Raw genomic sequence first — 91,030 nt, forward strand, 5'->3', positions numbered from 1 at the left:
CGCGGTCGATGCAGGCGCCGAGTTCCTCTCTTTTTCCACTGCCATCGCAAGGAGCACACCATGGCCGAAACCCTGATCAAGGTCGATCTCAACCAGTCCCCCTACGACAACCCGCAGGTGCACAACCGCTGGCATCCCGACATCCCCATGGCGGTCTGGGTGGAGCCGGGCGCGGAGTTCAAGCTGGAGACCTATGACTGGACCGGCGGCGCCATCAAGAACGACGACAGCGCCGAAGACGTGCGTGACGTGGACCTGTCCACCGTCCACTTCCTGTCCGGCCCCGTGGGCGTCAAGGGCGCCGAGCCCGGCGACCTGCTGGTGGTGGACCTGCTGGACATCGGCGCGCGCGACGACAGCCTCTGGGGCTTCAACGGCTTTTTCTCCAAGCAAAACGGCGGCGGCTTCCTGGACGAGCATTTCCCGCTGGCCCAGAAGTCCATCTGGGACTTCCACGGCATGTTCACCAAGAGCCGCCACATCCCCGGCGTCAACTTCGCAGGCCTCATCCACCCGGGCCTGATCGGCTGCCTGCCCGACCCCAAGATGCTGGCCAGCTGGAATGAGCGCGAGACCGGCCTCATCGCCACCGACCCCGACCGCATCCCCGGCCTGGCCAATCCGCCCAACGCCACCACCGCCCACATGGGCCAGATGCAGGGCGAGGCGCGCGACAAGGCCGCCGCCGAAGGCGCACGCACCGTGCCGCCGCGCGAGCATGGCGGCAACTGCGACATCAAGGATCTTTCGCGCGGCTCGCGCGTGTTCTTCCCCGTCTACGTGGACGGCGCGGGCCTGAGCGTGGGCGACCTGCACTTCAGCCAGGGCGATGGCGAGATCACCTTCTGCGGCGCCATCGAGATGGCCGGATGGGTGCACATGAAGGTTTCGCTGATCAAGGGCGGCATGGCCAAGTACGGCATCAAGAACCCCATCTTCAAGCCCAGCCCCATGACGCCCAACTACAAGGACTACCTGATCTTCGAAGGCATCTCGGTGGACGAAAAGGGCAAGCAGCACTACCTGGACGTGACCGTGGCCTACCGCCAGGCCTGCCTGAACGCCATCGAGTACCTGAAGAAATTCGGCTACAGCGGTGCCCAGGCCTACTCGCTGCTGGGCACGGCGCCCGTGCAGGGCCACATCAGCGGCGTGGTGGACGTGCCCAATGCCTGCGCCACGCTGTGGCTGCCCACGGAGATCTTCGACTTCGACATCAATCCCACGGCCGAGGGACCACAGAAGATCATCACGGGCGGGGTGGACCTGCCCATCGCCCAGGACAAGTAAGCCCGGCATACGACACCCGCCATCCACCATCCGCCAGAGGCCGCCCATGCCCACCTATGACTACCACTGCGCCGCATGCGGCGGCTTCGACGCGCTGCGCAGCCTCTCGCAGCGCAACGAGCCCGCGCCCTGCCCCATCTGCGAGGCGGCCTCGCCCCGCGTCTTCGTCAGCGCGCCGCGCCTGGCCTGCACCAGCCCCGAGCAGCGCCGCGCCCATGACACCAACGAGCGCGCCCGGCACGAGCCCAGGCGCTCACGCGATGTGGCCGAGGGCAGCTACGCGCGCATGCGCCACCCTTCGGGCTGCGGCTGCTGCAGCGGCGCCAGCAAGCGCGGCTCCACGGTCACGGCGCCCAACGGCGCCAAGACCTTCCCGACCAAGCGGCCCTGGATGATCAGCCACTGACCGCGGCCCCTGCGCCGCACCGATGCAAAAAAGGCCCGCGACGCGGGCCTTTGTCCTGCCTGGCCGTACCGCTCAGTGCACGGCGCCGATGAAGCCGGCCAGCTCCGGCGTCTGCGGGCTGGCGAACAGCTGCTTGGCCGGGCCGCTTTCGTGGATCAGGCCCTGGTGCATGAACACCAGCTGGTCGCCCACGTCGCGGGCAAAGCGCATCTCGTGCGTGACCATGATCAGCGTCATGCCCTCGGCGGCGAGCTGCTTGACCACGGCCAGCACCTCGTTGACCAGCTCCGGGTCCAGGGCCGAGGTGATCTCGTCGCACAGCAGCACCTTGGGCTGCATGGCCAGCGCGCGTGCAATGGCCACGCGCTGCTGCTGGCCGCCGCTGAGCTGGTCGGGGTAGCTGTCGTACTTGTCGCCCAGGCCGACCTTGGCCAGCATCTGGCGCGCCAGCGCCGCCGCCTCGGGCTTTTTCACGCCCTTGACCACGGTGGGCGACAGGGCCACGTTCTCGCCCGCCGTCAGGTGGGGGAACAGGTTGAACTGCTGGAACACCATGCCCACGTTCAGGCGCAGCGCGCGCAGCTGGGCGGGCGAGGGCGCGCTGCCCTCCGAGCCCTTGAGCACGGCGTCGTCCACCACGATCTGGCCGGACTGGATGGCCTCCAGCCCGTTGATGGAGCGCAGCAGCGTGCTCTTGCCCGAGCCGCTGCGGCCGATGATGGCGACCACCTGGCCGCTGTCCACGCTCAGGTCCACGCCCTTGAGCACATGGTTGTTGCCGTAATGCTTGTGAACGGCGCGCACATCAACGAGCGGCATAGAGTTTCTTCTCCAGATGGGATGCGTAGAGGGACAGGGGCCAGCACAGCAGGAAGTAGCCTGCGGCGACCAGGCCGTAGATGAGGAAGGGCTGGAAGGTGGCGTTGGCCAGCATGGAGCCGAGCTTGGTCAGCTCGCTGAAGCCGATGATCGAGGCCACGGCCGTGCCCTTGATGATCTGCACCGAGAAGCCGACCGTGGGCGCTATCGACAGGCGCAGCGCCTGCGGCAGCACCACATGGCGCATCTGCTGCAGGTAGCCCATGGCCAGGCTGGACGAGGCTTCCCACTGGCCGCGGGGAATGGATTCCACGCAGCCGCGCCAGACCTCGGCCAGGTAGGCGCTGGTGTACAGCGTCAGGCCGATGGCGGCCGCCGTCCAGGGCGAGATGTCCAGGCCGGCCATGGACGAGCCGAAGAACACGATGAACATCTGCATCAGCAGCGGCGTGTTCTGGAAGGCCTGGATATAGGCCTTGGCCAGGCGGCGCAGGTTCAGGCTGCGGCCCACGCGGGCGAACAGCACCAGCAATCCGGTGGCGCCGCCCAGCACGAAGGCCAGCAGCGACAGCGCCAGCGTGGCCAGCAGGCCCTCGGCCAGCTTGGCCAGGATGGGCAGCAGGGGAATGTCGGCAATCATGCGGCGTCTCCGGCAGTGGTTGCAGGTGCAGCGGGTGCAGCGGGTGCAGCGGGCCTGGCTGCACGCGGCGTGCGGCGGCCCACCACGAAGCGCTGGCCTATCCAGGCCAGCAACTGGCGCAGTGCCAGGGCCAGCACGAAGTACGCCGCCGTCACCACCAGGTAGGTCTCGAACGCGCGGAAGTTGCGCGACTGGATGAAGTTGGCCGCAAACGTCAGGTCCTGGGCCGCGATCTGCGAGACCACCGAGGTGCCCAGCATCACGATCACGATCTGGCTGCTCAGCGAGGGCCAGACCCGCTGCAGCGCAGGGCGCAGCACCACATGGCGGAAGACCGCCCAGCGGCCCATGCCCAGCGCGCCAGCGGCTTCCAGCTGGCCGCGCGGCGTCTCCTGGATGCCGGCGCGCACGATCTCGGTGATGTAGGCGCCCAGGTTGATCACCGTGGTCAGCAGGCAGGCCTGCCATTCGTTGATCTGCACGCCCAGCGAAGGCAGGCCGAAGAACACGAACATCAGCTGCACCAGGAAGGGCGTGTTGCGTATGCCCTCCACGTACACCTTGAACAGCCAGTGCAGCGGCGCAATGCGCCAGGCGCGGCTGACGCCGCCGGCCACGCCGATGGCGCCGCCCAGCACGGCGCCCGCCGCCGTCAGCGCCAGCGTGAAGCCCGCGCCCTGTGCCAGCAGGCCGCTGTAGTCGAACACGGCGCCGAAGTCGAATTGATAGGCCATGGAAGGATTTCCGGGAACAGGGGCGCAGCGGTTACAGGGTGGCGGGCAGCGGCATCTTCATCCAGCGCTGGGACAGGCTGGTCAGGCGGCCGTCGGCCTTGAGCTTGGTGATGATGGCGTCCACCTTCTGCAGCAGCGCCGGCTCGCCCTTGGCCACGCCGATGTAGCAGGGCGTGTCCTCGACCGCGAACTTCACGTCCAGCTGGCGCAGCCTGGTGCGCTCGTTCACGGCGTTGGCCACGATGTTGCCCAGCGTCACCAGCTGCACCTGGCCCGTCAGATAGCTTTGCGCGGTGGCGTTGTTGTCCTCGTAGCGCTTGATGGTGGCCGAGGCCGGCGCCACCTGCGTGAGGGCCAGGTCCTCGGTGGAGCCGCGCGTCACGCCCACGGTCTTGCCGGCCAGGTCGGCAGGGGCCTTGATGCTCATGTCCTTGGGGCCGTAGACGCTCTTGGGGAAGGGGGCATAGGCCTGGGTGAAGTCGATCACCTTGGCGCGCTCGGCGTTCTTGCCCAGGCTGGAGATGACGATGTCGGCCTTGCCCGTGGTCAGGAAGGGGATGCGGTTGGTGCTGGTCACGGGCACCAGCTCCACCTTCACGCCCAGCTCCTGGGCCACCAGGGCCGCCATGTCGATGTCATAGCCCTGCAGCTTCAGGTCGGTGCCCAGCGAGCCGAAGGGCGGGAAGTCCTGCGGAATCGCCACGCGCAGCACGCCGGCCTTCTGGATGTTGGCCAGCATGTCGGCATGGGCGGCGCCGCCCAGGCCGGCAGCGGCCAGGGTGGCGGCCGCCAGGGCGGTGCGGATGAATGCGCGGCGGGGTGTCAGGGGGGAAGTCATGCGAAAGCTCCTTCAGAAGGTGGGATGAGGCGAAAGGAAAGCGGGTCAGGGTCGGGCGCAGATGTATCGGGCGCAGATGCGTCGGGCGCCGTCGCGTCGTCCGGCGTGTCGAGATCGATGCCGCTGCGCCTGGCGGCCGACAGCAGGTGGGCGCGCATGGCGCCCGCGGCGCCCGGCGCATCGCCTGCGCAGACCGCCTGCACGATGGCGTCGTGCTCGCGCACCGGCTGGTCGTCGGCACCGCTCCAGGCAAAGGGCAGGCGCAGGCTGTGGCTGATGGCCAGCTCCAGCTGGCGCGCCATGGCCACCAGGCCCGGGTTGCCCGACAGCTGGGCCAGCAGCAGGTGGAACTGCAGATCGGCGTCGGCGGCGGCCAGCAGGTCGCTGCGGTCCAGGGCGTGGGCCAGTTGGGACTGGGTCCATTGCAGCTGGCGCAGGCCGCTGTCGTCGGCGCGCATGGCCGCCAGCGCGGCCCAGCCCGGCTCCAGCACCAGGCGCAGCTCGATCAGTTGGCGCGGCGACAGCGTGCCCAGCGCCGGGGTGGCATAGGCGCGGTGCATGCGTGCACGGCCGCTGTGCGGGCCGTTGATGCGCACGCCCTTGCCCGGCTGGATCTCGACCAGGCCCAGGGCCTCCAGCATGGACAGCGCCTCGCGCAGCGAAGCGCGGCTGATGCCCAGCTGCCGGGCCAGCTCGCGCTGCGGCGGCAGCTGGCTGCCGCCGGGGTAGTGGCCGCTCAGGATGTGCTGCTGCAGCGTCTGGGCCATCGAGATCGGAATGCTTTGCATGGGCTGGCGCGGGTGGAGGGTTTTGGCCTGACTGGTCAGACCACGTACCCAGCAGATAGCGAATTGCGTGCCAGATGCAAAAAAAGGAGCGTTGTCCTCAGGCATTGCAAAGAATCCGGGGCGATGGGACATCGACAATCCGCCCCGAAGGCGCCGCCAGCGGCCCGCGCTGCCGCGCTTTGGTGCAGTGCCGCATGGCTTTGTGCAGGCCTGCCCCGAATGCGGGCGTAAAACCCGCACTGCAGGCCGCCGCCAGCCGCCGTAGAATCCCGGGCTTTGGCCCGAGGAGCGTTGCAGCGCGGCACCCGCCCATCCGTACACCGGATCGCGTGCCGCGTCAGGCTTGGGCCAGGTGCAGGTTCCCGGCCGGACCGCGCCCACGGTGCCAACGACGCTCACCTGTTGCCATGCCGTTTTTGCAGGTGAGCTTGATGTCGTCCTCTTTCACTCCCCCTCCCATGAAGCTGTCCGGCCTGGAGCCGGTGACCATCGGCGAGGGCACGCTGTTCGTCAACGTGGGCGAGCGCACCAACGTCACGGGTTCCAAGGCCTTTGCGCGCATGATCCTCAACGAGCAGTACGAGGAAGCGCTGTCCGTGGCGCGCCAGCAGGTGGAAAACGGCGCCCAGGTCATCGACGTGAACATGGACGAGGCCATGCTCGACAGCAAGGCCGCCATGGTGCGCTTCCTGAACCTCATCGCCTCCGAGCCCGACATCGCCAAGGTGCCGGTCATGGTGGACAGCTCCAAGTGGGAGGTCATCGAGGCCGGCCTGCGCTGCCTGCAGGGCAAGGGCATCGTCAACTCCATCTCCATGAAGGAAGGCCTGGATGAATTCAAGCGCCAGGCCCGGCTGATCAAGCGCTACGGCGCGGCCGCCGTGGTCATGGCCTTCGACGAGAAGGGCCAGGCCGACACCTACCAGCGCAAGATCGAGATCTGCGAGCGCGCCTACCGCATCCTGGTGGACGAGGTGGGCTTCCCGCCCGAGGACATCGTCTTCGACCCCAACATCTTCGCCGTGGCCACCGGCATCGAGGAGCACGACAACTACGCCGTGGACTTCATCGAGGCCGTGCGCTGGATCAAGCAGAACCTGCCCGGCGCCAAGGTCTCGGGCGGCGTCTCCAACGTGAGCTTCAGCTTCCGCGGCAACGACCCCGTGCGCGAGGCCATCCACACCGTGTTCCTCTACCACGCCATCTCGGCGGGCATGGACATGGGCATCGTCAACGCCGGCATGGTCGGCGTCTATGACGACCTGGAGCCCGAACTGCGCGAGCGCGTGGAAGACGTGGTGCTCAACCGCCGCCCTGACGCTGCGGAACGCCTGCTGGAGATTGCCGACGCCGCCAAGGGCGCCGCCAAGGACGACAGCAAGAAGCTCGAATGGCGCGGCACGCCCGAGAACCCGAAGACCGTGGGCGAGCGCCTGTCGCACGCCCTGGTGCACGGCATCACCGACTTCATCGTCGTCGACACCGAAGAGGCCTACCAGCAGATCGTGGTGCAGGGCGGCGGCCGCCCGCTGCACGTGATCGAAGGCCCGCTCATGGACGGCATGAACATCGTGGGCGACCTGTTCGGCGCCGGCAAGATGTTCCTGCCCCAGGTGGTCAAGTCGGCGCGCGTGATGAAGCAGGCCGTGGCCCACCTCGTGCCCTACATCGAAGAGGAAAAGCGCCAGCAGGAAGCGGCGGGCCTGGACGTGTCCAGCAAGGGCAAGATCGTCATCGCCACCGTCAAGGGCGACGTGCACGACATCGGCAAGAACATCGTCACCGTGGTCCTGCAGTGCAACAACTTCGAGGTCATCAACATGGGCGTGATGGTGCCCTGCCACGAGATCCTGGCCAAGGCCAAGGCCGAGGGCGCGGACATCATCGGCCTGTCGGGCCTGATCACGCCCAGCCTCGAAGAGATGCAGTACGTCGCCGGCGAGATGCACAAGGACGACTACTTCCGCATCAAGAAGATTCCGCTGCTGATCGGCGGCGCCACCTGCTCGCGCGTGCACACCGCCGTCAAGATCGCGCCCAAGTACGAAGGCCCCGTGGTCTACGTGCCCGATGCCTCGCGCAGCGTCAGCGTGGCCCAGAGCCTGCTGGGCGAGAACAAGGGCAACTACCTGGCCGAGATCCAGGCCGACTACGACAAGGTCCGCACCCAGCACGCCAACAAGAAGAAGACGCCGCTGTGGCCGCTGGACAAGGCCCGCGCCAACGCCACGCCCGTGGACTTTTCCCAGGCCCCCGTGGCGCCGCGCGCCCTGGGCCGGCGCGTGTTTCGCAACTTCGACCTGGCCGAGATCGCAGAATACATCGACTGGGGCCCGTTCTTCCAGACCTGGGACCTGGCCGGCCCCTATCCGGCCATCCTCGACGACGAGATCGTGGGCGTGCAGGCCCGCCAGGTGCTGGCCGACGGCCAGGCCATGCTCAGGAAGATCATCGAAGGCCGCTGGCTGCAGGCCAACGGCGCCATCGGCCTGTTCCCTGCCAACCGCGTGGGCGATGACATCGAGTTCTACGCCGACGAGTCCCGCAGCCAGGTGCTCATGACCTGGTACGGCATGCGCCAGCAGACCGAAAAGCAGATGGTGGAAGGCCCGGATGGCCAGCCCGTGATGCGCCCCAGCCGCTGCCTGTCCGACTTCGTGGCCACCAAGGAATCGGGCATCCAGGACTACGCGGGCCTGTTCGCCGTCACGGCCGGCATCGGCGCCGAGAAGAAGGACAAGGAGTTCCAGGACGCGCTGGACGACTACTCCGGCATCATGTTCAAGGCCCTGGCCGACCGCCTGGCCGAGGCCTTCGCCGAATGCCTGCACCAGCGCGTGCGCAAGGACCTGTGGGGCTATGCGCCCGACGAGGACCTCAGCAACGAAGCGCTGATCAAGGAACAGTACAAGGGCGTGCGCCCCGCGCCTGGCTACCCGGCCTGCCCCGACCACAGCGCCAAGACCGACCTGTTCGCCGTGCTCAAGGCCGACGAGATCGGCATGACGCTGACCGAAAGCCTGGCCATGAACCCGGCCTCCAGCGTCAGCGGCTTCTACATCGGCCACCCCGACTCCGTCTACTTCAACGTCGGCGAGATCGGCGAGGACCAACTGGCCGACATGGCCGCGCGCCGGGGCATGGATATCGAGGAACTGCGCCGGTTGCTGGCGCCGAATCTCGCCTGATATTGGGTTGACCGCTGGCTTGGCTACGCCGGTCAGGCGTGCGATTTTTCGCTATTTTGGACAAAGGCATTCATCTTTGACTGGAATAGCGGACAGGGCGCGCCAGCGGCGCAGGCAGTCGATCAGAAGTCGCGTTGACCAACCGTGCTTGCGCACATCCGCCGCCGCCCGCAGCACACGCCGTTGCCAGGCCAGTCCGAGGATGTGATCCGGCTGAGCGTTCACGCGCGCGCCGATGCTGCCGGGGCCAGGATGCCCTATAAGGGCCCGGTGCACGCCAGCCGAACCCGCACCTCCTTGTTGGCGACCAGGGCCGGATCGGTCGCAAGGACGAGTTTTCTCTCTCCCCCGCTGCCCAGGTCGATCAGGCCTTCCTGCAGTACCTGCCGGACGCCCCCTCGGTTCACGCTGCTCGTGTAGGTCGCCAGAGCCGAAAGGCATCCGCACTCGCCAATCGATTTGCGCAGTTGAACACGGGTGTTCGCCCACACCACGTTGGACTCTGTGGAAGTCTTCGTCGCCGTGATCGACACGCAGGCTGAAAGATCGTTCTGAAACGTTATCTGGTCGGCATGGGCAGCAAAGGCGGATCCGCCAAACAAGGCAGACCATATTAAAAATCGAGCCATGCTATGCACGTGTGCCTCCGTTTGTCACTCTTGCCGGGACGTAATTGACTTTCAGAATGAAATAGCTACGTGAACTGGACTTCGCCTTCGACCGAAGAATCGGGAAGAATCTATGCTCAACCTCAATACATCCGTGGCTGAAGCCTTTGGTTGAATCATGCAGATAAAAGCCGCTGCGAACGGGGTTGCAAGCGATGCGCGTTTGAGTGTCGGCGGGCTCCATCCGCGCCCGGTTCTGCCCCCAGTTTGCCCAATAGGCTTCGCAGCTTCCGGCGGCAGCTCCGCGTGGAATCGTCTGGACTCCCCATCCGGGAGACAGGTTGCATCTTCCCGCACCGTCATCCTTCGCCGCCCCACGATCGGTGACGAGCACCTTGTACACCCCCTCCGGAATTGGTCCGCTGTCTTTGATGCACTGATTTTCTGGCATCTGAAAACCTGGAAGTCCTGTCGTTGCCTTGAAGCTACCGGAGCCATTCCATGTCAGCTTCTGCCCATCAAACTCCATATCTGGTATCACAAACTGTCCCTCCAATTTTCTAAAGTCGCATCAATCGAGTTTCTCGGTAGCCACGGTTTGATGCCATCCAGATTCATAAGCTTCATCTGGATCAGAGATCGGGGCAGCTTAATGCGCTTATTGCCTCGAAGGCAAGTTGGAGGGAACGTGTTTTTGCGACATGCTGTAACGATCTTGTATACCAATTCGCTGCAATCGCATTCAGGTATACCTGATTGCCATGTATGAGATCGCCTGAATATGCCCACTGCCAGAGTCCAAAAAAACAAGGCGCACGAGGCGCCTTGTCATGGGTCAGCGGGATGGGAGTTTCAGAGCCCGATTTCCTTGTTGTACGCCTTGCGCGCCGCAACGGCCGTGTCCGTGAAGTCGGTGAACACGCCGTCGATGCCCAGGCGGTAGTAGGTCAGGTATTCCTGCACGGGGTCGCCCTTGTACAGGCCGGCCAGGCGGCCCGGCTCGTTGCGGAAGGTGAAGCTGTGCACGATCAGGCCGGCCTTGTGGGCGTCGCGGATCAGGCCCGTGTCCTTGACGGTGTTCACGTCCTTGAGGCCGGCGCCCTCCTTGTAGGGCACGACGGAGTGGGCCAGGACCTGGGGCTTCCAGGGGCCGATGCCGTCGGCATAGGTCTTGATCTCGGCCAGGCCTGCGGGCGTGAGCATGGTGGCGAAGGTGCGCGCGTCGCCGGCCAGGGTCCAGCTGTAGGGGCGGCCGCTGATGAAGGTCCACTCATCGTTGGTGATGTAGACCATGGAGCCGTCGCGCAGATTGAAGTCGTTGCCGTCGATCAGCTGCACGCCCTTGGCCTTCATGCCGGCCTGGCGCAGGTACTTGAGGCTGGCCGGGTCGAAGCTCTGGATGTAGATGGGCGAATCCTTGGCGTTGAGCTTGTTCTGGTCCAGCAGCTTGATCACCGCGTCTTCAAACGGGCGCGAGCCGGGCGCGCCGCAGCCGTTGGCGATCGCCTGCTGGTTGTTCCAGTACGGGTTCTTGGTCTCGGCGTAGACGGGGATGGTGCGGCCCAGGGCCTTGCCCTTGGCGGCGGCGATGTCCAGCACGTCCTGGGCGCTGATCAGGGGCAGCTTGCCGTTCCACTCGGTGGGGCGCTCGCTGCGGTTGTCCAGGATCGTGCCGCCCAGCCAGGTGCGCAGCTCCTGCATCGTGAAGTCGCTGATGGACCAGTCGTTGCGGTGGTCCTCGCCATCGACCACCAGGGCCTTGAGCACGGACTTGGGATCGTTGGCATCGAGCTGGTCGCTCAGGTATTGCGAGGGGCCGTTGACAGGCACGGCGGGGTACTTCACGTTGACCAGCACGCCGGCCGCAGTGCGCTGGCGGCGCGCCACTTCGGCATTGGTCTTGGCCACGTCGGCCACGTTGGTGCTGTCGCTGAGCCAGGCGTTGTGGCGGGCGACCAGCTGGCAGTCCTTCGTCAGGTGCATGTCGAGTTCGAGCATGTCCGCGCCCGCGTCGGCGGCGGCCTCGTAGGCCATGCGTGTCTGCTCCGGGAACTTGCCCGAGAAGCCGCGGTGGGCGATCACCTGGGGCTGCTTTCCGTCGAGCGTGAGGTAGAACGAGCCGCCGTCGCCGCCGCAGGCCGTGAGGACTGCAGCCGCGCACAGGGACGCGAGCAGGGGAGTGCGGGAAAAGGACATAGGACGTTGGGTCATATCCGAAGCAGTGGTGGGTTGATGAACGGCGCGCAATGCGCCAGCTCAGCAGCGTATGCAGTCAGCCGTGTCGGCACCATGACAGTGCGCCCCGTAGGGCCCGGATTGGCGTTTTAGCGACGGTCGGTGGAAATTTGCCGACCCACCGACACAGGGTTATCCCCCGAACAGGGGCGCCAGCGTGGCACGCAGGCGGTCGCCGGCGTCGGGCGCCTCGCTCGGGCGGATCTCCAGCGAACGCTCCACCGTGCCGATGTGCTCCAGCAGCAGGGCCTTGGCGCCCTCGGTGTCGCCGCGCTCCAGCGCCTCGACGATGCGCTCGTGCTCGGCGCAGGACTGGCTGGCGCTGTGGGTGGACTGGAACAATGTGGCCGCCAGCGTGGTGCGCGCCGTGAGGTCGCGCAGCGTGAGCGCCAGCAGGCGGTGGCCCATCTGCTCGGCCAGGCAGACGTGGAAGTCGGCCAGCAGGAAGGCGCGCGTGGCGGCGTCGGCGCCCGCAATGGCCTCCTGCTCCTGGGCGATGTGGCGGCGCAGTTGGCCGATCACGCTTTGCAGGGGGCGCCCGGCCTCGCCCAGGATGCCGGTCTCGATGATGCGGCGCGCCGCGAAGGCGTCCTGCGCCTCCTCGGCCGAGGGCTGGACCACGTACCAGCCGCGCCGGGGCTGCACCTGCACGAAGCCGCGCGCCTGCAGCTGCATCAGCGCCTCGCGCACCATGGTGCGGCTGACCTCGAAGTTGTCGGCCAGCTCCTGCTCCCCCAGCCGTTCACCGGGCGCCAGTTTCTGGGCCAGGATGGCTTCGACGACGCGCTCGGCGATGTGCTGGGGGCTTACAGGTGTCATTGCGTTGCAGGGTGGGCAGGAGTCACGGTTGCGGGGACGGCGGCGGCGCCGGAGGGCTCGGCGTCGGGCCCCTGATTGTCGGCCAGGCCGTCGAGCACGGCATGGGCGCGCTCGCGGTCGATGTCACCTTCCCAGGCCGCGATGGCCACGGTGGCCACGCAGTTGCCGATCAGGTTGCCCAGCGCGCGGGCAATGCCCATGAACCAGTCCACCGACAGCACCAGCACCAGGCCGATGGCGGGGATGGCCGGAATCGCATGCAGCGTGGCCGCCAGCACCACGATGGCCGAGCCCGGCACGCCGTGGGCGCCCTTGGAGGTCACCAGCGCAATCGCCAGGATAGTCAGCAGGTCGGCCATGCCGATGGGCGTGTTCGTGGCTTGGGCGATGAACACGGCCGCCAGCGTGATGTAGATGGAGAAGGCGTCCAGGTTGAACGAGTAGCCCGTGGGAATCACCAGGCCCACGGTGGAGTCGCGCACGCCCATGTTGCGCAGCTTGGCCATGATCTGGGGCAGCACGCTGTCCGAGGAGGTGGTGGCGAAGACCACCATCAGCTCCTCGCGCAGGTAGCGCAGCAGCTTGATCAGGCTGAAGCCCGAAAAGCGCATCACCAGCCCCAGCACCACGAAGACGAAGAAGATCACCGCCACGTAGAACAGCAGCACCAGCATGCCCAGCTGCTTGAGCGAGCCGATGCCGTACTGGCCCACGGTGAACGAGATCGCACCCAGCACGCCCAGCGGGGCCAGCTTGATGAGGATGCCCATGATCTTGAACAGCACGTTCGACAGCGTGTCGATCAGCGCATGCACGGGCGCGCCGCGCTCGCCCAGCATGGTCAGCGCGCAGCCGAACAGCACGGCGAACAGCAGCACCTGCAGCACGTCGCCCGTGGCAAAGGCCTGCACCACGGTGGTGGGGATGAGCTTCATCAGGAAGTCCACCGTGCCGCCACTGGTCAGCTTGTCGGCGTTGCTGGCATAGGCGCTCATGGCCGATGCGTCGAGCTTGCTCGGGTCCACGTTCATGCCCGCGCCGGGCTGGAACACGAAGGCCAGCACCAGGCCCAGCACCAGGGCGATGGTGGTCAGCACCTCGAAGTAGATCAGCGACTTGACGCCGACCCGGCCCACGCGCTTGAGGTCGCCTGCGCCCGCGATGCCGTGCACCACCACGCAGAACACCAGCACGGGAATGATCATCTTGATGAGCTTGATGAAGCCATCGCCCAGGGGCTTGAGCTTCACGGCCCATTCAGGGGCCAATATTCCGGCGAGCACACCCAGGATGAGTGCGATCACCACCTGTCCGAACAGTGATCTGGCAAAGCGGCGCATAGTCGTCTTTCGCAAGTTGTGGAATCTTGTATGCAAGTGGCTCTGCAACTTGCATGCAAGAATGTAGACAAGCGAAACGCGTGCCAGCAGAGGGTAATCCCTGCAGATTTGCGGCACTCCAGAGAGCATCAGCCCTGACTTTTTCTGCATGAAATCCGCCGATGCGGGCGGGCCTCCCCGCCGTGGTGCAGGGCGGGTGGCCGTCATGCCCGCGCATGGTGCGCAGGCGGGTGCGCGGGCGGGGCGCAGGCCCCGTGGCGGGGCATGCGGGGCATGCGCGGGCGCGGTGCCTTGCGCACCGCACCGGGATCAGCGCAGGTTGCGCTCCAGAGCGCGGTCCTTGATGAAGAAGGCCGCGAACAGGCCCAGCGTCACGCCGAACATCACATAGAAGGCCGGCGCCATGGGCGAGCCCGTGGAGCGGATCAGCCAGGTCACGATGAACTGCGCGAAGCCGCCGAAGATCATCACCGCCACGTTGTAGGCCATGGACATGCCGGCCGAACGCACCTGGGGCGGGAACAGCTCGGCCATCACCGTGCTGAACACGCCGAAGAACACGGCCACGAACACGCAGACCACCAACTGGGTGATCAGCAGCTTCTGCACCGTGGGGCCGTCGGTCAGCCAGGCATACAGCGGGTAGAGCACCACCAGGTAGCCGATCAGCGAGCCGATGGTCAGCATGCGGCGGCCCACGCGGTCCGACAGGGCGCCGAAGAACGGCATGATCACCACCATCAGCGCGGCGCCGGCCATCTGCACCATGAAGGCATCGCGCATGGGCAGCTTCAGCGTCACCGTGGCATAGGTCACCAGATAGGTGAAGGTGATGTAGATGGACACCGTGGCCGTGACCACCAGGCCCATGCCCACCAGCGTCTCGCGCGCATGCGTGCGCAGCATCTCCATGATGCCGATCTGGCGCGCCTTGCCGCTGGCCTGCGCGGCCTGCATTTCCTTGAAGACCTCGGGCTCCTCCACATGGCGGCGGATGTACAGCGCCACGGGAACGATCAGCAGGCCCACGGCGAAGGGCACGCGCCAGGCCCAGGCCATCAGCTCTTCCTCGGTGAAGATCTCGGTGATCAGCGTGCCCGTGGCCGCGCCGATCAGCAGGGCCAGCATCTGGCCGGCCATCTGCCAGGAACCATAGAAGCCGCGCTTGCCGGGCGGTGCCAGCTCGATCAGCAGTGCCGTGGACGTGCCGAACTCGCCGCCGGCCGCAAAGCCCTGCAGCAGCCGTGCCAGCACGATGAACAGCGGCGCCAGGATGCCCACCGCCGCATACGTGGGCGCCAGCGTGATCAGCGCGATCGCCACCGCCATCAGGCCCGTCACCATCACCATGGCCGCCTTGCGGCCCTTGCGGTCCCCGTACAGGCCCAGCAGGATGCCGCCCACGGGCCGCATGAAGAAGCCCACGCCGAACACGGCCGTGGTCATCAGGATGCGGTTGATGTTGTCGTCCGGATTGTCGGGATTGCTGGGGAAGAACAGCTTGGCGACGATGGGTGTCATGAAGGCGAACACCAGGAAGTCATACCACTCCAGCGCGTTGCCGATGACGGCAGCCACGATGTTGCGGGTCGAGACGGTTTGCTTGGTCAAAGCAGGGTCCATTTCCGAAAAGGGATTGAAAAGACGGCAGTCACGCCCGGGGCATGGGGCGGCGTGCCTGCCCGGGCCGCAACCCGGGCGTACACTGCTTCGCCATATGCAATGCCTATGCCATGGCCTGCGTCGTCCACGAAGGGCGGCGCAGGCCATGGCGCAGATGGAACCACATGACTACCTGGAAAAACACCCGCGACTGGCTGGAAACACTGGTCGCATTCGACACCACCAGCCGCAACTCCAACCTGGCGCTGATCGAGTGTGTACGCGATGAGTTGGCCACGCTGGGCGTGAGTGCCCGATTGTTCCACTCTCCGGACGGCGCCAAGGCCAATCTCTTCGCCACTTTGCCGGCCAGCAATGGCGAAACGCAGGGTGGCATCGTGCTGTCCGGCCATACCGACGTGGTGCCGGTCGATGGCCAGCAGTGGAGCACCAACCCCTTTGCGCTCACCGAAAAGGGCGGGCGCCTGTATGGGCGCGGCAGCTGCGACATGAAGGGCTTCATCGCCGCCTCGCTGGCGCTGGTGCCCGAATTCCTGGCCACGCAGCGCGCCAGGCCCGTGCACCTGGCCTTCTCATACGACGAGGAAATCGGCTGCGCGGGCGCGCCCGTGATGATCAACCAGCTCAAGGCCGAGGGCGCGCGCTTCGACGGCTGCGTGGTCGGCGAGCCCACCAGCATGCAGGTCGTGGTGGCGCACAAGGGCATCAACCTCTACCGCTGCCGCGTGCACGGCAAGGCCGCGCATTCGTCGCTCACGCCGCGCGGCAGCAATGCCATCGAATACGCGGCGCGGCTGATCTGTCGCATCCGGGACATCGCCGACCACTTCAAGGCGCACGGCCCCTACGACGAATTCTTCGACGTGCCCTTCACCACCATGACCACCAACCAGATCCAGGGCGGCATCGCGGTCAACACCATCCCCGAGCTGTGCGAATTCGCCTATGAATTCCGCAACCTGCCCGGCATGTCGGTGGACGGCATCCAGGCCCAGGTCGAGTCCTATGTGCGCGACGAACTGCTGCCGCGCATGCGTGCCGAGTTCGCCGACGCGCGCATCGAGATCGAGACCGGCGCCAGCGCGCCTGCGCTGGAAGCCTCGGAAGAAGCCGCCATCACCCAGCTGGTGCGCGCGCTGACCGCCGACCAGGAAAAGCGCAAGGTGGCCTACGGCACCGAGGCCGGCCTGTTCCACAACGCCGGCATTCCCACCGTGGTCTGTGGCCCCGGCTCCATCGAGCAGGCGCACAAGCCCGACGAGTTCGTCGAGCTGGCCCAGCTCGACGCCTGCGAGCGCTTCCTCAGCAAAATGGGCACGAGTCTGTGATCACCCCCTGAGTCGCTTCGCGCCTTCCCCCTCTCTTCGGAGGGGGACGACACCCTTGCTGCGGGGCGGCCCTTGCTCGGTGTCCCTCGCCTTGGGGGCGCGGGAGTTTCGAGGTCAAGCTCAAGAAATCTCGTCTTGCCCCGCTCAGCGCACAGGAATGGCGATGGGCCGCAGCGGCGCGGCGTCGCCGCCGCGGATCTTGAGCGGGCCGCCGATGAAGGCGAACTCGTAGACCTTGTCGCGCGACAGGTCGTCCAGCGCCACCAGCTCCATGATGGGCACGCCCTTTTGCGCCAGCAGGTAGCTGTGCAGCGGTACGTAGTCGTCGTCCACCTCGGACGGGAACGTCTCCAGGCTCAGGTTGTCGGCGCCCACGATCATGGCGCCGCCTTCCTCCACCAGGAAGCGCGCGGCATCCAGGCCCAGGCCCGGCGGCTTGGCCATGTAGGCCTGGGGCTGGCCGTACAGCTTCATGCGGCCCGTGCGCACCAGCACGATGTCGCCCTCCTGCAGCGTCACCTTCTGGCGTGCCAGCGCATCCTTGAGGTCCTGGCGCGTGATGCGGTACTGGTCGGGCAGCATCTCCAGGCCCTTGGCGGCCGCCACGTCGATCAGCACGCCGCGCGCCACCAGCGGCGGGAATTTCTCGATGCCCGTGCGCTGCCAGCCCCGGTCGCCCAGGTGCTGGTCGGCGCTGAAGCCGTTCCAGATCCTGCCGCGGATGCCGAAGTGGTTGAGCGCATCGATGTGCGTGCCCGTGTGGCTGTACATGGAAAACGCCGTGCCCGTGTAGCTGCGCGTGGCGTTCATGTCCTTGCCCACGTTCATCGGGTCGTCCACCACGGTGCCGCGCGGCGTGTGCGTCATCCAGAACTGGTAGTGCGGATCGCCCGCGTCCTGCCAGCTGGGCATGCCCACGTAGTACTCGGTGGCCAGGTCATAGACCTGCCCGCCCGTGATGCGCTGCAGGATGGCCGCGCGCGAGGCCGGCGTGATCAGGTTCAGGCGGCCGATCTCGTCGGCCGGCCCCCAGGGGCTGGTGCCCACGTCCTGGCGTGCGCCGGCCGGGGGCTCGTGGCCGCCATGGGCCTGGGCCGCGGTGCCCGCGAAGGCGGCGGCCAGGGCGATCACGAGAGAGGGCAGCGCCATGCGGCGAGCGAAGCGTTGGAGAGTCATGCAAGAGTCCTTGGTCTGCTGATAAAGGGCGCGCATGCCGCGCGCGAGGGAAGGCGGAAAACGCCGATGAAAAAAAGCAAAGACGGGGGCGCTCAGGCCGCCAGGAAGTGCAGCCGTTCGCGCAGCGCAGCCAGCGACTGGGTCTGCAGCGGCGGCAGGCCCGGCGCGATCAGCGTGGGAATGGAGCGCAGGCCCATGCGCTGCGCCAGAGCGCGGTCCTGGCGCACCTGCTCCAGCGCCTGGGCGCCTTCCATGCAGCCTGCGAAGGCGTTGCGCTCGAAGCCCGTGCGCGTGGCGATGTCCAGCAGCACTTCGGCGTCGCCGATGTTGCGGTGCTCGCTCATGTGGGCATGCTGGATGGCGTCGAACAGATCCCAGTGCGCGTCATCGCCGCCCAGGATCTGGGCCGCCTGGCAGGCCAGTGCGCCGGCCATGCCGCTGGGGTACTCGAAGGCCTCGCGGCGCATGCCCTCGATGTCGATGCGGTCCTCGTCGTCATGCTGCGCGCAGGCCTGCCAGTGCTCCAGGATGACCTGCTTGGCGCGCTCCATGGAGCCGAAGGCCGCCACCATCTCGGCGCGCGAGGCCTGCAGCACGAAGCTGCGGTGGCGCACGCGCAGGCCCAGCTCGCGCGCCACCTGGCGCAGGCGTGGCGACATCACGTAGCACCAGCCGCAGACCACGTCATGGAAGAAGTCGATGGCGGGGGCGACCGCAGGCGCCGCTGCGGGCGCCGCCTGCAGGGCCTGCTGCGGCGAGGCGGCCGCCGCATCTTGCGCGGGCAGGGCGCAGGAAAAATCATTGCATTGCGTCATGCTTGTGTCCTTCATGGCTGTGATGGACGGCAAGCGTAGGCCGCAGGCCCGGCGCGAAAAAGGGGCGCGCGCTTGAGGAACTCTTAACGCGGCGTCAACAATCCCCGCCCATGGCGGCGGGCAGCTCCTCGGCCAGGAAGTCCACGAAGGCGCGCACCTTGGGCAGCAGGTGGCGCTGCGTGGGATAGACCGCGTAGACATGGCGGGCCTGCGCGGCCTGGTCCGCAAGGTCCAGTGCGACCAGCTGGCCTGCCGCAATCGCCGGCCGCGCCAGGAACGAGGGCAGGGCGCCAATGCCCAGGCCCGCCACCAGCAGGTCGCGCAGCATCAGGCTGTTGTTGACGTTGGCGCGCGCCTCGGACGGCGCCTGGGGAATCTCGCCCGCTTCGCGGGGCGCATGCGCCAGGCTGTAGTTCAGCAGCGCATGGCCGCGCAGCCCGGCGGCACTGGCCGGGCGGCCATGCGCCTGCAGATAGGACGGGGCCGCGCACAGCATCTGCGACAGCGAGGCCAGGCGCCGCGCGATCAGCGAGGAGTCCGCCAGCTCCGCGCTCAGGCGGATGGACACATCGAAGCCCTGGCCCACCGCATCCACCAGCCGGTCTTCCATGGACAGGTCGATCTGCAGCTGCGGATGGCGCTGCATGAAGCGCGCCAGCAGCGGCGACAGCGTGCTCAGCGCAAACGACAGCGGCGCATTCACGCGCAGCCGGCCGGCCACCTGCTGCGACTGCGCGCGCACCGACTGCTCCAGCGCATCGAATTCATCGAGCAGGCGGCAGCACTCGGCGTAGTAGGCCTGGCCCGTGTCGGTCAGGCTCATGCGGCGCGTGGTGCGCTGCAGCAGCACGGCGCCCAGATGGGCTTCGAGCGCGCGCAGCTGCTTGCTCAGCGCGGCCGAGGACAGGTCCAGCGCGTCGGCCGCCTTGGCGATGGAGCCCAGTTCTACGATGCGCCGGAAGGCGCGCAAGGGGGTCAGCGTATCCATGGGGAAAAAGCAAAGAGTGGCGCGCAGCGTAGCAGGCCGCTCGGGTTTGCCGGGGCATGCCTGCGGGGGCAGGGGCGACAATCGCCAGGTACGGCGCGCCCGCCGCGCCTCTTTGTCTTCACCGAATCTGTCCATCCCATGCCCCAGACCACTCCCGCCTGCCCCCAGTGCGGCCTTGAAAACACCTATCCCGACGCCACCAGCTACATCTGCCCCGACTGCGCCTTCGAATGGCCCATGCAGGCCGAAGAAGAGTCCGGCGAAGCCGCCGCTGGCGACGGCATCGTGCGCGACGCCAACGGCAATGCGCTGGCCGACGGCGATGCCGTGATCCTGGTCAAGGACCTCAAGGTCAAGGGCTCGTCCACCGTGCTCAAGAAGGGCAGCAAGATCAAGGGCATCCGCCTGGTCGATGGCGCCGACGGCCACAACGTGGACTGCAAGACCGAACTGGGCTCCATGCTGCTCAAGTCGGAGTTCCTCAAGAAGGCCTGAGCATGCTGGCGCTGTCGCTTGCGGTATCGGCGGTCCTCGGGCTGCTGGCGCTGTGGGTGTTTGCGCCCCTGTTCATTGCGCTGACCGCTGGCGCAGTGGTGGCCCTCATGCTGCTTGCGGTGGCGGGGCGCATAGGCCACACAGAGCGCACCGCGCGCACCCTGCCCGTGGCGGGCTGGTGGGCCGTTGCGCTGTGCGCCGGCGCGGCCTGCGTGGCCATGCTGGTGCTGCTGCCCGACCGGCTCGACGGCGCGCCCTTCCTCGCCTTCGGCATGGGCCTGCTGGCAGCCACCTGCGCCGGGGCGCTGGTCTGGTTGACGGGCTGGCTGATCGCCGGGCGGCAGCCTGTGCAGGTGTCATGGTGGACCGGATCGGCCCTGGCCGGCCTGGGCGCCTTCCTCGCCCTGCTGCTGGGCGGCCCCGATACGGCGGGCTGGATGGCCTGGCGCGACCAGCTGCGCGGCTACGAGGCCGTGCCGCTGCGCATCACGCTGGCCGAAGCGCCCACGGCGCAGCGCGAGCAGGCCCTGGCCGAACTGCTGCAGCCCTTGCTGGAGCAGGGCAGCCGCGCCGTCAGTCATCGCCAGTCCACGCGCTTCGGCAACTCGGTCGAGCATGCCGTGGTGCCCGCCCGCTGGCGCATCGAGGGCACTCTGCTGGAGGTCATGCTGGCCGAGAAACCGCCCGCGCCCCTGCTCAGCGCCCATGTCGCTTTGCTGGAGCAGTTCGCCGCCAGCGGCCCCGCCCAGGCGGGCCAGGCACCGTCCTGGCTGATGCTGGCCAGCGCCCAATGCCTGCCGCCGCCGCGCCTGCGCGAGCTGTCGCGCCTGCTGGGCCAGGGCAGCGAGCTGCTGGCCCGCGCGCGGCGCTGCACGCAGCAGCGCTCGGCGCAATTGCAGCGCCTGTGGCCGCTGCTGGCCGGCAGCGTCGAGCGCGTGGAGGTGGGCGAGGCGCGGCGCTTTCATCCGTGGCTCGGCCTGCAGCGCTGGAAGGCTGTGGCACCTACCGACAATCCGGAACCCTAGGCGGGCTCCACATCCTTCCACTGGCCGGGCTCCAGGCCGTCCAGCGTGTAGGGCCCGATGGCCGCGCGCACCAGCCGCAGCGTGGGGTGGCCAATGGCCGCCGTCATGCGGCGCACCTGGCGGTTGCGGCCTTCGCGGATGACCAGCTCGATCCAGCAGTCGGGAATGTTCTGGCGCACGCGGATGGGCGGGTCGCGCTGCCACAGCACGGGCGGCGGCTCCAGCCGGCGCGCCTGCGCGGGCAGCGTCATACCGTCGTTGAGCTGCACGCCCTGGCGCAGGGCCTGCAGCGCGGCCTCGTCGGGCAGTCCCTCGACCTGTACCCAGTAGGTCTTCTCCATCTTGAAGCGCGGATCGGCGATGCGCGCCTGCAGCGGGCCGTCATTGGTCAGCAGCAGCAGTCCTTCGCTGTCGGCGTCGAGACGGCCTGCCGCATGCACGCCCGGCACGTCGATGTATTCCTTGAGGCCACGCCAGCGGCCCTCGGGGGTGAACTGGCTGAGTACGCCGTAGGGCTTGTTGAAGCACAGCAGGCGTGAGGGGCCGGTGTCGGGCCGGTCGGCGAAGGCGGTCTGCAGGCGCCGGGATGGGCCCGCAAAGGAGCGCGAGGGAGGGCGTTTTCTGGGTTGCATGGACTCAGCGATTGTCGTCGGGATAGACCGCACGCACGCACTCCAGCCAGGCCCTCGCCGCGCGTGACAGATAGCCGCTGCGCCACAGCTGCACCACGTCCCAGTGCAGTTCAGGCCCCACCAGCGGGCGGCTGGACACGCGCCGGGGGTCGAACCGCGCGATCACGTGCTCGAACATCACGGCCACGCCCACGCCTTCTGCCACCAGGTCGCCGATGAAGTCCCAGTAGCGCGTCTGCAGCCGCACCTGTGGGCTGAAGCCTGCCGCCGCGCAATGTTCCAGCACGGCCTGGTGCAGGGCGAAGTCCGAGGTGTAGAACACAAAGGGCCGCCGGGCCAGCTCGCTCCAGTGCACGGGTGCGTCCGGGTCGGGCACCTCGTGCGCGGCAAAGGCCACGCGTGTCTTCTGGTGGGCGATGGTGCAGTACTCCAGGCCCTCTCCGGCCAGGTCACCACTCGCCTCGCCCGCGCCGTGCAGGCCCAGCGCCATGTCCAGCTTGCCGTCCAGCAGCAGCTGGCGCTGGGCGCGTGCGCCCTGCTCCTGCACATGCAGTTCCACGCCCGGATGCAGTTGCTGAAAGCGCGCGATCACGGGCGCCATGTAGTGCCCGGCCGTGGGCATGATGCCCACGCTCAGGCTGCCGCGCGCAATGCCGTCCACCTCGGCCACCTCCTGCAGCAGCTGGCGTGACTGCTCCAGCACCTGCAGGCCGCGCGCATGGACCACCTGGCCTGCGTCGGTCAGTTGCACACCGCGCCCCTCGCGCAGCAGCAGCGGGCCGCCCAGCTCCTCCTCCAGCGCCCGCACCATCTTGCTGATGGTGGGCTGGGTCACATGCAGCGCCTCGGCCGCACGCGTGAAGCTGTTGCAGCGCACCACCTCGACAAAGTAGCGCAGCGCGCGCAGGTCCATGAGGATTCCTTTTGTGCATGGGAAAAATGGAGATTATTCATTTTACGAATCTGAGTGCAAACCCTAGGATTTCCCCATGTCAAAGATTTCCGCCATGCCCGTCCTGAGGCCGCAGGTGTTTCAGGGCCTGCTGCACCGCTGCTGGCCGCTGCTGCGCGGCGTGCTGCAGGTGGGGCTGCTCAGTGCGCTGTGGGTGGCCATGGAGGCCGTGCGCGCCCATTTCGGCTGGGGCATGCCGGCCGGGCTGATCGGCTTCGCCCTGCTGGCCACGGGCCTGTTCAGCGGGCTGGTCAAGGCGCGCTGGCTGCAGGGCGGCACCAACTGGCTGCTGGCCGAGATGCTGCTGTTCTTCGTGCCCGCCATGCTGGTCGTCACCGAATACACCGAGCTGATCCAGCACCAGGGCCTGCGCATCCTGGGCGTCATCGTGGCCAGCACGGCCTGCGTGATGGCCGCCACGGCGCTGGCCGTGGACCGCGTCTACCGGCTGGAGCTGTGGCTGGCCCGGCGCCGCTCCACGCGCGCCGGGCTGCACAGGGAGCAGGAATGAACGCCATGTCCGACCAGACGATAGGCCTGCTGTCGCTGCTGGCCACGCTGGCCTGCTATGCGGCCAACAAGCGCGTGTACCGCCGCCATCCGCATCCGCTGCTCATGCCCATCGTCGCCACGCCCATGGTGCTGATCGCGCTGGCGCTGCTGACCCATGTGCGCTACCCGCAGTACATCGCCCAGACGCACTGGCTGGTCTGGCTGCTGGGCCCCACCACGGTGGCCTTTGCGCTGCCCCTGCACGAAAACCGCCACTTGCTGCGCAAGCACTGGATGTCGATCGCCACCGGCGTGCTCGTGGCCAGTGGCGTGTCCATTGCCACCACCATCTGGTTCGCACAGGCCTTCGGACTGCCCGTGGACCTGCAAAAGGGCCTGGCCGTGCGCTCGGTGACCACCCCCTTCGCCATCGAGGCCGAGCGCGTGCTGGGCGGGCCCACCGACCTGGCCGCGCTGTTCGTGCTGCTCACGGGCGTCAGCGGCATGCTCATGGGCGAGACCATCCTGCGGCTGCTGCCGCACGTGCGCAGCAAGCTGGCTGCGGGCGCCATTCTGGGTGGTGCCGCGCATGGCAGCGGGGTGGCGAAGGCGCGGCAGTTTGGGGATGTGCAGGCGGTGGTTGCTTCGTTGGTGATGATGATTGCGGGGGCGTTGAATGTGGTGGTGGCGCCTTGGGTGAGGGTGCTGTTTTTCTGAAGTGATTTGCTGAAGTGATGCGGGAGCTGCCATCCTTGACCGGGGTTTGATGGCTGGGGCTTTTGGGGGCCTGGCTGTCTTTGGGTTTGGGGCGGGATGGGGCTGCCCGTGAGGGCGTCCGCATGCCTGGCACATGGTCTTGACTCCCGCCCACCTTGTTTGCTTTTGGCTTAGGTGCAATCTTTTGCCCCTGCCGGGTGGTTGTTTTTCGAGGCCGGGTCTCGGCCCGGCGGCCGACTCACTTTCTTGTCTCGCTACAAGAAAGTGAGCAAAGAAAAGCGCCCGAATGTCCGCGACCCCTTCGCTGCGCTGCGGGGCCACCTGCGCCGTGGCGGTTGCGGGGTTCGCCGTGAAACTCACTTCGCGCTGCGAGCTACGTTCAAACAATCACGGCGAGTCAGGTGACGAAGCAGTCCTGTCCTTCGGCAGGACTGCAACCCCGCAACCGCCACGGCGCAGGCGCGGACATACGGGGAGTGGGCGCGGGCCTTCGCTGCGCTCGGCCTGGAGTGCTGGGGCGCTTGCCCTCTTGAAAGCCTCTATCATCGCGGCAGCCCCCTGTTCCGGGGCCGGTGCGTAAGAACACCCAAAACGAAGCGGTGCGGCCTCGCCGTCAAGGAGGCCTTGTCACGTCTGATTTCCGGAGCGTGGGCGCAAGCCTGCGTTCCTGCGGTTACGGACGGGATGGGGCTACCCGCAAGGGCGTCCGCACGGCTTCGTTCGTGTTCTTAACATCCCGTCCACCTGTCTGTGCGTAAGAACACGGGCCGGTGGTTTTTGTTCTCACGAAGGAGTACGAAACCATGCACGGCATTTCTTCTTTTGCATTCCCCTCTGCCACCCAAGCGCCTCACTCTGGCGCATCTGCCGTGGGAAGGGTTGCGCCATGAGTACCGCTTCCACAACCCTGACCCAGCCCACGCCGCAGCAGTTGAGCCATGCCGTGACCGAGATCGGCCGGCTGACGCTGCAGGGCAGCAGCGAGGTGTATTCGCTGGGCCAACTGGCGCTGGCCTGGCTGGAGCGGCCCGAGGGCTACCGCAATCTGGAGGTGGTGGCCAATGCGCTGCAGGCCATTTGCGGGGCTGCGCAGCGGATGGAGGAACTGGTGGAGGACGAGGTCAACTACGTGCATTGCCTGCAGGAAGACCCGGCGTATCTGCGGCGGATAGCGGCTGCTGCGGCGGCGTTCCAGCGCTGATTCAGGCTTTCTTGTGACAGGCCTGCCGGGGCATTGCGCCCCGGGTTTCGGTAAATCACTTCTAAGCTTTGTGAATCTAGATGTATGTAGTCTGCATGGGTGTGTGCACAGACCGTGATTCACTGAGACTTTTGATGACCCAGAGAATTCCTATCATGGGATACGGTTTACGGTTCAAGGAAACCAGCGGCAGTCCCCTTATTCGCCACCGGCCTGTCCATCCTTGTTTAGGAATGTTTGGTAGATCAGATATGGAATCAACGAAACTACCAGCCACCACCAGCTAGATTGTATGTAGGCCAGAACCCAGCAAGTCCAGGCGAATATTACGGCACACCAACCAAAAATGATCGAAAAGCGAGGAGTTTTCATTAGGGTGTCTTCACGCCACTGAAACCCTACTGGACATAAGTCATATGGAAAATAATGCAGGCCATGAGATTCAGTCGCTGATCTTCTTGAACCGGCCGGATTTATCCCATCCACGGCCCTTTTCGCAGGAGACCTGTGCATATCCAAGATCCTTTCTTATGATGATGTCTTCGCTGATAGCACATATTTCTCCTTTTTCCACAACAAAGGCGATTACGAGTGGGTGATCGTTGTTTGAATAAATATTTACCGTGTCTGTAGCCTCCCATCGACCTGTTGGTTCATAGCTGCAAGCAACCAATGTGGCGGCGAAAATAGGGCCCATGAATCGAGTAATTTTTTTCATCAATTTGCCTTTGAATAGTTCACTTTTCTAATTACACGCCCAGATTTGGAAACTGCAAGCAGTAGTTCCTTGGGAGAGGTTAGATGGCCGGATGAAGGATTGTTCTTGAACCGAGGATCGTGGGAGAGAATGCCTATCATCTCAAGAATCTCAGCAACATTGGTGGAGCAGCTGTTGGCTGTGATGCTGTAGGGTTTATTCTCCTTTACCCTTTTGTCAAGCTCCTTCTTGACAATTGATTTCTCTTCATTGGACAGGCGTATCACTAGGCCGATGATATCTCTTTTAACTCTATGTATATTTTCATAAATATACTCTTCTCGATCCAGAACTGCATATTTTGTCGGCGCACGACTGTATATCTTTCCATCGATATCAATCGCAGCATGCCCCCATTGGGACCCTGAGCTGATAAACCTTCCATCAAAGATGAACACCTCGATCGTAGGCTCCTCGATCATCGGCTCCGGCCCCATGAATTGCGCCATGCGCCGTTCGTAGCCAAAGATTGCTGGCGGCTGGGCCAGCAGTTCGAACATGCGGGTCGCTGGTGCAATCCGGCCCTGGGTCATGACGGGCGAGCCGGACAGTTGCTGAAAGGTGGCGATCGAGCGCTCCAGTGCCCTGGACCATCTGCCGTCCTCGCGCAGCAGTTTGCGGCAGGGATCGCGCTGCATATGTCCGTTGAGCAATTGCTGGACAGTGAACACGTCTTTGGGATGATTCATTGCCGCCCGCCCCACGGGGCCGGAAATTCTTGCAGTTGTTGCCATGGTCTCCCTCCGGTATGGACGCCGGCCGGCTGAAGCCGGCTCTCACGTTGAGGAAGATGCTATGCAAGGCCCTGGTGCAATTGAAGGGGCGGTTTGCACTTTCGCGCACGGGATTTGACTGTGGGCGCAACGACGAATGAAAAAACGCCATCCGCATCGTTTTGTTGCGGATGGCGTCAGGGATGAAAGCAGTCGCCAGGTCCTGGCGGCTGCTTTGGGGCCTGCCTCAGGCCAGCGTGTAGGCGGTCTTCACCGTCGTATAGAACTCCTGCGCATAGCGGCCCTGTTCGCGCGGGCCGTAGCTGCTGCCCTTGCGGCCGCCGAAGGGCACGTGGTAGTCCACGCCGGCCGTGGGCAGGTTGACCATGACCATGCCGGCCTGGCTGTGGCGCTTGAAGTGGGTGGCGTGCTTGAGGCTGGTGGTGGCAATGCCTGCGGCCAGGCCGAAGGGGGTGTCGTTGGCCACGGCCAGGGCTTCCTCGTAGTCCTTGACGCGGATGACGCTGGCCACGGGGCCGAAGACTTCCTCGCGGTTGATGCGCATGGCGGCCTGGGTGTCCACGAACAGGGTGGGCGCCATGTAGTAGCCCTGGTTGCCGCTGCCGGTGTGGCAGGCGGCGGCAGCGCCGCCGGCAGCCAGCACGGCGCCTTCGGCCTTGGCGATTTCCACGTAGCTCAGGTCCTGCTCCAGCTGGGCCTGGCTGACCACGGGGCCCATGTCGGTGCCTGCGGCGCGGGCGTCGCCCACCTTGATCCTGGCCATGCGGGCCTGCAGGGCCTCGATGAAGGCGGGGTAGATCCTGTCGGTGACGATGAGGCGGCTCGATGCCGTGCAGCGCTGGCCCGTGGAGTAGAAGCCGCTTTGCGCGGACAGCTCCACGGCCTGGGTGAGGTCGGCGTCGTCCAGCACGATCTGCGGGTTCTTGCCGCCCATCTCCAGCTGCACCTTCTTGCCGCTTTCCACGCAGGCGCGGGCAATGCCGCGGCCCACGCCGACGGAGCCGGTGAAGCTGATGGCGGCCACGTCGCTGTGGCGCACCAGGGCATCACCGATGACGCGGCCCGGGCCCATGACGAGGTTGAAGACACCGGCCGGAATGCCCGAGCGGTGAATGATGTCGGCCAGCGCCCAGGCGCTGCCGGGCACGAGGTCGGCAGGCTTCAGGACCACGCAGTTGCCGAAGGCCAGGGCCGGGGCGATCTTCCAGGCGGGAATGGCGATGGGGAAGTTCCACGGCGTGATCAGGCCCACCACGCCGACGGGCTCGCGCGTGATTTCCACGCCGATGCCGGGGCGCACGGAGGGCAGGGTTTCGCCGGCCAGGCGCAGGCATTCACCCGCGAAGAACTTGAAGATCTGGCCTGCGCGGCCGACTTCGCCAATGGCTTCGGGGCGGGTCTTGCCTTCCTCGCGCGCCAGCAGGTCGCCCAGCTCTTCCTTGCGGGCCAGGATTTCGTTGCCGATCCTGTCCAGGGCGTCGTGGCGGGCCTGGATGCCCGAGGTGCTCCAGGCGGGAAAGGCCGCGGCTGCCGCGGCGATGGCGGCTTCCACATCGGCGGCATTGCCCTGGGCGTACTCGCCGATCACATCGGACAGGTCGCTGGGGTTGGTGTTGGCGCTGTAGCCGTCGGCGGCCTTCCATTGGCCGTTGATGAGGTTGTCGTAGCGGGACATGAGGTGCTCCGGGAAAGGGGTAACGGAAGGAAGGGGTCAGCGGACCATGCAGGGGCGCTTGTTGTCGAAGGTCCAGCCCGGGATCAGGTACTGCATGGCCATGGCGTCATTGCGGGCGCCCAGGCCGTGCTCCAGGTACAGGGCGTTGGCGCGCTGCAGCGCGGCGCGGTCCACGGTGACGCCCAGGCCCGGGGTCTTGGGCACTTCGACGAAGCCGCCCTTGATCTGCAGCGGGTTCTGGGTGAGGTACTGGCCGTCCTGCCAGATCCAGTGCGTGTCGATGGCCGTGACCTTGCCGGGCACGGCGGCGGCCACGTGGGTGAACATGGCCAGCGAGATGTCGAAGTGGTTGTTGGAGTGCGAGCCCCAGGTCAGGCCCCAGTCGCGGCAGGTCTGGCCCACGCGCACGGAGCCGGCCATGGTCCAGAAATGCGGGTCGGCCAGCGGGATGTCCACGGACTGCAGCGACAGCGCATGCACCATCTGGCGCCAGTCGGTGGCGATCATGTTGGTGGCCGTGGGCAGGCCGGTGGCGCGGCGGAATTCGGCCATGACTTCGCGGCCCGAGAAGCCGTTCTCGGCGCCGCAGGGGTCTTCGGCATAGGCGAGCACGCCGTGCATGTCGCGCATGAGGCGGATGGCGTCCTTGAGCAGCCAGCCGCCGTTGGGGTCCAGCGTGACGCGCGCCTGCGGGAAGCGCCTGGCCAGCGCGGTGACGGCCTCCACCTCCTGCTCGCCTGCCAGCACGCCGCCCTTGAGCTTGAAGTCGTTGAAGCCGTAGCGCGCGTGCGCCGCCTCGGCCTGGCGCACGATGGCGGCCGGGTCCATGGCGGTCATGTGGCGCACCTGCGTCCAGTCGTCGCTGCCGCTTTGGTCTTCGCCGGGCCTGACGTAGGGCAGGTCGGTCCTGTCGGTGGGGCCGGTGAAGAACAGGTAGCCCAGCATCTCCACGCGGTCGCGCTGCTGGCCTTCGCCCAGCAGGGCTGCCACGGGCACGCCCAGGTGCTGGCCCAGCAGGTCCAGCAGGGCCGATTCCACGGCGGTGACGGCATGCACGGCAATGCGCAGATCGAAGGTCTGCAGGCCGCGCCCGCCCGTGTCGCGGCCGGCCAGGGCCTGCTGCACGTTTTGCAGCAGCTTGAGGTGGTTGCCCACGGACTGGCCGATGAGCAGCGCCTTGCTGTCCTCCAGCGCCTGGCGTATGCCTTCGCCGCCAGGCACTTCGCCCACACCGGTGTGGCCCGCGCTGTCGTGGATGAGCACGATGTTGCGCGTGAAGTAGGGCGCATGCGCGCCGCTGAGGTTCATGAGCATGCCGTCGCGGCCGGCGACGGGAATGACTTCGATCTCGGTGATGGTCGGGGTGGAGGACATGGCGTGCTCTTGGATCGTTTGGATCGGTCTCTGGGAAAAAAAGGGCTATGCGGTGGCGGCGGTGGCCGGCTGCTGCGCGGCCGACCAGGGCACTTCGGCCTCGGGCCGGCCCGTGGCGATGAACTGCGCCAGGTTGCTCAGCACGAGGTCGGCCATGGCGCGGCGGGTTTCATGCGTGCCGCTGGCGATGTGGGGCGCAAGCACCACGTTGTCCTGCGACAGCAGCTCGGCATGGGGGCGGGGCTCGTCCTCGAACACATCCAGGCCCGCGCCCGCGATGCGGCCCTGCTGCAGGGCCTGGACCAGGGCGGCCTCGTCGACCACGCTGCCGCGCGCCACGTTGACCAGAAAGCCCTGCGGGCCCAGAGCGTCCAGCACCTCGGCGTTGACCAGGTGCTGCGTGCCGTCGCCGCCTGCGGCCGTGATGACGAGGAAGTCGGCCCAGCGCGCCAGTTCCAGCAGCGAGGGCTGGTAGAGGTGGGGCGATCCCTCGACCGGGCGGCGGTTGTGATAGGCCACCTCCATGTCGAAGCCGGCCGCGCGGCGCGCCACGGTGGAGCCGATGCGGCCCATGCCGAAGATGCCCAGGCGCTTGCCGCTGGCGCGCGTGCGGATGCCGAAGCGGCCCTGCCTCCAGTCGCCCCGGCGCACGAAGCGGTCGGACTCGCTCAGGCCACGCGCGGCGTCCAGCAGCAGGGCAAAGGCCATGTCGGCCACGCAGTCGTCGAGCACGCCGGGCGTGTAGCCCACGCGGGCTCCCTGGCGCAGCAGGGACTCGCGGTCCAGCGCGTCAAAGCCCACGCCGAAGCTGCTCACGAAGCGCAGCTGGGGCAGGGCCTGCACCACGCTCGCGGGCACGCCCATGGCGGCCGAGGTGACCAGGTATTCGAACTGCGCGCCGTGCTCGGCGAGAAAGCGCTCGCGGTCGGGCTGCTCGGACAGCAGCGTCACCTCATAGGCCTGGGCCAGCTCGGCATCGAGCTGGGGCAGCGGCATCTTGCCGAACTGGAGAACGCGTGGACGGGAGGTCGCCATGCCTTGGAATCCTTGGAACTTGCAGGGGCTGCAAGCCCCGGTGAAAAGGGCCTGCGGTGCGCAGGCCAGCGGGAACGGCCCTGGGGCCGGCCCGTTGTTTCCAGCTCAATCAGCGGTGATTTTTCGGGTCTGGATCAGTTGCTTCCAGCGCTCCGACTCCTGGGCCTGGTAGCGCGTGAATTCCTCGGGCGTGTTGCCCACGATCTCCAGGCCCTGCTCCACGAAGCGCTTGCGGATGTCGGGCTGCTGCACGGAGGCGATGGCGGCCTTGGCCAGCTTGGCCTTCACATCGGCGGGCAGGCCCTTGGGTGCGGCCAGGCCTTGCCAGGAGTAGACCTCGGCACCCTTGACACCGACCTCTGCCAGCGTGGGCACATCGGGCAGCACGGGCGAGCGCTGGCTGCCGGTCACGGCGATCGCATGCAGCTTGCCGCTGCGCAGATGGGGCAGCACAGCGTTGACGTTCTGGAACGAGAAGTCCACCTGGCCGCCGATCAGGTCGGTGATGGCCGGGGCGCCGCCCTTGTAGGGAACGTGCATGCCTTCGGTGCCGCTTTGCTGCCAGAACAGCTCGGCCGACAGATGGTCCGAGGAGCCGTTGCCCGAGCTCGCGAAACTGATCTTGCCGGGGTTGGCCTTGAGCGCGGCGATGACCTCGGCCACGGTGCGGGCCTTCTGCGCGGGGCTGGCCACGAGCACGTTGGGCGCCTGCACGGGGATGGTGATGTAGTCGAAGTCCTTGCCTGCGTCATAGGGCACGTTCTTGACCAGGTGCGGCGTGACCACGAAGGGGCCCAGCGAGGCCACCAGCAGCGTGTAGCCATCGGCCGGTGCGCGCTTGACGGCGCCTGCGCCGATGGTGCCCGTGGCGCCGGGGCGGTTTTCCACCACGAAGGGCTTGCCCAGCTGCTCGCCCATGCTCAGGGCCATGGCGCGGGCCACGGTGTCGGTGGAGCCGCCAGCCGGGAAGGGCACGATGATGTTGACGGCCTTGTCCGGGAAGCTGCCGGCCGCCTGCGCCGTGAGGGCCAGTGCGGCACCCAGCGCGATCAGAATCTTTTTCATGTTCTTGTCTCCTGGGGGGCGCAAGGGCCGGACTGGCCCCTGCGCCCGGTCTTGTGGCTTATTGGGGGCCGAGCTTGTCGATCAGGGCCTTGAGCTCTTCCAGCTCGGAGGGCTTGAGGTCCGTCAGCGGGGCGCGCACGGGGCCGGCGTCGTGGCCCACCAGCTTGGCGCCGGCCTTGATGATGCTCACGCCGTAGCCTTCGACGCGGTTGCGGATCTTCAGGTAGGGCATGAAGAATTCCTTGAGCAGCTTGTGCTGCGTGGCCATGTCGTCGGTGCGCACGGCTTCGTAGAACGCCATCGCCGTCCTGGGGATGAAGTTGAAGACGGCCGAGGAGTACACCGGCGTGCCCAGGGCCTTGTAGGCGGCCGCATAGACCTCGGCCGTGGGCAGGCCGCCCAGGTAGGCGAAGCGGTCGCCCATCGTCATGAAGATGGAGGACATGGTCTCGATGTTGCCCATGCCGTCCTTGAAGCCCACCAGGTTGGGGCAGCGCTCGGCCAGGATGGCCAGCGATTCGGGCGTGAAGCGGGTGCGGTCGCGGTTGTAGACGATGACGCCGAACTTCACGCTCTTGCAGACCTGCTCCACATGGGCGATCAGGCCTTCCTGGCCGGCTTCGGTCAGGTAGTGGGGCAGCAGCAGGACGCCGTGGGCGCCCAGGCGCTCGGCCTCCTGGGCGTGTGCGATGGCCGTGCGCGTGGGGCCGCCGGCGCCCGCGATGATGGGCACCTTGCCGCGGCAGGTGTCCACGGCGGTCTTGATGATCTGGCCGTATTCCTCGCCGTACAGCGAGAAGTACTCGCCCGTGCCGCCGGCCGCGAACAGCGCGCTGGCGCCGTAGGGGGCCAGCCATTCGAGGCGGGCCGCATAGCCCTTGGCATTGAAGTTGCCGTTGCTGTCGAAGTCCGTCACGGGGAAGGACAGCAGGCCGGAACTCATCACGTCTTTGAGGTCTTGGGGGGTCATGGTGCTCTCGGGAATAAGGTGGGGAAGAAAGAAAAAAGGGTGGAATCAGTCGAGCTTCAAACCGGCTGTCTGAACCACTTTTTGCCAGCGCTGGCGTTCGGTGGCCAGGAAGCGCGCGGTCTCGGCGGGGTTCATGGTCACGACCTCGGCGCCCTGGCCCGTGAGGCGGGCGCGCACCTCGGGCGAGCGGATGGCGGTGATCAGGGCCTCATGCAGGCGCTGGACCACGGCCTCGGGCGTCTTGGCGGGAACGACCACGCCTTGCCAGGTGCCGGTCTCGAAGCCGGGCACGCCCTGCTCGGCGATGGTGGGCACGTTGGCGGCCAGCGGCATGCGCGTGCCCTTGGACAGTCCCAGCAGCTTGAGCTTGCCGCTTTGCACATGGGGATAGGTGGCCAGCATGCCGTTCATCAGCACCTGGGTCTGGCCGGCCACCGTGTCCTGTATGGACTGCACGCCGCCCTTGTAGGGCACGTATTCCCAGCGGGCGCCCGTGGCGCGCGCCAGTTCCACGCCGGCCAGGTGCGGGGCGCTGCCCGTGGCGGTGACGGCAAAGCTCAGGTCTTCCTTCTTGGACAGGGCCACCAGCTCCTGCAGGTTGTTGGCCGGCACCGAGGGGTGGACCACCAGCAGGTGGGGCGAGTAGGCCAGCATGGCGGTGCCGCGCAGGTCCCGGGACAGGTCGAAGGACAGCTTGGTGTAGAGCGAGGGCGAGATGGCCAGCGCACCCAGGTCGCACAGCATCAGCGTGTGGCCGTCGGGCTGGGCCTTGGCCACCATGTCGGCGCCCAGGTTGCCGTTGGCGCCAGGCTTGTTCTCGATGACCACGGGCTGCTTGAGTTCCGCCGACAGCAGCGGGCCGATGGCGCGCGCAATGATGTCCGAGCTGCCGCCCGGCGGGTAGGGCACCACCAGGCGCAGCGGCCGCGTGGGCCAGTTGCTCTGGGCCAGCGCGCCGGCGCCGGTGGCCACGAGGGCGGTGGCGCCAGCGGCGCGCAGGAATTGCTTTCGGCTCAGGGTCATGCTCTTGTCTCCGGGTTTTATGTTGTCAGTTGTCGTACAACTGGAGCGAATTTTCAACCGAGACATGCATGCCGTGATAAAGGGTTTTCCCTTGGTTGTCTGAATTCCTGTGCCGGCGCCATCGGTCCCGCAGGGCGCAGGGCGGTCCAGGATGCCCAGAAGGCGTCAGGCGGCGCTGGTCTTTTGCGCCAGGCGCAGGCGTTCGCGGCTGTTGGTCAGGTGGATGCGCATGGCCGCGCGGGCCGAGTCGGCGTCCTGGCGCTCGATGGCGGCGAGGATTTCCTCATGCTCGCGGTTGACGCGGCGCAGGTAGTCGGGGTCGCGCTGGGGCTGGTGGATGGAGGCGATGCGCGTGCGCGGAATCAGCTGGGCGCCGAAGTGGCGCAGGATGTCGCCGAAGTAGCGGTTGCCCGTGGCCTCGGCGATCTGGGTGTGGAAGGCCAGGTCATGGGCCACCGTGTCCTCGCCGCGCGCAAAGGCGATCTCGAAGGCCTGCAGCGCCGTACGTATGCCCTGCAGCTGCTCGGGGCTGCGGCGCAGCGCGGCCAGGCCGGCGCTTTCGGTCTCCAGGCTGATGCGCAGCTCCAGCACGGCCATCACGTCCACGGCGGCCGTCAGCTCGTCGGCATTGAGCATCAGCGTGGATGCGGGCTGGGCGGCGCGCACGAAGGTGCCTATGCCATGGCGCGTCTCCACCAGGCCCGAGGCCTGCAGGCGCGACAGCGCCTCGCGCACCACGGTGCGGCTGACTTCGTAGGTCTGCACCAGCGACGATTCCGTGGGCAGCTTCTCGCCTTCGGCCAGCAGGCCGTTGCGGATCTTGCTCGCGAACTCGTCGAACAGCAGGGCGGCCAGATTGCGGCCGCTGCGACCGGACTTTCCTCGCAGGGGAAGCTCGATCGTTGGGGGTGATGCGGGAAATCCCTTTGCCGAACTTTCCATGGTGCTGATCATAATCGCTCCAAGTTGTACGACAACGTATCACAAGACGTCAACGCTTTCGCAGATTTTTCCGATTTTCCGACCCCGTCCGCAGTCCAGATGAGCACCTCCCAAGCGACCCACGCGATCCGCCACGTCCGCATCACGCCCATTGCCTTCCGTGATCCGCCGCTGCTCAATGCGGCCGGCATCCACGAGCCCTGGGCGCTGCGCTCCATCATCGAGATCGAGACGGCCTCGGGCCTGGTCGGCATCAACGAAAGCTACGGCGACCAGCCCATGCTCGATGCGCTGGCCAAGGCCGCGCCCGCGCTGGTGGGGCTGTCGCCCTGGGCGCTCAACGAGATGGAGGCCCGCGTCGCGGCCCTGGTGGCACCGCCTGCGCTGACGGCGTCGGAGTTCCTGGGCCAGCAGGTGTCGCTGGCGCCGGGCACACATGTGTCCAAGACCGTGGCCAAGGTGGTCAGCGCCTTCGAGGTCGCCATGCTGGATCTGCAGGGCCAGATGGCCGGGGCGCCCATCGTGGACCTGCTGGGCGGGGCGGCGCGCAACAGCGTGCCGTTCTCGGCCTACCTGTTCTACAAGTACGCCGAGCACATCGACAGGCCCTATGGGCCAGATTCTTCGCCCGACGCCTGGGGCGAGGCCCTGGCGCCGCAGCAGCTGGTGGAGCAGGCGCGGCGCATGATTGCGCAGTACGGCTTCCAGAGCATCAAGCTCAAGGCCGGCGCGCTGCCGCCCGAGCAGGAGGCGGCCGGCATCCTGGCGCTGGCCGATGCCTTTCCGGGCACGCCGCTGCGCATCGATCCCAATGGCAACTGGACGGTGGAGACCAGCCTGAAGATCGTGCAGCAGCTGCAGGGCGTGCTCGAGTACTACGAGGACCCGGCGCCCGGCCTGGACGGCATGGCGGCCGTGGCACGCGAGTGCGATGTGCCGCTGGCCACCAACATGGTGGTCACGGACTTTGCCGAGTTCCGCCGCAATGCCGACATGGGCTGCCCCGTGAAGATCGTGCTCAGCGACCACCATTACTGGGGCGGGCTGCGCGCCACGCAGCGCCTGTCCACGCTTTGCCGCACCTTCGACCTGGGCTTGTCCATGCACAGCAACTCGCACCTGGGCATCAGCCTGGTGGCCATGACGCACCTGTGCGCCAGCGTGCCCCTGCTGACCTATGCCTGCGACACGCACTACCCCTGGCAGGACGAGGAAGTGGTCGAGGGCGGCCGGCTGCAGTTCGAGCAGGGCAGCCTGCGCGTGCCCACGGCGCCCGGCCTGGGTGTGCGGCTGGACCGCGAGGCCCTGGCCCGCCTGCACGACAACTACCTGCACTGCGGCATCCGCAACCGCGACGACCTGGGGCAGATGCGCAAGTACGACCCCGCGTTCACCGGCCACCAGCCGCGCTTCTGAACCCGCTTTCACACCATTCCAACGACAAGCCCTTCCCGGAGACAAGCACCATGCAACGCCGCACACTCATCCAACATTCCCTCGCCAGCGCCCTGCTGCTGGGCACGGCCCTGGCCGCCATGCCCGCCGCCGCGCAGGGCAACTGGCCCACGGGCAAGCCCATCACCTACCTGGTGCCGTTCCCGCCTGGCGGCAATACCGATACGCTGGCGCGCGTGATCGCCCAGCCGCTGAGCAAGGCCCTGGGCACGCCCGTGGTGATCGAGAACAAGGGCGGCGCGGGCGGCAGCGTGGGCTCGGCCATTGCGGCGCGCGCACCGGCCGATGGCTACACCATCCTGGGCGGCACCATCAGCTCGCACGCCATCAATGTGAGCCTGTACGCCAAGCTGGACTACGACCCGGTCAAGTCCTTCACGCCGGTGGCCATGCTGGGCTCGGGCCCGCTGGTGCTGGTGGTGCCGGCCTCCAGCCCCTACAAGACGCTGGCCGACGTGCTGGCCGCCAGCAAGGCCAAGGCGGCGGCGGGTGGACTGACCTCGGCCTCGCCGGGCAGCGGCACCTCCAACCACATGGCGCTGGAGCTGCTGGGCTACCAGACGGGCGTGAAGTTCACCCACGTGCCCTACAAGGGCAGCGGCCCGGCCGTGCAGGACGTGATCGGCGGCCAGGTGGACATGATGTTCGACACCGCCCTGGTCGTCGGCCCCCACGTGCAGGCCGGCAAGCTGCGCCCCATTGCCGTGACCAGCTCGCGGCGCCTGGAGTCGCTGCCCGATGTGCCCACCATCGCCGAGGCGGGCGAGAAGGGCTTCGACATGGGATCGTGGCAGGCCGTGTTCGCGCCCGCAGGCACGCCCAAGCCCATCGTGGACCGGCTGCATGCGGAGATCATGAAGATCGTCGCCACGCCCGAGGTGCAGGCGCGCCTGAAGAACTTCGGCATGCTGCCCTCGCAGATGACGCCGGCCGAGCTGGGCGAGTACCAGAAGGCCGAGGTGGTCAAGTGGGGGAAGGTGATCAAGGCTGCTGGAATAAAGGCAGAGTGACCCCCTGAGGCGCTTCGCGCCTTCCCCCTTCTCGCTTCGCGGAGGGGGACAACGCCTTCGGCTGGGCGCCCCCGCCGCGAGGCGGCTCTTGCTCGGCGTTGCTGAGTTGGGACGTGACGGTTGCGAGGGCTGCACTCCGATTGCGACAGGCCCCTAGAAAATTGAGACATTGCCATGAGTACCCCACTTCCTCTTTCCATCCGCATGCATCCGGCCGACAACGTGGCCATCGTGGCCAATGACGGGGGGTTGCCTGCGGGCACGGTGATGCCCGGGGGGCTGGTGCTGGTCGACAAGGTGCCGCAGGCGCACAAGGTGGCGCTGGTGGACATTGCCGAGGGCGGCGAGGTGCGCCGCTACAACGTGGTGATCGGCTATGCGCTGCAGGCCATTGCCGCGGGCAGCTGGGTGCATGAGCGGCTGCTGCGCATGCCGGGGGCGCTGTCTCTTGAGGGGTTGCCGATCGCCACGGTGCAGCCGCCCGAGCTGCCGCCGCTGACGGGCTACACCTTCGAGGGCTACCGCAATGCCGATGGCACGGTGGGCACGCGCAATATCCTGGCCATCACCACCACGGTGCAGTGCGTGGCCGGGGTGCTGGATTTCGCGGTGGGCCGCATCAAGGCCGAGCTGCTGCCGCGTTATCCGAATGTGGACGATGTGGTGGGCCTGGAGCACAGCTATGGCTGCGGCGTGGCCATCGATGCCGTGGGCGCCGAGATTCCGCAGCGCACGCTGCGCAACATCAGCCACAACCCGAATTTTGGCGGCGAGGTGATGGTGGTGAGCCTGGGCTGCGAGAAGCTGCAGCCCGAGCGGCTGCTGCCCCCGGGGTCCTTCCCAATCGTCGATGAGCGCGAGCCCGCGCTGGACGTGGTCTGCCTGCAGGACGAGGCGCATGTGGGCTTCATGTCCATGGTGGACTCCATCATGGGCAGCGCCAGGGTGCATCTGGAGCGGCTGAACGCGCGCCGGCGCGAAACCGTGCCGGCCAGCGCCCTGGTGGTGGGCGTGCAGTGCGGCGGCAGCGATGCGTTCAGCGGCGTCACGGCCAATCCGGCCGTGGGCTTTTGCACCGATTTGCTGGTGCGCGCAGGCGCCACCGTGATGTTCAGCGAGGTGACCGAGGTGCGCGACGGCATCGACCAGCTCACCTCGCGCGCCTCCAGCCCCGAGGTGGCCCAGGCCATGATCGAGGAGATGGCCTGGTACGACGCCTACCTGGACAAGGGCCGCGTGGACCGCAGCGCCAACACCACGCCGGGCAACAAGAAGGGCGGCCTGTCCAACATCGTCGAGAAGGCCATGGGCTCCATCATCAAGAGCGGCACGGCGCCCATCACCGGCGTGCTGTCGCCGGGCCAGCGTCTGGCCGACCGGGGCATCCAAAGCGGCCTGGTCTACGCGGCCACGCCGGCCAGCGACTTCATCTGCGGCACGCTGCAGCTGGCCGCCGGCATGAACCTGCATGTGTTCACCACGGGCCGGGGCACGCCCTACGGCCTGGCCCAGGTGCCCGTGATCAAGGTGGCCACGCGCAGCGACCTGGCGCGGCGCTGGCATGACCTGATGGACGTGAACGCGGGCCGCATCGCTGAGGGCCAGGCCAGCATCGAGGACGTGGGCTGGGAGATGTTCCGCCTGATGCTGGACGTGGCCAGCGGCCGCAGGAAGACCTGGGCCGAGCAGTGGAAGCTGCACAACGCCCTGGTGCTGTTCAATCCAGCGCCCGTGACCTGAGCCACGCGCACAGGCCCCTGTCGGCACAGGCTGACAGGGCGCCGGTGCGCCGCTGCGCACAATGGGGGCCATGCCCTCAGATACCCCGGAAACTCCCCCCGCCTCGTCCTGGTCCGCACGCCTGGACCGGCTGCTGGAACTGAACCCGCTGCGCGCCATGTGGAACGCCGTGCAGCTGTGGCTGGACGCCGATGGCCTGCGCATGAGCGCCGCCATGTCCTTCTACGGCATCCTGAGCCTGGCGCCGCTGCTGCTGCTGCTGGTCGGCCTGCTGGGCTGGTGGGTGGACCGCAGCTATGTGGAGCACCAGCTCATCGACCAGGTGCAGGACGTGATCGGCGAGCGCGGCGCCCAGGTGGTGCGCGGCGCGCTGGAAAGCGCCCAGCGGCCCGACGAGGGGCGGCTGGCTTCGCTGTTCGGCTTCATCCTGCTGATGTCGGGCGCCACCGGTGTCTTCGTGGAGCTGCAGTCCGCGCTGGAAAGGCTCTGGACCTCGAACGGCGAGCCGCCGCCGCCCAAGGCCGTGTGGTGGCGCATGGCCGCGCTGCGGCTGCGCGGCCTGACCTATGTGCTGGCGCTGGGCTTCTTGCTGCTGGTGTCCATGGCCCTGTCCACGGCCATCCAGCTGATCACCAACTGGGCCGGCACCAAGCTGCAGATGCAGCCGCTGGGGCCGCTGGTCAGCCTGATCAACGAGTGCGTGTCCTTCGGCATCACCGTGCTGCTCTTCGTGGGGCTGATGCGCATAGGCGGCGGCCCCAAGCCCCGGCTGCGCTATCTGATCTTCGGTGCCATCATCGGCGCCCTGCTGTTCACGCTGGGCAAGCAGGCCCTGGCCTGGTACCTGGCCACGGCGGCCGTGGTCTCGGCCTATGGCGCGGCGGGCTCGCTGGTGGTGCTGCTGATGTGGATCTACTTTTCCTCGGCCATCCTGCTGCTGTCGGCCGCCACGGCCAAGGCCTTCAGCGATGCCGGCGTGCGCTTCACCCACCCTATCCGCTGGGCGCCGCCCGCCGAGGCGGCCAGCGCCGGGGACACTCCAGGCGGCAAGGGCTGAGTTCCCGCATTTCGACGAAGATGAACGCCTGCGCCGCGGCCCGCAAAGCCGCGGCGCAGGCGTTTGGGCAATGGAACAATGCATCAAAGTCCCCTGGCACCAAGGCCGGGGGCCAAGGACAAGATGGACCGATTGCAGACCATGCGGGTATTCCAGACCGTGGCCGACGAGGCCGGGTTTTCGGCGGCGGCGCGGCGCCTGGACATGTCCGTGCCCACGGTCACGCGCCTGGTGGCCGACCTGGAGCAGCACCTGGGCACGCGGCTGCTGCAGCGCACCACGCGAAGCGTCTCGCTGACCGAGGCTGGCGAGGCCTACCTGGAGCGCGTGCGCGGCATCCTGGCCGATGTGGAGGACGCCTTCAGCCTGGCCCAGGCGCACACGCTGGAGCTGTCTGGCGCCGTGCGCGTGCTCACGCCGCCCGTGTTCGCCGAGCATGTGCTGGCGCCGCTGGTGGCGGACTTCCACCGCCTGCACCCGCGCATCTGCATCGAGGTCTTCGTGGAGTCGGCCAGCGAGGCGGCCGTGGGCGAATACGACATCACCTTCGTCAATGCCGAGGAGGGCTACGACGGCAACGTGGTGGCCCGGCCCATCGTCACCACCTGCGGCCTGGCCTGCGCCGCGCCCGAGTACCTGGACGCCCATGGCGTGCCTGTCGTGCCCGAGGACCTGGCCGGCCACCAGTGCCTGCTGCGCCGGCGCATCCAGGGCCGCTCCGACATGCTGCGCATGCGCCGGCTCGACGGCAACGCGGGCGAGGTCGAGGTGGCCGTGCGCCCCGTGCTGGTGGCCAACCACACGGGCACGCTGCTGCGCGCCACGCTGGACGGCGCGGGCATCAGCACCCAGCCGCTGGACCTGATCGCGCGCCACCTGCGCTCGGGCCGGCTGCGCCATGTGCTGCCCGAATGGACCACGGGCCGATTCACGCTCTACGCCACCCTGCCCACGCGCAAGTTCATGCCGGCGCGCGTGCGCAGCTTCCTTGACTTCGTGGCCGAGCACACGCAGCGCTCCATGCAGGGCCTGCCCGAGAACCTGCCGGCGCTGTCCATCTAGCGTTCCCCGCTCCTGCCGGCCTGCGCCTGTCATCTAGGTTACTGCCGCAGCGGTTTGCGCCTCGGGGTTTCCCAGGTGAATTCCGCTGTGCGGAATCTTCGGGTTGATGGTGCACGGCACCGCCTCCTAAGCTGGTTCACAGCAAACAAGGAGGCAAGGCAATGCGAGAACAGACCCTGGTCCGGTGGCGGCCACCGGCGGCGGCAGGCGGGAGGCGGTGATGGACGTCTTCTTGCAGCAAGTGCTCAACGGACTGACCCTGGGCGGCATCTATGGCCTCGTGGCCCTGGGCCTGACCCTGGTCTACGGCATCCTGCACGTGCCCAACTTCGCGCACGGGGGCTTCTACATGATCGGCGCCTTCGTGGCCTTCCAGGCCATGGTGGCCTGGAGCTGGGGCTACTGGGCGGCCATGCTGGTGGCGGCGGTGGCGGTGGCGGTGCTGGGCATCGTCAGCGAGCGGCTGATCTTCCATCCGCTGCGCAAGGCCTCTCCCCTGCATCCCAAGATCGCCTCCATCGGCCTGCTGCTGTTTCTGGAAGCGGGCGCCCAGGCGCTGTGGGGCGCGGACTTCCAGCGCATGCCCACGCCCTATACCTCCATCGTGGAGATGGGCGGCATCACGGCGCCTGCGCAGCGCCTGCTGATCATAGTCGCGGCCTTTGCGCTGATGGTGGCGCTGCACCTGTTCCTGACGCGCACCACCACGGGCTCGACCATCATCGCCATGGCCCAGAACCGCGAGGGCGCATCGATGGTGGGCATCGACGCCAACCGCGTATCCATGCTGACCTTTGCCATCTCGGGCGTGCTCGCGGCCGTGGCGGCCACGCTGTATGCGCCCATCAACCTGGTCTATCCGGCCATGGGCCACCTGGTCATCACCAAGGCCTTCGTGATCATCATCCTGGGCGGCATGGGCAGCATCCCGGGCGCCGTGCTGGGCGGGCTGATCATCGGCTTCGCCGAGAGCTTCGGCGCCTACTACATCTCCACCGACTACAAGGACATCATCGCCTTCGTGCTGCTGGTGGTGATCCTGTCGCTGCGCCCTCAGGGCCTGTTCGCCAAGAGGAGTCATTGAATGAACGGATTCATCGACTCCCGCATCGCCTGGGGCCTGCTGCTGGCCGCCGGCATCGCCTTTCCCTGGCTGGCGGGCAACGACTACCACCTCACGGTGATGAGCACGGCCTACATCTTCGCCATCGCCACGCTGGGCCTGAACCTGATCACGGGCTACACGGGCCAGCTCAATCTGGCGCATGCGGGCTTCATGGCCGCGGGCGCCTATACCGTGGGCATCCTCACGGTGGACCATGGCTGGCCGTTCTGGGGCGGGCTGGTGATGTCGGGCGTGGTGTGCGCGGTGCTGGGCTACCTGATCGGCATCGTCTCGCTGCGGCTCAAGGGCCACTACTTCTCCATCTTCACGCTGTGCGTGGGCTACATCATGTTCCTCGTCATCGAGAAGTGGGAGGGCCTGACCCACGGCACGGTGGGCATCATGGGCATCCCCGCGCCCGAGGCCCTGGGTGCGCTGAGCTTCGAGTCGCCGCTGGCGCTGTACTACCTGGTGCTGGCCTTCCTCGTGGCCTCGGTCTGGGTGATGCGGCGCATCGTCCGGTCGCTGCTGGGCCGCACCTTCATGGCCATCCGCAACAGCGACGAGCTGGCCGAGGCGCTGGGCATCAACCTCATGCGCAACAAGGTGCTGGCCTTCATGCTGAGCGTGGTCTACGCGGGCGTGGCCGGCGGCCTGTATGCGGGCTTCGTGCGCTTCATCGGGCCGGACATGGCGGGCGTGCACCACACCTTCGACATGATGATCTTCGCCATGGTCGGCGGCATGGGCACGGTGCTGGGCCCGCTGCTGGGCGCCATCGGCATGCCCTGGATCACGCAGTACCTGCAGTTCCTGCAGGAGTACCGCTTCATCGTCTTCGGCCCCATTCTCGTGATGCTGGTGATCTTCATGCCCTACGGCGTGGTGGGCAGCGTCACCGCCTGGCGCGCGCGCCGCAATGCCAAGGAGGGCAAGCCGCATGCTCAAGATTGACCACCTGACCAAGCGGTTCGGCGGACTGGCCGCCGTGAGCGATGTCAGCACCGTGATCGAGGAAGGCCGCATCAACGCCATCATCGGCCCCAACGGCGCCGGCAAGACCACGTTCTTCAACCTGATCAGCTGCGTGCACAAGCCCACCTCGGGCACCATCACCTTCAATGGCCAGGACGTGACCTCGCTGCGCACCGACCAGGTGGCGAAACTGGGCGTGGCGCGCACCTTCCAGACCACGGCGCTGTTCGACCGCGCCACGGTGTTGGACAACCTTATCGTGGGCCACCGGCTGCGCACGCGCTCAGGGCTATGGGATGTGCTGCGCGGCTCCAGCCGCCTGCGCGAGGAAGAGCGCGTGTGCCGCGAAAAGGCGCGCGACGCGCTGGACTTCGTGGGCCTGTCGCACGTGGCCGGCCGCATTGCGGGCGACATCACGCAGGAGGAGCGCAAGCGCGTGGCCTTCGCGCTGGCCCTGGCCACCGACCCCAAGCTGATGCTGCTCGACGAGCCCGCCGGCGGCGTCAACCCCGAGGAGACCGAGGGCCTGGCCGAGCTGATCCGCAAGCTGGTGCGCCACGGCATCACGGTGGCGCTGATCGAGCACAAGATGGGCATGATCATGAGCCTGGCCGACAAGATCCTGGTGCTCAGCTACGGCGAGAAGATCGCCGAGGGCACGCCCGAGGAGATACGCCGCAACCCCGCCGTCATCGATGCCTACCTGGGGAGCGAGCATGCTGAAGTTTGAGAACGTGTCGCTGCGCTACGGCAGCTTCCTGGCGCTGGACGGGGTCAGCCTGCATGCCGACCGGGGCGAGCTGGTGGTGCTGCTGGGCGCCAACGGCGCAGGCAAGAGTTCGCTGTTCCTCACGGCCAGCGGCATCCACAAGGCCGCGGGTGGCTCCATCGTCTGGAACGGGCAGGAGCTGGCCGGGCGCAAGCCTTCGGCCATCGTGCAGTCCGGCGTGGTGCAGTGCCCCGAAGGGCGCAAGCTGTTTCCCCAGATGTCGGTGCTGCGCAACCTGCAGCTGGGCGCCTACGTGCACCGCCGCGACCCCGGTCCCAGCCAGAAGACGCTGCAGGAGGTGATGGAGCTGTTTCCCATCCTGCGCGAGAAGCAGCACGACCCGGCCGGCTCGCTGTCGGGCGGCCAGCAGCAGATGGTGGCCATCGGCCGCGCCATGATGGGCCGGCCCCAGGCCCTGCTGCTGGACGAGCCCTCGCTGGGCCTGGCGCCCCTGGTCATCAAGCAGATGTTCGAGGCCATACAGCGCATCAACGCGGCCGGCACCACCGTGCTGCTGGCCGAGCAGAACGCCTATGCGGCGCTGAAGATCGCGCACCGCGCCTATGTGATGGAAAGCGGCCGCATCGTGCGCGAGGGCAGGCCCGCCGAATTGCTGGCCGACGACTCCATCCGCAAGGCCTACATCGGCGCATGACGCCGCCTCTTGCCTCTACCCAAGCCACCACCACCAACGATCCAAGGAGACAGACATGACAGCATTCGCACCATTGACCCGCCGCAGGGTGGGCACGCTGGCCCTGGCCTGCGCCGCCGTGGCCGCCGCCGGCCCTGCGCTGGCCCAGGAAGTCGTCAAGATCGGCTACTCCGGCCCGCTGTCGGGCGGCGCTGCCCAGTACGGCAAGAACGTGCTCGACGGCATGCAGATGGCCGTCTCCGAGATCAATGCCGCAGCGCCCGAGATCGGTGGCAAGAAGGTCAAGATCGAGATCGTTCCGCTGGACGACAAGTACAACCCGTCCGAGACCGCGATCAACGCCCAGCGCCTGGTGCAGCAGCACAAGACGGCGGCCATCCTGGTGCCGCATTCGGGCGGCATCTTCGCGCTGCAGACCACCAACGAGCGCAGCAACTTCATCGTGCTGGCCTACAGCTCGGTGCCGCAGATCACCAACCGGGGCAACAAGCTGACCCTGCGCATCCCGCCCGAGTTCACCTCGTACATCGACCCGTTCTCCAAGTACGTGATGGGCCGCTTCGGCAAGAAGGTGGCCCTGGTGGGCGCCGACCACGACTACGCCAAGGCCTGGGTCGCCGCCTTCAAGCCCGGCTGGGAAAAGCTGGGCGGCACCGTGGTGGCCGAGAACGCCATGAGCTACAACCGCGCCACCGATTTCTACAGCGGCGTGAGCAAGGCCCTGGCCGAAAAGCCCGATGTGCTCTTCGTGGGCGGAGCCTCCGAGCCCACGGCCCTGGTCGTCAAGCAGGCGCGCGAGCTGGGCTTCAAGGGCGGCTTCGTGGTCATGGACCAGGCCAAGCTCGACGAAATGGCCCGCGTGGTCGGCGGCTATGCGCCGCTGGAAGGCGCCATCGGCGTCATGCCCGTCTCCGAGGACACCAAGCCCGAGAACAAGGCCTTCGTCGAACGCTTCGGCAAGGTCTACCCGGGCCGCATCCCTGGCTCGGAGGCGCAGTGGAACTACACGGCCGTGCACGCCACCGTCAAGGCCATGCAGTTGGCCGGCTCGGCCTCGGACACCAAGGCCATCCACGCCAAGCTCGACGAGGCCTACAAATCCCTGCGCCCCGACGTGAACCCCGGCGGCGTCAAGGGTGTGGATGAGCGCGGCGGCACGTTGACCACGGAACGCGGCGCCGCTGTGCGCGACGGCAAGATTGAGGCGGTGATGACGGTGGGGAGCAGGTAAAGCTATTGAGCGCGGCCGTGCCTTCGTGTCCGGCCGCGCCTCAGAGGCTGCGCTTGAGGCGCCCGGATTCGATGTCCGCACGCAGCAGTTCGTTGACGCGTGTTTGCCAGCCCTGGCCGGTGGCCTTGAGCGCTTGCAGTACGTCGGGGTCGAAGCGAATGTTGGTGGCGATCTTGGCATCTGCCTTGACCGAGCCTTGCGGGCGGCCCCGTTTGCGCGCGGCAATCTGCTCGGGCGTGTGCACTGCGGCAAACTGGCCTGTCTTGGCCTCTTGCAGCGCCTGACGCAGGCCGGGAACCGCCTCGCCCGCGTCGGCCTCGATGGCCTGGGCCAGCTTTTCCGTGTCCATGGCCTGCAGGGCCTTCAGGGACTTCAGGGACTTCACCATGGTCAACTCCTTCGGATGTCCTTGGGTAGGAGTTTGTTTGCTCGGCCTTGGCATACAAAGGCTTTTATTGAAACAAAAAGGAGCGCCTCGGCGCTCCTCTGTGGTCAGCGCGATGCGCCTTACAACAAGCTCGCTCCACCATCCAGCACCAACGCCTGCCCCGTCATGTGCCGAGACGCATCGGACGCCAGGTAGACCACGGCGCCCTTGAGGTCCTCCTCGCCGCCGATGCGTCGCAGCGGGGCGCGGGCGATGAGCTGGTCGCCGAGCTTGTCGATGAGGCCGTTGGCCAGCTTGCTGGGGAAAAAGCCCGGGCAGATGGAGTTGACGCGGATGCCGTAGTGGCCCCATTCCGAGGCCAGGGTGCGCGCCAGGTGCACGGCGGCCGCCTTGGAGGTGTTGTAGGCCACGGTGTTCATGCCGGGCGGCGTGCCCTTGAAGGCGGCGACCGAGGCCGTGATGATCACGTTGCCCCGGCCCTTGGGGATCATCACGCGCCTGGCCACTTCGCGGGTGAGGAAGAAGGGCGCGGAGACGTTGAGGTTCATGACCTTGTTCCAGGCCTCGTCCGGGTATTCCTCGGCCTTGGCGCCCCAGGTGGCGCCCGCGTTGTTGACGAGGATGTCGATGTCGCCGCAGCGCGCCAGCACGTCCTCGACCATGGCGGGGATGGTGTCGAACTTCTGCAGGTCGTTGGTGAAGGTCTCGACCTGGTAGCCCAGGCCCTGCAGGTGGGCCTTGGCCTCGGCCAGCTCGTCGGACTTGCGCGCCGTGATGGCGAGCCGGGCGCCCATCTCGCCCAGCGCCTCGGCCATCTGCAGGCCCAGGCCGCGCGAGCCTCCGGTGATGAGGGCGGTCTTGCCCGTGAGGTCGAACAATGCTTTCACGCTCATGCTGTATGTCTCCTGGCTTGGGTTTCTGGTGGTTGAGCAACACCTGCATGCTATGGCGCCGGCACCGTGCACGCTGTCGTCTTGGCTACTTTGCCGTGCTGCGCCGTGCTGAGCGGTACCGCGCGGGCACCTGCGGGACAGGCGTTCAGGCCCTGTCGATGTCCTGCTGCAGCCGCCGCACCATGCGCTGCAGCGCGGGCACGCCGTCCTGGCGCAGCGCGTCGGCCGTGACGAAGCGCGAGGGCCCGCCCAGGCTGACGGCCATCAGCGGCAGGCCGCGCCCCGGCGAGAAGGCCAGGGCAATGGCGTTGACCTCGGGCTGCCAGTCGCCGAACGAGCGCGACAGCCAGGGCTGGGGCTGGTTGCCTGCCTCCGGCCACAGCGGCAGCTGGGCCTGTGCGGCGGCCCATTGCTCGGGCGCGTGAGACTGCAGATAGTCCAGCGCGCGCTGGCGCTCGGACGCGGGGCTGGCGGCCAGCCAGGCGCGGCCCACGGCCGTGGTGGCCAGGGGGATGCGCGAGCCCATGTCCAGGTCGCGGTGCATGAAGCGCGCGCTGGGGCAGTGCTCGATGTAGACCATGTTGTGCCGGTCGCGCGTGGCCAGGGCCACCTCGGCATCGGTGGCGGCCGCCAGCTTGCGCATCAGCGGGCGCGCGATCTGGCGCACGTCCAGGCGCGAGAGCATGGCGCTGCCCAGCGCCAGCGTGGCCGTGCCCAGGCGGTATTTGCCCTCTTCGGGCACATGGATGAGGTAACCCAGCGTGGTCAGCGTGTGCGTCAGGCGCGAGACCGTGGACTTGGGCAGTCCGCAGCGCCTGGCGATGTCCTGGTTGCCCAGCAGCTTCTCGCCGGAGCGAAAGCACGACAGCACGTCCAGCCCGCGCGCCAGTGCGACGATGAAGTTGCGGTCTTCGTCGCCTGGCGGGGCTGAAGGAAGGGAGGAGGGCGGCATGCGCCGATTATCGGCAGCCGCCCCGCCACGGGGTGTCGTGGGCTTTACTTCTCGACGAAGGCGCGCTCGACCACGAAGTCGCCGGGCGTGGTGGTGTTGCCTTCCTTGAAGCCGCGGTGCTCCAGCAGCTCCTTGAGTTCGTTCAGCATGGCGGGGCTGCCGCACAGCATGACACGGTCGGTCTCGGGGTTGAGCTCGGGCAGGCCGATGTTCTGCGGGAAGGTTCCGGCCGTGATCTGGTTGGAGATGCGGCCCTGGTTGCGGAAGGGCTCGCGCGTCACCGTGGGGTAGTAGATGAGCTTGTCCTTGACGATCTCGCCGAGGAACTCGTGCTCGGGCAGTTCCTTCTCGAACAGCTCCTGGTAGGCCAGCTCGTTGGCATGGCGCACGCCGTGCACCACGACCACCTTCTCGTAGCGCTCGTAGGTCTCGGGGTCGCGCGCCACGGCCAGCCAGGGGGCCAGGCCCGTGCCGGTGCCGATCAGGTACAGGTTCTTGCCGGGCAGCAGGTAGTCGATCAGCAGCGTGCCCGTGGGCTTCTTGCCGACGATGATGGTGTCGCCCACCTTGATGTTCTGCAGGCGCGAGGTCAGCGGGCCGTCGGGCACCTTGATGGACAGGAACTCCAGGTGCTCCTCGTAATTGGGGCTGGCAATGGAGTAGGCGCGCAGCAGGTTCTTGCCGTCGACCTTCAGGCCGATCATCGTGAAATGGCCGTTGGAAAAGCGCAGCGCAGTGTCACGGGTGGTGGTGAAGGAGAAAAGGCGGTCGGTCCAGTGGTGGACGGACAGCACGCGTTCTTCAAGAAAAGCACTCATGTTGGCAATACGGTGAATTCGGGGCGGACAGTGCCCGCCGGGACGTTGCAATGAGAGGTCAGTGCCATTCAGGCACGCGGTGGCGGGAAGCACAGGGGGCAGGCGCGGTGTGCGCGTTGCCGCTGCTTCGTGGCGGCCGGTGACCGGGGCAAGGTCGCTATTGTCCGGTAAATGGCGTCAAAAGGGGCAGGCGCGAACCTTTGTCTTGATACGGATTAGTGATAAGCAAAATGACGCTGGCCGAGTCCAGCGGGCCATCGCCTATTGCTTTTCGGGCAGGCCAGCGTCGAGTGTCCAGGGCTGTATGGCCTGTGCCAGCCAGTCCATGAGCACGCGCACGCGGCGTGGCAATTGGCGGCGGTGGGCATAGATCAGGTGCAAGGGCATGGGCGGGGGCGGATGGCGGGGCAACACCTCGATCAGCTCCCCGGCATCCAGCAGCGGCTGCACGGCCAGGCGCGGGACCTGGATCAGGCCCAGGCCGGCCTGGCAGGCCGAGAGATAGGCCTCGGCGTTGTTCACGGTGAGCGCGCCCGCCATGGGCAGGCTGAGTGCCTGGCCGTCCTCCTCGTACTCGAAGCCCAGCGGCCGCGCGCCCAGCGTGCGCTGGTAGTGCACCAGCCGGTGTCCGCCCAGGTCGGCCAGCGTGGCCGGCAGGCCGTGGGCCTGCGCATAGCCGGAGCTGGCGCAGGTGACCAGCGCCAGCCGGCCCAGCGGGCGGGCGACCAGCCCGGGCTCGTCCACGGGGCCCAGGCGCAGCACGCAATCAAAGCCTTCGCGCACCAGGTCCACGCGGCGCTCGGTGCAGCTCAGTTCCAGCTCCAGCGCCGGATGGCTTTGCAGCAGTTGCGGCAGCAAGGGCATGACGACGTGGCGCGCCAGGCCCGTGGTCATGTCCAGCCGCACCTTGCCCTGCAGCGGCGCGTCGCCGGCCTGCTGGAACTGGCCCTGGAACTCGTCCACGTCGGCCAGCAGGTCCTGACAGCGTTCGTAGCAGGCCTGGCCGTCCTGGGTGAGCTGCACGCGCCGCGTGGTCCGGTGCAGCAGCCGCGTGCCCAGCCGCGCCTCCAGCTGCTGCACGGCCTGGGAGACGCTGGCCTTGGGCAAACCCATGCTGTCGGCCGCACGCGTGAAGCTGGCCATCTCGGCCACGCGGCTGAAGATCTGCATCTGCTCCAGAAGCTTGATTGTTTGCATGGGGAGAACAAATAAATCAGAAACAGCCAATTTATCCAAAAATAGACCTTCAATACAGTCGCTGTCATTGCAAACCACCTAACGAGGTCCGCCATGACAGCTTCTCCTTCGACCGCTTCTTCCTCTGCCGCCCGCCGCATCGTCCTCGTCACGGGCGGCAGCCGCGGCCTGGGCCGCAACACGGCCGAGCACCTGGCGCGCCAGGGCCTGGACGTGTTGCTGACCTACCGCGAGCGTGCCGACCAGGCCCAGGCCGCCGTGGCCGCCATCGAGGCGCTGGGCGGGCGGGCCGCCGCCCTGCAGCTGGACGTGGCGCGCAGCGCGGGCTTTGCGGACTTTGCGGCCCGCGTGCGCCAGGCGCTGGCCGAGACCTGGCAGGCCGACCGCCTCGATGCGCTGGTGCACAACGCCGGCATCGGCATCAACGCGCCATTCGCCACCACCACCGAGGCGCAGTTCGACGAACTGTTCGCCATCCACCTGAAGGCGCCGTTCTTCCTGAGCCAGCACCTGCTGCCCCTGCTGCGCGACGGCGGCAGCATCATCCACCTGTCCAGCGGGCTCACGCGCTTCACCCAGCCCGGTTATGCGGCCTATGCGGCCATGAAGGGCGGCGTGGAGGTGTTGACGCGCTACCTGGCGCGCGAGCTGGGGGCGCGCGGCATTCGCGTCAACACGGTGGCGCCGGGGGCGATTGCCACGGATTTTGGCGGCGGCCGTGTGCGCGACGATGCACAGGTCGGCGCCGCCCTGGCCAGCCAGACGGCGCTGGGCCGCGTGGGCCAGCCCGACGACATCGGCCCCGTGATGGCCGCCCTGCTGCAGCCCGGCATGGGCTGGGTGCAGGGCCAGCGCATCGAGGCCTCGGGGGGAATGTTTCTCTGAAGGCGCCGGGAGGGGCGTCAGCGCAGCCGCTCGCGCGCCACCATGGACAGCAGCACGATGGCGGCGGCTGCGCTGATGTGGCCGAACCAGGCCACCAGCCCCAGCGACCAGGGCTCCACCTGCAGCGCCGCCCACAGCGACAGCGCCAGCAGCACCCAGCCGGCCGCGCGCAGGCGCCGTGTGCGGGCGGGTGGCAGTTCCTTGCCGAACAGGTCGCTCTGGTGGCGGTCCATGGCCAGGGCCAGGCAGGCGAAGGCGCCCAGGGCCAGCAGCTGACAGAACAGATGGGCCATGCTCATGCGCTGGTCTCCGCTGCGGCGGCCGCTGCTGTGGCGGCCACTGCCGTGGCGGCTGCTGCAGTGGCGGCTGCCGTAGGCGCGGGCCGGGCGGCGCGCACCGGTTTGGCCTTGGGCTGGTGGCGCTGGGTGCGCAGGGCCAGATGGGCATGCAGTGCGGCCAGGGCCAGCAGCATGAGGTCCATGCCGGCAAACACCCAGTCGCCCGCGCGCAGGCTGGCCAAGAGGCCGCGATCCGTGGTCAGCGCGTTGACCACGGGCAGCAGGGCCAGAACGGCGGCGCCGGCCCACAGCAACTCGATCCAGGCCCGCCTGGCGGGCCGGCCCATCGCCCAGAACAGGGTGGCACCCCAGGCGATGAACATGGCGTGCACCTCCCACTCGGCGCGCTGCGCCATCTCCACCGGCAGCAGGCGGTTGGCCCAGAGCATGCCGGCCATGCCGATGGACAGGCCGGCGATGGTGGCGATGTTCAGCCGTTCCACGAGCCGGAAGCCGAAACGCGGCCTTTCCGGGTCGGGCAGCTTGCTGCGCCGCTTCACGTTCCACAGCACCAGTCCCGTGCCCACCATGGCCGTGCCCGCAAGACTGACGATGAAGTACAGCCAGCGCGTGGGCAGGTCGCCGAAGCGGCCCATGTGCAGCGCATAGAGCACGCCGCGCGTCTCGGCGGCGGCGCCCACGCTGTCCTGGGCCTTGAGCAGTTGGCCGCTGACGCCGTCGAACGTCATGAACTGCGGGCTGATGGAGACGCGGCCGTTGTCGCCGCGCACCACGACCACGCTGGCCTTGGCATCGCCGGGCAGGTTGACGTTCAGGCGCTCCACCTGGCCCGCGCCCCAGCGCTGCTCGGCCTGGCGCACCATGTCGGCCAGCGGTGCCAGGGGCGCGGCCTGCCCCGAGGGCTTGCCAGCCGGAACGAAGGCGCTGAGCTGCTGGCCTGCCACCACGCGCTGCTCGGGCGTCATGGTCGTGGCCAGGCTGGCCCAGGGCATGTACATCAGGGCCAGGGTCACCAGGCCGGTGTACGTGATCATCAGGTGGAAGGGCAGGCCCAGCACGGACAGCGCGTTGTGCGCGTCCAGCCAGGAGCGCTGGCCCTTGCCCCAGCGGAAGGTGAAGAAGTCGGCAAAGATCTTCTTGTGCGTGATCACCCCGCTGACGATGGCCACCAGCATGAACATGGCGCACAGCCCCGCCAGATAGCGGCCCCAGAGCACGGGCATGTAGTGGAACTGGAAGTGGAAGCGGTAGAAGAACTCGCCGCCGCGCGTCTCGCGCACCGGACCTTCGAGGCGCGTGCCGGTGGCCGGGTCGAAGCGGCCGTTCTCGAAGCGGCGCCTGGCGCCCTTTTCGGTCTGCGGCGGGCTCCAGAACACCGTGGCCACCGTGCTGCGCGCATCGGGCAGGTTGATCAGCCATTGCGGGCTTTGCGGCGCCACATGCGCCATGGCGTCGCCGATCCGCTGGGCCACGAGCGCGGGCTCGCTCGCCTGGCTCTGGTGCGGTTGCTCGGGCTGCATCCACTGCGTGATCTCGTTCCTGAAATAGCTCACCGTGCCCGTGAGGAACATGGCGTAGAGGAACCAGCCCAGCAGCAGGCCGACCCAGGTGTGCAGGTCGGACATGGTCTGGCGGATGCCGGGTGCCTTGGCGGCTTTCCCGAGCTTGGCAGACTTGCCGGCCGTGTTCGTGGTGTCCGTGGTGTTCGTGTTCATGCGCCCAGCCCCTTGCCCCAGGTCCACCACGCGGCAGGCGCCAGCACCAGGGCGGCGACCAGCAGGCCGGCCCAGGCGCGCGTGGCGCTGCGCACGGCAAACACCCAGATCACCGCGCCCGCGTAGACGGCAAAGCTCAGCAAGGTGCCCGAGATCGCCGCCTGCGTGCGGTCTGCAGGCAGGGCCACAACGGCCACGCTGGCCAGGGCGGCCACGGCATAGCCGCCGAACAGCGCAGCGAGGATGCGGGAGATCAGCGGCCCGTAGTCACGGAACCAATCACGGAACCAGTCATGGGTGCGGGCAAGAGTGGGAGATGGCATGGCACGGGGCCTGGAAAGGCTCGAAAAACACCGGCAGAGGAGGCGGCGGTGGCGCGGATGTTATTTGAGAATAAGTCCCATTACAAGCAACGCTGGCAAGCTGCACGCCTGCCGTCCCTCCGCCTCCCCAACGCTGTCCCTCAGCCGGCCGGCAGCCGCATGCGTGCCTGCAGGTTCTCGAAGATCTGGCGCGTGACGGGGCTGATCACATGGCTGCGGATGTACAGGCGGTAGACCAGGTCCGGCAGCGGCGGCATGCCGTCGCCCGCACCCAGCACGCGCAGGCCCGGGTCCAGTTGCTCCACGCCGCGCGCCGTCACGCCCAGGCCCGCGCGCAGCGCTGCGCGTATGCCGACCAGGCTGGTGCAGGTGTGGCGCGGTGTCCAGGTGATGCCTGCCGCATCCAGCGCGTCGCAGCCCAGGCGGCGGAAGATGCTGGGCCCGTCGGCCATGACCAGGGGCACGGGCTTGCCCGGGTCATGGGCATAGCCCGCGCCGCACAGCCAGACCGTGGGTGTGGAGCGCAGGGCAAAGCCCTCGAAGCCCTCATCCTCGCGGTTGGAGATGGCCAGGTCCAGCTCGCCCTGCTTGAGCGACTCCATCAGGAAAGGGCTGCGCCCCACATGGATGTCGATCTGCATGCCCGGAAAGTTCAGCGCGATCTCCTGCAGCACGGGCGGCAGCATGTTATCGGCCGCGTCGTGGGGTGCGCCAATGCGCACCAGGCCCTGCACCTGGCGGTGCTGCAGGTTGCGCAGCGCCTCGTCGTGGATGGCCAGCATGTGGCGCGCATAGCCCAGCAGGCGCTGGCCGTGGTCGGTGAGGCGTTTTTGCCGGCCCTGCTTCTCGAACAGCGCGTGGCCGATCTTCTCCTCCAGCCGCTGCATCTGCTGGGTGATGGCCGATTGCGTGCGGCCCATCTGCACGGCGGCGGCGGCAAAGCTGTCGTGGCTGGCAATGGCGGCCAGGGTGCGCAGCAGGTCCAGGTCAAGCGTCTCCATACTTCAATTTTATTGAAGTATTTGTTGAGGGTGCGTGGATTGTTGCGGGCCGGACGCCTCACTACAGTGGGCTTCAACGACGACAAGGAGTCCCCTTTGAACACCACCACCACCATCACCGAACAGCGCAGCGCCGCCGTGACAGCGGCCATCGACCACATGAAGCAGGCCATTGGCGAAGGCGCTGCCACGCGCGCCAGCCTGGACGCCGTGCTCCAGCAGCTGCTGGGCCTGGCCGCGCGCCGAGACTTCTGGCAGCAGGCCGACTACGCCGCGCCCGAAGAGGGCGAGCACCAGGCGCGCTACCTGATCGCCGAGGACGCCGACCAGAGCTATGCGCTGTACCTCAACGTCATGCGCCCGGGCAAGCGCATCGTGCCGCACAACCACACGACCTGGGCCTGCATTGCCGCCGTGGAAGGCACGGAGCACAACCGCGTCTACGAGCGCACCGACGACGGCTCCGTCCCCGGCAAGGCCACGCTGCGTGAGACGGATCTCGTGGTGGTGGCGCCAGGCCAGGGCATCGCCCTCATGCCCGAGGACATCCACTCCGTGGAGATCCAGGGCGAGCAGGTTATCCGCCACCTGCACATGTACGGCCGCGCGCTGGAGACGCTCAACGAGCGCACCAGCTACGACCTGGCCGCCGGCACCTGCCAGACCATGGCCATCGGCGTGCAGACGCGCCGCTGAGCCCCGGCCTTCCGGCCGCTACCTCCCGCTTCCTGCCTTTTCCCTGTCCATGCCGCAGCGCGCCCCACGGGGCGCGCGTGGCAGGGCTTTGCCCGAAATTCCTTGCCGATCTTTTTCCCGGACCGCATGCAATGACCGCATCCATTGACGCCCACACCCTCAAATCCTGGCTGCACGACGGCCAGGAGATCGCGCTGCTCGACGTGCGCGAGCACGGCCAGTACGGCGAGTCGCACCTGTTCTACGCCACGCCCCTGCCCTACAGCCGGCTGGAGCTGGATGTGCCCCGCCTGGTGCCGCGCAGGCAGGTGCGCGTCGTCACCTACGACGGTGGCGAGGGCGATGCCGACGCGGGCGTGGCCGGGCGCGCCGCGCGCCGCCTCGAAGCCCTGGGCTACACCCAGGTGTCTGTGCTGGAAGGCGGCACCCAGGCCTGGAGCGCGGCAGGCTACACGCTGTTCGCCGGCGTGAACCTGCCCTCCAAGACCTTTGGCGAACTGGCCGAGCACGCCTACGGCACGCCGCGCATCACGGCCCAGCAGCTGGCGGCGCGCCAGGCGGCGGGCCTGCCCCTGGTGGTGCTGGACGGCAGGCCCGTCTCCGAGTTCCACAAGATGAACATCCCCGGCGCCATCTGCTGCCCCAATGGCGAGCTGGCGCTGCGCGTGAGCCGCCTGGTGCCCGATGCGGCCACGCCCATCGTGGTCAATTGCGCGGGCCGCACGCGCTCCATCATCGGCGCGCAGACCTTGATCAACCTGGGCATTCCCAACCCCGTCTACGCGCTGGAGAACGGCACCCAGGGCTGGTACCTGGCCGACCTGCCGCTGGAGCATGGCGGCACGCAGCGCTATGGCGACGACTCGGCCAGCAGCGCGCTGCAAGCACAGGCCCGCGCCCTGGCCGAACGCTTCGACGTGCCCGAGGTCGATGCCGACACCGTGCGCGCCTGGAGCCAGGATGCTGCGCGCACGCTGTTCCTGTGCGATGTGCGCACGCCCGAGGAATTCAAGGCCGGCTCGCTGCCCGGCGCCCAGCACACGCCCGGCGGCCAGCTCATGCAGGCCGGCGACCAGTACGTGGGCGTGCGCGGTGCGCGCCTGGTGCTGTTCGACAGCGATGGCGTGCGCGCCCCCGTGGTGGCCAGCTGGTTGCGCCAGCTCGGCCATGACGCCTGCGTGCTGCGGGGAGGCCTGCACAGCGGCCTGGACCTGGCACCGGCCCAGCCGCCCCAGGTCCCCGCACTGGCAGGCATCGCGGCGCAGGCCCTGCACGAGCGCATGCGCCAGGGCGAGGTGGCCGTGGTCGATCTGCGCGCGGGCATGAAGTACCGCGCAGGCCACATCGCCGGGGCCCGCTGGTCCATCCGCCCGTGCCTTGCCAGCGATCTGGCCGGCGAGACGCGCCAGATCGTGCTGGTGGCCGACGAGCCCGGCATGGCGCAATGGGCCGCGCTGGAGCTGCAGGGCGCCGCGCCGCTGCTGCTCGAAGGCGGCCTGGCCGCATGGCAGCAGGCCGGCCTGCCCGTCGAGGCCACGCCCGACAGCCCCACCGACGCCGAATGCATCGACTACCTGTTCTTCGTGCACGACCGCCACGACGGCAACAAGGAAGCGGCACGCCGCTACCTGGCCTGGGAGACGGGCCTGGTGCCGCAGCTCGATGCCCAGGAACTGGCCGCCTTCCGCCTGCCGAGTGCATGAAGCTCCCCCTGAGCGGCTTCGCCGCTTCCCCCTCTCTCGCTGCGCGGGAGGGGGACGGCACCCTCGCTGCGGGGGCGGCGCGGCCGGCGTAGGCCCTTGCTTGGTGCCCCTGGCCAAAGTCACGTCAGTTGCAAAGGCAGCGCCATATATCGCTGACTTGCCGTAGAGCGACATAAATCAGATCACATAACGACAGGAGACAAGACATGTTCGCAACTCTCAACCTTGCCAGGATGCTGGCCGCCAGCCTCGCGGCCCTGGCCATGCTCTCGCAGGCCACGGCCGAGCCGCTGGCTGCACGCAACGGCTATCCGGCCCAGCCGATCCGCTTCATCTCGCCCTTCCCGCCGGGCGGCGGCAACGACGCCAGCACGCGCTGGGTCACCACGCGGCTGACCGAGGCCACGGGCCAGCCCTCCGTGGTGGAAAACCGGGGCGGTGCGGGCGGCAACATCGGCGCCAAGGCCGTGGCCGAGGCCAAGCCCGATGGCTACACCGTGCTCACGGGCCAGGTCTCGCTGATGGCGGTGAACCCCGCGCTCTACAGCGCGCCGGGGTTTGATCCGCTCAAGAACTTCGTGCCCATCACGCAGATCAACGCGGCGCCGCTGGCCATCGTGGTCGCCTCGGCCTCGCCCCTCAAGAGCTTTGCCGACCTGGTGGCGCGCAGCAAGGGCGAGCCGGGCCGCGTCACCTATGCCACGCCCGGCAACGGCACGCTGTCGCACCTGGTGGGCGTGGTGCTGTCCAAGGAAAACGGCGTGCCCATGACCCATGTGCCCTACAAGGGCGCGGGGCCGGCCATCAACGATCTGCTGGGCCAGCAGGTCGATGTGCTGATCACCTCCACCTCGTCCGTGGCCGGCATGATCCAGGCGGGCCAGGTGCGTGCGCTGGCCGTCACCAGCCCGCGCCGCATCGGCGTGTTCGGCAAGGTGCCCACGCTGGAGGAACTGGGCCTGCGCAATGCGCGCTTCGAGGACTGGTACGGCTTCTTCGCACCCGCCGGCACGCCGCCCGAGCGCGTGGCCTATCTGCACGACGCCATCGTGCGCACCCTGCAACTGCCGGAAGTGACCAAGCTCGTCGTCGATGGCGGCAGCGAAGTCGTGGCCAATACGCCCGAGGCCTTTGCCGCCCAGCTGCGCCAGGACATGGAGCGCTGGTCGCGCGTGGTCAAGCTCTCGGGCGCGAAGATCGACTGATGGCTGCCGAACACGCCCCTGTGCCTGGCGCATCCGCCCCTGACGCCTCCGCGCTGGACCTGCAGACCCGGCTGCTGCATGCGGGCAAGCGCCCGGCCTATGCCGGCGGCACGGCCGTCAACCCGCCCCTGGTGCGCGCCAGCACCGTGCTGTTCGAGAGCACGGCACAGCAGCGCGAGATGCGCGAGCGCCGCGCCGGCGAGCGCATCTTCAGCTACGGCGCGCGCGGCACACCCACCAGCTTTGCGCTGGAAGACGCCGTCAGCGAGCTGGAAGGCGCCCACCGCACGCGGCTGCTGCCTACCGGCTTGGCGGCCATCGGCATGGCCCTGCTCAGCTACCTGCGCCCCGGCGACCATGTGCTGCTGACCGACAGCGCCTACCAGCCCGTGCGCCACCTGGCCGGGCAATGGCTGCGGCCCTACGGCATCGAGTACGACTTCTTCGCGGCCGATGGCAGCGACGCCCAGGCGCGCATGCGCCCCAACACCCGCATGGTCTATGCCGAATGCCCGGGATCGCTGGTCTACGAGATGTGCGACCTGCCCGCGCTGGCGGCCATGGCCCATGCGCGCGGCGCCCTGGTCGTGGCCGACAACACCTGGGGGTCGGGCTGCCAGTACCGGCCGCTGGCGCTGGGGGCCGATGTCTCGGTGATGGCAGCCACCAAGTACCTGTCGGGCCACTCCGACGTGATGATGGGCACCGTGGCCACCACCGAGGCCGCCTGGGAGCCGCTGGCCGCGCGCTGCGATGCCTTCGGCATGGCGGTCAGCCCCGACGATGCCTGGCTGGTGCTGCGCGGCATGCGCTCGCTGGCCGCACGGCTGCAGATGCACGAGGCGCATGCGCTGGAGGTGGCGCACTGGCTGCAGCAGCACCCGGCCGTGGCCACCGTGTTCTGCCCCGCGCTGCCCACGCACCCCGGCCATGCGCTGTGGCTGCGCGACTGCCAGGGCACCAACGGCCTGGTGTCGCTGGAGCTGCAGCCCGGCACCGCCGAGGCCGCCGTGGACCGCTTCATCGACGGCCTGCGCCTCTTCGGCATCGGCGCCTCCTGGGGCGGCTACGAGAGCCTGGCGACGGCCGCGCACATGGCGCAGGCGCGCAGCGTCACCGACTGGAGTGCGCGCGGGCCCGTGGTGCGCCTGCACATCGGCCTGGAGTCGCCGCGCGACCTCATCGCCGACCTGGAGCAGGGGTTGGCGGCGCTGGACATGCCTGCCTGAGCGATCAGGCCCTCTGAGCGCGCGCCAGTTCGCCGGCCAGCGTCTGCACCAGCGCAGCGGCCGGCATCTCACGCGCCAGCGGCGCACCCTGGCCGGCCCAGTGGGCTGCGTAGTCGGAGCTGCCCTGGGCGGACGCCGCCTGGTGCAGGGCCTTGCCTGCGTCGTAGACGCGCGGGTAGTCGGGCAGGGGCTGGCCATGGCTGGCGCCCAGCGCATGCAGTCGGTTGACCATGCCGCGCGCCGGCCGGCCCGAGATGGCTGCGGTGATGCCTGTGTGGTGGGCGCGTTCGCTGCGCAGCTCGGCACGGTAGGCCGGGCTGGCGGACGATTCAGGGCAGAGGATGAAGGCCGTGCCCAACTGCGCCGCACAGGCGCCCAGGCCCAGCGCGGCCGCAATGCCTTCGCCGTCCATGATGCCGCCCGCCGCGATCACCGGCAGGGCCGTGTTGCGCGCCAGCACGCGCACCAGGGCGAAGGTGCCCATCATGCGGTCCTGCGTGGGATCGAACGTGCCGCGGTGCCCCCCGGCCTCCGCGCCCTGGGCCACGATGGCATCGACACCGGCCTGCTCCACCTGGCGCGCCTCGTCCAGCGACGTGGCGCTGGCCAGGGTCACGACGCCGGCTGCGCGCAGCGCGTCGATGAAGCCCTGCTCAGGCAGCCCGAAATGAAAGCTCACCACGGCGGGCCGCTCCTGCAGCAGCATGGCCTGCAGCGCGGCGTTGCCGACGGCGGTGGCGTAGATCTCGTTGAGCGTGGCAGGCGGCGTGGCGCCGAAGCGCGCGAACTCGGGCGCCAGATGGGCCAGCCAGGCGGCCTCGCGCTGCGCATCGGCCCGGGCCGGCCGGTGGCAGAACAGATTGATGTTGACGGCGCCCGAGGTCAGCGCGCGCGTCTGCACGATCTGCTGGCGCGCCTGCTCCGTGCCGCTGGCGCCAATGCCCAGCGAGCCCAGGCCGCCGGCCTCGGTGACGGCGGCCGCCAGCGCGGGCGTGGACGTGCCGGCCATGGGGGCCTGGATGATGGGATGGCGCATGCCCAGTCGGGCCATCCACGCGGTCTTTGCGGTGCTCATACGACTCCTTGTTTCCTGCCTCGAATCCGCGCACTCATGCGGCGGCCTGCCGGCGTGCGCTGGCGCGGCTGGCGGCGATCATCAGCGTGCCCAGCAGCAGCGACACGCTGCCGATGACGAACAGGCGCTGGTACGAGCCCAGGCCCGCATAGCTCCAGGCCATGAAATACCCCGACACGGCCTGCATCAGCGCAAAGGCCGCCGTGGCATAGCCCCACATGCGCTTGTGCTGCGCGGGGCCGATCAATTGCATCAGATAGCCCGAGGTGATGGCCGCCATGCCCGGCGACAAGGCGCCCACCAGGAAGGACGAGGTCGCATGCCCCGCAAATCCCACCCAGAACAGCGGCATGGCAATGGCCAGGGTCTTGACCGCATAGGCGCCCGTGGTCGTGCCCCACCAGCCAAAGCGCGTGGCGCACAGCGAGGCCACCAGCGGCCCGGCAATGGCGCCCAGGCCGAACACGGCCCACTGCGTGGAGGCGTAGGCATCGCCCAACTGCAGCTCGCGCGCCAGGTAGTCCACCCAGAACACCGTGTGCGGCACAAAGCCGAAGGCATCCGTCATATAGGCCAGCATCACCAGCACCACGGGCAGCGTCCACAGGGGCGCGGCGGGCACGGGCCGGGCATGGGGCGTGATGGCGATGGGCGCAGGCACCGGCAGCCGCCGCACATGGCGCCAGCCCAGCCAGCCGGCCCAGGCGCAGACCGCCGCCAGCGCCCACCAGACGGCGCCCAGGCTCTGGCGCGCCAGCAGCGGTATCAGCGTGGCCGACAGCAGGGCGCCGGCACCTATGCCGCAGAACATCAGCGGCCCCAGGGCCGCACGCCGCTGCAGGGGCGTGGCCGCCAGGGCCACCGAGGGACCCAGCACCATCAGGATGGCGCCGCCAATGCCCGAGATGCAGCGCCAGGCAAAGAACCAGGGCATGGGCAGCGGCCAGGCGCAGGCCGCAAAGCTCAGCGCCAGGGCCACCCAGCACCACAGCAGCACGCGCAGCGCGCCCAGGCGTTCGGCCAGCGGCGCGGCCGCCAGCGCCCCGATCAGATAGCCCAGCAGATTGGCCGCGCCCAGGTAGGCCACCTGCTCGCCGCTGAACCAGCCGGCATGCACCATCTGCGGCATCAGCGCCGTGTAGGCAAAGCGCGCCAGGCCGACGCCGCTGAGCGTGGCCATGAAGCCGGTCAGCAGCAGGGAAATTTCGTTGCGTTGGATCACGGGAGTGGGCGCCATGCGGGGAGGATGGGCATACCTTAAGCCGCCGGATTCATCATGTCCAATGATTCAAAATGATGGCGTCGATCTCGATTGAAGATGAATGCCACTGGAGCCGCGATGCAACTGAAGTCCCTGCGCATGTTCCTGGCCGTCTGCGACAGCGGCAGCTTCGGCGCTGCCGCGCAGCAACTGCACACCGTGCAGTCCAACGTGACGGCCCATGTGAAAAAGCTCGAGGACGAGGCTGGCGTGCAGTTGCTGGAGCGCAGCGCTCCCGTGCACGCCACGCCTGCCGGCCGCCTGCTGGAGCAATACGCGCGGCGCATGCTGGCCGACCACGACGAAGCGCTGGCGCTGCTGCAGGGCAGCGCCCGGGCCGCAGGCGCGCTGCGCATAGGCTCCATGGAAACCACGGCCGCGCTGCGTCTGCCGCCGCTGCTGGCGCGCCTGCACCAGGCCCGGCCCGGCCTGGACCTGGAGCTGCGCACGGCCACCACGGCCGAGCTGCTGGCCGACCTGCTTGCCGGGCGGCTGGACTGCGCCTTCGTCTCGGGCATGCCGCCCCAGTCGCGGCTGCAGGGCTGGAAGGTTTTCGAGGAGGAACTGGTGCTGGTCACCGCCTTCGCGCTGCCGCGCTTTCCCGATGCCGCCCAGCTCAGCGCCGTGCCCTTCCTGGCCTTCCGCCAGGGCTGCAGCTACCGCCAGCGCATCGAGCTGCTGCTGGCCGCGCGCGGCGTGGCCGCACGCATCATGGAAATGGGGTCGCTGGACGCCATCCTCGGCTGCGTGGCCGCCGGCATGGGCTACGGCCTGCTGCCGCGCAGCGTGGTCCAGGCCCAGCAGCACCGCTTCGGCGTGCACATCACGGCCCTGCCCGGAGCACTCGCCCAGGAAGTCGCCCGCGTGGAAACCTGGTTCGTCGTGCCCGCGCGCCAGGGCTGGTCGCCTGCGCTGCATGCGTGCGTGGAGGTGTTGGGGATCGAGGGTGTGCAGGGCGAAGAGGCCCTGGGCATGGAAGCCGTCCCGGCAGCGTCTGCCTGAAACTCAGAACAGGTCGGAAGGTAAGGCTGCTGCCTTTTGGGCGATGTCCACCAGTCTTTGGGCCTGGGTGGTCGCATAGGCGGCGATGCGCTGGGCGAAGACGTGCTCTTCTGGCGTGTAAGGCGATTCGCGCAGAACCTTGGCCGCCGCACCAGGAGCTGCCCTGGCCATGCGCTGGGCTTCACGTGCGAGCAGCCTGCGGTCTATCGCACACAGGTGCGCGAAATGCGCAAACTCGAAGGGTGTGAGTTCCTCCAGCGCAAAGCAGTCGCCGAAGGCCATCGCCAGTTCCTGGGACACATCGGGATACTGGGCCACGCTGACGAGGTCGTACCAGGGTGCGGTCGCCAGGCCCTGCGGCAGCACGTGGAAGGAGAAGTTCTTGCCATGTGCGTCGCCATTGCCGATCAGTATCTGGAACAGCGCCCATCGGATCATTGACAGCTTGTCCGCAGCCTTCGCCACCGAGTGCTCCAGTAGACCGAACAGCCGGGGAAAGCTCATGCCGTCGCGGTATAGCCGGGCATCGCCCACGCTGCCGATGTGGTGTTCGTACTTGTAGCTGACGGGCAGATCGCCCGCTTGGCATGCATCGATGATGTGTGTGCGCAGGACCCGCCTTTGCGGCGCCTGCCGCACACGGTCAAAGCGCCTGACTGCCAGCACCGGCTGTGGCACGTGCAGCATCTGCACCTCGGCTGCAGGCAAGCGCATGGCCGCTGCCAGGCGCATGCAGAAATGCTCGTTCACCACCATGTGCGGCACCGCGCTGTCGCGCGGCTGGGGTTTGAGGATGTGGGTGGACGGAACGTTGTCGGGAAGGAAGATGGAGCCCTCCTGCACGCTCTCGCCTTCCACGTGCACGGGCAGCTTGTCCTGGTAGCCGGCCACCGACATGCGCACTTTGCCATCCCACTCGATGAAAGGGCGTGTCTCTCGGTCTGCAATGCGTTGGGAGAGTTCTGCGGTCGATATGGTGCGAGCGGCATTGGCGGCCTGTGGATCGGGCCTGCTGCCATCCGCCTGAAACCGGAAGGCCCCGGTGGTCTCGGCGCCGAGGGCGCGTATCAGACCGAAGATGTTGCCCTTGCCTATGCCCTGACTTCTGGCCACTACATCCAGCGCCGCGCCTTCGGGCAGCAGGTTCTCGATGAAACGCCGGATGGAGCGCGAGTCGTAGCCCCCTTCGGGAGCGGCCAGCGGCAGGCAGGGCGCCAAGTAGAAAGGCCGTTCATGCTCCAGCCATGCAGGCGCATACCGCAGTCCCCAAAGATCGTTGTGCGGGTCATGGGTCACATCGGCCACGTGCGTGCCGACATCGTTCCACAGCGAAAGCGAAAGCGACGGCGGCGTGGCCATGTGCGCTTCAGGCCCGTGGAAGCCGTGCCATCAGGGCGTCCTGCTTGGGCGCGATGACCATGGCGAGACCCAGCCCGTCGAGTACGGCCAGCAGCTTGTCGGAGCCCACGCCGCCCTTGCCGTTCTCCAGACGGGAGAGCAGATCCAGCGACACGCCGCACAGGGCTGCCGTGTCATCGATGCGCAGGTGCTGGGCCTTGCGCATGGCACGGATCTGGGCGCCGAGCCTGGACAGGTCAGCGATGACCACGGCCCCGGGCTGCAGGGGATCCTGCTGCGGGCCGTTCATGGGCGTGGAAGACGGCATGGATGGATTGGCTTTATTTCTGATATTCCGAAATTCTAGGATTTCTTAGGGAATTTTCAAAACAATTTCCAATATTCCGAAATTCAGGAGTACTTCGTTTCATTCAGGAGGAAATTTCGGAATATCAGAAATAATTCCGACAACCATGCAACCGCGTCCAATGCAGATCCTCATGAAGGCAACCGCAACACCCTCCGATACTGCATGGCCTCGGCCACATGCCCGGTCTCCACAGCCGCGCTGCCGGCCAAGTCGGCAATGGTGCGCGTCACCTTGAGCGCGCGGTGGGTGCTGCGGGCCGACCAGCCCAGGCGTGCGGCGGCCTTGTGGGCGAAGGCCAGGGCCTCGGGCGACAGGCCCAGGTGGTCGTCCAGGGCCTGGCCCTGGAGCTGGTGGTTGGCACTGCCCTGGCGCTGCAGGGCCAGCGCGCGGGCCTGGACCACGCGCTCGCGCACGGCCTCGCTGGTTTCGCCCGAGCGCGCGGCCAGCAGCTCCTGCGGGGGCAGGGCGCCGACTTCCACATGCAGGTCGATGCGATCCAGCAGCGGGCCGCTGATGCGCGCCTGGTAGCGCGCCACCTTGTCGGGCGTGCAGCGGCAGCGCTGCACCGTCGACCCCCAATGGCCGCAGGGGCAGGGATTCATGGCCGCGACGAGCTGGAAGCGCGCGGGGAATTCGCAGCGCTGGGCGGCTCTGGCGATGGTGATCTGGCCGGTCTCCAGCGGCTCGCGCAGCGCCTCCAGCGCGCTGCGTGCGAACTCGGGGAATTCGTCCAGAAACAGTACTCCGTGATGGGACTGCGAGATCTCGCCAGGGCGCGGCGGCGAACCTCCTCCGACCAGGGCCACGGCGCTGGCCGTGTGATGCGGACTGGCCGTGGGGCGCTGGCGCCAGCGCTCGGGCGCGAAGCGGCCGGCCAGGCTGGCGATGGCGGCGGCTTCCAGCGCCTCGTCGTCGCTCATGGGCGGCAGCAGGTCGGCAAAGCGCTGGGCCAGCATGGACTTGCCCGAACCCGGCGGCCCCACCAGCAGCAGGCCGTGGCCTCCGGCCGCCGCAATCTCCAGCGCGCGCCGTGCCTGTGCCTGGCCACGCACCTCGGCCAGGTCCAGGCTGCTGCGCACGGCGACGGCGGGCTGCGGCTGCACCGCATGCCAGCCCGGGCCGGGGCATGTATGGGTGTCGCCTGCTGCCGGCAAGGCGTCGGTTTCGTCGGTGTCCTCGCTTTCGTCGCTGCAGCAGGCATCGTCCGGTTCCTGCTCCGCCTGCACCAGGGCATTGGCCGAGCGTGTGATGAAGCGGCGCACCACGTCCAGCAGGTGGTGCGCGCAGAACACCTGGGCCGACGGCACGAAGGCCGCCTCCTGCGCGCTGCCCGGCGGCAGCACCAGGCGGGCGCCGTCCTGCTGGCGGTGCAGGGCCAGGGCTGTGGCCAGCGCGCCGCGCACGGGCCGCAGCGCGCCCGACAGCGACAGCTCGCCCGCGAATTCGTAGTCGGCCAGCGCATCGCCATTGATCTGGCCGCTGGCCGCGAGAATGCCCAGCGCAATGGGCAGGTCGAAGCGCCCCGAATCCTTGGGCAGGTCGGCGGGTGCCAGGTTGACGATGATGCGTTTGTTGCTCGGGAACTCCAGCCCTGAGTTCAGCAGCGCCGAGCGCACGCGTTCACGCGCTTCCTTGACCTCGACATCGGCCAGACCCACCAGCGTGAACGACGGCAGGCCGTTGGCCAGATGCACTTCCACGGTGACACGCGGGGCGGCCAGCCCCAGCAGCGCACGACTTTGAACCAGGGCCAGACCCATGGGCACCTCGCAGGAACGGCAGACACAAAGCCAGACACGAAGGAAGAGGCGCCAGCGGTGCTGCGGCCTCGGTGGGCCAGTATGGCCAGGGTCCAGGGGGTTGGAGGCGTGATGGCGACAATCTCGGAGTAGTCCGATGCCTGCACCGCAAAAATCAGAATAGCCTGATGTTGCTGGGCGAGTCTTGCCCGACTGCCTCATGGTGTGGATGCTGACCTCCGCTGAGCAAAAAAATGGGTTTCTGACGGATCAATCACCTGTTTTCGAGAGCAGAAGCAGATAAGGCATCCGTGGTTATTTCTCGCCGGGAAGAGATGGCCCCATTGGGTATAGAGAAGAGTGGTGTGCTAACTTGATTTTTGATGGACACCTCTTGCAAAATTCCAATGTGCCGGGATGAGTAGGCCTCGAGGGATTTGTCTGCTATCAATTTGCACACCCAATCCCGGTGTATTTGCGTGAGTTCCAGACTACGGAATGTGGTTATTTGTGTCGGGCTGGTATTTCAGAAGAACAATGCTTTGGCACATGGCTGAATGCCAATAAAAAATGGCCATGTCTTAAGCATCTCCATCGATTGATGGAGATCCCATCATTGATTCGCATGCCATCCAATCCGATCTTTGAATTTCGATTTGGGTGTGGCGTTGTATTTGAATTTTCAATTCCCATACAAATGCTTTGCGCCTTTCTTGAAGGCGTAGTGCGAACCCGTGTCGTCTTGGCGGACCACTGATGCTTTCGCAGGGAGGAAAGATGTTGAATCGAATAAGAGTTTTCGGGCGTCTTGAGGGTGTAGCTGCACTCCATCGGCAACTCTTGGAGACACGGCGGTTGATGAAGTCCGCCATGCTCCTTGGCTGTGCCTCTTTCTGTATGTCAGGTGTGTTTGCACAAGGGTCCAATGACACCAGCCTTCCCAGCATTCCTGATTTTTTCCAGCAAAAGGGACTGCCTCGCGCACAGGGCGTGGAGGCCCAGTCCGCCAATGAATTGATCAATACCTTCACAGGAAAGCTCCAGTACCACTTCACTGACTTGCTCCTTCCTGGAAATGGCGGTATGGATCTGGCCATTCGGAGAAGCTACAACAGCATCGACGATCCCCTGGCGACACCCACGACATGGGCCAGTTATGAGTACAGCCCCGTTGGACTGGGTTGGACCATGCACATGGGCAGGGTGATTCGGGGGGCCAACAAGGCCATTTGCTCTGCATCCTGGGCTTTGGCTTCGGCCAATCCGGTGCTGGAGTTGCCCGACGGAAGCCGACAGATCCTGTATGAATACTACGAGGCCGGTGCCAGCACTCCCACCTGGCTTACCAAGGACTTCTGGCGCGCCAAGTGCCAAAGCGGATTTTTGCATGTGCAGTCCCCCGATGGCACCACCTACGAAATGACGGCGATGGGGCATTCTTTTGGCGAGCCCGGCAGCCTGCAGCGTACGTTCTATGCGGGCCGGATCGTTGATCGCAACGGCAACTGGTTCAACCTGAGCTATAGCTTTTTGCCGATTGGCGTCTATGCACTGAGCCAGATCACCACGAGCGATGGACGCTCCGTCTCGTTTGCATACAGCGGATCGACCTTGGCGAGCATCACGGACACCTTGTCCAACCGGGTATGGCAGTACACGGTGGGGGCGGGATTGGCGGGGCATATGCAACTGAATCGCGTGCAGCGGCCCGATGGGCTTTCGTGGAAGTACGCCTACCGGACGGGGACGCCCGGGACGGGTTCAATGAGTCGTGTCGAGTATCCGAGCGGTGCTTCCATCGACTATGTCTACAGCCATGTGGATTTCAGGGCAGGAACAACACGCAGCGGAAACAGCACCGTTGTCTCGAGCAAAACCGCCAGTACCAATACGTCCGATGGCAAGTCCGGCACATGGAACTGGGCGTATGAAGTGGCGACCGACGAGCTGCCCTACACGGTCAATGGATCGCAATACACCTATACCTATGGGGTACCGCCCGATGTGCGGTCCCAGGTGAATGTGACGACCGTGACGGATCCGCTGGGCAAGGCCACGGAGCACTTCCACTTGGGCGTGCATTCCGTGCGGGTGGTCCCGACGGACGTAGGCCTGTTGATGGGCAGCGTCAGCGAGTCGGAAAACACGCTTGTCGGCTACACATCCGTGCCGATCTCCGAGCAGCAGGACGTGGTGGCCAACTATTTCTCCAACAGCTACTTCTATCCGGCCGCGGCGATCGCCAGTGACCAGTACCGGTTCCGGCCAGGTGAGACTTTCGTGGTTTCCAAGTCTGGCTATGACGAGTGGGGAAATCCTTCCTTCATCGATGAAACCGGAACGAACAATGACCGGACCTACACCCGGCAGACCGAACTGACCCACAACGTCAACACAAGCAAGTGGTTGCTGCGCCAGGTGAGCAATGCGTTGGTGACGGTAGGGGCTCAAACCCATGCCACCACGCGGCAGTTCGATATCAACGGCAATCTGCAGTCGCAAACGGTTGCCGGCGTACCAACCTCCTTCACTTATCACGGCACAGGGGACGTACACACCATCACCAATGCCAAGGGGCAGGTGACAACGTACAACAGCTACCTGCGAGGCATTCCCCGCAGCGAGTCGCAGCCAGAAGGCGTGGCTATTTCACGAAACGTCGATGCTGCGGGCAATGTCACATCGATCACCAACGGGCGCGGCAAAACGACAACGTACACCTACGATGGGCTGAATCGTCCGACGGCCATCGCAAAGCCCTTCGGCAGCCCCGTCTCGATCACCTGGGGCGCGACGACCCGTCAGGTGCAGCGAGGGGGAATGACGGACAAAGCCACGTTTGACGGGCTGGGCCGCCAGCTGCGCCGTGAGGTCAGTGCGGCAGGGGAGACGCCCATCTGGGTCGACTTCAGCTACGACATGCTGGGGCGGCGGCTCTACCAGTCCTATCCAAACAGCGCCAAGGGCACAGGGTTTCGCTACGACACCCTGGGGCGGGTGGTGCAGACGCTGCACGGCAACCCCGTGGGCACCAACTCCGCCAATGTCATCGAGGAGACCTTCTATGACAGCCTGCAGGTGCTTCGCTACGACACCACGAACCGGGCATCGCTTGTGTGGTTCCGCGCTTTTGGCAATCCGCAGGAGCAGCACGCCGTGCGCTCGCTTGCCAGGGAAATATCCGCTCAGGGCATGTATGTGGACTACGACGTGACCATGACCCGTGACCTGCTGGGGCAGATGACGACAGCCACGATGGGAGACAAGGCGCGAACCTACGGCTACGACAGTCGCTACTACCTGGTTTCGCGCGCTGATCCTGAAACCGGCACGACGGTATTCGGACGCGATGCGCTGGGCAATTTGACCAGCAAGAGCATAGGCACCCAGCCGGCAACAACCTATGCCTACGATGGCCGCAACCGCCTGACAGGCATCACATACCCGAGTTCCGAGCAGCCGGGCGTTCCCAATGCTTCCAATGTCACGCGCACCTACAACGGCAACGATCTTGTGACAGGCATCAGCAGTGGCGGTGTCGTGCGCGGATTCGACTACGACGACGGAGACAATCTGATTGCGGAAGAGCTGGCGATGGGTGGCGCCACCCAGCAGGTCTCCTACACCTACAACTCCAGCGAAGCACTGGCCAGCATTACCTATCCCTCGGGGCACCAAGTGCAGTACAGCCCGGATGCGTTTGGCAGGGCCCGTGCCGTGCTGCCCTATGTGAACCAGGTTCGCTACCATCCCAATGGCATGCCCAGTGAGCTTCACTATGCCAATGGCGTTGTGTCCACCATGGGCGTCAATGATCGCCAGTGGCCTGCCGGCCTCAAGATGACGCGCGCCGGAAGCAGTTTCATTGACAGCACCTATGCGTATGACCCGGTGGGCAACCTCACCGGCATCAACGATTCGGCGGACTCCGCATATTCGCGCTACTTCGAGTACGACAAGCTCAACCGACTCACGCTGGACAACGACGTAGGCGGTTACCGGGAGTATTTCTACGATGGTGTTGGAAACATCACCCATGTGGCCCAACCGGGATCGCTGCGTACCTACTCCTATGCCGCAACCTCGGGGCTGCTCACAGGTGTTTCAGGCGGCGGTCTAAGCCGTGCATACCAGTACGACTCTGCCGGCAACGTCAAGGACGATGGAGTCTGGACGTTTGGCCATGACCGGGCCAACAACCTGCGCTGCATCGCCTGCGCGGCCACCGTGCCCACGGCGCATACCTACGACGGCGACAACACACGCGTGCAGACAAGCGATGCCACAGGAACTACGCAGTACCTGCACGGACAGCAAGGTCTGCTGCTGCAGACGCTGGTACCTGGCGTGGAACGCAAGGAACACATCTATCTGGGTCGCCGCCAAGTGGCGCAGCGACGTGTGGTGGACTGAGGGCACAGGAGGAGAAACGCCATGACATCAACGCATATCCATTCATCGCGCCGTAGCCGACCGGGCGAGGGGCTGCTGCAGCTTGGACTGCTGCTGGCCTTGAGTCCCGTGGCCGCCCTCGCAGCCGCGCCGCAAGATGGCGCAGAGCCGCAAGGCCCGTCGATGCCGGAGCAAAGGCAGGAAGCTGCTCCCCTGCTGCAGGCCATCAAGCCGCAGGCGGCCAAGTCCGTGTCCCGCACCCTTTCCGGTCGTGGTTGCCAGGTGGATGCAGCTGCGCAATCGCCCGGGCCGCGACCAAGCATGGCGCCCAACGAAAAAGCAAGCGCTCATGGTAGCCAGGGCTGTGCCCCCGTGAGAAAGGGGCCGGCTTCCTCTTTTGAGGTCCAACCCTCTGCCACTCCGCATGGCCGATCAGGTGGATTCGACCATGGCGGCCTGCAGCAATTGGCCCTCCTGGAGAGAGCGGCATCGGCGCGCGTTCCACCGACGGCCATGGCCATCGCATCCGGTGAGTATGGACGCGCAAACATGCTTGTTCCGAACTTGCCGACGGCTGCCACCGGTGGGGAAGTTCTTGTTCGTGCGCAAGCTGCAGGCGAGCCGGTCGGCATACCGACACTGTCGCAAGGGGGGCTGGTGTTGCTGGCGGCCCTGGTAGGCGCGGCCAGCATGCGCATGTCGCGCAAGCGCGGTTGATCGGAGTGGAGCCGGGGCCTGGGCGATCGATTCCCAAGGCGCTGCTCCCGTAGCAATCACGACTTCTTTTGGCCGGCATCGGTAAATGCTGCGCTATCCACCGTTGCTGCACAGGTGCGGCGGTTGTATCGACCGCAGTGCTGTGCCGCGCCATCCAGACTATTCGGAGGCAATATGTACTCAAACGATAAACAGGGGCTGTGGCACGCATGGCTCAGCGTGACGCTGATGGCGCTGTCGCAATGGACTGGCGCGCTTCGGTCCAGAACCCGGGGCCTTTGGCTTCAGGTCGCGCTGCCGCTGATGCTCGGCTGTGCGCTGTTGGTGGCGGCAAGTGCCGCCAGTGCGGCCACCGAAACGGTCACCTACATCCATACCGATGTCAGCGGCAGCCCGCTGGCGGCCACGGACAGCAATGGCGCTGTGGTCTGGAAGGAAAGTTACCGGGCCTATGGCGAACGCTGGCTGCAGCAGTCCGGTACTGGCCAACAGACGCAGTGGTTCCATGGCAAGGAACAGGATGCGGCCACGGGCCTGCAGTACTTCGGCGCCCGCTACTACGACCCTGCGGTAGGGCGTTTCCTGGGGGTGGATCCCGTAGATTTCCAGGAAGGAAATCTGCACAGCTTCAACCGGTTCACCTACGGAAACAACAATCCAGTCAAATACATTGATCCCGATGGCAAATTTCCTCTCTTGGTATTAATACCAGTCGTCTGGAGTGCTACGGGTGCAGTTACAAGTGGTGCTGTAAGTGCAGGCGCTCAGCAAATGATGGCTGGCCAGATTCGTTGGGGGGGCGTTGGAGGTGTGCTGGATGCTGCGGGCGACGGATTAATATTGGGGCCAGTGTTTGGTGCCAGCGCAGCGAAAGGAAGTGGGGCTGATGTTGTTAAGAGCGGACTTTCTGAAGCGCGAGCTGCGCGCGATGCGCTTGCTGCAGAACTGGCACCACTTAGAGGCAGAGCTCCAGCAACGGTAACAGGGGGATACAACGTTAAGACTGGTGAAGTGGCGGCGCGTTCATGTGGTGGAGGACTTTGTGCGGAAAATCACGTGGTGGATGCTCTTGGTGGAGTGAAGAGTGACATACGCTTCACAGAAGCTGTAAGACCAAGAACTGGAGCAGAGGTGCCTGTTTGCACTCGTTGTGAGGTTACATTTGGACGGGAGCCATTTCCGTCAAATACTCGATTCAAATCCGATGAATAAAAGGATAGGTGTGAATTTGAAGAGTTATCCAGATGGAATTGATTGTGTGTGGATTGCCGCTGATAGAGCGGGTAATTTGGGGGTATTCATAACTGCTGGCATGGGACCAATCCCTAGTGTTGCCTTAGACTTTGAATCAAAGTCAATCTATGAAATTGAGGCGGAGATTTGCCTTCTGCCTGTATCGTCCACAGCGAATCTGTTGGTATCGGTTAAGAGGCCTGATGACTATATTGATTTTGCAGAGCGCGGCTTATTTGTTTACGATTGGACTGATGTAACTCGAACAAAAAGAGAATCTCTTGAATTATATGAGCAGGTGGCGATGCCATCTATGCCGTTAAAATTGGATTCTCTTCCTTCGAATATTTTCTCAATTGCTGAGTCGGTGATATTTGCTGAGATTTTGTTTTCCGGAAGCAGGACGCTGGATGTTCCTGCCTTCTTTGAATGTGTTAAATAAATTTGGATTGCACAAATTTCAATATGCAAAATGTGGGTGCTTCTTCAATGGGTTTAATCTTTCTTGAGCAGCTTCCGCGGTAGCGAGCGGGGTAGTATGCCGTTGACCTACAATGAATCATTGCAGCAGGCAATTAGTTCTCATAATAGCCCGGCGATCGTTGAAGCTCTTGAGCCCAGAGTATATGCAGGCGAGGCCACGGAGGCGGAATGCCTCCTGTGCGGCATATCGCTGCTCATGCCTCCTTTTGCAGATTACGAGGCAGCATCAAAAATCTTCTCGAAGATTCTGAATGGAGAACGCTACTTGGAGGCAGCGATATGGGATGCTTACCGTTTTGCAGTACTCCTTCCAACTGGGTTGCAGGCTTTTGATGGAGTTCTTGAGTTTAATAAAGAATCTTCCGTTGCTGCACATATGCGTGGCATGGTCGCGGCCGCAAATTCTGATTTCGCTCTTGCTTTGCAGGAAAACAGGCGATCACGTTCGCTGAGGATTTTTCCCTTCAACGCGATTGAAGGGTTGAGACGAGATGTCGATCTGGACGCCAGTGCAAAGATCAATCTCTGGAGACTAGCCGGTGACTTGATGGTAAGTCGAGCGGCAGAAAGGGATGCTGCTCCATCAACGGTCGAAGGTGCATTGCAGTGCCACTGGGATAATCTGATTCTCGGGACAAGGATTACCAGTTATTTATGGGATGATTATTGCAAGATCTTTGATGGATTCTCTCTGCGAAATCAATGACTTGATATCGAGCTTTTCAATGTGGCTGTAAATATCTGCTGAGATGCTGTGTTCCGTTTCTCAACCGCTTCCATCAGCGTGAGCGTCGATCAAGTTTATGCACAAGAGATCTGAAGCATAGATTTACCCACCAATATATTCCCAAAATTTCAGGCAAAGAAATAGAGCGCCATCGGCAATCCCCAAGAGATGACAGGGAACACCGAAAGCGCAACCACTGAAATCAGAACAGCTTCACCAGCGCCGGCACGCTCAGCACGGCCGTGTAGTAGCCCATGAACTGCACGCCGGTGTTGAAGCCGAAGCCGCGCGACAGCAGGCCGCCGAGCAGGCCCATGGTCAGGATCACGAGCAGGCCCAGCAACTGGCCTTCCCAGACGCTGATGACGATGATCAGGCCCACGAAGGTGGCGATGATGGCCTCGTGGCTGACCCGGCGCGAGACGAACAGCGCCGCGCTGCGCGCGAAGTTCATGGCGAAGGGGTAGGACACGAGGGCCGCCAGCACCACGGCCAGCATGCCGTAGCCCAGGAACTCCCAGTGGCTGAGCAGGTTGTGCAGGTTGTTCACCTGGCCCGTGGCGGCATCGACGGTGAAGCGCGGCGGCGCGTTGAACAGCGGTGCGGCGGGGCCGGCGGCCACGGGGCTCAGCGGCAGGCCGAAGGCGATCAGCGGGATCAGCGCCTCGGCGATGTAGGTGGCCTCGGTCACGCCGTTGCGCGCGCTCAGCACCGTGGTCAGGCGGTGGTAGGCATGCTTGATGCGCGAGCCCACCAGCTCGCCCAGCACCACGGTCATGGCCACGGGGCTGAAGACGAAGGTGGCGCTGGAGATGGTGGCCGTGGCCAGGGTCCAGCGCGTCTGCACGCGGTCCAGCACCTTGAGCGGGTTGGGGAAGTAGCCCGACCAGCCCTTCACGTCGGGCGCCAGGTTGAACTGGCGCAGCTTGTCGCGCAGCATGCGCTGGCGGCCGGCCGGCGAGATCACGGTGAACAGGTCGGCGATCAGCGGCCCGATGGCAATGCCCAGGAAGTAGCTGATGCTGAGCTTGACCTCGTACTTGGCGGTGAGGCTTTGCAGCGCAATGATGACCACCACGAACGGAATCAGCAGCATCACCGAGGCCCAGCGCCCCGCCGAGAAGTAGGCGATGAGGAGGGCGGCGGCCAGGAAGATCCAGGGCGCCGTCTTGGTGATCATGCTGCCGAAGGGCGCAAGCATCACCGCGAACAGCACCGCCAGCGGCACGGCGACAAAGGCCGCGACGATGCCGCCCGAGACCATCTTGCGCAGCGCGATATGGGGCACGCCCAGCTTGCGCAGCATGTTGGCGTCCTGCAGCAGCGGCGTGGCCAGCGTGTCGCCGGGAATGCCCAGCAGCGCCGTGGGCACGGCATGCGTCATGTGCTTGGCCACGGCGCCGGCCAGGAAGAAGGTGAACACGCCAGCGGGCGGAACGCCCAGCAGCACCACCAGCAGGGTGAGCGGGGCCAGCGTGGTGGTCTCGTCCGTGCCGGAGACCAGGCCGATGGCGGCGAACACCACGGCGCCTATCAGTCCCATGGCGGCTGCGACGGCGATGTCATTGGTCAGCAGGGTTTCCATCTCATGCCCTCCCGGCCTTGTCGGCGAACAGCTCGTAGAGCTTGAGCTCCTTGAGTTCCTGCACCACGGCGGGCGGCAGGTCCTGCACCGTGCCCAGACCGCCGGGCTGGCGGGCCAGTTCCTCCAGCACTTCGCGGCGCCATTCGGGGTCGTTCGAGGTGTCCAGCTCGGTCACTTCCCGCTTGGGCGGAAAGGCGCGTGCGCAGATCACGCCGGCGATCACGCAGCCTGCCAGGCCCGCGAGCATGGCGTAGGCGTGGGCCAGCTGGCGCGACTCGACCACCGTGGCCAGCCAGCGGCTGGCCAGGTAGAAGCCCAGCACGCTGATGCCGGTGCCGATGGCAATCGCCCAGGCCAGGTGGCGCAGGTCCACGGTGTCGCCCCAGACCTCGGCCAGCCGCCAGTCGGCGGGATCCTTGCTTGTCATGTGTGTCTCCTTGGGTTTTTGTTTGTGTGGCCGCGCGCTGGTCAGGCCCTGGTGCGCAGCGCGGCCAGCACTTCCAGCGCGCGGTCGGTGCGCACGTCGTGCTCGGCGGCCAGCTGGCGCGCCACGGCATCGACCTCGTCGCCCGTGGCGCCGGCCACCAGGGCGATGTTGCGGGCATGCAGGGCCATGTGGCCGCGCTGTATGCCTTCGGTGGCCAGGGCGCGCAGGGCGCCCAGGTTCTGCGCCAGGCCCACGGCGGCGGCGATCTCGCCCAGCTGCTGGGCGGATTGCAGGTCCATGATCTTCAGCGCCAGGCGTGCCAGCGGATGGGTCTTGGTGGCGCCGCCGACCAGGCCCACCGGCATGGGCAGCTCGATGCTGCCTACCAGGGCGCCGCCGGCATCCTTTTCCCAGCGCGTCAGCGAGGTGTAGCTGCCGCTGCGGCTGGCATAGGCATGGGCGCCGGCCTCGACCGCGCGCCAGTCGTTGCCCGTGGCTACGATGACGGGGTCGATGCCGTTCATGATTCCCTTGTTGTGCGTGGCCGCGCGGTAGGGGTCGATGGCGGCGAAGGTATAGGCGTCCAGCACGCCTTCGATGATCTCCTCGCCGCTGCGCTCCTGCGTGGCCAGGGTGTGCGGCGTGAGCCGCACGCGGGCGCGGGCCAGCCGCAGGTCGGCCAGGTTGGACAGGATGCGCAGCCGCACGCTGCCGCCCGTGATCTGCTCGACCAGGGGTGCCACCGATTCGGCCATGGTGTTGACGGTGTTGGCGCCCATGGCGTCGCGCACGTCCACGATCAGGTGGACCACCAGCATGGGGCCGCGCGGCGTGTCGGGGAAGACATGGACCTCGATGTCCTTGCAGCCGCCGCCCAGGCCGATCAGCACCTTGTCGCGGCTGTTGGCGCGCTCGATGATCTGCGCACGCGCCTGCAGCACGGCCAGGCGCGCGCCGTGCGGATCGGTCACGCCCAGCACCTGGACCTGGGCGCGCATCAGCGGCAGCGTGCTGGAGGTCTGAAAGCCCCCGTCCTCGCGCGCCAACTTGGCCATGTACGAGGCGGCGGCCACCACCGAGGGCTCCTCCACCGCCATGGGCACCAGCACGTCGCGGCCGTTGACGCGGAAGTTGCCGGCCACGCCCAGCGGCAGCTCGAAGCTGCCGAACACGTTCTCGATCATGCCGTCGGCCAGCGCCAGGGGCAGGGCGCCGGGGGCGGCGAGCAGGGCGCGCTCGGCATCGGACAGGCCGCAGGCATCGGCCAGGAAATCCCGGCGCTGGGCCGGTGGGAGGGCACGGAAATTGGGCAGGCGCGAATCGGCAACCATGGAAGACATCTCCTCGGATCAAAACTCTGGTCGCCGGACTGTAGGAAAACTGTACCGCTTTCAAAAGGTACAGTTTCGGGGAACAGTACCATCGCACTGCAACATGAACGGAGGGCGCATGGCAGACACCAGAGGGCGCTCGGCCCCCATTGCCGAGAAGCTGGCCGACCTGATCGGCCAGCAGATCGCCGACGGCGTGTACCGCCCTGGCGACAAGCTGCCCTCGCTGCGCGAGCTGGCGCAGCTGCACCGCTATGCCAAGAACACCGTGGTCTCGGCCTTCGATCTGCTGGTCTCGCGCGGCATCGTGGAGCCGCGCCGGGGCTCGGGCTTTTACGTGCTGGGCTCGGGCCGCGGTGCCCAGCGCACCGATGAGGACGCGGGCCAGCTGGGCCGCGCCATGGATATCGTCTGGCTGATGCGCGAGCAGCTCAAGACCCAGCCCGACTGCGTGGGCGTGGGCGACGGCTTTCCGCCCGTGGAATGGCTGGCCGACATGCGGCTGGACCGCTACCACCAGAAGGTGGTGCGCACGGGGCTGGGATCGCTGTTCCGCTACGGCAGCCGCTACGGCTATGCGCCGCTGCGCGACAGCCTGGTGCGCAAGCTGGGTGACTTCGGCCTGCAGGCCACGCCGGGCCAGCTGGTGCTGACCCATGGCGCCAACGAGGCCATGGACCTGGTCATCCGCTACTTCGTGCCGCCGGGGGCCACCGTGCTCGTGGATGAGCCCGGCTACTACCCGCTGTTCGGCAAGCTCAGGCTGGCCGGCGCCCATGTGGTCGGCGTGCCGCGCCTGGCCGACGGGCCCGACGTGGCCGCGCTCGAATCACTGCTGGCCCAGCACCGGCCGCGCCTGTTCTTCACGCAGTCGCTGGCCCACAATCCCACGGGCTCGGACATCTCCGCCGCCAAGGCCTACAAGGTGCTGCAGCTGGCCGAGCGCCACAACCTGCTCATCGTCGAGGACGATCCGCTGGCCGACTTCAAGCCCACCTCGGCCGTGCGCCTGTCCACGCTGGACCAACTGGAGCGCACCATCTACATCGGCAGCTTCTCCAAATCCTTCTCGGCCGCGCTGCGCGTGGGCTTCATCGCCTGCAACGACGCGCTGGCCAGCGACCTGGCCGACCTCAAGGCGCTGATCCACGTCAGCGGCTCCGAGTACTGCGAGCGCATGGTGGACGTGATGCTGCGCGAGGGCCATTACGAGCGCCACCTGGTGCGCCTGCGCCACAAGCTGGGCCAGGCCACGGCCCAGGCGCTGGGCTGGCTTGATGCCCATGGCTGCGAAGTCTTTGCGCGCAGCCCGCAAAGCCTGTACCTGTGGGTGGCCTTCCCCGGTGTGCAGGACTCGCTGCGGCTGGCAGAGCAACTGGTGCCGCGCAAGCTCAGCATGGCGCCGGGCCGTGTCTTCCATGTCGATCCCTCGGCCGTATCGCGCTGGTCGCGGTGCAACGTCAGCGCGATGCTGGATCCGAGGTTCCAGGCCGCGATGGGGCAGGTGCTGGCTCAACCCGCCTGAGCCAGCCCCCGGGCCTGCGCGCGCAGCAGCGCGATGAAGCGCTGCTGCTCCTGCGTGGGCGCGTCGTCGGTGCGGGTGAGGATGCCGAAGGGCGCCATGGGCACGTCGATGCAGACCGGCAGCGCCCTGACCAGGCCCATGCGCAGATAGTCCTTGAGCGCGGATTCGGACAGCAGCATCACGGCATCGGTCAGCTGCACCAGTTGCTGCATGGAGTACACCGAGCTGCATTCGATGATGTCGGCCGGCGCGGGCAGCTCCAGGCGCTGCAGCAGCTGGTCGAGCGCGATGCGCGCAGGGCTGGTGGCCGGCTGCAGGATCCAGGGCCAGTCGCGCACCAGTTCCTCCCAGTCGAGCTTGCGCCGGCGCGCCAGCGGATGGCCGCTGCGCACGACGACCAGCAGCCGCTCGTTGCCCAGTTCCTCGAAGCCGTAGCCGCTGCTGTCTGCCGTGGGGCTGCGCCGTGCAATGGCCAGGTCGATGCGCCGCTGGTCCAGCAGGCGCAGGATCTGGTCGCTGGTGTCGCCCATGATGCGCAGGCGCAGCTGCGGGCTTTGCGCCTTCATGCGGGCCACGGCCGTCATCACCAGGTCGGGTGCTGCGCCCATGATGGTGCCGATGGACAGGTAGCCGTAGCCGCCCTGGCGGCGCGCGGCCAGGTCCTCGGCGCAGCGGTCCAGGCTGTTGAGCGAGGCCTCGGCAAAGCGCACCAGCTGCGCGCCCAGGGCTGTGGGCCGCATGCCGCGCGGCAGGCGCTCGAAGAGCTGGCAGCCGAACATGTCCTCGATCTCGCGCAGCATGCGCGTGGCCGCAGGCTGGGACATGGCCAGGCTCAGCGATGCGCGGTGCAGGTTCAGGCTCGATCCCAGCGCCACCAGCATGTGCAGGTGCTTGTAGCGCAGACGGTTGAGCAGGCTGCGGTGCAGCACGGGCGGGGCGGATTCGGGCGGCTTGTCAGGCATAAGCGCAAGGTATCGGATGTGACCGAAATTCGATTTGTTGAGCATCGATCATGCGCCGTACATTGGCCCTGCGACAAGAAAAAACAGACCCAATCCAGGAGACAAGACATGCACAGCCCATCGCCTGTTTCATGACGCGCCGACGCGGCCGGCACCAACGCCGCGGCCGCGCTCGCACCTTCATCAAAGCACGCCTTCAGCGCTCCGGACGACCGGGCGTGACGGCCTCTCATTGCCTGCAAGGAAAGTCATGAAAAAACTCCCCGCTCCCCTGCTCGCCAGGATCTCCTGGCGCCTGCTGCCCTTTCTTCTGCTCATGTACATCATGGCCTTCCTGGACCGGGCCAACGTGGGCTTTGCCAAGGTGGCCTTCCAGGCCGACACCGGCATCAGCGATGCGGCCTTCGCCTTTGGCGCGGGCGTGTTCTTCGCGGGCTATGCGCTGCTGGAGGTGCCCAGCAACCTGATCATGCACCGCGTGGGTGCACGCATGTGGATGTGCCGGATCATGGTCACCTGGGGCCTGGTGTCGGCGGCCATGATGTTCGCCCACGACCAGACCACGTTCTACGTGCTGCGCTTTTTGCTGGGCGTGGCCGAGGCGGGGTTCTTCCCCGGCGTCATCCTGTACCTGACCTACTGGTTCCCGGCAGCGCACCGCGCGCAGGCCATGGGCTTTTTCTACTTCGGCGCGCCGCTGGCCTTCATCTTCGGCAGCCCGCTATCGGGCCTGCTGCTGGAGCTGGACGGCATCGGCGGCTGGCACGGCTGGCAGTGGCTGTTCGCGGTGGAGGGGCTGATGGCGGTGGCCGTGGGCATCTGGGCGTATTTCCACCTGGACAACCGCCCCGCCGACGCCACCTGGCTCAGCCGCGAGGACAAGGCGCTGCTGCAGGACATCCTCGACAGCGAAGAGCGCGCCAAGGGCGGCCACGGCCACAGCCTGCTGGCCGCGCTGTGCCAGCCGCGCGTGCTCTATCTGGCGCTGATCTACCTGCTGATCCAGGCCAGCGTCTATGGCGTGGTGTTCTACCTGCCCAGCCAGGTGGCGGGCCTGCTGGGCACCAAGGTGGGCCTGCTGGTGGGCGTGGTCTCGGCCATTCCCTGGTTGTGCGCGCTGCTGGCCGCCTGGTGGATTCCGGGCCATGCCGAGCGGACAGGCCAGCCGCGCGGCATCGCCAGCCTGACGCTGGTGATGGCTGCCGTGGGCATGGCTGCATCGGTGAGTTTCTCCAGCCCCCTGCTGGGTGTGGCCGCGCTGTGCCTGGCGGCGGCCGGCTTCATCGCCGTGCAGCCCGTGTTCTGGACCTTTCCCGCCAACACGCTGGCCGGCGCTGCGGCCGCTGGCGGCATCGCCTTCATCAACTCCCTCGGCGCCGTGGGCGGTTTCATCGCCCCCATCGTCAAGAACTGGGCCGAGGGCTTTTTCCACTCCCCGGCGGCCGGCCTGTACCTGCTGGCCGGCACCACGCTGCTGGCTGCGGCCCTGGTGCTGGGCGTGCGCGCACGCCTGGCGCCGGCCCTGGCCGCACCGTCGGCCGCCTGAACCATTTGCACACGGAGCACAACCATCCCATGACACAGATCCCCACCATCAAGCAGGTGCGCGCCTTCACGCTCAAGGGCGGCGGCGCCGACTACCACGACCAGTCCGACGGCCACTGGATCGACGACCACATCGCCACGCCCATGGCCAAGTACCCCGAGTACCGGCAAAGCCGCCGCAGCTTCGGCATCAACGTGCTGGGCACGCTGGTGGTGGAGATCGAGGACAGCGCCGGACGCGTGGGCTTTGCCGTGACCACGGGCGGCGAGCCTGCGGCCTACATCGTCGAAAAGCACCTGGCGCGTTTCCTCGAAGGCGCCCGGGTCACCGACATCGAGCGCATCTGGGACCAGATGTACCTGTCCACCCTGTACTACGGCCGCAAGGGCATCGTCATCAACACCATCTCGGGCGTGGACCTGGCGCTGTGGGACCTGCTGGGCAAGGTGCGTGGCGAGCCCGTGCACCAGCTGCTGGGCGGCGCCGTGCGCGACGAGCTGCAGTTCTACGCCACGGGCGCGCGGCCCGACCTGGCGCAGAAGATGGGCTTCATCGGCGGCAAGATGCCGCTGCACCACGGCCCGGCCGAAGGGGAGGAGGGCCTGCGCCGCAACCTGCAGGAGCTGGCCACCATGCGCGAGCGCGTGGGCCCGGACTTCTGGCTCATGCTGGACTGCTGGATGAGCCTGGACGTGAACTACGCCACGCGCCTGGCCCAGGGTGCGCAGGCCCATGGCCTCAAGTGGATCGAGGAGGCCCTGCCGCCCGACGATTACTGGGGCTACGCGGCCCTGCGCAAGAACGTGCCCACCGGCATGCTGGTGACCACGGGCGAGCACGAGGCCACGCGCTGGGGCTTTCGCCAGCTGCTGGAGATGGGCTGCTGCGACATCATCCAGCCCGACGTGGGCTGGTGCGGCGGCATCACTGAGCTGCTCAAGATCTCGGCCCTGGCCGATGCCCACCAGGCCCTGGTCATCCCGCATGGCTCCAGCGTCTACAGCTACCACTTCGTGGCCACGCGCCACAACAGCCCGTTTGCCGAGTTCCTGATGATGGCCCCCAAGGCCGACGAGGTCGTGCCCATGTTCCATCCGCAGCTGCTGGGCGAGCCCGTGCCCGTCAACGGCCGCATGCGCCTGTCGGCGCTGGACAGGCCTGGCTTCGGCGTGGAGCTCAATCCCGAGTGCGCTTTGCACCGCCCGTACACGCACTGAAGGAGCCCGCCATGCAACTGCCTGCCAACCCCTTCAAGGCCGCGCTGCGGCGCGCCGAGCCGCTGTACGGCATCTGGGCCGGCTTTGCCACGCCCTATGCGGCCGAGATCATCGCCACCACGGGCTACGACTGGATGCTGGTCGATGGCGAGCATGCCCCCAACACCGTGCCCACGCTGCTGGGCCAGCTGCAGGCCGTGGCGCCCTATGCCACGCACCCGGTGGTGCGCGCCGTGCAGGGCGACACCGTGCTCATCAAGCAGCTGCTGGACGTGGGCGTGCAGACGCTGATGGTGCCCATGGTGGAGACGGCCGAACAGGCGCGCGAGCTGGTGCGCGCCATGCGCTACCCGCCCCACGGCGTGCGCGGCGTGGGCGGCGGCCTGACGCGGGCCACGCGCTGGGATGCCGTGCCCGACTACATCCGCACGGCGCATGAGCAGCTGTGCCTGATCGTGCAGATCGAATCGCCCCGGGGCGTGGCCCATGCGGCCGAGATTGCGGCCGTCGATGGCGTGGACGCCGTCTTCATCGGCCCGGCCGACCTGTCCACGGGCATGGGCCATGCGGGTGACGCCAGCCTGGGCGAGGTGCAGGACGCCATACGCCGCACCGTCCAGGCCACGCTGGCCGCCGGCAAGGCCTGCGGCATCCTCGCGCCGCGCGAGGAGGATGCGCGCCGCTATGCGGACTGGGGCTGCCGCTTCATCGCCGTGGGCATAGACATCAGCCTGCTGCGCCAGGCCGCGCTTGCCAACCTGGGGCGCTATCGCGCCACGCAAGCCACGGACCAGGCGGCCCCTGCATCCCGCACCTACTGAACCCAAGGAGAACTCCATGGCATCCCTTCCCGTGCTGCGCAATTTCATCGCCGGCAGCTTCACCGACAGCGCCGAACTGCATGAGGTGACCAACCCCGCCACGGGCGCGGTGCTGGCGCGCTCGCCCCTGTCCAGCCAGGCCGATGTGGACCGCGCCATCGCCGCCGCGCGCGGCGCCCACAAGGCCTGGGCGCGCCGCCCGGCCGTGGAGCGCGCGCAGTACCTGCGCCGCGTGGCGGCCCGCATCCGCGACAACGCCGCGCGCATTGCGCGCACCATCACCGAGGAGCAGGGCAAGGTCCTGGGCCTGGCCGAGGTGGAGGTGAACTTCACCGCCGACTACCTGGATTACATGGCCGAATGGGCGCGCCGCATCGAGGGCGAGGTCATCACCAGCGACCGGGCCAACGAGCAGATCTTTTTGCTGCGCAAGCCGCTGGGCGTGGTCGCGGGCATCCTGCCCTGGAACTTCCCCTTCTTCCTGATCGCCCGCAAGATGGCGCCGGCCCTGCTCACGGGCAACACCATCGTCATCAAGCCCAGCGAGGAAACGCCCATCAACTGCCACGCCTTCACCGAGCTGCTGGCCCAGTGCGAGCTGCCGGCCGGCGTGTTCAACGTGGTCTATGGCCAGGGCGGCACGGGCGCTGCGCTGGCCGGCCATGCGGGCGTGGACATGGTCAGCTTCACGGGCAGCGTGGCCACGGGCGAGCGCATCGCCGCAGCCTCCGCGCCCCACATCACCAAGCTCAACCTGGAGCTGGGCGGCAAGGCCCCGGCCATCGTGCTGGCCGATGCCGACCTGGACCTGGCCGTGCGCGCCATCCGCGACTCGCGCATCATCAACACCGGCCAGGTCTGCAACTGCGCCGAACGCGTCTACGTGCAGCGCCAGGTGGCCGACGAGTTCACGGCCCGCATCGCCCAGGCCATGGCAGCCACGCGCTACGGCGACCCGATTGCGCGGCCCGACGTGGAAATGGGCCCGCTGATCAACCAAAAGGGCCTGGACAGCGTGCAGGCCAAGGTGCGCCAGGCCATCGCCGACGGCGCGCAACTGGTCACGGGCGGGCAGGCCGCAGACCTGGGCGCGGGCTTTCACTTCCAGCCCACGGTGCTGGCCGGCTGCCATGCCGGCATGGAGATCATGCGCAAGGAAATCTTCGGCCCCGTGCTGCCCATCCAGGTGGTGGAGGACCTGGACGAGGCCATCGCCCTGGCCAACGACTGCGAATACGGGCTGACCTCGTCGCTTTACACGCGCGATCTGTCCAAGGCCATGCAGGCCATGCGCGAGATCGACTTCGGCGAGACCTACATCAACCGCGAGAACTTCGAGGCCATGCAGGGCTTCCACGCGGGCGTGCGCAAGTCCGGCGTGGGCGGTGCTGATGGCAAGCACGGCCTGTACGAGTACACGCACACGCATGTGGTGTACCTGCAGGGGTGAGCCAACGGCTCGCCTATCGCTTCACGGTGGCTGACGTTATGAACCGGGCAATGGTGCTGGAAACCCCGGGCACTAGCGGCAGCCCCTCCTTGTCATAGGTTGCAAGATTGGCAGCGCGATCGTTGGTCTCCACCTTCTTGAGCACATGGTTGGTGGCGGGCAACAGCACAAGCTTGGCGTTCGGTGCAGCCTTGGCCAGACGCTGAGCATCCTTTGGCTTGATCTGCAGGTCGCGCTCACCTTGAATGATGAGCACGGGTTTGGAATAGCCCGCTATCAGGCGAGCGGGGTCCAGCGCGAAGGTGTTGATGAGAAAGCCTTGTACGCTGGCATGGAACATGGTGTTGAGCGGCCTGTCCATCTGGCGGGTATCCACGCGCCTGCCTGCTTCCAGAGCATCGATGACCGGTAACGCCTGGTCCAGGATCGGTGCATTGGCGGGGTCTTCCTTGAGCTGTTCCCGAAGCGTCTGCCCCATTGGGCGACCAGGAGCTGCTACCAATATCAGTCCGCAGATATCGGAGCGGCCCTGACCAGCCTCCAGAGCGACCAGTCCACCTTCACTGTGTCCCAGCACCCAGACGCATTGGGCACCGGTCTCGCTGCGGATGGCGTCCACCCAGTGGTGCACATCTTCGGCATAGGCCTGGATGGTCACGGCATTGGGGTCCTCCACGGCCTTGTAGCTTTCGAACATGCCACGTTTGTCGATGCGTACGGTGGCAATGCCCTGGGTGGCCAGTTCCTGTGCGAGCAGTTGGTAGGTCGAGGCTTTGAGGCCGAACGGGCTGTTGCCGTTGCGGTCGGTGGGGCCTGAGCCGGGGACGATCAGCACGACCGGCGGCGCGCTTTGGCTCGGCATCAGCAGAACACCCCGCAGTGGGTCAAGTGGCCCCGTTGCCTGCAGCGGCTTTTCGCCAAGGACGGCCGTGGCCGGTGCGGCCATGGTGGTGCTTGCGCAGATGGCGGCCGCCAGGCCGAGGAGTAGAGCTTTCATGGGAAAGGCCGCAGAGTTGATCTGCGTGCCATTGGAGCATGCTTGTCTGTCGGCCCTGTCAGGTCGAGGCCGTGCGCTTGCGGTTGCGCGGCGCCTTGGGCGGCGGGCTGCTGGCCTCCAGCTCCCGCGCCCGGGCGCGGATGCGCGCAAAGGCGCTGGCCATGGCCTGCAGCTCGGGCTCGGGCACGGCGTCCATGAGCTCGCGGTTGATGGCCTGCACCTGCGGGAACAGCTCGGCATGCAGGGCGCGGCCCGTGTCGCTCAGGCGCAGCAGTGCGCGGCGCGCATCGCCCACCTGGCTCTCTTTCCACACCAGGCCCTTGGCCAGCAGCGCCGTGACCGCGCGCGAGGTGCGCGTGCGGTCCAGCTGCGCCTGCTCGGCCAGCTGCGAGGGCTGCAGCTGCCCGGCCTCGGCCAGCAGGCAGAGCATGCGCCACTCGCGCCGCGTGATGCCGTAGCGGCCCTCGCACAGGCGCACCACGCGGCTGCCAGCGGCCGCCTGCAGCCGCGCCAGGTGGTAGAGGAACATGTCGTCGAGCACGGCGGGGTGGCGCCAGCGGTGGAGGTCGGTCATGGACTCGCGGGCCGGTTTCGGGTTTACGCTAGGGATGATGGATTAGATGCATTGTCGGCGGCCTGCGTACATTGGCCGCAAGACAACGACAAGGAGACAAGTATGCCCAGCCCCCTCGCAGCCCTGGCGCGTGCCGCCCTGGCTTTGGTCGCCGCCGGCCTGTGCGCGGCGCCCGCCCTGGCCCAGGAATGGCCCAAGGCCAAACCCATCCGCATCGTCGTGCCCAATCCGCCGGCCGGCCCGTCCGACATCTCGCTGCGCCCCGTGGCCGCCGCCATGCAGGCGGCGCTGGGCCAGGCCGTGGTCGTGGACAACAAGCCGGGCGCCAACGGCAACATCGGCGCGGCCGAGGTCGCGCGCTCCGCGCCCGATGGCTACACCTGGCTGTGGGCCATGGACCCCGTGCTCACCGTCAACCCCCATGTCTACAAGAACATGGGCTACAAGGCCGACGCGCTGGAAACCCTGGTCGTGGCCGCGCGCTTCTCGCAGACCCTGGTCTGCGGCCCGGGCACGGGCTTCAAGTCCGTCAAGGACATGGTGGCCGCCAGCAAGACGCGCGAGCTGACCTATGCCTCGGGCGGCGCGGGCTCGCCGGGCCACCTGGTCATGGAATCGCTGCTGGCCACCTCGGGCGCCAAGATGGTCCATGTGCCCTACAAGGGCCCCGCGCCGGCCATGCAGGACCTGCTGGGCGGCCAGGTGGACTGCGGCTTCCTGGCCGGCCCCACGGTCTTGCCCCAGGTCCAGAGCGGCAAGCTGATCGCCCTGGCCACCTCGGGCAAGACGCGCTCGGCGCTGGCGCCCGAGCTGCCGACCATTGCCGAGTCGGGCTTTCCCGAGTTCGACGGCACCTTCTGGATTCTGCTGGCCGCACCCAAGGGCGTGCCGCCTGCCGTGCAAAAGCGCTTTGTCGACGCCATGAACGAGGCCATCCGCGCACCCGAGCAAAAGGAACGCGCCAAGGCCCTGGACATCGAGATGGTCGGCTCCACCGTGGCCGAGGCCCAGGCGCGTGCCAAGGGACAGTCCGCGCAGTGGGCCGCCCTGGTCAAGCGCATCCACCTGACCAACGACTGAAGCCGCCACCAGGGCCTGTGGCCCTGAGGCACCGCCGTTTTGGCGATACTCCCTTTCCCAACGCATCCACTGTCTCCTGGCTCCCATGGCAACCCAGCGCCCCAATCTGATCTTCATCCTGGCCGATGACCTCGGCTATGCCGACCTCGGCTGCACGGGCGCGCGCGATGCGCACAGCCGCGCCACCGATGTCTCGCCTCGCCTGGACGCCATGGCCGCGCAGGGCATGCGCTTCACGCGCGGCTATTCCAACTCGGCCGTGTGCTCGCCCACACGCTTTGCCCTGGCCACGGGCCGCTGGCAGTACCGCCTGCGCGGCGCGGCCGAGGAGCCGATCGCCAGCGTCCACGGCGACAAGGTGCTGGGCCTGCCGCCCGACCATCCCACCGTGGCCTCGCTGCTGCGCGACGCCGGCTACGCCACCGCCCTGGTCGGCAAATGGCACCTGGGCTACCCGCCGCATTTCGGCCCGCGCATGTCGGGCTACGAGGAGTTCTACGGCTTTCACGCAGGCGGCGCCGACTACTTCGCCCACTGCGACCCGCGTGGCCGCCCCGACTTCTGGATCAACGAGGAGCCGCACGAGGAAGAGGGCTATCTCACCGACCTGCTGAGCCGCCGCGCCGTGGACTTCGTCGAGCGCCAGACGGCCGACAAGCCCTTCTACCTGTCCCTGCACTACAGCGCCCCGCACTGGCCCTGGCTCACGCGCGACGACCTGGCGGAATCGCGGCGCATCGGCGGCTTCGGCAAGCACACCGACGGCGGCACCATCGAGACCTACCAGCGCATGATCCACCACATGGACGAAGGCATTGGCTGGGTGCTGGATGCGCTCGAGAAAAAGGGCATGGCCGAGAACACGCTCATCGTCTTCACCAGCGACAACGGCGGCGAACGTTTCTCCAACAACTGGCCCTTCATCGGCCAGAAGATGGACCTGCTCGAAGGCGGCATCCGCGTGCCCCTGCTGGCGCGCTGGCCTGACCGCATGCCGGCAGGCGCCGTCAGCGACACGCCCAACCTGACCATGGACTGGTCGGCCACCTTCCTGGCCGCCGCGGGCGTGGACGGCCACGCCGACTACCCGCTGGACGGCGTCAGCCTGCTGCCCCTGATGGAAGACGGTACCTGGAACCCCGAGCGCGACCTGTGCTGGCGCATGAAGCACCGCGCCCAGCGCGCCCTGGTGCGCGGCGACTGGAAATACCTGCAGATCGAAGGCGTGGAATACCTCTTCAACGTGGCCCAGGACCCGCGCGAACGCGCCAACCTGCGCGACCGCGAGCCCCAGCGCCTGGCCGAGCTGCGCCAGGCTTGGCAGCAATGGGATGCTTCACTGCCGCCCATTCCGGAAGAAGCCAAGGTGTCGCTGGTGTTCAGTCGGCAGGATCTGCCTTCGGCGACGTTTTGAGGGTGTGTGTGCCCGCAGGCTGTGGGCGATAAAACAAGGCAGGCCTTTGGGCCTGCCTTGTTTCCTGATTACTGGTACGTCCTGACCATGCCCGCCCGTGCGGCCTCCGAGTTGTCGCACATGTCCTTGGCCTGTTTGTAGAGGGCCTGGGCCTTGCTCTTGTCCTTCTCCATGACTTCGTAATGGCTGGCCTTGGCAAGCACCAGGTTGTATTGGAGATAGCTGGCGCTGGCCGAAGGCAGCGACTTCACGGCCTGTGACACCATTTGGTCCAGGCCCTCCAAGGACCCGCCCCAGCGCGGGCTCAGGTAATTGAGGGCATTGACGCGGGCCGCCAGGTTCTTGGGATCGGCCTGATCGGCCGCCTGCAGCCACTGCGCCGCAGTACGCCCACCCACCTGGTTTTCCATCGCGGCCAATCCAATCAGCATCGTCTGCGGCAAGGCCGAGCGGGCATCCAGCGCCATGGCCTTTTGCAGATACGGCTGAGCCTTCGCGCTGAGCTGCTTGACACTGTTCCACTGGCTGCCCGTCACACTGGAAGCCGGCGCGTTGCCGCGGGCGCCAAATGCCTTGTTGCCGTAATAGAGGCCCGCATTGAGCTGGGCAAAGAACGACTTGGGCTGCTGATCCGCCCACATGCGCATCACGTTCTCTTCCTGCAGGCTCAGTTGCTGCAGTCCCAGCAGATCCCGCATGGTCAACAAGTCCCCGCCCGAGGAAGAAAGATTCTTCTTGTGCCTGCGGGCCAGTTCCTTGTCCAGCGCCTCGAACTTGAACTCGCTGAGCAGTGCAGCCCTCTCGGACTCTTCCAGAGTGGCATTGCCATCGGGAATCAGCGGGCACTGCGCGGCATAGGTGGCAGTGGCTGCGGAGAGAGACAGGGTGGCGAGCAGGATGCGGATCAGGGTTTGGGTGGGGTTGGTGGCCATGTGCGTCCCTCTTGGAAATGGAATGTGTTATTCAAAAATTTTCAAATCAATGTTAGATATATTTGTCTTTCTCAAGACAATATATCCATCAAGATAAATTCGGCATCGAATGGTGAGCATCAGGCTCCATGCTATTAATTATCGACCAGCATGGTAAATAAATCATTCAGAAATTCAATTGCGTATGTTATGGATAAGCAATTTTTGCTGGGCAACTGTATGACTGAGGTTCATGCGGCATTAGCATGTTCATCCTGGAATGCTTGGGGCTTGTTCAGTGAAGGCAGGCTGATTAATTATTTTGTCAATTTCGGATTGTGAATAGAGACTATATCGTTCAAGCAGTCATTGTTGTTGCACGATAATACTACGTGTTTGTCTTTCACATAAAATTTTCCTTCAAAGAAGCCGCTTGAATTAAAATTTTTTACGGTTTCGTTTTTTAAATTGAACTGCATAACTCTTCCCCATTCATAGGATTTGTAGTCAATCAATGCGTCTTTTCTTTCAAGAAGCCCGCCAAATTCTCCTGTAGGAAAATATATATCGAGAGTTTTTCTATTCTTTTTGCTGAAAAATGGTGTGCTCACAATAAGTAGTGATTCTTTGCCTGCGAATTGAGTAGGCAGAGTCCATTTGCCTTTTACGGTTATGCATTTTTTGCTATTGGGTATGCAAAATTCGGAGGTTTTGGTATTTGAGTAAAAGAAATATATAGCACCCGTGACCGTGAAAGAAGTCAGCAAAATACCAGCAATATATTTTTTCATTTTATTCACATTCATCAGATGTTGAAATGGTCCAATTCCCTCGCCCTGCTGCATGAGCTGAATTTTCATAACCTTTGGGTGTGGCGCTAACCATTGCGCCGTATTCCGCGGCAACAGCTTTCGCTCCCGATAATCCACCAGAAGTTCCCGCAGCGATCAATGCGTCTGAGCCAAACTCAAACCCGATCTCTGCGGCCGTGAGTGCATCTATTTTTCTTTGTTTGTCTAAATATCTTAGTGCCTCGTTATCCCATTCACTCATCGGGGTACCTCGCGAGAGTTTTGCTACCAACTCTTCATATGCCTGCTTTCTCTTTAAAATTGCATCACATTTACACGATCTCTTTTTTGCGGATTTCCTTCCGGAAACAACACCCCACAAATCTAAAGCGCCTCCTGCAATATCAAAAAGACCGAGAGGGTCCATAGCGATAGTTGGTGATTTTGGGTATGAAGTATTATGAGATCCCCCCGCTAACCCAATCGGATCCTGATTCACATAACTCCCCACCACCGGATCGTAATACCGATGCCGGTTGTAATACAGCCCCGTTTCCCTGTCATGGTGCTGCCCCGGCAGCCGGATTGCCTGGTGCAGGCCCTGCGGGTTGTATTCCTGCAGCACATTGCCCCAGGGGTCCAGCTTGGCCGCCCAGGTGACTAGCCCCCGTTGGTCGGTCAGGGCCATGGGTGTGCCCAGGTGGTCGCAGTGGTAGTGGTGGATGGCGATGCGGGCGTGCTGTTCTTTTTCCTGTTCCTGCAGCTTTGCCTGCATGCCGCTGAGCAGGCGCGTGGTGCTGTCTGCCTGTTCGCCCAGCATGGCCTGGGCGCCGGACGGCAGGCCGTGGTCCAGGGTGTGGCGCAGGTGGCGGGCCGCGTCTTGCTGCATGTCGCGCGGTATGGCGTCGAGCATGGTTTGCATCAGGGCCAGGGCCGGCGTGTGGTTGGGGTCGTCCTGGTCGGGCAGGCCTGCGG

At 66.5% G+C, this 91,030-nt stretch carries 84 protein-coding genes and 1 riboswitch; of the genes, 37 read left to right on the plus strand and 47 right to left on the minus strand.

Annotated features, from left to right (window positions below; translation table 11 throughout):
* The first annotated feature begins 60 nt into the window (after positions 1 to 60).
* Both fmdA and ACF8ME_RS23845 read left to right on the plus strand, forming a co-directional pair.
* Complete coding sequence (fmdA, locus tag ACF8ME_RS23840; protein ID WP_012202164.1) at positions 61 to 1,290, plus strand: formamidase; 1,230 nt, start codon at positions 61 to 63, stop codon at positions 1,288 to 1,290.
* A gap of 46 nt (positions 1,291 to 1,336) precedes the next feature.
* On the plus strand, positions 1,337 to 1,696 hold the full coding sequence (locus tag ACF8ME_RS23845; RefSeq protein WP_016452169.1) for a zinc ribbon domain-containing protein: 360 nt from the start codon (positions 1,337 to 1,339) through the stop codon (positions 1,694 to 1,696).
* A gap of 72 nt (positions 1,697 to 1,768) precedes the next feature.
* On the opposite strand, the gene ACF8ME_RS23850 is transcribed toward ACF8ME_RS23845, so the two are convergent.
* The 5 genes from ACF8ME_RS23850 to ACF8ME_RS23870 are packed head-to-tail and all read right to left on the minus strand — an operon-like array spanning position 1,769 to position 5,515.
* On the minus strand, positions 1,769 to 2,515 hold the full coding sequence (locus tag ACF8ME_RS23850; protein WP_016448706.1) for an amino acid ABC transporter ATP-binding protein: 747 nt from the start codon (positions 2,513 to 2,515) through the stop codon (positions 1,769 to 1,771).
* Positions 2,502 to 3,155 (minus strand): amino acid ABC transporter permease, encoded by a 654-nt coding sequence (locus ACF8ME_RS23855; protein ID WP_017406331.1) that lies wholly within the window; start codon positions 3,153 to 3,155, stop codon positions 2,502 to 2,504. Before ACF8ME_RS23855 ends, ACF8ME_RS23850 begins: the two co-directional genes overlap by 14 nt.
* Positions 3,152 to 3,889, minus strand: coding sequence for an amino acid ABC transporter permease (locus tag ACF8ME_RS23860; RefSeq protein ID WP_209801397.1), 738 nt, complete (start codon positions 3,887 to 3,889; stop codon positions 3,152 to 3,154). Before ACF8ME_RS23860 ends, ACF8ME_RS23855 begins: the two co-directional genes overlap by 4 nt.
* Before the next feature lie 31 nt (positions 3,890 to 3,920).
* Positions 3,921 to 4,727 carry a transporter substrate-binding domain-containing protein gene (locus tag ACF8ME_RS23865; RefSeq protein WP_016452167.1) on the minus strand — a complete coding sequence of 269 codons (807 nt, stop codon included), beginning with the start codon at positions 4,725 to 4,727 and terminating at the stop codon, positions 3,921 to 3,923.
* Positions 4,724 to 5,515, minus strand: coding sequence for a FadR/GntR family transcriptional regulator (locus ACF8ME_RS23870; protein WP_392418450.1), 792 nt, complete (start codon positions 5,513 to 5,515; stop codon positions 4,724 to 4,726). Before ACF8ME_RS23870 ends, ACF8ME_RS23865 begins: the two co-directional genes overlap by 4 nt.
* A 277-nt stretch (positions 5,516 to 5,792) precedes the next feature.
* Positions 5,793 to 5,919, plus strand: a riboswitch (S-adenosyl-L-homocysteine riboswitch).
* A 27-nt stretch (positions 5,920 to 5,946) separates the two neighbouring features.
* Between ACF8ME_RS23870 and metH the strand changes: the two genes are divergently transcribed.
* Positions 5,947 to 8,703 (plus strand): methionine synthase, encoded by a 2,757-nt coding sequence (metH, locus tag ACF8ME_RS23875; protein WP_212645524.1) that lies wholly within the window; start codon positions 5,947 to 5,949, stop codon positions 8,701 to 8,703.
* A 257-nt stretch (positions 8,704 to 8,960) separates the two neighbouring features.
* Here metH and ACF8ME_RS23880 read toward each other — a convergent pair whose 3' ends face one another.
* The 5 genes from ACF8ME_RS23880 to ACF8ME_RS23900 all read right to left on the minus strand — a co-directional run bounded on the left by ACF8ME_RS23880 (position 8,961) and on the right by ACF8ME_RS23900 (position 15,328).
* Positions 8,961 to 9,332 (minus strand): DUF2195 family protein, encoded by a 372-nt coding sequence (locus tag ACF8ME_RS23880; protein WP_026062624.1) that lies wholly within the window; start codon positions 9,330 to 9,332, stop codon positions 8,961 to 8,963.
* Positions 9,333 to 10,163: 831 nt separating this feature from the next.
* Entirely contained in the window at positions 10,164 to 11,507 is a 1,344-nt protein-coding gene (locus ACF8ME_RS23885; RefSeq protein ID WP_392418452.1) for a glycerophosphodiester phosphodiesterase family protein, read from the minus strand.
* Positions 11,508 to 11,678: 171 nt separating this feature from the next.
* On the minus strand, positions 11,679 to 12,365 hold the full coding sequence (locus ACF8ME_RS23890; RefSeq protein ID WP_016448699.1) for a GntR family transcriptional regulator: 687 nt from the start codon (positions 12,363 to 12,365) through the stop codon (positions 11,679 to 11,681).
* Complete coding sequence (locus tag ACF8ME_RS23895) at positions 12,362 to 13,705, minus strand: C4-dicarboxylate transporter DctA (protein WP_034397714.1); 1,344 nt, start codon at positions 13,703 to 13,705, stop codon at positions 12,362 to 12,364. Before ACF8ME_RS23895 ends, ACF8ME_RS23890 begins: the two co-directional genes overlap by 4 nt.
* 309 nt (positions 13,706 to 14,014) lie before the next feature.
* Positions 14,015 to 15,328: an MFS transporter gene (locus tag ACF8ME_RS23900; RefSeq protein WP_071953865.1), complete on the minus strand. Its 1,314-nt coding sequence runs from the start codon at positions 15,326 to 15,328 to the stop codon at positions 14,015 to 14,017.
* 164 nt (positions 15,329 to 15,492) lie between these two features.
* Here ACF8ME_RS23900 and argE point away from each other — a divergent pair, with 164 nt between their 5' ends.
* Positions 15,493 to 16,656 (plus strand): acetylornithine deacetylase, encoded by a 1,164-nt coding sequence (argE, locus tag ACF8ME_RS23905; RefSeq protein WP_046984422.1) that lies wholly within the window; start codon positions 15,493 to 15,495, stop codon positions 16,654 to 16,656.
* Positions 16,657 to 16,800: 144 nt separating this feature from the next.
* Here argE and ACF8ME_RS23910 read toward each other — a convergent pair whose 3' ends face one another.
* From ACF8ME_RS23910 to ACF8ME_RS23920, 3 genes are all read right to left on the minus strand, one after another.
* Positions 16,801 to 17,832: a cyclase family protein gene (locus ACF8ME_RS23910; RefSeq protein WP_016448695.1), complete on the minus strand. Its 1,032-nt coding sequence runs from the start codon at positions 17,830 to 17,832 to the stop codon at positions 16,801 to 16,803.
* 92 nt (positions 17,833 to 17,924) lie between these two features.
* Entirely contained in the window at positions 17,925 to 18,647 is a 723-nt protein-coding gene (locus tag ACF8ME_RS23915) for a DsbA family protein (protein ID WP_016448694.1), read from the minus strand.
* A 94-nt stretch (positions 18,648 to 18,741) separates the two neighbouring features.
* On the minus strand, positions 18,742 to 19,635 hold the full coding sequence (locus ACF8ME_RS23920; RefSeq protein WP_392418453.1) for a LysR family transcriptional regulator: 894 nt from the start codon (positions 19,633 to 19,635) through the stop codon (positions 18,742 to 18,744).
* 138 nt (positions 19,636 to 19,773) lie between these two features.
* Between ACF8ME_RS23920 and ACF8ME_RS23925 the strand changes: the two genes are divergently transcribed.
* Both ACF8ME_RS23925 and ACF8ME_RS23930 read left to right on the plus strand, forming a co-directional pair.
* Entirely contained in the window at positions 19,774 to 20,130 is a 357-nt protein-coding gene (locus tag ACF8ME_RS23925) for a zinc ribbon domain-containing protein YjdM (RefSeq protein ID WP_013800120.1), read from the plus strand.
* 2 nt (positions 20,131 to 20,132) lie between these two features.
* Positions 20,133 to 21,155 carry a hypothetical protein gene (locus ACF8ME_RS23930; protein ID WP_392418455.1) on the plus strand — a complete coding sequence of 341 codons (1,023 nt, stop codon included), beginning with the start codon at positions 20,133 to 20,135 and terminating at the stop codon, positions 21,153 to 21,155.
* Here ACF8ME_RS23930 and ACF8ME_RS23935 read toward each other — a convergent pair.
* Both ACF8ME_RS23935 and ACF8ME_RS23940 read right to left on the minus strand, forming a co-directional pair.
* Positions 21,152 to 21,787, minus strand: a complete 636-nt coding sequence (locus ACF8ME_RS23935) for a pseudouridine synthase (protein WP_012202181.1) — start codon at positions 21,785 to 21,787, stop codon at positions 21,152 to 21,154. The two genes, ACF8ME_RS23930 and ACF8ME_RS23935, sit on opposite strands and share 4 nt — an antisense overlap.
* A 4-nt stretch (positions 21,788 to 21,791) precedes the next feature.
* Entirely contained in the window at positions 21,792 to 22,700 is a 909-nt protein-coding gene (locus ACF8ME_RS23940) for a LysR family transcriptional regulator (protein ID WP_046240704.1), read from the minus strand.
* Positions 22,701 to 22,776: 76 nt separating this feature from the next.
* Between ACF8ME_RS23940 and ACF8ME_RS23945 the strand changes: the two genes are divergently transcribed.
* From ACF8ME_RS23945 to ACF8ME_RS23955, 3 genes are all read left to right on the plus strand, one after another.
* Positions 22,777 to 23,250, plus strand: a complete 474-nt coding sequence (locus tag ACF8ME_RS23945; protein WP_034368601.1) for a CidA/LrgA family protein — start codon at positions 22,777 to 22,779, stop codon at positions 23,248 to 23,250.
* A gap of 5 nt (positions 23,251 to 23,255) precedes the next feature.
* Positions 23,256 to 23,948 carry an LrgB family protein gene (locus ACF8ME_RS23950; protein WP_061287476.1) on the plus strand — a complete coding sequence of 231 codons (693 nt, stop codon included), beginning with the start codon at positions 23,256 to 23,258 and terminating at the stop codon, positions 23,946 to 23,948.
* Between the two features lie 886 nt (positions 23,949 to 24,834).
* Positions 24,835 to 25,149 (plus strand): hypothetical protein, encoded by a 315-nt coding sequence (locus ACF8ME_RS23955; RefSeq protein ID WP_272206603.1) that lies wholly within the window; start codon positions 24,835 to 24,837, stop codon positions 25,147 to 25,149.
* A 442-nt stretch (positions 25,150 to 25,591) separates the two neighbouring features.
* Here ACF8ME_RS23955 and ACF8ME_RS23960 read toward each other — a convergent pair whose 3' ends face one another.
* The 9 genes from ACF8ME_RS23960 to ACF8ME_RS24000 all read right to left on the minus strand — a co-directional run bounded on the left by ACF8ME_RS23960 (position 25,592) and on the right by ACF8ME_RS24000 (position 34,736).
* Positions 25,592 to 25,867: a hypothetical protein gene (locus ACF8ME_RS23960; protein WP_157760026.1), complete on the minus strand. Its 276-nt coding sequence runs from the start codon at positions 25,865 to 25,867 to the stop codon at positions 25,592 to 25,594.
* On the minus strand, positions 25,867 to 26,640 hold the full coding sequence (locus ACF8ME_RS23965) for a hypothetical protein (RefSeq protein WP_392418457.1): 774 nt from the start codon (positions 26,638 to 26,640) through the stop codon (positions 25,867 to 25,869). Before ACF8ME_RS23965 ends, ACF8ME_RS23960 begins: the two co-directional genes overlap by 1 nt.
* Before the next feature lie 226 nt (positions 26,641 to 26,866).
* Positions 26,867 to 28,315: an aldehyde dehydrogenase family protein gene (locus tag ACF8ME_RS23970; RefSeq protein ID WP_016448686.1), complete on the minus strand. Its 1,449-nt coding sequence runs from the start codon at positions 28,313 to 28,315 to the stop codon at positions 26,867 to 26,869.
* Between the two features lie 36 nt (positions 28,316 to 28,351).
* Complete coding sequence (locus tag ACF8ME_RS23975) at positions 28,352 to 29,689, minus strand: enolase C-terminal domain-like protein (RefSeq protein WP_016452156.1); 1,338 nt, start codon at positions 29,687 to 29,689, stop codon at positions 28,352 to 28,354.
* A 45-nt stretch (positions 29,690 to 29,734) separates the two neighbouring features.
* Positions 29,735 to 30,724 (minus strand): 2-hydroxyacid dehydrogenase, encoded by a 990-nt coding sequence (locus ACF8ME_RS23980; RefSeq protein ID WP_313283988.1) that lies wholly within the window; start codon positions 30,722 to 30,724, stop codon positions 29,735 to 29,737.
* A gap of 105 nt (positions 30,725 to 30,829) precedes the next feature.
* The gene (locus tag ACF8ME_RS23985; RefSeq protein ID WP_313283989.1) at positions 30,830 to 31,789 is read right to left on the minus strand and encodes a tripartite tricarboxylate transporter substrate binding protein; all 960 of its coding nucleotides are present in this window, start codon (positions 31,787 to 31,789) and stop codon (positions 30,830 to 30,832) included.
* A gap of 58 nt (positions 31,790 to 31,847) precedes the next feature.
* Positions 31,848 to 32,759 carry a 5-dehydro-4-deoxyglucarate dehydratase gene (gene kdgD / locus ACF8ME_RS23990; RefSeq protein ID WP_016448682.1) on the minus strand — a complete coding sequence of 304 codons (912 nt, stop codon included), beginning with the start codon at positions 32,757 to 32,759 and terminating at the stop codon, positions 31,848 to 31,850.
* A gap of 45 nt (positions 32,760 to 32,804) precedes the next feature.
* Positions 32,805 to 33,782: a tripartite tricarboxylate transporter substrate binding protein gene (locus ACF8ME_RS23995; protein WP_026062356.1), complete on the minus strand. Its 978-nt coding sequence runs from the start codon at positions 33,780 to 33,782 to the stop codon at positions 32,805 to 32,807.
* Between the two features lie 165 nt (positions 33,783 to 33,947).
* Positions 33,948 to 34,736, minus strand: coding sequence for a FadR/GntR family transcriptional regulator (locus tag ACF8ME_RS24000; protein WP_034366548.1), 789 nt, complete (start codon positions 34,734 to 34,736; stop codon positions 33,948 to 33,950).
* 87 nt (positions 34,737 to 34,823) lie between these two features.
* On the opposite strand from ACF8ME_RS24000, the gene ACF8ME_RS24005 reads away from it, so the two are divergent.
* From ACF8ME_RS24005 to ACF8ME_RS24050, 10 genes are all read left to right on the plus strand, one after another.
* Positions 34,824 to 36,140: a glucarate dehydratase family protein gene (locus ACF8ME_RS24005; RefSeq protein WP_392418459.1), complete on the plus strand. Its 1,317-nt coding sequence runs from the start codon at positions 34,824 to 34,826 to the stop codon at positions 36,138 to 36,140.
* 50 nt (positions 36,141 to 36,190) lie between these two features.
* A complete protein-coding gene (locus ACF8ME_RS24010) occupies positions 36,191 to 37,189 on the plus strand; it encodes a tripartite tricarboxylate transporter substrate binding protein (RefSeq protein WP_063327751.1) in 999 nt (332 codons plus the stop codon).
* A 174-nt stretch (positions 37,190 to 37,363) separates the two neighbouring features.
* Complete coding sequence (gene garD, locus ACF8ME_RS24015) at positions 37,364 to 38,929, plus strand: galactarate dehydratase (protein ID WP_047474984.1); 1,566 nt, start codon at positions 37,364 to 37,366, stop codon at positions 38,927 to 38,929.
* 70 nt (positions 38,930 to 38,999) lie between these two features.
* A complete protein-coding gene (locus tag ACF8ME_RS24020; protein WP_392418461.1) occupies positions 39,000 to 39,986 on the plus strand; it encodes a YihY/virulence factor BrkB family protein in 987 nt (328 codons plus the stop codon).
* Between the two features lie 123 nt (positions 39,987 to 40,109).
* A complete protein-coding gene (locus ACF8ME_RS24025) occupies positions 40,110 to 41,048 on the plus strand; it encodes a LysR family transcriptional regulator (RefSeq protein ID WP_016448675.1) in 939 nt (312 codons plus the stop codon).
* Positions 41,049 to 41,268: 220 nt separating this feature from the next.
* On the plus strand, positions 41,269 to 42,132 hold the full coding sequence (locus tag ACF8ME_RS24030; protein ID WP_016448674.1) for a branched-chain amino acid ABC transporter permease: 864 nt from the start codon (positions 41,269 to 41,271) through the stop codon (positions 42,130 to 42,132).
* Positions 42,133 to 43,107, plus strand: a complete 975-nt coding sequence (locus ACF8ME_RS24035; RefSeq protein ID WP_046238969.1) for a branched-chain amino acid ABC transporter permease — start codon at positions 42,133 to 42,135, stop codon at positions 43,105 to 43,107. It begins immediately after the preceding gene.
* Complete coding sequence (locus ACF8ME_RS24040) at positions 43,094 to 43,858, plus strand: ABC transporter ATP-binding protein (protein ID WP_016452146.1); 765 nt, start codon at positions 43,094 to 43,096, stop codon at positions 43,856 to 43,858. Before ACF8ME_RS24035 ends, ACF8ME_RS24040 begins: the two co-directional genes overlap by 14 nt.
* A complete protein-coding gene (locus ACF8ME_RS24045) occupies positions 43,845 to 44,552 on the plus strand; it encodes an ABC transporter ATP-binding protein (RefSeq protein WP_016448672.1) in 708 nt (235 codons plus the stop codon). The genes ACF8ME_RS24040 and ACF8ME_RS24045 overlap by 14 nt, the downstream gene beginning before the upstream one ends.
* A gap of 55 nt (positions 44,553 to 44,607) precedes the next feature.
* Complete coding sequence (locus ACF8ME_RS24050) at positions 44,608 to 45,783, plus strand: ABC transporter substrate-binding protein (protein WP_012202203.1); 1,176 nt, start codon at positions 44,608 to 44,610, stop codon at positions 45,781 to 45,783.
* A gap of 40 nt (positions 45,784 to 45,823) precedes the next feature.
* Here the strand turns inward: ACF8ME_RS24050 and ACF8ME_RS24055 are convergent, their stop codons facing one another.
* The 5 genes from ACF8ME_RS24055 to ACF8ME_RS24075 all read right to left on the minus strand — a co-directional run bounded on the left by ACF8ME_RS24055 (position 45,824) and on the right by ACF8ME_RS24075 (position 50,031).
* The gene (locus ACF8ME_RS24055) at positions 45,824 to 46,171 is read right to left on the minus strand and encodes a BrnA antitoxin family protein (protein ID WP_392418464.1); all 348 of its coding nucleotides are present in this window, start codon (positions 46,169 to 46,171) and stop codon (positions 45,824 to 45,826) included.
* A 119-nt stretch (positions 46,172 to 46,290) separates the two neighbouring features.
* Positions 46,291 to 47,064, minus strand: a complete 774-nt coding sequence (locus ACF8ME_RS24060) for an SDR family oxidoreductase (RefSeq protein ID WP_392418466.1) — start codon at positions 47,062 to 47,064, stop codon at positions 46,291 to 46,293.
* 145 nt (positions 47,065 to 47,209) lie between these two features.
* Positions 47,210 to 48,016 (minus strand): IclR family transcriptional regulator, encoded by an 807-nt coding sequence (locus tag ACF8ME_RS24065; RefSeq protein ID WP_016448668.1) that lies wholly within the window; start codon positions 48,014 to 48,016, stop codon positions 47,210 to 47,212.
* A gap of 44 nt (positions 48,017 to 48,060) precedes the next feature.
* The gene (locus tag ACF8ME_RS24070) at positions 48,061 to 48,834 is read right to left on the minus strand and encodes a ferredoxin--NADP reductase (protein ID WP_016448667.1); all 774 of its coding nucleotides are present in this window, start codon (positions 48,832 to 48,834) and stop codon (positions 48,061 to 48,063) included.
* A gap of 261 nt (positions 48,835 to 49,095) precedes the next feature.
* The gene (locus ACF8ME_RS24075; RefSeq protein WP_392418468.1) at positions 49,096 to 50,031 is read right to left on the minus strand and encodes a LysR family transcriptional regulator; all 936 of its coding nucleotides are present in this window, start codon (positions 50,029 to 50,031) and stop codon (positions 49,096 to 49,098) included.
* A gap of 93 nt (positions 50,032 to 50,124) precedes the next feature.
* Between ACF8ME_RS24075 and ACF8ME_RS24080 the strand changes: the two genes are divergently transcribed.
* Complete coding sequence (locus tag ACF8ME_RS24080; protein ID WP_392418470.1) at positions 50,125 to 50,916, plus strand: SDR family NAD(P)-dependent oxidoreductase; 792 nt, start codon at positions 50,125 to 50,127, stop codon at positions 50,914 to 50,916.
* A gap of 17 nt (positions 50,917 to 50,933) precedes the next feature.
* Here ACF8ME_RS24080 and ACF8ME_RS24085 read toward each other — a convergent pair whose 3' ends face one another.
* The 4 genes from ACF8ME_RS24085 to ACF8ME_RS24100 form a co-directional block, all read right to left on the minus strand.
* Positions 50,934 to 51,215, minus strand: coding sequence for a DUF3325 domain-containing protein (locus tag ACF8ME_RS24085; RefSeq protein WP_016452140.1), 282 nt, complete (start codon positions 51,213 to 51,215; stop codon positions 50,934 to 50,936).
* Positions 51,212 to 52,930, minus strand: coding sequence for a PepSY-associated TM helix domain-containing protein (locus ACF8ME_RS24090; RefSeq protein ID WP_392418472.1), 1,719 nt, complete (start codon positions 52,928 to 52,930; stop codon positions 51,212 to 51,214). Before ACF8ME_RS24090 ends, ACF8ME_RS24085 begins: the two co-directional genes overlap by 4 nt.
* Positions 52,927 to 53,253: a DUF3649 domain-containing protein gene (locus ACF8ME_RS24095; protein ID WP_016452138.1), complete on the minus strand. Its 327-nt coding sequence runs from the start codon at positions 53,251 to 53,253 to the stop codon at positions 52,927 to 52,929. Before ACF8ME_RS24095 ends, ACF8ME_RS24090 begins: the two co-directional genes overlap by 4 nt.
* A 140-nt stretch (positions 53,254 to 53,393) precedes the next feature.
* Positions 53,394 to 54,254, minus strand: coding sequence for a LysR substrate-binding domain-containing protein (locus ACF8ME_RS24100; RefSeq protein ID WP_074921244.1), 861 nt, complete (start codon positions 54,252 to 54,254; stop codon positions 53,394 to 53,396).
* Between the two features lie 159 nt (positions 54,255 to 54,413).
* Here ACF8ME_RS24100 and ACF8ME_RS24105 point away from each other — a divergent pair, with 159 nt between their 5' ends.
* The 4 genes from ACF8ME_RS24105 (at position 54,414) to metC (ending at position 59,087) form a co-directional block, all read left to right on the plus strand.
* Complete coding sequence (locus tag ACF8ME_RS24105; protein WP_046986944.1) at positions 54,414 to 54,950, plus strand: cysteine dioxygenase family protein; 537 nt, start codon at positions 54,414 to 54,416, stop codon at positions 54,948 to 54,950.
* A 131-nt stretch (positions 54,951 to 55,081) separates the two neighbouring features.
* Positions 55,082 to 56,653: a rhodanese-like domain-containing protein gene (locus tag ACF8ME_RS24110; protein WP_392418474.1), complete on the plus strand. Its 1,572-nt coding sequence runs from the start codon at positions 55,082 to 55,084 to the stop codon at positions 56,651 to 56,653.
* Positions 56,654 to 56,859: 206 nt separating this feature from the next.
* Positions 56,860 to 57,858, plus strand: a complete 999-nt coding sequence (locus tag ACF8ME_RS24115; RefSeq protein WP_097204596.1) for a tripartite tricarboxylate transporter substrate binding protein — start codon at positions 56,860 to 56,862, stop codon at positions 57,856 to 57,858.
* Positions 57,858 to 59,087, plus strand: a complete 1,230-nt coding sequence (gene metC / locus ACF8ME_RS24120) for a cystathionine beta-lyase (protein WP_392418476.1) — start codon at positions 57,858 to 57,860, stop codon at positions 59,085 to 59,087. The genes ACF8ME_RS24115 and metC overlap by 1 nt, the downstream gene beginning before the upstream one ends.
* A 4-nt stretch (positions 59,088 to 59,091) precedes the next feature.
* Here the strand turns inward: metC and ACF8ME_RS24125 are convergent, their stop codons facing one another.
* Complete coding sequence (locus ACF8ME_RS24125) at positions 59,092 to 60,162, minus strand: NAD(P)H-dependent flavin oxidoreductase (RefSeq protein ID WP_392418478.1); 1,071 nt, start codon at positions 60,160 to 60,162, stop codon at positions 59,092 to 59,094.
* A gap of 34 nt (positions 60,163 to 60,196) precedes the next feature.
* The gene (locus tag ACF8ME_RS24130) at positions 60,197 to 61,399 is read right to left on the minus strand and encodes a YbfB/YjiJ family MFS transporter (RefSeq protein ID WP_392418480.1); all 1,203 of its coding nucleotides are present in this window, start codon (positions 61,397 to 61,399) and stop codon (positions 60,197 to 60,199) included.
* Between the two features lie 102 nt (positions 61,400 to 61,501).
* On the opposite strand from ACF8ME_RS24130, the gene ACF8ME_RS24135 reads away from it, so the two are divergent.
* Positions 61,502 to 62,425 carry a LysR family transcriptional regulator gene (locus tag ACF8ME_RS24135; RefSeq protein ID WP_074921248.1) on the plus strand — a complete coding sequence of 308 codons (924 nt, stop codon included), beginning with the start codon at positions 61,502 to 61,504 and terminating at the stop codon, positions 62,423 to 62,425.
* 3 nt (positions 62,426 to 62,428) lie between these two features.
* Here the strand turns inward: ACF8ME_RS24135 and ACF8ME_RS24140 are convergent, their stop codons facing one another.
* The 3 genes from ACF8ME_RS24140 to ACF8ME_RS24150 all read right to left on the minus strand — a co-directional run bounded on the left by ACF8ME_RS24140 (position 62,429) and on the right by ACF8ME_RS24150 (position 65,893).
* Positions 62,429 to 63,784 (minus strand): HipA domain-containing protein, encoded by a 1,356-nt coding sequence (locus ACF8ME_RS24140; RefSeq protein WP_392418481.1) that lies wholly within the window; start codon positions 63,782 to 63,784, stop codon positions 62,429 to 62,431.
* 7 nt (positions 63,785 to 63,791) lie between these two features.
* Complete coding sequence (locus ACF8ME_RS24145; RefSeq protein WP_016448653.1) at positions 63,792 to 64,091, minus strand: helix-turn-helix domain-containing protein; 300 nt, start codon at positions 64,089 to 64,091, stop codon at positions 63,792 to 63,794.
* A gap of 170 nt (positions 64,092 to 64,261) precedes the next feature.
* On the minus strand, positions 64,262 to 65,893 hold the full coding sequence (locus ACF8ME_RS24150; protein WP_392418483.1) for a YifB family Mg chelatase-like AAA ATPase: 1,632 nt from the start codon (positions 65,891 to 65,893) through the stop codon (positions 64,262 to 64,264).
* An 837-nt stretch (positions 65,894 to 66,730) separates the two neighbouring features.
* On the opposite strand from ACF8ME_RS24150, the gene ACF8ME_RS24155 reads away from it, so the two are divergent.
* The 5 genes from ACF8ME_RS24155 (at position 66,731) to ACF8ME_RS24175 (ending at position 73,403) form a co-directional block, all read left to right on the plus strand.
* On the plus strand, positions 66,731 to 70,285 hold the full coding sequence (locus tag ACF8ME_RS24155) for a hypothetical protein (RefSeq protein WP_392418485.1): 3,555 nt from the start codon (positions 66,731 to 66,733) through the stop codon (positions 70,283 to 70,285).
* A 21-nt stretch (positions 70,286 to 70,306) separates the two neighbouring features.
* Entirely contained in the window at positions 70,307 to 70,981 is a 675-nt protein-coding gene (locus ACF8ME_RS24160; RefSeq protein WP_082138142.1) for an IPTL-CTERM sorting domain-containing protein, read from the plus strand.
* 174 nt (positions 70,982 to 71,155) lie between these two features.
* Entirely contained in the window at positions 71,156 to 72,193 is a 1,038-nt protein-coding gene (locus tag ACF8ME_RS24165) for an RHS repeat domain-containing protein (RefSeq protein ID WP_082138141.1), read from the plus strand.
* 10 nt (positions 72,194 to 72,203) lie between these two features.
* Positions 72,204 to 72,656 carry a hypothetical protein gene (locus tag ACF8ME_RS24170; RefSeq protein WP_156180019.1) on the plus strand — a complete coding sequence of 151 codons (453 nt, stop codon included), beginning with the start codon at positions 72,204 to 72,206 and terminating at the stop codon, positions 72,654 to 72,656.
* Between the two features lie 96 nt (positions 72,657 to 72,752).
* Positions 72,753 to 73,403 carry a hypothetical protein gene (locus tag ACF8ME_RS24175; RefSeq protein ID WP_392418488.1) on the plus strand — a complete coding sequence of 217 codons (651 nt, stop codon included), beginning with the start codon at positions 72,753 to 72,755 and terminating at the stop codon, positions 73,401 to 73,403.
* A gap of 223 nt (positions 73,404 to 73,626) precedes the next feature.
* On the opposite strand, the gene ACF8ME_RS24180 is transcribed toward ACF8ME_RS24175, so the two are convergent.
* The 3 genes from ACF8ME_RS24180 to ACF8ME_RS24190 are packed head-to-tail and all read right to left on the minus strand — an operon-like array spanning position 73,627 to position 76,767.
* A complete protein-coding gene (locus ACF8ME_RS24180) occupies positions 73,627 to 75,009 on the minus strand; it encodes a tripartite tricarboxylate transporter permease (protein ID WP_392418490.1) in 1,383 nt (460 codons plus the stop codon).
* A gap of 1 nt (position 75,010) precedes the next feature.
* Complete coding sequence (locus ACF8ME_RS24185; protein WP_016448616.1) at positions 75,011 to 75,436, minus strand: hypothetical protein; 426 nt, start codon at positions 75,434 to 75,436, stop codon at positions 75,011 to 75,013.
* Between the two features lie 41 nt (positions 75,437 to 75,477).
* On the minus strand, positions 75,478 to 76,767 hold the full coding sequence (locus ACF8ME_RS24190; protein WP_392418491.1) for a hydroxymethylglutaryl-CoA reductase, degradative: 1,290 nt from the start codon (positions 76,765 to 76,767) through the stop codon (positions 75,478 to 75,480).
* Between the two features lie 118 nt (positions 76,768 to 76,885).
* On the opposite strand from ACF8ME_RS24190, the gene ACF8ME_RS24195 reads away from it, so the two are divergent.
* Complete coding sequence (locus ACF8ME_RS24195; protein WP_180318551.1) at positions 76,886 to 78,292, plus strand: PLP-dependent aminotransferase family protein; 1,407 nt, start codon at positions 76,886 to 76,888, stop codon at positions 78,290 to 78,292.
* On the opposite strand, the gene ACF8ME_RS24200 is transcribed toward ACF8ME_RS24195, so the two are convergent.
* Positions 78,280 to 79,299: a LysR family transcriptional regulator gene (locus tag ACF8ME_RS24200; protein ID WP_392418494.1), complete on the minus strand. Its 1,020-nt coding sequence runs from the start codon at positions 79,297 to 79,299 to the stop codon at positions 78,280 to 78,282. The genes ACF8ME_RS24195 and ACF8ME_RS24200 overlap by 13 nt on opposite strands.
* 205 nt (positions 79,300 to 79,504) lie before the next feature.
* On the opposite strand from ACF8ME_RS24200, the gene ACF8ME_RS24205 reads away from it, so the two are divergent.
* Genes ACF8ME_RS24205 through aldA form a run of 4 tightly spaced genes read left to right on the plus strand, consistent with a single transcriptional unit; the run spans position 79,505 to position 84,288 of the window.
* Positions 79,505 to 80,800 carry an MFS transporter gene (locus ACF8ME_RS24205; protein WP_034368750.1) on the plus strand — a complete coding sequence of 432 codons (1,296 nt, stop codon included), beginning with the start codon at positions 79,505 to 79,507 and terminating at the stop codon, positions 80,798 to 80,800.
* Positions 80,801 to 80,829: 29 nt separating this feature from the next.
* Complete coding sequence (rhmD, locus tag ACF8ME_RS24210; RefSeq protein ID WP_016452099.1) at positions 80,830 to 82,017, plus strand: L-rhamnonate dehydratase; 1,188 nt, start codon at positions 80,830 to 80,832, stop codon at positions 82,015 to 82,017.
* A gap of 11 nt (positions 82,018 to 82,028) precedes the next feature.
* Positions 82,029 to 82,838 (plus strand): HpcH/HpaI aldolase/citrate lyase family protein, encoded by an 810-nt coding sequence (locus tag ACF8ME_RS24215; RefSeq protein ID WP_392418496.1) that lies wholly within the window; start codon positions 82,029 to 82,031, stop codon positions 82,836 to 82,838.
* 16 nt (positions 82,839 to 82,854) lie between these two features.
* Positions 82,855 to 84,288 (plus strand): aldehyde dehydrogenase, encoded by a 1,434-nt coding sequence (gene aldA, locus ACF8ME_RS24220; RefSeq protein ID WP_047219370.1) that lies wholly within the window; start codon positions 82,855 to 82,857, stop codon positions 84,286 to 84,288.
* Positions 84,289 to 84,301: 13 nt separating this feature from the next.
* Here the strand turns inward: aldA and ACF8ME_RS24225 are convergent, their stop codons facing one another.
* On the minus strand, positions 84,302 to 85,285 hold the full coding sequence (locus tag ACF8ME_RS24225; protein WP_016452096.1) for an alpha/beta hydrolase: 984 nt from the start codon (positions 85,283 to 85,285) through the stop codon (positions 84,302 to 84,304).
* Between the two features lie 58 nt (positions 85,286 to 85,343).
* Positions 85,344 to 85,859 (minus strand): MarR family winged helix-turn-helix transcriptional regulator, encoded by a 516-nt coding sequence (locus ACF8ME_RS24230; RefSeq protein ID WP_016452095.1) that lies wholly within the window; start codon positions 85,857 to 85,859, stop codon positions 85,344 to 85,346.
* A 102-nt stretch (positions 85,860 to 85,961) separates the two neighbouring features.
* Here ACF8ME_RS24230 and ACF8ME_RS24235 point away from each other — a divergent pair, with 102 nt between their 5' ends.
* Complete coding sequence (locus ACF8ME_RS24235) at positions 85,962 to 86,939, plus strand: tripartite tricarboxylate transporter substrate binding protein (RefSeq protein WP_016448605.1); 978 nt, start codon at positions 85,962 to 85,964, stop codon at positions 86,937 to 86,939.
* An 85-nt stretch (positions 86,940 to 87,024) separates the two neighbouring features.
* Positions 87,025 to 88,353, plus strand: a complete 1,329-nt coding sequence (locus ACF8ME_RS24240) for a sulfatase (protein WP_280048472.1) — start codon at positions 87,025 to 87,027, stop codon at positions 88,351 to 88,353.
* A gap of 68 nt (positions 88,354 to 88,421) precedes the next feature.
* On the opposite strand, the gene ACF8ME_RS24245 is transcribed toward ACF8ME_RS24240, so the two are convergent.
* The 3 genes from ACF8ME_RS24245 to ACF8ME_RS24255 form a co-directional block, all read right to left on the minus strand.
* Positions 88,422 to 89,285 (minus strand): DUF4034 domain-containing protein, encoded by an 864-nt coding sequence (locus ACF8ME_RS24245; RefSeq protein WP_392418499.1) that lies wholly within the window; start codon positions 89,283 to 89,285, stop codon positions 88,422 to 88,424.
* 296 nt (positions 89,286 to 89,581) lie between these two features.
* The gene (locus ACF8ME_RS24250) at positions 89,582 to 90,070 is read right to left on the minus strand and encodes a hypothetical protein (protein ID WP_392418500.1); all 489 of its coding nucleotides are present in this window, start codon (positions 90,068 to 90,070) and stop codon (positions 89,582 to 89,584) included.
* Positions 90,057 to 91,030 (minus strand): RHS repeat-associated core domain-containing protein (locus ACF8ME_RS24255; RefSeq protein ID WP_392418502.1); only part of this gene is annotated, 974 nt, incomplete at its 5' end. The genes ACF8ME_RS24255 and ACF8ME_RS24250, both read right to left, overlap by 14 nt.

This window comes from Delftia sp. WSY_7, assembly GCF_043104845.1.
In the GTDB taxonomy this organism is placed as follows: Bacteria; Pseudomonadota; Gammaproteobacteria; order Burkholderiales; family Burkholderiaceae_C; genus Comamonas; species Comamonas tsuruhatensis.

Bases quoted from the DNA above. Each gene is read 5' to 3' on its own strand.
- fmdA (WP_012202164.1), top strand. From the start codon at position 61: ATGGCCGAAACCCTGATCAAGGTCGATCTCAACCAGTCCCCCTACGAC.
- ACF8ME_RS23845 (WP_016452169.1), top strand. From the start codon at position 1,337: ATGCCCACCTATGACTACCACTGCGCCGCATGCGGCGGCTTCGACGCG.
- ACF8ME_RS23850 (WP_016448706.1), bottom strand. From the start codon at position 2,515: ATGCCGCTCGTTGATGTGCGCGCCGTTCACAAGCATTACGGCAACAAC.
- ACF8ME_RS23855 (WP_017406331.1), bottom strand. From the start codon at position 3,155: ATGATTGCCGACATTCCCCTGCTGCCCATCCTGGCCAAGCTGGCCGAG.
- ACF8ME_RS23860 (WP_209801397.1), bottom strand. From the start codon at position 3,889: ATGGCCTATCAATTCGACTTCGGCGCCGTGTTCGACTACAGCGGCCTG.
- ACF8ME_RS23865 (WP_016452167.1), bottom strand. From the start codon at position 4,727: ATGACTTCCCCCCTGACACCCCGCCGCGCATTCATCCGCACCGCCCTG.
- ACF8ME_RS23870 (WP_392418450.1), bottom strand. From the start codon at position 5,515: ATGCAAAGCATTCCGATCTCGATGGCCCAGACGCTGCAGCAGCACATC.
- metH (WP_212645524.1), top strand. From the start codon at position 5,947: ATGTCGTCCTCTTTCACTCCCCCTCCCATGAAGCTGTCCGGCCTGGAG.
- ACF8ME_RS23880 (WP_026062624.1), bottom strand. From the start codon at position 9,332: ATGGCTCGATTTTTAATATGGTCTGCCTTGTTTGGCGGATCCGCCTTT.
- ACF8ME_RS23885 (WP_392418452.1), bottom strand. From the start codon at position 11,507: ATGTCCTTTTCCCGCACTCCCCTGCTCGCGTCCCTGTGCGCGGCTGCA.
- ACF8ME_RS23890 (WP_016448699.1), bottom strand. From the start codon at position 12,365: ATGACACCTGTAAGCCCCCAGCACATCGCCGAGCGCGTCGTCGAAGCC.
- ACF8ME_RS23895 (WP_034397714.1), bottom strand. From the start codon at position 13,705: ATGCGCCGCTTTGCCAGATCACTGTTCGGACAGGTGGTGATCGCACTC.
- ACF8ME_RS23900 (WP_071953865.1), bottom strand. From the start codon at position 15,328: ATGGACCCTGCTTTGACCAAGCAAACCGTCTCGACCCGCAACATCGTG.
- argE (WP_046984422.1), top strand. From the start codon at position 15,493: ATGACTACCTGGAAAAACACCCGCGACTGGCTGGAAACACTGGTCGCA.
- ACF8ME_RS23910 (WP_016448695.1), bottom strand. From the start codon at position 17,832: ATGACTCTCCAACGCTTCGCTCGCCGCATGGCGCTGCCCTCTCTCGTG.
- ACF8ME_RS23915 (WP_016448694.1), bottom strand. From the start codon at position 18,647: ATGACGCAATGCAATGATTTTTCCTGCGCCCTGCCCGCGCAAGATGCG.
- ACF8ME_RS23920 (WP_392418453.1), bottom strand. From the start codon at position 19,635: ATGGATACGCTGACCCCCTTGCGCGCCTTCCGGCGCATCGTAGAACTG.
- ACF8ME_RS23925 (WP_013800120.1), top strand. From the start codon at position 19,774: ATGCCCCAGACCACTCCCGCCTGCCCCCAGTGCGGCCTTGAAAACACC.
- ACF8ME_RS23930 (WP_392418455.1), top strand. From the start codon at position 20,133: ATGCTGGCGCTGTCGCTTGCGGTATCGGCGGTCCTCGGGCTGCTGGCG.
- ACF8ME_RS23935 (WP_012202181.1), bottom strand. From the start codon at position 21,787: ATGCAACCCAGAAAACGCCCTCCCTCGCGCTCCTTTGCGGGCCCATCC.
- ACF8ME_RS23940 (WP_046240704.1), bottom strand. From the start codon at position 22,700: ATGGACCTGCGCGCGCTGCGCTACTTTGTCGAGGTGGTGCGCTGCAAC.
- ACF8ME_RS23945 (WP_034368601.1), top strand. From the start codon at position 22,777: ATGTCAAAGATTTCCGCCATGCCCGTCCTGAGGCCGCAGGTGTTTCAG.
- ACF8ME_RS23950 (WP_061287476.1), top strand. From the start codon at position 23,256: ATGTCCGACCAGACGATAGGCCTGCTGTCGCTGCTGGCCACGCTGGCC.
- ACF8ME_RS23955 (WP_272206603.1), top strand. From the start codon at position 24,835: ATGAGTACCGCTTCCACAACCCTGACCCAGCCCACGCCGCAGCAGTTG.
- ACF8ME_RS23960 (WP_157760026.1), bottom strand. From the start codon at position 25,867: ATGAAAAAAATTACTCGATTCATGGGCCCTATTTTCGCCGCCACATTG.
- ACF8ME_RS23965 (WP_392418457.1), bottom strand. From the start codon at position 26,640: ATGGCAACAACTGCAAGAATTTCCGGCCCCGTGGGGCGGGCGGCAATG.
- ACF8ME_RS23970 (WP_016448686.1), bottom strand. From the start codon at position 28,315: ATGTCCCGCTACGACAACCTCATCAACGGCCAATGGAAGGCCGCCGAC.
- ACF8ME_RS23975 (WP_016452156.1), bottom strand. From the start codon at position 29,689: ATGTCCTCCACCCCGACCATCACCGAGATCGAAGTCATTCCCGTCGCC.
- ACF8ME_RS23980 (WP_313283988.1), bottom strand. From the start codon at position 30,724: ATGGCGACCTCCCGTCCACGCGTTCTCCAGTTCGGCAAGATGCCGCTG.
- ACF8ME_RS23985 (WP_313283989.1), bottom strand. From the start codon at position 31,789: ATGAAAAAGATTCTGATCGCGCTGGGTGCCGCACTGGCCCTCACGGCG.
- kdgD (WP_016448682.1), bottom strand. From the start codon at position 32,759: ATGACCCCCCAAGACCTCAAAGACGTGATGAGTTCCGGCCTGCTGTCC.
- ACF8ME_RS23995 (WP_026062356.1), bottom strand. From the start codon at position 33,782: ATGACCCTGAGCCGAAAGCAATTCCTGCGCGCCGCTGGCGCCACCGCC.
- ACF8ME_RS24000 (WP_034366548.1), bottom strand. From the start codon at position 34,736: ATGATCAGCACCATGGAAAGTTCGGCAAAGGGATTTCCCGCATCACCC.
- ACF8ME_RS24005 (WP_392418459.1), top strand. From the start codon at position 34,824: ATGAGCACCTCCCAAGCGACCCACGCGATCCGCCACGTCCGCATCACG.
- ACF8ME_RS24010 (WP_063327751.1), top strand. From the start codon at position 36,191: ATGCAACGCCGCACACTCATCCAACATTCCCTCGCCAGCGCCCTGCTG.
- garD (WP_047474984.1), top strand. From the start codon at position 37,364: ATGAGTACCCCACTTCCTCTTTCCATCCGCATGCATCCGGCCGACAAC.
- ACF8ME_RS24020 (WP_392418461.1), top strand. From the start codon at position 39,000: ATGCCCTCAGATACCCCGGAAACTCCCCCCGCCTCGTCCTGGTCCGCA.
- ACF8ME_RS24025 (WP_016448675.1), top strand. From the start codon at position 40,110: ATGGACCGATTGCAGACCATGCGGGTATTCCAGACCGTGGCCGACGAG.
- ACF8ME_RS24030 (WP_016448674.1), top strand. From the start codon at position 41,269: ATGGACGTCTTCTTGCAGCAAGTGCTCAACGGACTGACCCTGGGCGGC.
- ACF8ME_RS24035 (WP_046238969.1), top strand. From the start codon at position 42,133: ATGAACGGATTCATCGACTCCCGCATCGCCTGGGGCCTGCTGCTGGCC.
- ACF8ME_RS24040 (WP_016452146.1), top strand. From the start codon at position 43,094: ATGCTCAAGATTGACCACCTGACCAAGCGGTTCGGCGGACTGGCCGCC.
- ACF8ME_RS24045 (WP_016448672.1), top strand. From the start codon at position 43,845: ATGCTGAAGTTTGAGAACGTGTCGCTGCGCTACGGCAGCTTCCTGGCG.
- ACF8ME_RS24050 (WP_012202203.1), top strand. From the start codon at position 44,608: ATGACAGCATTCGCACCATTGACCCGCCGCAGGGTGGGCACGCTGGCC.
- ACF8ME_RS24055 (WP_392418464.1), bottom strand. From the start codon at position 46,171: ATGGTGAAGTCCCTGAAGTCCCTGAAGGCCCTGCAGGCCATGGACACG.
- ACF8ME_RS24060 (WP_392418466.1), bottom strand. From the start codon at position 47,064: ATGAGCGTGAAAGCATTGTTCGACCTCACGGGCAAGACCGCCCTCATC.
- ACF8ME_RS24065 (WP_016448668.1), bottom strand. From the start codon at position 48,016: ATGCCGCCCTCCTCCCTTCCTTCAGCCCCGCCAGGCGACGAAGACCGC.
- ACF8ME_RS24070 (WP_016448667.1), bottom strand. From the start codon at position 48,834: ATGAGTGCTTTTCTTGAAGAACGCGTGCTGTCCGTCCACCACTGGACC.
- ACF8ME_RS24075 (WP_392418468.1), bottom strand. From the start codon at position 50,031: ATGCAAACAATCAAGCTTCTGGAGCAGATGCAGATCTTCAGCCGCGTG.
- ACF8ME_RS24080 (WP_392418470.1), top strand. From the start codon at position 50,125: ATGACAGCTTCTCCTTCGACCGCTTCTTCCTCTGCCGCCCGCCGCATC.
- ACF8ME_RS24085 (WP_016452140.1), bottom strand. From the start codon at position 51,215: ATGAGCATGGCCCATCTGTTCTGTCAGCTGCTGGCCCTGGGCGCCTTC.
- ACF8ME_RS24090 (WP_392418472.1), bottom strand. From the start codon at position 52,930: ATGAACACGAACACCACGGACACCACGAACACGGCCGGCAAGTCTGCC.
- ACF8ME_RS24095 (WP_016452138.1), bottom strand. From the start codon at position 53,253: ATGCCATCTCCCACTCTTGCCCGCACCCATGACTGGTTCCGTGATTGG.
- ACF8ME_RS24100 (WP_074921244.1), bottom strand. From the start codon at position 54,254: ATGGAGACGCTTGACCTGGACCTGCTGCGCACCCTGGCCGCCATTGCC.
- ACF8ME_RS24105 (WP_046986944.1), top strand. From the start codon at position 54,414: ATGAAGCAGGCCATTGGCGAAGGCGCTGCCACGCGCGCCAGCCTGGAC.
- ACF8ME_RS24110 (WP_392418474.1), top strand. From the start codon at position 55,082: ATGACCGCATCCATTGACGCCCACACCCTCAAATCCTGGCTGCACGAC.
- ACF8ME_RS24115 (WP_097204596.1), top strand. From the start codon at position 56,860: ATGTTCGCAACTCTCAACCTTGCCAGGATGCTGGCCGCCAGCCTCGCG.
- metC (WP_392418476.1), top strand. From the start codon at position 57,858: ATGGCTGCCGAACACGCCCCTGTGCCTGGCGCATCCGCCCCTGACGCC.
- ACF8ME_RS24125 (WP_392418478.1), bottom strand. From the start codon at position 60,162: ATGAGCACCGCAAAGACCGCGTGGATGGCCCGACTGGGCATGCGCCAT.
- ACF8ME_RS24130 (WP_392418480.1), bottom strand. From the start codon at position 61,399: ATGGCGCCCACTCCCGTGATCCAACGCAACGAAATTTCCCTGCTGCTG.
- ACF8ME_RS24135 (WP_074921248.1), top strand. From the start codon at position 61,502: ATGCAACTGAAGTCCCTGCGCATGTTCCTGGCCGTCTGCGACAGCGGC.
- ACF8ME_RS24140 (WP_392418481.1), bottom strand. From the start codon at position 63,784: ATGGCCACGCCGCCGTCGCTTTCGCTTTCGCTGTGGAACGATGTCGGC.
- ACF8ME_RS24145 (WP_016448653.1), bottom strand. From the start codon at position 64,091: ATGCCGTCTTCCACGCCCATGAACGGCCCGCAGCAGGATCCCCTGCAG.
- ACF8ME_RS24150 (WP_392418483.1), bottom strand. From the start codon at position 65,893: ATGGGTCTGGCCCTGGTTCAAAGTCGTGCGCTGCTGGGGCTGGCCGCC.
- ACF8ME_RS24155 (WP_392418485.1), top strand. From the start codon at position 66,731: ATGAAGTCCGCCATGCTCCTTGGCTGTGCCTCTTTCTGTATGTCAGGT.
- ACF8ME_RS24160 (WP_082138142.1), top strand. From the start codon at position 70,307: ATGACATCAACGCATATCCATTCATCGCGCCGTAGCCGACCGGGCGAG.
- ACF8ME_RS24165 (WP_082138141.1), top strand. From the start codon at position 71,156: ATGTACTCAAACGATAAACAGGGGCTGTGGCACGCATGGCTCAGCGTG.
- ACF8ME_RS24175 (WP_392418488.1), top strand. From the start codon at position 72,753: ATGCCGTTGACCTACAATGAATCATTGCAGCAGGCAATTAGTTCTCAT.
- ACF8ME_RS24180 (WP_392418490.1), bottom strand. From the start codon at position 75,009: ATGGAAACCCTGCTGACCAATGACATCGCCGTCGCAGCCGCCATGGGA.
- ACF8ME_RS24185 (WP_016448616.1), bottom strand. From the start codon at position 75,436: ATGACAAGCAAGGATCCCGCCGACTGGCGGCTGGCCGAGGTCTGGGGC.
- ACF8ME_RS24190 (WP_392418491.1), bottom strand. From the start codon at position 76,767: ATGGTTGCCGATTCGCGCCTGCCCAATTTCCGTGCCCTCCCACCGGCC.
- ACF8ME_RS24195 (WP_180318551.1), top strand. From the start codon at position 76,886: ATGGCAGACACCAGAGGGCGCTCGGCCCCCATTGCCGAGAAGCTGGCC.
- ACF8ME_RS24200 (WP_392418494.1), bottom strand. From the start codon at position 79,299: ATGCTCAACAAATCGAATTTCGGTCACATCCGATACCTTGCGCTTATG.
- ACF8ME_RS24205 (WP_034368750.1), top strand. From the start codon at position 79,505: ATGAAAAAACTCCCCGCTCCCCTGCTCGCCAGGATCTCCTGGCGCCTG.
- rhmD (WP_016452099.1), top strand. From the start codon at position 80,830: ATGACACAGATCCCCACCATCAAGCAGGTGCGCGCCTTCACGCTCAAG.
- ACF8ME_RS24215 (WP_392418496.1), top strand. From the start codon at position 82,029: ATGCAACTGCCTGCCAACCCCTTCAAGGCCGCGCTGCGGCGCGCCGAG.
- aldA (WP_047219370.1), top strand. From the start codon at position 82,855: ATGGCATCCCTTCCCGTGCTGCGCAATTTCATCGCCGGCAGCTTCACC.
- ACF8ME_RS24225 (WP_016452096.1), bottom strand. From the start codon at position 85,285: ATGAAAGCTCTACTCCTCGGCCTGGCGGCCGCCATCTGCGCAAGCACC.
- ACF8ME_RS24230 (WP_016452095.1), bottom strand. From the start codon at position 85,859: ATGACCGACCTCCACCGCTGGCGCCACCCCGCCGTGCTCGACGACATG.
- ACF8ME_RS24235 (WP_016448605.1), top strand. From the start codon at position 85,962: ATGCCCAGCCCCCTCGCAGCCCTGGCGCGTGCCGCCCTGGCTTTGGTC.
- ACF8ME_RS24240 (WP_280048472.1), top strand. From the start codon at position 87,025: ATGGCAACCCAGCGCCCCAATCTGATCTTCATCCTGGCCGATGACCTC.
- ACF8ME_RS24245 (WP_392418499.1), bottom strand. From the start codon at position 89,285: ATGGCCACCAACCCCACCCAAACCCTGATCCGCATCCTGCTCGCCACC.
- ACF8ME_RS24250 (WP_392418500.1), bottom strand. From the start codon at position 90,070: ATGAATGTGAATAAAATGAAAAAATATATTGCTGGTATTTTGCTGACT.